We start from the raw sequence: 85,925 nt of genomic DNA, 5'->3' as shown, positions 1-85,925 counted from the left end.
AAAGTGCCGCTAACGGCAGCCTGGCAGGCCCGATCGCGGCCGCCGCAGCGATCGATTCTACCAGCACCGATCGAGCATCGGCCGGCGGACTTCTGGGCCTGATCCAGGACTACATGCGCAGCAGCGGCAGTTACTAGGCCGCCCTTCCGCTACTCCTCCTGCACGGACGTTGGGCGTACAAATTGAACGAGCCCGTTCACTTGCTTGCGGTGGCGCCGCCTGAGGAGACGACGCGGCACGCAGCTGCGCCGGACTGTTGACGTTGTTCTCTTTATGTTCTAGATCTATCATAGATTGTGGTTCAGCGCCGATACGCTAAAAATTGTCGCAGAAGCCGGTGCGATTGGCTTCGTTTCAAGCGCGATACGCGGAGCGTGCGACAGATCCGGTGGTCAGTAGAGATATGATGGATGCAAGCGATACCTGCCGCAAAAGCTGACTTAATGCCGAGACGTCCGATCGCGAGCGTCCTGATGCTCGCAGCCGCCCTTGCGACATCCGGATGTTACTGGGCCGGGCCCTGGCCTCGGATCACCTTGAATACGGAGGGGCTGGGCGAAGGCGAGCTGGCGAAGTTCATTGGCAGCCACGCCTACTATGAAGCCGACGGTATGAAGCAGGTGACGACAAAGTTCATCATCGAGCAGACGTCTGCCAAGGGCATCTCGCGCGACGATGCAGAAGCGCTTGGTCTGCGCTGCGCCCCGGCCCCCAGCAAGGAGTGCAGCTATTCGGGCGAATACTGGGTTCGAAGTGACCAGCGATATCTCCGGCCCAGTTCTCGCGACTACGGAATAAGAGCAGTCTATCACATCGACGTGCGGCTCTCCTATTCGAAGCCGCATGATGCCGTCGTGCAAGCTTACAGGCGCGACGTTCCCGACGAATGAGCAGGTGAAGCATGGCCGAGGGCCAATATCGCATTGTCAAGGCGCAGTATCCCCTTCTCGGTGGACTTGCCGGCCACAACTTTCTTGTATTGATCGATCCGAATGGGAAGGCCATCGGAGAATTGCACGGCCTCGCAACGGGCGCAGACGGACGTCCCAAACCGATCGGACATTTGCCGTCGGATGAATTGAGAGGGTATGCCGACCGACATTTTTACCAGCCCGATTTTGCTCAGGCGGAGTTGGCCTCCGGCGATCAGGCCGAGATCATGAAGATGTGGAATGCCGGCAGAGCGGTCCTGGACAAGATAAACGCGCGGAGCATCCACTATCCATCGATGGGGCTCGGGCAAAACAGCAATTCGGTTGCGAGCACGTTGATTGCCGCCATGGGACAGTCTGAGCAGGCGGTGTCTGGCGGCGCGCTCCTGACGCCAGGCGCGGGGAGCATGTTGCTGGACCCAAAGGATATTCAGGATATCCAGCGTCAATTCAACATCGGTGTGCCCGGCTCTGGAGATGCGCCTAATGCAAGCACGCACGAGCAGAGCGGTCTCGATCCAGCGGGATCGCCGCTCGGCCCCGGCGGAACGCCAAATGGTTCTGCAGTGGTCGTGCCGCCGCAGAACCTTTCAGGCAGGGCCATCCCGCGTGCCATAGGCCCTACGTCGCTTGGCGGCCCCAATGGTCCAGCGCCATTGGATCCTGTTGTACGCTCGCATGTCCCGGCTCGCTCGGCGCCCGCGCCCGATCCGCGACTGCCGCTGCCTTCCTTCGACGTGCCACGCGCGGCTCCGAGTTTGCTGATGCCTTCCGAACGCGGAGGGACCGGTTCGATCGGTGACGGCAATGGCATCGGTGACTGGAGGGACAGCGTTGCTCCGGGGGCGGGCAGGGTGCTCCCCTCGTTTGAGGACCGCTGGAATGCGCTGGGAGAAGGTCGTCAGCCGGCAATATCAGGGAGCGCTGCACATCCCGCGCGCGGCTCTGGGCCGCCGAACGTTCCTCAATTGATGTTCGATCCGGGGGCGTTGCATGCCCCTTTGCGGTCGTTGCGCGTTTCGCCCGGTTCTGCGGGCGCAACACCTCCAGAGGAGGTGCGACGTCTCACACGCGTCAATGCTTCGAATTCGGGCTATGCGCTTACTTCAGGAAATGCGCCGGCCAACGCGGCTGACGAAGTGCTCGCGAATGAGCCGAACCGTTCCATTGCGCCGCCAATCTGGGAATTTGAGAATCGTAGCGATAGCCGAAACGAAGCGGAGGAATGGTTCGCACGCTGGATCCGGCCGCTCCTGCGACAGGAATGAGTGGGTCGCAAACAGCGAGTTTTGCATTGTGCAGACGACGACTGTCGCGCCTGATGCGGCCAAGTTCGGGCGGTGGTCGCGAGGTGTTTTCTCTCGAGATCAGACCAACGCGCGCGACTGGCAGCCGCATGATATGCGCACAACGCCGACTAGCGCGATTTCTGCCCAGCGTCGGGCGCCCGCATACCGAACTGAAAGCTCAATCACACATGCCCATTCCCTTGCTAGCCCCGGTGCCGCTTGCGCCGATGGGCTCTCTCGTCACGCACGACGTCACCATCGTCACCACGCGCAAGCTCGCGCAGGCGCGGGTGATGGGCGTGCCGCCCGAAGAATTCGGCATCGAGCGCGGTGCGCGCAGCATCCGCGATTGCAATTATTGTTTCCACGAGGTCGTCACCAGGACCGAGGCGCAGTTGATCGCTGAAGGCTTTGACGCCGGCCAGATACGGGCGCTGCGGCCGCATGCCGGCACGACCGAGATCGAGACGCTGGCGCGCGATACCGTGGAAGAGCACTTGTCCGCGACGGCTGGCGGCGGCAGCGCCAATTCGGCGGCGCGGCTGGTGCGCATCACAGAGCACTATGTTCGGATGGATTTCGAAGGGACGGGCCGTCCCTGCCTCTACCAGGTGATCACCGGCGGCGACCAGGCCGAGATCCTGCGCAAGGACGGCAAGGACTGCATCACGCCATTCGACGAGATGCCGTTTGCGGCGACCACACCGGTGCCGGTGACCCATCGCTTCTTCGGTCGCTCGATCGCCGACCTCGTGATGCCGCTGCAACGCGAGAAGACGGCGCTGAAGCGCGGCGCGCTCGATAATCTCTACCTGCACAACAATCCACGCGTCGAGGTCGCCGAGCAGAATGCCGGGCCGAACACGCTGGACGATCTTCTGGTGTCACGGCCGGGCGGGGTGGTGCGCACCAAGACGGCCGGCGGGCTGAACTGGCAGGTGGTGCCTGACATCACCACGTCGATCTACCCGATGCTGCAGTATATCGACGCCGAGCTCGAGATCCGCACTGGTCTTGGCAAGCAGACGCAGGGCATCGACGCCAATGCCTTGCAGAACCAGTCGGCGACCGCGGTCGCGCAGGTGTTCTCGGCCTCGCAGATGCGGATCAAGCTGATCGCACGCATCATGGCCGAAGGCGTGCGCGACATCTTTGCGCTGCTGCACGGCACGATCCGCAAGCATGGTCAGCGCGAGGAGACGGTGCGGCTGCGCAATGCCTGGGTCGACGTCAACCCGCGCAACTGGAAGACACGCGACGACATGACCATCAATGTCGGCCTCGGCGCCGGCGGCAAGGCGCAGCAGTTCGCCCAGACCATGGCGATCGCCAACGTGCAGAAGGAGCTGCTCGCCGGCGGCAAGATCAATTTGGTCGGCGACCGCCAGCTCTACAACACGGCGGCCGAGCTGACGCGGATCATGGGGCACAGGAATCCGGACCAGTTCTTCAACGATCCGATGGCCGTCAATCCCCAGACCGGGCAGTTGCTGCATCCGCCGCCGGCGCCGCCACAGCCGCCGCCCGATCCGAAACTATTGGCGCTCCAGGCGCGCGTTCAGGCCGAGCAGCTTGCCGCCGCGCACAAGGTGCAGATCGAGCGCGAGAAGGCACAGGCCGATGCGATCCACCAGCAGGTGAAGATGCAGGCCGAGATCGAGATCGCCAGGATCAGGGCGGGCCTCGACGCGAAGATCGCGGTGCTCGACGCGCACTTGAAGGCGCTCGGCCACGAGCAGAAGCTCCAGCATGCGCAGGAACAGCATCGGATGGATGTGACCGAAGCCGCACTCGATCTCGCTGCATCCGCGACACGTCACGGGATGAAAGCGCGGTCGAACAACGGGGAGGGGAGCCATGTCTGACGAGAGCGCCCTGGAGCGGGCGGCGGCAAGGGCAGTGCGCGCCGAGGCATTGCTCGATGATGAAATCCTGAACGAGGCGTTCGACGCGCTTGAGAAGAGCTACATCGCGGCCTGGCGCGCCACCACTGTGGACGACGCCGCCGGTCGCGAAAAGCTCTTCCTCGCCATCAACATCGTCGGCAAGGTGCGCGATCATCTCGCGGGCGTCGCCGCTAACGGCAAGCTGGCGCGGGCCGAACTAAAGGAGCTTGCGGAAGCGGCGGAGCGGCGGAAGCGGTTCGGGATCATTTAGTTGTTGCAACGAGAGCGAGAGTAATGAATAGCGTTCCTTGTGTGTTCTGTGGCGAATGGCGGGCCAATCCACATATGGCCGTGGGTCGTGATCCGTTGTCGGAGGGAGAGCCGGCCACTTTCCAAGATCGCTTCGGTAACTGGTCTGAAGTTCGCCGATTGGCGTCGCGCCGGGAGTCAAGATGATCGTTTGCGACGATGCATTGGCGCTCGTGCGCTCACAGATCCGGTCCGAAACCAGGTGACGAATCGTATGCTCATCCGGAAATTGGCTTGCGTCGGTCTCGTCGGCATGCTGCTCGCGCTGACGAGCCGGCCCGCTTCGTCTCGCGATGGCACTCACGACGGCTTGCTGATTGTCAGTCTCGCGATGTCGCCCGAAATATCGCTCCGCGAACAGTATATCAATCAGTCGATATTGAGTTCGATGGTGCTCGGGACTCGCCGGCTACCCGACGTCGCGACGTGCGACCTCCATCTTCTGATCCAGCTTGAATTCGTCTTTGGCGAGTTCGGATTGGCGGGGCGTCACGAGAATCCCGCCATGCTGGTCAAGTGCTTGCGCGCAGCGGTCAACTATCTCCTGCGCGAGGACGTCGCCGAGTCCGATTTCATTGCCGCACGCGCCTTTGAGGCGCGCATGTCGCGAGAGTGGTCAGAGCCGAACCCGAAGGATTTGCATCGCGCGGACGGCGCTGCGGAACGATTGGCGCTTCTGGCAATCTACCGCAAGCATTCGCCGCTTCATCAGATGCATTCCATCGACGCGGATGCAATCGCCGCCACGTCTTTCGACGATTTTACGCGCTGGCTCGAGCGCAATCGCAGGTTGGGCAGATTTACCCTCCATGGATCGAAGCGGCTGCTGGAGGCGCTGGAGCTTCCCGTGCCGGACCCAATGGTCCTGCGACTCGTCACGTCGCTGGCGTCGCCCCGGACGCCTGCCGGCGTGCTGACCTTCGACGGCGACCGCGTTGGGGTTCCTGCTCTGATCGCGCTGTTCCTGGCAAAACAAGGGTCGTCCATCGTCGATGAAAGAGTGAAGCGGCGCTTTGCCTGCAACAAGCAGGATCCGGCGGCTCTAGGCGACGGCTACGGCGCAATCGCGCGTGCGTCGTGCCAGACTTCCGATAAATTTGGCGAGATCTGGCTCACGCTGGCGTTCGGGAAGGTCGAGAGTGCGAGTTACTCCGAATTTTGCCGGCAGGTACTTGAACTGAGCCGTGACGAGGACATCGCGACCACTGCACGCTTCAGTCCGGACGGCCCGAAAGGCCTGTACGTCTTGCTGCCGCCGGCTTGCAAAGCGTCCGACTAATCTTCCGACGAGAGTGGATTGTCAACTTCCGGCGGAGGACGCCGGATGAAAGGAATCATATTGCCTATCGAGACCTTCGACGTCACGGACGAAAATGGTGCGCGGGTAGCTGGCACTGCGGAGGCCTATCGCGACCCCAAGGGAGAATTTTACGATCCGAACAGCCCGTACTATCAGCACCCTCGCTTTTCCAACCATAGCATCCAGTTTCTGAACGATAAGGATCTATGTCGCATCGATCGATCAGTGCTCAGCAATGCGGTGCAGAAGGCGCTCCGAACCGCCCTGACCAGGTTTGATATTCCTGACCCGAGTTCGAAGGCAATCGAGCAGCATGTCAATGATTCGATTGCCGACGCACTGCGGGCATGCGCCCCCATGAGCCAAGTCGTACCTCCGGCAGCACCGCAAGAGCCGCGGCCGAATGCCGATGGACCCCAAATGTCCGTTCTCGATGCTGGCGCGGCATCCCCGCCGTCCGTCACCACGGCCGCGCTTGCGTCTCCGGCGTACGAGCTGGCGGCAGACGGTCCCTCTCAAGACAAGTCGCTTATCCGGCGTTTGACGCGTGTACGGCCAAGCTGATACCGCGGCAAGGCCGCGGCCTCGCTCTTCCGGAGTTTCGTGATACCAGGCCGCCTGGCCGCCACATCGGATGCGCCGGCACGCTATCTGAGTTCGTACCGGGTGCGGATGGCGATCGTCCGCTTCACATAGACTTCTCGACGTTTCCATACGTCGATGCCGCCCTTGCGCGGATAGCGCAGGTTCCCGGCAGCTAGGCTCGCCATATCGAACCGGAAATCATTTCCGCGCCATCGGATCAGCGAGATCGCAACGTTGCAACCAGAAACACCTGTGCCTTTGCATGCAGCCATGCAGGAAATTCCTGCGCTTCACGCGATGCAATCGGCCTTCATCGGGAAACCCAGATGACCCTACCGACTTCCACCTTCGTCACCTACTCCGCGGTGGGTAACCGCGAAGATCTCAGCGACATGATTTATCGCATCGATCCCGTCGACACGCCTTTCATGAGCGGCGTCGACAAGGAGAAGGCGACTGCCGTCAATCACGAATGGCAGACGCAGGCGCTCGCCGGCGCGGACGCCAACAACGCCCAGCTCGAGGGCGACGATCCCAACACCAACACGACCACGCCGACCGTTCGCCTCGGCAATCTCTGCCAGATCTCCTACAAGGTCGCGCGGGTTTCGGGCACGCAACAGGCGGTGGACCATGCCGGCCGCGACAACGAGCTCGCCTATCAGGAGATGCTGAAAGGCCTCGAGCTCAAGCGTGACCTCGAAACCATCCTGTGCGGCGCCAACCAGGCCAAGGTCGTCGGCAACACCACGACCGCGCGGAAGACCGCTTCCGTCCTTTCCTGGGTCGTTTCGAACACCTCGAAGGGAACGGCCGGCGGTGCGGCGGACCCGGCGGCGGCGGACGGCACCGGGACGCGAACGGACGGCACTCAGCTCGCCTTCACCGAGGTGCGCCTGAAGACCGTGCTGTCCTCGATCTGGACCAATGGCGGCAAGCCCGGCACGATCATGACCGGGGCCTTCAACAAGCAGGTGTTCTCGACCTTCACCGGCCGGTCCACCGCGATCGAGGAGTCGAAGTCGAAGAAGATCGTCGCGTCCGTCGATGCGTATGAATCCGATTTCGGCAAGCTCAAGGTGGTGGCCAACCGCTTCCAGCGTCCGCGTGACGTCCTGGTGCTCGAGCTCGACAAATGGGCGGTGGCCTATCTCAACGGCCGCAACATGATCTCGATCCCGCTCGCCAAGACCGGCGACTCCGATCGCAGGCAGATCCTGGCCGAATACGCGCTGGTCGCCCGCAACGAAAAGGCCTCCGGCGGCGTGTTCGACAACACCACCTCCTGAGCGATCGGGATCATCCGTTCAACCCTTGTCCACCCCTCGGGGCAGCCTTCGGGCTGCCCTTTCCTTTTTGGAGAGCCAAGATGCCGCTTCCCGGCAATCGCACCCTCAACACCGCCGACCTCACGGCCTACACGCCGTCCTGCGGCGCGAGCCCCGTTGCCACCTATGTTCGTGTTCCCTTTCGCTGCCGCGTGCTGAAAGTCGCCGGCATTTTGGGCGGCGCGATCACGACCGCGGACGGCACCATCACCGTTTCGGCCAATGCGACGACGCTGGCGACGTTCGCCGTGACGCAGGCTGGATCTGCCGCGGGCCAGCTGTTTTCGGCCGTGCCGCCGTCCCCAACCTATCTCAACGAGGACGACGTGATCGTGCTGACGCCCTCCGGCGCATCCGGCGCGACGATCCCCATGCATTTTTCGATCTCAGTGAGGACCGCCTGACATGCCGTTCTTCTCCAAGCAGAATTCCTCGCGCGTCGGTCCCACCCAGACGGTCGCGTATGACAGCAGCGTCGGTGCGACAAACGCCTTCGGACCGGAAACCTATCAGCTGCGCCTGGTCGCCAATTCCGGCTGCTGCTACCGGATCGGCGATGGTGCGCAGACTGCGACCGTCTCCGATCCCTATCTGCCCGCCAACGTCGTCGAATACATCACGGTCAGTCCCGGCCAGCGCATCGCCGCGTTGAAGGCCGCGAGCAATGGCCTGGTCACGGCGACCGCCGGCACGCTGTGGGTGACGGAGATGTCGTGATGGACGGCGTCCTGATCAGGACTCATCTCGACAGCAACGGCCGAGAGCTCGCGATCGAGCACGTCCAGGACGTCGCGCCGATCCTGGAATGGAACAGGCAGGCGCGACGGGACGAGCAGCATGGTGACTGGGGGCGGCACGTCGCCCGCATCCCCAACGTCATCTACGTCCAATGGCTCAACGAGGAGCATGCGAGGGGCAACACCTCGCTGCGGCTGTTCACGCCCGAATTCGACATGATCGTGCAGCGGAAGCTCGACGATCCCGAATGGGCCTATTTGCGAACCGACCGGCCGAAATTGCAGGCCGGCTGGTCAGCGGAGCTCAAATGCCCCAGATAGTTGATTACACGTCGCTGCAAACCGCGGTGATCGAATATCTCGCGCGCGACCAGGATGCGACCCTGGTCGCGCGGATCCCAACCTTCGTCCAGCTCGCGGAAGCCAAATTCAACCGACAGCTCTTCGTGCGGCAGATGGAGCAGCGCGCGACCGCCCTGGTCGACCTCGGCTCGAGCGAGCCGGAATTCATCTCGCTGCCGTCGGATTTCCAGTCCATGCGCAGGGTTCGGCTGTCGAGCGTGACAGGGAAGCCGTGCCTCGAGTTCAAGTCGGGGACGCAGATGGACGAATACCGCTTCGCGACGTCCGATGTCGCCGCGAAGCCGCGCTATTTCACCGTGTTCGGCAACGAACTCGAACTCGCGCCAACTCCCGATGCGGCCTACACGATTGAAATGGTCTATCGACAGAGCGTTCCGCCGCTCGCGTCGTATGGCAGCAACTGGCTGCTGACGATGGCGCCCGATGTCTATCTCTACGGTGCGCTGCTCGAGTCGGCACCGTACATCAAGGAAGACGCGCGCATCCAAACCTGGGGGCTTGGCTTCGCCTCGGCGCTGGCGGATTTGAACAATCTCGGACTGACGTCGACCTTCAATGCCGGGCCGATGACAGTGCGCATTTCCGGACAGGTCATTTAGGAGGCGATAATGGCGAGCTTCAACAAATTCTACTGCTTCGTGCAGGACGTCGCAAATGCGTTGCACGACATGAAGACGGGCACGGCGCAGGTCTACAAGGTCTATCTGACCAACACCGCGCCCGTGGCCAGCAACACCGTCTACAACACGCCCGCGGATCTCGCGGCGGGCAACGGCTATACCGCGGGCGGCAACAGTGTCGGCACCATCAGTGGCGCGCAAACGACCGGGACGTTCAAGTTCGTCGGGGGCACCGATCCGGCGTGGACCGCTTCGGGCGGCTCAATTGGTCCGTTTCAATATGCGGTGCTGTACAATTCGACGTCGTCGACCAAGCCGCTGATCGGCTGGTGGGATTACGGCACGGCAATCACGCTGACCAATGGCAATACCTTCACGATCGACCTCGACCAGACCAACGGCATTTTGACGATCACCTGACATGGCAGCGTTTCTCAACAATTGCCGGTTCATCCCTGCGGCCGGCGGCACGACGGACTGGGTCTATGCGTCGACGGTCGGCGGTTGCCAGTCGCCGGCGCTCGCCGGAGCGATCGACGGCCGCAAGTACAAATTCCTCGCCATCAGCAGCGACCTCACCCAGTGGGAGATCGCGGAGGGGACCTACACGGCCGCGAGCGGATCGTTTGCGCGCGCCACCGCGCTCTACAATTCGTCGGGTTCGGGTTCAGCCGCTGGACAAAGCGGCGCCGGCGCCAAGATCAATTTCACTGTGGCGCCGAATGTGGCGATCGTCGGCGTGAAGGAGGATTTGATCTCGGTCGAGGAGCCGAACGCGTTCACCAGCACGCAGATGGCGCAGGCGCGGGCCAATCTCGGCATGACGAAGAAGAACTACCTCGTCAACGGCGGGATGCAGATCAGCCAGGAAAACGGCACAGGTGCGGGCAGCTCCAACCTCTATTACCCGGTCGATCAATGGTATATCCAGCACACACTTTCCGGCGGCGCCTATAGCTGCGCGCAAGTCGCCTCACCGACGCCAGGCGGCTCGACGCATCGTATCCGTGTGACGGTGACTGCGGCGCAGACGACGGTGGGAGGCAGCGTTTGCTTCCTCCAGCAGAAGATCGAGGGCTTTCGTGTCGCCGACTTGAGATTCGGAACGGCGAGCGCAAAGACCGTCACCTTGCAGCTGGGTTTGAAAGCTCCGGTTGCCGGCACTTTCTCTTGTCTGTTGCAGAACAACGCGACGGATACGACGCTGTCGGGATCGTTCACGGTCGCCGCAGGCGAGGTCAACACGGACGTCGTCAAGTCGGTGACATTTGTCGGTGCGACGTCGGGAACCTGGGCGCAAGACAACACCAACGGAATGTACGTCTACGTCTATTTGATGCAGAGCACCGGTGCGAACATCTTTTCGACCAGCGGAAACGTGTTCGAGCTGTTCGACGCTGGACTTTACGAGGGCGGGGCGGCTCCGCCGTTCCAGTGCCCGGATTATGCAGGCGAGCTGCTTGTCTGCCAACGCTACTACCAGCTCGTACCGTGGGGTATCGAGGCCTATGCGTCTGGCGGCAACCAGCGCTTTCAGTCGACAATCGGCTTTGCTCCGAAGAGAACGTCTGCCTGGACCGTGCAGCGTAAAGTCGCGCCGGGCGTCAGCACAAATATCCGCGCGAACGATCCGGCGTCCTTCGTTCAGCTTGGCGGGTTCAGCGCGGGGATCGCGCATGCCAGCATGTCGTCGGAAAGTGCGGCTGCCGGCTTGATGCAGGCCTACACGGTGATCGACGCGATCAACGCGAGGCTGTGATGTCGGAATATCGTTGTCACCTGAACGGTTCTAACTCATGTCCCTTCTCGGCTTCGACGCGCTAGGTCGCTGGGCGCTGGCTCAACTGCCCGGCAACGGCAATTTTGCGCTTTTGACCGTGCGAGGTGCGATTGCGTTTGCAGGTCGAGCGGCCGCATTCGGGACATCCGAGCCGGCGGCGGCCGCGGTCTTCCTCGAAACGGGGATCTCGGCCGGATTCAAGGTCGCAGAGCCGGCGAGTGCGGGGCCTTTTGCCGTCACCGGCAATGCAGTTGCATTCGGACCCAGGCAGAGCAGCCTTGCTGGCACGTTCCTGATGACCGGTGCCGGAACGACTGCGGCGGTTCGTGCCGTTGCCTCGCCGGGTGCGGTTCTGTCGTTGGGGAGGTCTCTCCCATTTCTCGTGTCGTTGGCCTCGGGATCCGGCCCGTTTGTCTGGGCCGGCGGTGGCTCGACCTACGACCGCGACCACGAGGCGTGGGTCCGACGACCGTTCGACACGATGTCATGGCAGACCGAGGTGACGCTACCGTCGCCAAGCTGGAGCGACGCTGCGCCTCCTGCAAGCGTGTGGACGGCTGACGTGCAGCCGGAGACTGTGTGGATAGCTGCTTCGATTGAACCTGAACCATGGACGACCGAATAATGCCGCTCCTTTCCTATGGCGAGTATCGCCCTGACGTCAGCGACTATGAGGGGCAGGCTACGCGCAACATCCTCAACGTCATTCCGCGTGGCGACGGCTACGGGCCGTTTCCGTCTTTCTCGGCCTACACGTCGGCACTTCCGGCCCCGTGCCGGGGGGCGTTCTATGCGCTGAAATCGGACGGTACGGTTGTGACCTTTGCCGGCACGAGCACCAAGCTCTACCGGCTCAACAACATCGATTTCACCTGGGTCGATGTATCCAAGGGCAGTTTGTCCTATTCCGCGCTGTCTCAGACTGCGCAATGGCAATTCGCGCAGACCGGAAACTTCGTGTTCGCAACACAGGCGAACGCGGTGTTGCAGGTCTTCGACCTCTCATCGTCGACGGCCTTTGCCGATGCGCAGGGGACACCGCCGCAGGCGGCCTATATCAGCGTGGTCGGGCGCTTTCTGGTGCTGTCCGGGCTGCTGTCGACGCCGTACCGGATCCAGTGGTCCGGGCTGAACAATTTCAACGCCGCGGACAGCTGGACGAGCGGGATCAAGTCGTCCGACTTCCAGGACTTTCCGGATGGCGGCATCGTCCGCGGCGTCGCAGGCGGCGAGTCCGGCATCGTCTTCCAGGACCAGGCGATCCGGCGCATGTCCTATGTGCCGGGCTCGCCGATCATCTTCCAGATCGATCGCATCACTCAGGACAAGGGTCTCTACGCGCCGTACTCGATCATTCGCGCCGGCGAACGCATCTTCTTCTACGCCGGCCAGGGCTTTCACAAGATCGAGCCGGGCGGCGTGCCACAACAGATCGGACGCGAGAAGGTCGATCGGACCTTCCTCGCCGACCTGGACAAGGGTAATCTTCAGCTCTTCATGGGTGCCGCCGACCCGCGCTCGACGCGGGTCTATTGGGCCTACAAATCGGTGTCCGGGATAGTCGGTGCCTTCGACAAGTTGCTCGGTTACGACTTCCTGCTTGATCGCTTTTTCCCGGTCGCGGTGACCGGCGAGTATCTGCTTGGCATCTCGCAGACCGGACTGACGCTGGAAAACCTCGACAGTATCTCGTCGTCGCTGGATGCGCTTACGCTCAGCCTCGACGCCTACGCGACCGCCGTGCAGCCGGAGATCGCCCAGTTCTCGAACGCCCACGTGCTCGGCTTCTTCCGCGGTCCGAGTCTCGAGGCGACGCTGGAGAGCCCGGAGCAGGGCACCGACGAGAACCGCATCACGATCCGTGGCTTCCGCCCGGTGACCGATGCGGCAACGCTGTTCGGCTCGGTGTCCTGGCGCGACACGCCGGCCGCAGTGGCAACGCCGGGCGCGGAGGTTCTGGTCAACGCGCGGACCGGTCGCTGCGACCTCCGACGCGACACCCGCTACTCACGTTTCAAGGTTCGTATCCCGGCCGCGACGTCATGGTCATTCTGCGCCGGCGTCGTTCCCGATCTCTCACCCAACGGCACGCTATGACGGCTTACGTTCCCGGCATCACCGAAACGGACCTGAAGAAGATCGTGCTCGCGATCCAGCAGCTCGCAGCGGGACGGTCGAACGCAGTCGGCAGCGTGACATTGGCGACGGGCGCTTCGAGCACGACGGTGACGACGGCGAACTGCGCTGCGGGGTCGGTGCCGATCCTGGTGCCGGCGTCAGCGAATGCGGCGACTGAGGTCGGCAGCGGGACGATGTACGTCAGCGCCGTCGCGAATGGTTCGTTCACGATCACGCACGCGAACTCCGCGACGACAGGGCGGGTGTTTTTGTATGCGGTGGTGGGCTGAGGGCTGTAAAGCCAAGCCAGTTCCAGAATCCATCTGAGTAATTCGACCTTCGAACGTCGTCGGCAATGCAAAAGCGTGTCGACGCAATGAAGATCTGCGTCTGCTCTCATTCATCATTGTCACGAAATCCAAATGCAGAAGGGATAATTCATGGCCAACCCAAATGTTCTCGACTCTCACTTCGGCCCTCAATCGTATCGCGATACGAGGGATCTGGCGCAATTTTTATCCCTCGCATGACGCGACAACGCTGGTACGCCCGGCCAATGCGAGGACCGCTTCTGCTCCGGCGGTTTTGTTTGCAGAGGCCTTTCCCCAGGAGAGCGGACGCCGTCGCAAGTCCGTTTCGCGCTGCCGGCAAAGAGATGTCACCGACTGTCGTTGATCCCAATTTCAGGCAGCTATCGACAGTCTCGACATTGCGATCGCGAGATACTGGCGCAGGAGAAAATGCGCTGCCTGCTTCTTCCACGGACACCTTCGGATCCAATGAAGGGCGCCAATCGGAGATAGCTCTCTCAGAGGATCGCGCGGCGAACGCCAGACAGACAGCTGTCGAGGCTGGATTCGGGCAACTCGTGCGGCCCCGTCCTTTTCCCCCAATTGGTCCCGTTGGACAACTTCCAAAACCTCAGTTGCCGGATTGGTGGCCCACCCTGGAAGATGTCCTACGAATCTATCCGATGGTTCGTTACGGCCGCGTTCGTCGTGGCAACGATGACGAGGATTGCGTAGAGCGGCACAGCAAAGAAGTGGACCGATGGGCGATAAGGCTCGGATCCTGCTTAAGCTGCGTCGCGGCGACGAGTTGTCCGACGTACTCGAGCAAATCATGTCACTTGAGTTGGTGAAGGAAATTCCAGATGTCGGTCGCGAGCGCGATTTCGTTGACCGGGCACCGCCCGGCCTCATTCGGAAGAACGTCCTCGATCGCTACAACGAATTTCTTCCTAGACGTCCAGGCGATAGTCTGGCTGACGAACCACCAGAAGAGGTTATGTAGGATCGTGTTGCTGACAAAGGTGGTTGCGCTCTAGCAGTTCGAGGTGGGCAAAGGAGATTCGATTATTCCCGGTCGCAGAAAGGTTCACGTCCCTGGTTTTCGACAAACAGCACGACGAGGCTGAGGCCCTTCTTCGCGAGCATCGAGGGGCTGTATCTAGAGACCAGATCCCTCGATTGGTCGGAGTGGAGGAGGCGCTGCGGACCAAAATCGGACAGCTTGGATCCGGTCCGAATGCACAGCGGCGAACTCTCGCTGGTGCTTATATGGTGGCATGTGCGCTGAGGGAGCAGAACTACTGGGATGAAGCCCAAGCCATCTATCTCGAGTTAGCGGAGCTATCCTTGGAGATGAACGACGCATTCTTCCTTAATGATGCCAGGTTAAGCCGAGCAGTGTGCCTCAAGAACCTCGGGCGGATGAGCGAGTACGAACAAGCGATGGCTGAAGTACCTTCGGGGTACAGCGATCCTGATCCATGGCACTGACTGGCGGGTTGAATACCTGCGAAGGTGATTTTGACTGGCCCGGCCTGGCATTTCTTCCGCATAGGTGCGCCTTTCGAAGCCCCCACTGGATCCGACCGGTGAGGCCGCAGCGGATGAACCTTCTGAGTTCACCGCACGATGCTCATCGCTCCCTTCGTCTTGAGGAGCAATTGGGAATTCCAGCGGGCGCGCGTTACGCGGAGCCCAGAATGGGGACTCATATGGCGGGGCGACTACGCTATTGTGGTTCTGGCTGCACCGCACTCGATCAACCGGATCATGTGCTGGGAAGGCGCCGACGGGAAGCTTGTTATGGAAATTGCAGTCGGTCAGCGCATCGGGCCGTTGCGGGTCGCTCTGCGCGACGACGCCGACGATTGTACGCCCTGAGGCGCGTCCGTTCTCTCAAGCCGGGTTCGGCTGCCTCCAGGGACGATGCTGGAGAATGCGATGTTCAAGGAGCAGGCCACGCAGGCGTGACATTCATTCAACACGGGGTCTGATTTGTTGTCCTCCACTCAACTCGTGTGTGTCGATCCGAAACGCGTGCGTGAGATATGGTCATCTGCCGCTCCACTCCTGAAGCGGGCGATCACAAGGACCGGGCTTGCGGAGTTCACCACGATCGAGCGCGCCATTCTTGACGGCGCCTCGTTGCTCTGGATCGCCTGGAATGGCTTCGGCATCGAGGCCGTGGCATCGACAAGTCTCGAGCAGACCGACGCGGGCAAGGTCTGCGTCATTACGGCATGCGCCGGTGCCGGCATGACTCGCTGGCTATCTCTGATACGCGGAATCGAAGACTACGCCGAGGCAGAGGGCTGCCGGTGCGTGCGAATTTTCGGACGGAAGGGCTGGGGCCGCGTTCTCGATGGATACGAAGAGACCTATGCGATCATCGACAAGCGCTTCCGGTAGTGGTTCAAAGACCCGAACGTACGTATACCCAGTTCTGGTGTTGAAAGCGCGATGCCGCAGACGCGGCCCGGGCGGGTGGATCGCAATTGGAGAATAGTTCCGCCGACGTCTCCTCCCTGGTCGCCGCCGCCGTTGCCTCCCGATCCATTCGGGATTCCGCCGTCGACCCCATTTCCGCTGCAGCCCAGATCGGACGAGCAACATGCTCAGACCGGCCGTGAGTTGATCGACTGGCTGTTTGGGAAATCTCGCGTTTCCCGCGGACGGAATGGCGCAAACCCGCCCGTGTTCAATCCCGACGGGCAAACGCTGGACCCGTTCATGGATGCCCGGCCGTGGCGGTCCGTCGATGCAGATGTCGGCCGTGTTCGGACGCTGCCATTCAATTCGCGGCAACTGGCCGCGCTGCTGCAGACCCGACCGCAAGACCTGGTTCAGTTGGCGAGAGGGACGCCTTCAAAAGAGAAGGTCGTCCAGCCGCCGATTTTCTTTCCGTTCGACTGAAAGTTTCACATTGGCCGTTTTCCGGTGCGACCAGCATTCGCGCTTGCGAAGAGCGAACTCAAACTCAAGGAATCATCGTCTATGGGCGGACAATCCACCTCTACACAAACTCAGCAATCGCAGACCGCGCCCTGGGTTGCCGCGCAGCCGGCGCTGCAAACGATGCTTGGTCAGATCGGCACGGGGCTCAACAACACCGGTCTGACGTCGGCGGAGAGTTCGGCGCTCGATACGCTGAAGAACAACGCCGCGGCGGGTAATCCTTATGCGGGCCAGATCGCCGGCAACGCACAGTCGCTGCTGAATGGTGGTGGCGCCACCGCGCAGGCGAGCAACGTGCAGGACAACCTCGCGGCCTATCGCAACTGGCTGACGCCATATGCGAACGGGAGCATGGTCGGCAAAAATCCGGCGCTCGCGGCGCAGCTTGCGCAGATCCGGTCGGACGTCGGCAATGACGTGAACTCGCAGTTCGCCGCCGCGGGCCGTGATTTCAGCGGCGCCAACCTGATGGCCTATGGAAGGGGCGTTGCGGCTGCCGAGGCGCCGGTGATCGCCGCGCAATATAACCAGGACGTGGCGAACCAGCTTGCTGCGACAAATGCGCTGTATAACGCCGGCAACACGACGGCCAACACTTTGACTCAGATGCAGCAGACCGATCTGGCCAATCGCGGCCAGGGCGTGACCGCAGCGCAATCGGCCCTTGATGCCCAGAACTATGGAGCCAATGCTACTCTGGCGGAGGAGGCACAGCGACGCGGCATTCCCGTGCAGGCGCTGAACTTGCTCGCGCAGATCGGCGTGCCGATCGCCCAACTCGGGACTCAGAGCAATGGCACGACGACCGGGACGCAGGAGAAGTCTGGCGTCGATCAATTCGCGACCCTGGCAGGCGGAATTAGCGACCTCATGAGCCCGTTCAAGTTCAACTTCGCCATTGGAAAGTAGTCATGACCACCGTGCCAGATACCGACCTCACAGGTGCCGCCTTTGACCTCGCCAGCGGGGGCTATGCCGAAATGCCTGACCCTGATCACGAGAAGGAACGTGATCCGATCGACAGTGACAGTGCGTCCCTGCGTGAGGCCGCTGACCAGCGGCCCGATCTGCAGCCCGGGGTCGTCGTCAGACGATACACAGATGCAGAGGGTAAACCCGCCGCTGCGTACGAAGCCGTGACCCTCGGGCGTGCCGCGCGAGATTATGCGAGTGCAACAGCCAGCGACAGACGGTCGGCTGAGAGCGAGGCGTCGGAGGCGCTTGCGGCAAGAATCGATGCGCTGCGCGCGGAGGTTTCCGCCAACGACCCCGATGCGTCCGAGTTCTACGGCTTTGATCGCCCCGAGGAGAGCGGCGCGCGTGACGGTGAGCCCGCAGTTCGGCCAGATGAGTTGGGCGATGAGGGAGAACGTTCGACCAAGCTCGATCCGGATATCGACCAGCTCCTGCAGCACCCGCAGGTGCGCCTCGCGCTCGAGGAAAAGGTGGGGGAGGTGGAGCGCGCGCGGCGAAGCTATGCCGAGGGTCTCGACGCGGCCATGCGCGTCGCACAGGCGAGCTTCGTCAGTCAGTTTCCGGAGTTGGTTGGGCTGGCGCCGGAACGCCTTCCGGAAGCCCTCGCGCAAATCGCGCGGCAAGATCCCGCAAAGCTGTCGCGTATCCAGGCGATTGTCGCGGGTAGCGAGCAGCTGCGCGCCCGGCAGAATGAGGAAATGCGTCGGACGGCGGATGCCGCGCGGCGCAGCTTTCAGGCCTTTGCAAAGACAGAGGACGCCCGGCTGGAGACGCTGCTCAAGGATGAGACGAGAGACGTCAGGCAGGCTGTGGCGCAGGAGATCATGGCGTCGGCCAAAGCCAGCGGCATCGAGCCGGAGGAGCTGCGACGCCTGTTCGACAGCGAGCCGCTGATGCGCAATGCGACGTTCCAGCGGATGATGTACGACGCCGGCAAGTATCGCTTGATGATGAAGGCGAGGGATACCGTCGCGGCAAAGGCGATGCCGCCGGTGCAGAGGCCGGGCATGGCGGCCGGACGAGGTGAGCGCAACCAGCAAGATCTTCGAGTGCTCAGCGCCAGGCTTTCGAGCTCGGGCGATCTCAAGGATGCAGTTGCTCTGTATCAAGCAAGGAAAACGCGCTGAGCTCTCCATTCCGAGAAAGCCGCCGCGTTGCATCGTCGAACTCGTAGACGCGCGGCCGCGGCACCCTCGCTCTCTGGCATCCCTTCTTGGGAGCGCCTCGAAAATCAGGATAATGTCTATGAACGACGACGATCGAAATTTCGTTGAACGCGCGGAGTCCATCAGCGGGAATCTCTATGGTGAGCCGATGTCGCCCGAGCGGATCGCGGAGAATTTTGCGCTCTACGGGTTGAAGAAGCGCGTGGCGGCGCTCGAGAGGTTCGACGCCGAACTGGGCGGAGAGATCGATTCGAGTCCTCATAGCTTGCGCAGGCGTGTTCAGCTTGTCGATTTGCGCCGCCGCATGGGCAGCCTCCATGAGGCATTGCGCAAAGCCAAGCGATGACCCATCCGCTGCTGACAGCGCTCGCGCAGGCGCGACGTCGTGATGCGCCGATGTTCGTCAAATGGTGTGAGCTGAACGGTGTGTCTGCCTGCCCGGCGACGCCCGCATCGGTTGCGCGTTTCATCACCGACTGCGCGGCGCTTGGCATGGACCGGCTCTGGCCGGCGGTCAACGAGATATCGCGGATGCACGCGTCGATCGGCTTGGCGGATCCCACGCTGGGCGGCGCAGCGGCAAACGCGATGAGCACGATTGGCGCTATTCCGCCGCCACGGTCCTGGCCGGGGGCGTTCAAGCAGCGGTTCGGCACACTACCCTACGACATCCAGGTTCATCTCGCCTCGCACGAAGCCCAGCGGGAACGCGCGCTCCGGCGCGCTCAGAACGAGGCTGCGTCGGCTCGTCAGAGGCTGGCGGCATTCGAGGCTCAAACGAAGGACGAAGAGACCAATGGCAACGAAGCAGCGGCGGCAGACAAGGATTGAGGAACGCATCGAGGAGCTGCGCGCTGAAATCGACGGTATCATCGACGCGCGTGTCGCCAGCATCGCGGGCGAGAGCCCGGGCGTGCCCGCAGGCGTGATCCGAAACCTCCTCACGGCCCGGTCGCCGTCATGTCGCTGCGCGCAATATATCGAGCTGTGCAGCAGCGAGGCGAAGCCGTCGGACTGACGGCGCATCAGCGACTGCCTTAGAAGCATACGATGCCGACGCATGATGTCGCCTCTTCACATCAAGGATACTAAATGACTCTCTATAAATGGTCCCAAACGGCCTCCGCCGACGCCACGGCAGATTCGACGATCAACTGGGCGGAGGGGCAGTCGCCGTCGAGCGTCAACGACTCCGCGCGAGGCATGATGGCGGCGATCGCCAAATACCGCGATGACACTGCCGGCGCGATCGTGACGACCGGCACCAGTACGGCCTACGCAGTCAATACCTATCAGGTCTTCCAGTCGTTCTCGCAGTTAAGCGGCCAGGTCGTCGCATTCACGCCGCATATAACGAACACCGCAGGGTCTCCGAATGTCAGTTTGAACGTGGACGGCCTCGGTACGAAGACGATCCGCGCGGATCCCGCGAGTGAGCTCGCGGCCGGCGTCATGGTCGCAGGCACGCCCTATGTCGCAACTTATAATGCGGCTCAAGGTGTGTTTTACCTGCATGGCGTTTTCGGCAATCCTTACAACGTGCCGATCGGGTCCTGCATCGACTTCTTCGGAATGACAGCGCCGAACAGTTCGTTCGTCCTGGCATACGGGCAGGCGATTTCGCGGACTACCTATTCAACCCTATTTTCTCTCCTTGGGACCACCTACGGCACGGGGGATGGGTCAACTACCTTCAATATTCCCGATCTCCGCGGGCGTATCATCGCCGGTAAGGATGATATGGGAGGGAGTGCAGCTAATCGCCTAACCTCGACTTATTTCGGCACAAGCGCAGCAATCGTTGGAGCAATTGGTGGTGCAGAAAGCCTAGCACTTTCCTTAGCCCAGCTTCCAACCGGCATTACATCAGTGAACTCATCTCAAAGCATCAGCGTGTCGAGCGGGTCGACAAATGTCACGCAGAATGCTGTGTACATATCATACCCGAACGCAGGCGGGGGTGGCACAATCGTCCTAAATTCTGGTCCCACCAATGCGCCATTGACTTCGACAGGCAGCAACTCAATTTCGGTCACGTCGAATAACACCAGTGGGAATGCCCATCGCACCGTGCAGCCGACGATAATTGCGAACAAGCTTATTCGCATCGTCTAAACATGCACGAATGGCAGGTCCTTTACGGAATGCCACTGGTCGGCGTGAGGTATTCCGGAGAATTGCTCTCTAAACATATTGGGTTTCCATGCGCTAATGGGATCTAGCGTGCCACCCCTGCGGAAGAACAAATTTGTTCCTCCGGATGAAACAGCTTCAAGACCATAACCGTGCTTGTCACATAGTGAGGCGAGGGCTGTAATTGACGCCCCATGGTACCAGCCGCGGGCGTGCATCTTGTGACGATCGAAGTCTGGATCATACGGCGTCGATATGGGGGCTAGTCCGAACGTTGAATTGTACTCAACCGCTATGATGGTTGGTTGTATGCCGATCAATCGTTCGAGGAACCAGTAGTCATTGCCGTCGACGTCGATGGAGAGAACGCCAACCTTCGGGAAAATCTCTCCGACCATATCAATGTTATCTAATGTCAAAAACCGCTGAAACGTACGAATCCGTTTCGGATATAAAAAACGAGCATCGGAAACTTGCTTCTCACTCCCATCAATCAAAGCGCCTTGCCAGTCATCGCGCTTGCAAAACGAGATGCAATTAAACTCGGTGGGGTGGAACCCGAACTCGACGAATGTTTTGGGTGCATCGGCAACCAGGCGATCAAGGATCGAGCCTTCGTCTGACTGCGCACGGGCGCGCTTCAATTGAGCCCAATAAACTGCCCGGCGCAATGCATCATTCTGTTTCAGAATATTTCTCATTGCGTCTGAATACCACTCCTCCCCCCAAGCGAGTCAACCCATGGTAGACCTGAACGCCCTCACCCGGGCGAATGCGATGCGCTGGGCGAATGCCAAGCCGACCCGGACTGCCGAAGCCGCCAATGTTGCGTTGCGCCTGTACAAGGCCAGGCAGCGATACCAGGCTGTCGAGCGTGAAACGGGCGTGCCTTGGCCGGCGATTGCGGTCATTCACCAGCGAGAATCCTCCCAGGACTGGAGGGCGTCCCTGGCGCAGGGCGATCCCTGGAATCGCGTGTCGGTTCACGTACCGGCCGGGCGTGGCCCGTTCGATTCATGGGAGGCCGCTGCAATCGATGCGTTGGTCAAGTGTCCGCCCTTCCTGGCGCGTCACAAGGACTGGTCGACCGCCGCAGCGTTGACCGCGCTCGAGACCTACAACGGCGTCGGGTACGCAGCCCGTGGCGTGCCGTCGCCCTATCTCTGGTCCGGCACCAATCAATATCGCGCCGGCAAGTATGTCCGGGATGGCGTTTACGACTCCAGCAAGGTCGATCCGCAACTGGGATGCGCGGCTCTCCTGATGGCTCTGATGGAGCTTGATCCCGGCATCAGGTTTGCCGGAGCGAGGAGCGCAAAGAACCCGTCGGACGGCGATTCAGCCGGGCCCTCACTGACGAACCCGTCGAAAGGCTCGATCGGCGCGTTCGTTGTCAACCTGGTCAGAGCGATTTTCGGAAGGACATGAACATGCAGACGATCCTCGATGTCATCCTCTTCACTGCCGGCTTCGCCGCCTGCTGGTTTTGCAAAGATCCGGTTCTTCGGTTCGTGACTGGCACCGAGGCCTTGATCAAGTCACTCGAGGCAAGACTCGCTGTGCTGCGGGCCAAATCGTGATGCTCGCGAGATTGAAGGCGGCCTGCTTGCACTCCATGACCATCGCCTGGAGCTATTGTCTCGCACTCACCGGCGCGCTGGCCTCGATCATCGACGACATCGCCGACACGCTGGGCGATCCAGGCGTCAAGGACCAGATCAGCGCGGCTGTCGGCGACGTCAAGACAACGGGACGAATCCTGCTGGTGATTTCCGTCGTCACGATCATCGCACGCCTGCGAACCATTCGGAGAAAAGACCCATGTGGATGACGCTTATCTCGTTTCTCGGCGGCCCTGTCGTCAAGGCACTGATCGATGCCTACAGCGCGAAGCTGAAGGCCGAGAACGTCGACTCAAAGATCGCGGCGGACCTGGCGGCGGGCGAGATCGCGTCGCAAACCGCCGAAACCAAAGCCGTCATGCAGTACCGCATCGCGGAGATCGGTCACTGGTACGAGCCGGACAAGCTGATGGGCTATTGCGTGGCGCTTTATTTCGCAAAACTCCTGGTCTGGGACAAGGTCCTTGGCTTTGGCTCCACCGATGCCCTGGCGGGATTTGCCGCGATCACGGCCAATCTTGTGGTCTCCTTCTACTTCGCCAAGCGTGGCTTCGAGAACGTTGCAAGGATCATGAAGCGGTGAAGGTGCCGGACGAGGAAATCAAGGCCATCGTCGCCGAGACGCTGGCCGAACAATACAGGCTCCAGCAGGACAGCATCGATGCCATCGTATTGAAGGCGGTTGCGTCGGTGCTGGCCTCTTTTGGAATCGAGGATGACGACCGGAAAGAAGTCCGGGCGGACTTCCAGCACTTGCGGCGTTGGCGCAAGAGTGTGGAGCAGGCGCAGAGCTACACGTTCAAGGCCGTGATCACGGTCATCGTCACCGGTTTGGTCGGGGCGGTTTGGCTCGGTGTCAAAGTCATGTTGGGCAAGTGAACGCGAGCGGCGACAAAGGTGGACGTCCTTCGCGTCCAGGAGAATCTTCGCTACCGGGCTATCCCATGTACAGCATTCGTACCGTAGATACCGAGGATGACGAGATCGCCGAGACGCTCGGCGATCTGCACCGGCTGACATTCCTCAACGGGGCTTCGTTGCCGCAATTCGAGAGGGGTGTGTGGTGGCTCGCCTATCACAATGATGCGGCCGTCGCTTTTGCCGGCGTTGTGCCGTCGACCCATGCGCGAAACAGTGGATATTTCTGCCGGGTCGGTGTCTTGCAACGTCATTGGGGGCGCGGTCTTCAGCGCAGGCTGATGCGAGCGATCGAGGCGAGGGGACGGCGCGTCGGATGGGACAGCATCGTCTCCGATACGACGGACAATCCGGCATCTGCCAACAATTTCATCCGGGCGGGGTATCGGCTCTTCGAGCCCGAGGTGCCCTGGGCCTGGGCGCATACGCTCTATTGGCGAAAACGGCTTCGCTAAGGAGGGTTTCCCGCAGCGTGGAACGCGACCCTCGGAACGTCAATCGGCCGGCGCGGGACGCGGCGCGGCCTTTACGGAAAATGGGGCCCGGCAGCTTGACCGCTGCCGGGCCCTTTCGCGTATTCGAGCGATGTCGCTGGAGCACTTGCGAAGTTCGCGTTGTCGGGCTTTAAGTTTGCTCCTGCATGAAATTCGGCGACGATAAGCCGATGTAAGGGAGCGCTGTCGATGCCCACCAAGCCTCAATTGCCGGAACGTTCGTCGCGGACGACAGGCGGGCCAACCGCGCTCGACGGCCTATTGGTCGTCGACTTCACGCGCGTCGTCGCAGGGCCGGCCTGCACGCAGACGCTCGCTGATTTCGGCGCGCACGTCATCAAAATCGAGAATCCGGACGGCGGCGACGACACGCGCGCGTATGAACACGCCGAAACAGGTGGCGAGAGCGCCGCCTACCTCAGTTTGAACCGCAACAAGCGCGGCATTTCGCTCGACCTCGCCGTGCCTGAGGCCCGCGAAATCGCGCTGGATCTGATCCGCAAGGCGGATGTGGTCGTCGAGAATTTTTCAAGCGGGGTTATGAAGAAATTTGGCCTCGACTACGGGGCCGTCGCGCCTCTCAACCCGCGGCTGGTCTATTGCTCGATCTCCGCCTATGGACGTACAGGACCGTTCGCTTCGCGCCCTGGTTTTGATCCGATCACGCAAGCCGAAAGCGGCTTCATGTCGCTGAACGGATTTGCTGACGGTCCTCCGGTTCGGACGGGTCCACCCATCGTCGACATTGCGACGGGGATGTCGGCCTGTAACGCCATCCTTCTGGCCCTGCTGGCGCGGGATCGGCTTGGGCGTGGACAGCACGTTGAAGTTGCCCTGTTCGACATCGCAATGGCGATGACTGGCTTCTATGGCATGGCCTATCTGATCAGTGGCGAAAACCCCGGCCGGTTCGGAAACTCGCCGAGCGGGTCGCCTACCGTCGGCGTCTACGAGGCCTCGGATGGGCCTCTCTACATGGCCTGCGCCAACGACCGGCTCTATCGCCGGTTGGTCGTCGAGGTGTTGAACCGGCCCGATCTGATCAGCGAGCCACAATTTGCGACGCGCAAGGCGCGTTCGGAGAACAAGGAACTGCTGCGGGCAGCCATCGCGGAGGTCTTTGCAAGCGACACCCTTGAGAACTGGATGGCGAAGATGAAACTGGCCAATATCCCGGTCGGTTATCTCCGCACCGTCGAAGAGGGTTTTAACGCACCCGAAGCTCGCGACCGCCATCGCCTGAGCCGGATTCCGCATCCGACCGCGGACTGGGTCCCCAACATTGAAACACCGATTGCCATGAGTCTGACCGGTGCGATTGATCCCGTGGCGGCGCCCTTGCTGGGAGAGCATACCGAGAGCATCTTGCGTAATACGCTGGGTTACGACCAGCGTCGGATCACGGAATTTGCCCAAAGAGGGGCCTTTGGGGCGGGCAAGCCCTCGGTCTGAAGCCCGGGCGATTAACCTCGCCGGGGGCGGCAGCGTGCGGCTTGCCGATTGCCGATTTGTTTTGGGTTCTCGGCAGTTGCCCCGCACTCGCATTGCATCGGCTTGATTTGGCGAGGTTCCCGCCGCATAAGTGTGGGGAAGCGAGGGATGCGAATGGCGCCTGGTCAAGACCCGAGCACGGGCCAGTGTGCGGGGCCGGAATCCGGCGAACGCGCCTATGCGGCCATGACCGCGAAGGCTCGGGCGCTTTTGCCACAACTGCGAGAGCGGGCGGCCCGAACTGAAGAACTGCGATGCCTTCCGCCAGAGACTGAGCGGGATCTGCACGACGCCGGCTTGTTCCGGATGCTCCAGCCCAAGCGCATCGGCGGTGCCGAACTCGACTATGTCGCCCTGATCGACTGCGCCGATCTGCTCGGACAGGCGGACGCGTCGGTGGCCTGGAATCTTGCCAATCTGGCAAGCCATCACTGGATGCTCGGCATGTTCAAGCAAAAGGCGCAGGACCTGGTCTGGGGCCGTGATCCTGACGCGCTGATTGCATCCTCGTTCATCTTTCCTGCGGGCCGCGCCACGAGGGTTGATGGCGGATACCGGCTGCACGGAAGCTGGCCATTCTCTTCCGGCGTGGCGTCCTGCGATTGGAACATGCTCGCAAGCGTGGTTTCCTCCGACGATGAGGCAGACGGCATCGAGTATCGGATATTTTTGCTCCCGAAGGGTGACTACAAAATACTCGACACCTGGAACGTCGCAGGCCTGCGCGGTACGGGCTCTTGCGACGTGGAAGTGCGGGACGCCTTCGTGGCCGACGATATGACGGTCGCGGTCGGCGAGCTTACCGGCGGCAGGACGCCGGGAAGCAGGATTAATCCCAATCCGTTGTATGCGCTACCTGTGTTCTCGCTATTTCCTTACGTCCTGTCCGGCGTCGCGCTCGGGAATGCGCAGGCGTGCCTGAACGACTATGTCGAGGTCGCGCGGCATCGCATTTCCACCTACAACCATGCCAAGCTGAGCGACTTTCAAAGCACACAGATCAAGATCGCGGAGGCCTCCGCAAAGATCGACGCTGCGCGCCTCATCATGCGCTCGGCCTGCACCAATGCCATGGAAGAGGCGAGACGCGGTCATATTCCAGATATGGCGACCAAGACCAGATATCGGCGTGACGGGGCTTTTTCGGTCAATCTGTGCACCGAAGCTGTTTCGATGCTGTTCGCGGCGAGCGGAGCGCGCGGCCTGTTCACGACGGGTGTGTTGCAGCGGCAGTTCCGGGATGCGCACGCGATCAACTCGCATCTCGCGTTCAACTTCGATGCGGCTGGAACCAATTATGGACGCGTGGCACTGGGCCTGCCGTCCGAGAACCTCACGCTGTGAGGCCGGCCGATGAATGATCTGCCGAAGCAGCCGGCCGTTCCCGATCCATCCAACGAACTCGCGAGTGACAGCTCGTCGATCGACCCTCGTGATTTTCGCAACGCGCTCGGCACTTACGGAACGGGCGTGACGATCATCACTGCCGCGGCTCCTGATGGAAAGCCCTATGGCATTACCTGCAATTCCTTTGCATCGGTCTCCTTGAATCCTCCTTTGGTCCTCTGGAGCCTCGGAGTTTATTCTTCGAGCCTGAGCGTGTTTCAGAACGCAAGCCATTTCACCGTTCACATTCTTGGCACTTCGCAACAGGCGCTTGCGAACAAATTTTCAAAATCGTCCGAGGACAAGTTCGCAGGTATCGACTGGGTGCCAGGTCTCGGTAACGCTCCGGTGCTCGCCGAGAGCGTTGCCAGCTTTCAGTGCCGATCGGTCAACCGCTATTATGGCGGAGACCACGTGATCTTTCTCGGGGCGGTTGAGGCCTATTCCTACAATACCTCGGAACCTCTGCTGTTTGCGCGGGGGACGTATGGCCGGTTCCTCGCTGACGACGAACGCAAGAAGTCGCCGTAACGCGCTTTGGCGCGCGACGGCTCAATGCTCTGCCGCCGAAAGCTTGTAGATCTCCAGCGCGTCCGCCTCTGCGCCGCGCGCAGCTTTTGCCAGTCTGAAAAGCTGTCCCGCAAGCGATGCCATCGGTACCGCCGTTGATGTCGTCTGCGCGACATCGGCGACCGTATCGAGGTCCTTGAGCATCGTGGCGATGTGACCGAGCGGCGGTGAGTGAATGCCCTGAACCATTCGCGGCACGAAGAGCTGCAGCGGAATGGAATCCGCAAAGCCGCCGGCAAGTGCTTCCGGCAAACGGCTGGCGTCAATTCCCGCGTTCACCGCGAGGCGTGTTGCCTCGGCTAGGACGGCCATCGCGCATCCGACGATCACCTGGTTGCACAGTTTGGTGGTCTGGCCGGCGCCAATCGGCCCCATGTGGGTGAATCTGCGTGCCATGGCGAGGATGTAGGGGCGGACCCTCTCGATGTCGGCCGCTTCTCCTCCGGCCATGATTGCAAGCGTGCCTTCCTCGGCGCCCTTGGTGCCGCCGGATACCGGTGCATCAATCCAACCCGTGCCGCTCGCGTCTTTCAGTCGCATTGCGAGATTGCGCGCGGCGTCGGGGTGGATCGACGAAAAATCGACGACGAGCTTGCCCGGGCCGCGCACCGCCGAAAGACCTTCCGGCCCGAAAAGCACCTCCTCGACGGCTGCGGCATCCGTCACACACATGAAGACGATGTCCGAGTCCGCCATAACGTCGCGGGGGGTGGCTGCGCGCTTGGCGCCGGCTTCGACGAGCGGAGCGACCTTGCCCTCCGAACGGTTCCAGACAGTGACCTGATAGCCGGCCTTGAGCAGGCGCCGGGTCATGGGCGTGCCCATGAGCCCAAGGCCGACATAGCCGAGCCTATCGACGCCCTGCGGGTTTGTCTTGCTCGCATCAGCCATAGGTTGCCTCCTTCCGTCGCAGCGCAACGGCGCGCGAGCGACGCCTTATCATACATGGCGCAGCTCGCCGCGAAACCGGACCGGCTTGCATGGCTTGCTTGATTGTTTGAACCATGAAACATTTGCGTCCGTCGGGTTGGTGGCGCCGTTCGGCGTCGGAGCAACGGAGTGGGCGCGATGCGAACGGTTTCGAGGTGGATGCTGGCATTAGGGACGGCGGCGGCCGTGATTGCCGGCGCAAGTCCCTCACGGGCGCAGCAGACGATCCGCGTCGGCTGGACGATCCCGGCCGAGGAATCCAAATACTGGATGATGCGCCGCCCGGCTGAGTTTCCCAATATCGGCAAAACCTACAACATCGAATGGACCCAATTTCAGGGCACCGCGCCGATGACCCAGGCATTGGCCGCAGGCGCTCTGGATTGCGCGACGCAGGCGCCGCTGTCGCTCTCCAACGGCGTGGTTGGCGGCAATCTCAAGGCCTACATCGTGGCTCAGCACGTCTTCGAGAAGCCCGGCGGTTTCTCGGTCTATTGGGCGGTGATGGACGACTCGCCAATCAAGACCATAGCCGACCTCAAGGGCAAAACCGTCGGCATTTCCGTGATCGGCGGCGGCACGCAGGGGCCCTTCAACCTGCTCCTGAAGCAGAATGGCGTCGATCCGGCCAAGGATATCAAGCTGGTCGAGGTCGGCTTTGCCGTGTCAGAAGATGCGCTCCGCCAGGGCCGCGTCGACGCGGTCAACATGAACCAGCCGTTTGCCGCACGCGCGGAGGCGAAGGGCGGCACCCGCAAACTGTTTTCGCTGTCGCAGGCCATGCCGAACATCGTGCACATCCTGGAAGCGTGCCGTGCCGATTTCGTCGACAAGAATCCGGAGCTGGTCAAGGCTTATGTTCGCGATATCACGTCAGGCATGAAGAAGGCGCTGGCGAACCGCGAAGAGACCTTGAAGGTCGTCAATGAAGTCCTGAAAGCGCCCATTCCGGTGCTCGAGACCTATCTGCTCAAGGATAACGATTTCGGGCGCGACTCGGGCGCGGCGCCGAACTTCCCCGCGATCCAGAAGATGCTGGATATCTACGCGGAGACGGGGATGCTCCCGAAACTGGACGTCGCGCAGTTCAAGCACCCGACGATCGTCGCTCCGCTGGAATAAGTGGCGCAGATTATCGGAACACGGAGATCGCAATGTCTCGGGTCATCCGGGACTTTGCACAAAGAAGATGCTCGAATGAAGAAGTTGCGATCACGGATAACGACCGATGGACTCGATCGGGCCCCACATCGCGCATTCATGCGCGCAATGGGGCTCGATGATGCAGCGATTGCCAAGCCGATGGTCGGCGTCGTCAGCATGAAGGGCGAGCAGACGCCGTGCAACATGACCCATGATTTCCAGGTGGCCGCGGCCAAGACGGGAATCGAGGAGGCTGGTGGCACGCCGCGTGAATTCTCGACCGTGTCGGTCTCCGACGGCATCAGCATGAATCACGAGGGGATGAAGTTCTCGCTGTTTTCGCGCGAGCTGATCGCCGACTCGATCGAGGCTGTCGTCCATGGGCTCGCCTATGATGCGCTGATCGGGTATGGCGGATGCGACAAGACGCTTCCCGGCGTGATGATGGGCATGGTTCGCTGCAACGTGCCGTCCATTTTCATCTATGGCGGCAGCTCGTTGCCGGGGCGGGTGGACGGGCGGACCCTGACGGTGCTCGACTCCTACGAGGCCGTCGGCAGCTTCATGACCGGGGAGATCGACGGCGCAACGCTCGAGCGGATCGAGCGGGCCTGCCTGCCGACCATCGGTGCGTGTGCCGGCCAGTTCACCGCGAACACGATGGGGATGGTGTCGGAGGCAATGGGCCTCACTATTCCCAACGTCTCGATGGTGCCTGGTGTCTACGCCGAGCGCGCGCAGATCTCGCGGGGCGCCGGACGCCTGATCATGGACATGCTGGAACGGGGCGGGCCGCTGCCGCGCGACATCGTGACGCGGAAATCCTTGGAGAACGGTGCGGCGATCGTTGCGGCCACGGGTGGCTCGACCAACGCTGCGCTGCATTTGCCCGCAATCGCTAATGAGGCCGGTATTGCTTTTACGATCGATGATGTCGGTGAAGTCTTTGCCAGAACGCCGCTGATCGGAAATCTGCGGCCAGGCGGCAAGTACACGGCAAAGGACGTCTACGATATCGGCGGCGCCGCCGTGGTGATCCGCGAGCTGATCCAGAGCGGCCACATCGACGGCAGCTGCATTACCATCACGGGTCGCACGCTTGCTGAAGAATATGGCGCTGCCAACGCGCCCGATGGCGAGGTCGTTTATGCGTCTCGCGCGCCGATCATGCCCGATGGTGGCGTGGCGGTTTTGAAGGGTAACCTCTGTCCGGACGGTGCGGTGATCAAGGTCGCGGGCCTGAAGAGTCAGTCCTTCGAGGGCGTCGCTCGTGTGTTCGAGGATGAAGAAGCCTGCGTCAAAGCGGTTCGGGACCGCAGCTACAAGGCGGGCGAGGTGCTCGTGATCCGCAATGAGGGACCGGTCGGCGGCCCTGGCATGCGGGAGATGCTCGGCGTCACCGCGCTGATCTATGGACAGGGGATGGGCGAAAGGGTCGCCCTCATCACGGATGGCCGGTTCTCCGGTGCGACCCGCGGGATGTGTATCGGCTATGTATCTCCGGAGGCGTTTGTCGGCGGTCCGCTGGCGCTCGTTCGCGACGGCGATACGATCCGGATTGATGCTGCAAACCGTCGAATGGATATGCTGGTCGACGAGCAGGAACTCGCTGCGCGCCGACGCGACTGGAAGCAGCGACCGCCGCGTCATCGCGCAGGCGCGCTCGCAAAATATGCGCGACTGGTTGGGCAGGCACCGGGCGGAGCCGTCACGCATACCGGCCCGGCGGAATGGCCCTGGTTCGAATGACGTGACGTATCCATGCGAATATGACCCGCCTGTCTGGCAAGTTTCTTGCTAAGCTCATCCTGCTGACGGAGGACATTCGGCAAACGGGTCGCGCGACGTTACGCGCGAGTGAAACGAGAGACTGATGAAGGTAGTGCCTTCGAGATCGAACGAATGGGTGGGACCGGTGACGTCACAAAGGCCGGCTTCTGCGATCATCGAGATCGACCGCGTCTCTCAGGTCTTCCAGACCTCGGCGCGCAAGGATCATTTGGCGCTATCGGACATCTCGCTGACGATCGAAGAGGGCGCCTTCGTCTCCATCCTCGGACCGTCCGGCTGTGGCAAGTCGACGCTGCTCTACATCGTCGGCGGTTTTGTCAGCCCGACCAGTGGTGGGGCGAAGATGAAGGGGAAGACGATCACCGGGCCCGGTCCGGATCGCGGTCCGGTATTTCAGGAATTCGCACTGTTTCCGTGGAAGACGGTCTTGGGGAACGTGATGTACGGCCCTCGCCAACAGGGCGTGCGCCCCACCGAGGCGGAAGTGCAGAGCCGGGCCTTGATCGAGATGGTTGGCCTAAAGGGCTACGAGAACTTCTATCCCAAGGAACTATCGGGCGGCATGAAGCAGCGGGTGGCGCTGGCGCGAACGCTCGCCTACCATCCCGAGGTTCTGTTGATGGACGAGCCGTTCGGCGCGCTCGACGCGCACACCCGGACGCGACTGCAAAATGATCTCCTGAACATCTGGGAGCGTGACCGCAAGACGGTGCTGTTCGTGACCCATTCGGTCGACGAGGCCGTCTTCTTGTCGGACAAGGTCGTGATGATGTCGAAATCTCCGGGCCGCATCCGGCAGGTAATCGACATCGATCTGCCTCGGCCTCGTCGCCGCAATGAGCTGTTGCTCGATCCGCGCTACCAGAAATACGTCGTCGACATCGAGCGCATGTTCGACGAGGTCGACGACCCCGGATCGCGGTCATGACATCGCTGGCCGCCGCCGCCAGACGTGCCGCTCCCGTGTTCGCGTGCATCGGGCTGCTGGCGGCATGGCAGGTCGCGTCGCTCGCGCTGAAGAACGACAGCTTTCCGACGGCGATTGAGGCGATCCGTGCTATCCCGGACATCCTTGGCGACAAGGAGTCGTTGATCAACATCCTGGCCTCGCTCCGCCGCATGGCAATCGGGTTCGCCATAGCCGTGCTCGTTTCGATTCCACTCGGTTTGTTGATGGGGCGGAGCCGGGCTGTCGCGGCTTTCTTCAACCCACTCCTGATGGTGATCTACCCCGTGCCGAAGGCAGCCTTGATGCCGATCATCATGCTGTGGCTCGGTGTCGGCGACATCACGAAGACGCTCGTGATCTTCCTCGGCGTCAGCCTGCCGGTGATTTATCACAGCTTTGAAGGCGCCAAGGCCGTCGAGGAGAAGATGCTGTGGTCGGGCGCTGCGATGGGGCTTTCATCGGTGCAACGCCTGGTGCGGATCGTGCTTCCGGCGGCGCTGCCGGAGATTCTGACCGGGTGCCGCACGGGGCTCGTGCTGGCGCTGATCACGATGATTACCAGCGAGATGATCGCCCGCCAGTCGGGGGCCGGGAACATCCTGTTCAATGCGCTAGACATGGGCCAGTACGATACCGTGTTCGCGATGATCATCATCGTTGGAGCGATGGGAATCTGCCTCGATGCGATCTTCGAGCGGGTCCGCGCGCGGCTGGTGCGCTGGTCCGAGCCTCAGTTCGACATGCCGCTGAGCTTCTCATGACATCGCGCTTAATCCCGACAAATGTCCTGCTTGGGCTCGCGCCGATCTTGCTGGTGATCGCGGTGTGGCAGGGCCTCGTGTCATTTGGCTTTGCGCCCGCGGTCTTGTTGCCGCCGCCGGGTTTTGTCTTCAGCCGGCTGCTCCAACAACTCGTGAATTGGACGTTTCAGCAAGAGATCGCGGCGACCCTGATCCGGTTATTCGCCGGTTTCGCCATTGCGGTCGTGCTCGGCGTCAGCATTGGCATTGCGGCTGCGGCCAGTCCGGCGATCAATGCCGTGGTCCGGCCGATTGTGCGCGTATTGGCGCCGTTACCAAAAGTCGCTCTCTATCCGGCGCTCCTGCTATTGCTGGGCTTCGGCCACGGGTCGAAGATCACGTTGGTGGCCGCAGACGCGCTGTTTCCCATTCTATTGTCCACCTATTACGGCGCGTCGACGGTGGAGCAGAAGCTGATCTGGTCGGCGATGGCAGCAGGTACGCCGCGTTATGAGATCCTGTTCAAGGTGGTGCTGCCGGCGGCGATGCCGTCGGTCCTGACCGGATGCCGGATCGGCCTTGTCATTTCCTGCATCGTGGTGTTTCTGGCCGAGATGATCACGTCGACGGACGGGCTGGGCCATGCCCTCGTGACGGCGGCCCGCACCTTCCAGGCGGTCGATATGTTCGTGCCGCTGATTACCATCTCGCTTCTGGGGTTGATCCTGAACGGCCTGTTGGGCGCCTTGCGATCGTACCTCTTACGAGGCTTTCCCGAAGCGTGATTGACTAACAAGAAACCAGAAGACCGGGAGTGGACCATGCTGGCTGATCGCATCGAGGCAAAATGGATCGACGCATTTTGCGAGATATTCGAGCGTTGCGCCGTCAAGGCCGGCGATACCGCAGCGATCCTGTCGGAAACTCAGTCACGCGCGCTGAACGTGCATCTGGCGGAACTCGCGCTGCTGCGGATGGGAGCCCGGCCGTTTCACGTGGTCATGCCGACTCCGCGCAACAGGAATATCGTCCCGGTTCGCTCGACCGGAGCAAGTGAGGCGATCCAGAAGCTTGGTCCAGTGATCACTGCGCTTCAGCAGGCGGGCTTTGTGGTGGATTGCACCATCGAGGGCCTGATGCATGCGGCGGAGACGCCCGAGATCCTGAAGGCCGGCGCACGGATCCTAGTGATCTCCAACGAACACCCCGAGGCGCTGGAACGCATGGTGCCGGATACCGCGCTCGAAAAGCGAGTTCGCGCGGCTGCCAAGATGCTGCGGGGGAGCAAGCGGATGCGGGTCACATCCAAGGCCGGCACAGCGCTCGACGTTGACATGGTCGGTGCTTCGACCGTCGGAGTCTGGGGCTGGACCGACAAGCCCGGCACGCTGGCGCACTGGCCGGGCGGCATTGTCGTCAGCTTTCCCAAGAGTGGAACGATCAACGGCACGCTGGTGATGGCGCCCGGCGACATCAATCTGACATTCAAGCGCTACCTGACGTCGCCAGTGAAGATGACGCTGAAAGACGATTATGTCGTCGAGCTGGAAGGCGAGGGTACGGATGCCGCGATGATGCGCGCTTATCTTGCGGCCTGGGGAGATCGGGAAGCTTATGCGGTCTCGCATGTCGGCTTCGGCATGAACCCGGGCGCGCGCTATGAAGCGCTCTCGATGTATGACCAGCGCGACACCAACGGTACGGAGATTCGCGCCGTGTCCGGCAATTTCCTGTTCTCGACCGGGGCAAACGAATTCGCCGGCCGCTACACAGCAGGCCATTTCGATCTTCCGATGATGGGAACGACGATCGAGCTCGACGGCGTGCCGGTGGTGCGGGAGGGCGTGCTCCAGGACGTCTTCGGTTAGCTGCGATCGAGCACGGGCGGGCGCGCCAGCTCGAAATGCCGGAGCAGGTCGACCATCGCCTGAAGCCGTTTCACCCGATAGGCATCGACGTCCATGCCTGAATAGTCGAGGAAGCCGGCGCCCGTACGCAGGCCGATCCGGCCCTCATGCATGTTGCGTGAGATGACGTCGGGTGCGCGATAGCGGTCGCTGCCGAGTGCGCCTTCGAGATAGCGGCTGGCATAGTAGAGAATATCGCCGCCGCCCCAGTCGATGAATTCGAGCAGCCCGAGAACGGCATAGCGGAAGCCGAAACCGTAACGGATCGCCTTGTCGATCTCCTCCGCGCTGGCGACGCCTTCCTCGACCATACGCGCGGCTTCGTTCATCGCCAGCGCCTGGATACGCGGAACGATGAAGCCCGGCGTTGCCGCGCAGACCACTGGTACCTTGCCGATGCCTTCGAGGAGCACTTTGACCTCGTCGACGATGGCAGGGTCGGTGGCTTTTCCGGGCGAAACCTCGACCAGCGGGATCAGATAGGCCGGGTTGAGCCAATGCACGTTGAGGAAGCGGCGAGGGTTTTCGATCGCGCCGGACAAATCATCGACGAGGATCGTCGACGTCGTCGATGCAATGATCGTGTCCGGGCCGACCTGCTTTGAAGCCGCGCTCAGCACTTCTCGCTTGAGCTCGACGACTTCAGGAACGCCCTCGAACACCATTCCGGCTTCGGACAGCGCCGCCGCGCTCTGGCTGGCTGGCACCACCGAGACCCGAGCGATGAGCGGATCGACATCTGCCTCGGTCAGGAGCCCCAGCTTTGACAGACTGGCAAAAGTCTTCCTGACCTCGCCGAGCGCGTCTGCCTCCAGCTTGATGAAGTCGTCCACTGAACGGGCCTTGATGTCGATCATCGTGGCAGTATGCCCCGCGTAGGCGAACGCGACGGCGATGCCGCGTCCCATGCGGCCGGCCCCAAGACAGGCAATGTTGGCGCGGCTGGTCATCGGTCAAAATCCCTGGCGAAGAAGCATCAGCAACTCGGCTTTGCCGAGATCGGCGAGCCCAAGTGCAGCAAGGGTCCGACCTCCTCGCGAAAAATCTTCGCCGCAGATTGCGCCGCCGATGGTTAGGAAGGCAGTGGCCAGTGGTGTGGCCACGCCCACCAGGCCGGCAACAGACACCAGCAGCGACAACCCAAGTCGCAAATCCTCGCGCATGTAGCGGTGCTCGGTCAGCACGATGCGTTCTCGCCAGTCGCCGGAATCGGTCAGGCGGTCATGCGAGCCGCGGCCATACATCCAGATCTCACCGTCCTTCGCATAGTGATGGGCGAGCGGAAAATGCGGTGCGCCATAGCCGAGCGCCTCGCGCACCGCGATCCGCTCTGCGTCGAGCGTGTCGGTGACCCGGCGGATCGCGGCTTGCGTCCCTTCCTTGTGGATGTCCCATCGCTCGAAATTCTCGATTGGCCCCGCGTTCATCACGATCAGCGGTGGGTGAATTATGGGGCCGGCATTCATCAGCGCCCCTGACAGAGCGTCTCCGCAAGGCTCAATTGCATCCGGGAAGGCGCGCCCGATGACTTCAAGCGCATGCGGCGCCTGATCGAGTGGGAACACGCCAACCGGCAGCCGCTTGGCGCGGATGGTGATCGCAACCTCGAACGGTCCGTGTTTGCGGGTCAGCCAGGGCAGCGTGCCGGTCTCGGCAAAGCTTGCCTTGGCGCGGTTGCCGATATCTCGCGCGGCCAGGGCGAAGATCATCGAGCCGAATGTCGCCGGCGGCAGAAATACGACCTGGCCGTCCCGCAAATGCGGCGCAAGCAGACGCGCGATATCCGGCTGCGCGAAGGCGGGGGCAGGGCACAGGATGAGCTCGGTCCCGCTCACGGCTTCGGCAATGTCGGTCGTGACCAACTCAAGCTTGACGTCGTGCCGGCCGTTGTGATCCTTCAACTGGATGCGCGAGCCGGCGGCACGATGTGCTGCGACCTGATCGGTGTCACGGCGCCAGAGCCGGACCTCATGTCCCGACAGCGCAAAATCGCCCGCGGCCGCGAAAGAGCCGTTTCCCCCACCCAGGACCGCAATCTTCAAGATGTTTCTCCTTGCGCACGCGACTGCGCATCAAGCTGCTTCAGCAGGAAATGCTGGACCTTGCCCAGCGCCGTGCGCGGCAGGTCGGTGACGAAGACGATGTCTCGCGGAATCTTGTAGCGCGCGAGTTGTCCCTGCAGATGAGCTTTCAATTCATCCGGTTCGGGCCGGCATCCGCGGCGCGGCAGGACATAGGCAACCGGCACTTCATCCCAGCGCGGGTCGGGCCTGCCGATCACGGCGCACTCGCTGACATCGGGGTGTTCGAGCAGGACGCGCTCGACTTCCGCCGGATAGACGTTCTCTCCCCCGGAAATGATCATGTTTTTCTTGCGGTCGCGGACCCAGAAATAGCCGTCGGTATCGCACAGTCCGATATCGCCGGTACGATACCAGCCGTCATGCAACGCATCCCGCGTTGCGTCCGCATTACCCCAATACTCGAAGAACACGTTGGGCCCGCGCACCACTATCTCGCCTGGCGTGCCCGCGGGCGCTTCGTTACCGGCCTGATCGATCACCTTCGCTTCGCAGCACAGGCCGGCAAGTCCGGTCGATCCTGCGCGCGAAAGATCGCCGCCAAGGCGCGTGTAGATGCCGATGGGACAGGTCTCCGTCGAGCCGTAGACCTGGAGCACGGGAACGCCGCGCGCAACGAAACGATCGATCAGGTGTGGCGGCACGATGGTCGAGCCGGTGGCGACGGCCTTCAGTGATGAAAGATCGGCCGTGGCCCAGTCGGGATGCTCGCTCACCGCCTGGATGATCGCCGGCACCATGACCGTCAGGGTCGGTCGTTCGTGCTCGATCGCGGCGAGCGCGGTATCCGGCGTGAAGCGGGCATGGATCGTGACGGTTGCGCCAAGCTGGAGGGCCGGCGTGGTCTGGATGTTGAGGCCGCCGACGTGGAAGAACGGCAGCACCGTCAGCACATGATCGTCCGACGTCATGTTGTGCATGTGCTGGCTCATGACGCCGTTCCAGAACAGCGCCTCCTGCCGCAGAACTGCGCCTTTCGGCCGTCCGGTCGTGCCTGACGTATAGACAATGAGGAGCGGGCAGGAGAGATCGGTGTGTGGATTGCGGCCATCCCCCTCGGCACGAGCCAGCAGGTCTCCAAATGTCGTACCTCGCGTCGGCGAGAAATCGAGGCCGACGACGGCTGTTCCCGGCGCAGTCTGCGCAAGCTCGGGGAGAACTCCCTCGAATGCCTGCTCGAGCACCAGGACCTTGGCGCCGGCATCGGTGAGAATGAAGAGTTGCTCGGCGACGGCTAGCCGCCAGTTCAGCGGCACCAGCATCGCGCCAAGCCGCGCGCACGCGTAGAGCAGAACCAGGTAATCCGGCCGGTTCAGGCTCAGGATCGCGACGCGGTCGCCGCGACCGACGCCCAGTTCCCGTTTTAAAGCGGTGGCGGTCCGCTCGATGCGTGTGGCGAGCGTTGCATAATTCAGCCGCTGCCCTTCGAAGGCAATGGCTGTCTTGTCTGGCGAAAACGCCGCGTTGCGATCGATCAGACTACAGAGGTCCACCGTCAATCGTCCGTTTCGCCAGCCTCGTACAGCGCCTCACGCCCGATCCGGTCGAGGCAGAGCTCGGCCGTCCAGGGCAGCATCAGCGAGCCGCAGCGGCTGTCGCGATAGATGCGCTCCAGCGGCAGCGATCGAAGCATGGCCTGGCCGCCGCAGGTGCGGATCGCGAGCGTGGCCAGCTCATTGGCGCCCTCCATCACTGAATATTGCGCGGCATAGGCGCGGAGCACCTGCTCCTTGCTCGGATTCGCGCGCGCTTCGGTAACAGCCTGGAACCAGATCGCCTTGATCTGCTCGAGCTTGATCTGCATCTGCGCAACCGCGATCTGCTTGGTCGGGTACATCCGGCGCTTGACCGGCGGCATGCCCGGCACCTCGCCGCGCAAGTAACGCACGGTGAAATCATAGGCCGCTTGCGCGAGGCCCATATAAGTCGGCGACAGCGTCAGAAACATGTGCGGCCAGCGCATCGCGGCCTGAAAATAGACGCCGCGCGGCATCAGCGCAGAATCGTCCGGCACGAACACGTCCTTGAACAATAGCGTCCGCGAGACCGTGCCGCGCATGCCGAGTGGATCCCAGTCGCCGACGACGGAAACACCTTCCGACTTTGCGGAGATGGCGAGGTAAAGGGTGTTGCGGCGCGAGGCCTTCTCACCTGCCTCGATCTCGGTGCAAAGCACGCCGTAATAGTCGGCGTGACCGGAGAGCGATGCAAAAATCTTCTTGCCGTTGACGACCCAGCCACCCGCCACGGGCTTTGCTTCCGTCCCGAAGGCGACGCCGCCCGCAGCCGCAGCACCTCCCTCGGAGAAGGGCTGCGAATAGATCGCGCCGTCCTCGACGATGCGCTTGTAGTGGACGGCGCGACGCCGCTCGTGCTCGGCGCGGGTCTCCGCGTCCATGTCGAGATCGTCGGCGAGGGGGCCCGACCACAGGGTCGAGCAGACATGCATGTTCCAGGTGAGCGCCGTCGCGCCGCAATAGCGGCCGATCTCGGCGGCTGCCAAGGCATAAGTCTGGTAGTTTGCGCCAAACCCACCGTGTTTCCTGGGAATGGCGATGCCGAGCAAGCCGACGCGATGCAGGTCGCGGTAATTCTCGGTGGGGAAGATCGCTTCGCGATCGTAGGTCGCAGCGCGACCGGCGAACACGCTCTGGCCAATCTCTCGTGCCCGGGCGATGATGCCGGCCTGTTCATCGCTCAGGCGAAATGCGACGGGATCGAAGATCGGCACATCCAACGCGACCTGGTCGGTTGCGCCGATGTTCTTGCTGACTTGCATGGTCATGGCGCGCTCGCCTTCCGTTTTGGTCGCGACTGAATTCAGGAACCGGCCGAGGGCTTCGTCAAAGGCATCAGGGCGTTCAAGATTGGCGAGATGGCCGACGCCGGCCAGTTCGACATATTCCGCCGACGGAATGTAGGTCGCCGTCTTTGCCATCATCGGCGCCGGTGCGTTGTTGTCCTTGGAGCCAGACAGCAGCAGCGTGGGCACGGAAATGTCCTTGAGCGTGCTGCGCTGATCGAACCCGATAAGGGCGAGCATCATGGCGCGATAGCTGGCCTCGGGGACACTTCCCATGCATGCGCGAGCAAGCTCCATTCCCTGGGGATCAGGATCGTCACCGACAAGTTCCTTGACCAGCGAAGGCGCCAGCGACGTCATCGTCTCGCCCCGGTCAAGCGGCCCAAGCCGCGCGGCGATGAACGACTTTTGCCAGTCACCATCAGCCTTGCCGAAGGCCGGGCTGGTCTGTGCCAGCACCACAGCGCGCGCAAGTTTCGGCGATTGCACCAGCCATTTCTGGACGATCATGCCGCCGATCGAATGGCCGACGAGAATGGGCCTGCTGGCGCCAAGCTGCTCGATGAATTGCTGGAGCGCCCCCGCCAGAGCGGCAATGCTGACGATGGGGAGCGGCGCCGACCCGCCATAGCCCGGCATGTCCCATGCGATCGCGCGGAAGCGATTGCCGAATGTGGCAAGCTGCTGTCGCCAGGCCCGCGCCGCGCCGCCGATGCCATGCAGGAAAATCAGAGGTGGCGCGTCCGGGTCCCCCGCGGCTTCATAGGCGAAGCGTCCGTCCTTTGTTATCATTGGCGAAGGCTGCGACACGCGACATCCTTTGGCTTGGCCGGTCGATGCTAACAGGCCTGTGAGGGATGGGAAGAGATAATTTTATACTTAAAGCAATTTTCGGGCCGGTCCCTCGAGCCGCAATGCGCGCGGCGTCGATCTGCGCTTTCGTTGCAAAAACTTGAAGGTTAAAATATATCCAAGGAACGATCAGCAGATCCCAGGGAGCTAGCGCATGTCCGGATTGTCGCATTCGCCGCACGCGCTGGTGACCGGTGGCGGCCGCGGTATCGGCCGCGCGATTGCGGCATCTCTCGTCCGCGCCGGTGCGACCGTAACGGTGCTCGGCCGGAACGCCGCCGCTCTCGAAGAGGCGGTTGGCGCGGGCGCGGCGCATTTTGCGGCCGTCGCCGATGTCTCGAACGAGACTTTGTTGAAGGCCGCTATCGCTGAAGCGAGTGCTCGAAAGCCGATCGATATCCTGATCGCCAACGCAGGCAGCGCGGAATCCGCGCCGTTTGCGAAATCCGACAGTGCCCTTTTTGCGCGCATGATGGATGTCAATTTCATGGGGGTGGTCCATGCGATCGGTTGCGTGCTTCCGGGGATGAAGGATCGTCCCTACGGCCGCATCGTCGCAGTCGCCTCGACCGCGGGGCTGAAGGGGTACGCCTATGTCAGCGCGTACTCAGCCGCAAAGCACGCTGTGGTCGGTCTCGTGCGTTCGCTGGCTCTTGAGATGGCCGGCAGCAACGTGACCGTGAATGCGGTCTGTCCCGGGTTCACCGATACCGATCTCGTCGCCGGCAGCATCGAGAACATCATGAAGAAGACCGGCCGGACCCGCGAGCAGGCGATTGCCGAGCTAGCGAAGCACAATCCGCAGGGACGGCTGATCTCACCTCAGGAAGTCGCCGATGCCGTGCTTTGGTTGTGCGGCGACGGCGCCAGTGCAATCACCGGGCAGGCGATCGCGGTTGCCGGTGGCGAGATCTAGCGCGCGTGGCGAAGACGCGGAACAACGAAGCCAAGGAGATCGCATGAGCAGACCAGCCAATCCCGTCACCGTGCCGCTCGCAGATTACTCGCCGCAGCATTTCCTGCTGGCGGTGGTCGACGGCGTCGCCACCGTGACGCTCAATCGTCCTGAACGAAAGAATCCACTGACCTTCGAGAGCTATCGGGAACTGACGGATTTCTTCCGCGCCTGCGCATTTGACGACGCGGTCAAGGCCGTCGTCGTCACCGGCGCCGGTGGCAATTTCTCGTCCGGCGGCGACGTGTTCGAGATCATCGGTCCGCTCGTGAAGATGGGCACCAAGGGGTTGACGGCCTTTACGCGGATGACCGGCGATCTCGTGAAGGCGATGCGGGCCTGCCCGCAGCCGATCGTGGCTGCGGTCGAGGGCATCTGCGCCGGCGCAGGCGCGATCATCGCGATGGCTTCCGATATGCGGCTCGCGGCGAGTGGCGCAAAGGTCGCGTTCCTGTTCAACAAGGTCGGACTTGGCGGCTGCGACATGGGCGCCTGCGCGATCCTGCCGCGGATCATCGGCCAGTCGCGCGCCTCCGAGCTGCTCTATACCGGCCGATTCATGACCGCGGAGGAGGGCGAGCGCTGGGGCTTCTTCAGCCGCATCGTCACGCCGGAGCAGGTCCTGCCCCAGGCGCAGCTGCTGGCCAAGCAGGTCGCGGAGGGTCCGACCTTCGGTAACACCATGACCAAGCGAATGCTGGCGATGGAATGGGCGATGTCGGTGGAAGAGGCGATCGAGGCGGAAGCCATTGCCCAGGCCCTGTGCATGACGACTGCCGATTTCGAGCGCGCCTTCGGGGCTTTCGCCAACAAGGTCAAGCCGGTCTTCAGGGGCGACTGAGCCGGCGAGCCCCTACGACGGGAGGGCCTCTGACGGGGACTTGCGCGAAATTATTTTAGGATTAAAGTAATTTCCGCGGGTCAATTGGTGAGGCTCCCATGAAAGTCGCGATCATCGGTGGCGGACCTGCGGGTCTCTACGCAGCGATCCTGCTGAAGAAGCAGCGTCCCAGCGCGGACGTCACCGTGCATGAGCGTAACCGCGCCGACGATACGTTCGGATTCGGCGTGGTGTTCTCCGACGCCACGCTGGACAATTTCGAGAAGCACGATCTTCCGAGCTATCGCCGCATCACCCAGGAGTTTGCGTACTGGGACGACATCGCCGTGCATTTCCGCGGCACTGTCCATCGGGTCGGTGGCAACGGTTTTTGCGGCTGCTCACGGCAGAAGCTGCTCCTGATCCTCCAGGAGCGCGCCATGGAGCTCGGTGTCACGCTGCATTTCGAGGTGGATGTCGATGACGAATCCCGTTTCGCCGATGCCGATCTCATCCTGCTGGCCGACGGCATTAACAGTCGCTTCCGCGAGAAGTATCTCGATCACTTTCAGCCCGAAGTCGACCTCCGCTCCAACAAGTTCGCCTGGATGGGCTCGACCAGGCCGCTCGATGCCTTCACCTTCATCTTCCAGGAGACCGAGTGGGGCCCGTTCATCGCCCACGCGTACCAATACGAGGCCGGGCACTCGACCTGGATATTCGAGACGGATCCGCAGACTTTCGAGCGAGCAGGGTTGACGGGCCTGAACGAGACCCAGTCCGCGGCTCGAATGGCTGAGATTTTTGGCTGGTTCCTCGAGGGGCACAAGCTGCTCACCAATCGCTCGATGTGGCGCAACTTTCCGATGATCCGCAGCAAGCGCTGGGTCAAGGACAACATGGTGCTGCTCGGCGATGCCAAGGCGAGCGCCCATTTCTCGATCGGCTCCGGCACCAAGCTCGCGATGGAAGACGCGATCGCGCTGGCCGAGGCGATGGCGAAGGCACCCGACATCGAGGCCGCGTTGGACGTCTACGAGCATGGCCGCCGTGAAGAGGTGGAGAAGACGCAGCATGCCGCTGACGTCTCGCTGGTCTGGTTCGAACATGTCGATCGCTTCTGGGAGTTCGATCCGGTGCAATTCGCCTTCGGCGTGATGACGCGCTCGAAGGCGATCACCTATGACAATCTGAAGCTGCGCGCGCCGGATTTTGTTGTCGAGGTGGAGAAGTCCTTTGCCAGGCAGGTGCGCGACCGCGGTTTTGACGTCGACACCGGGAAGCCGATCGTGCCGTTGTTCCAGCCGTTCCGTCTGCGCGAGATGGAGATCGCCAACCGGGCCGTCGTGTCGCCGATGTGCATGTACTCGGCGAAGGAGGGCGTGCCGGGTGATTTTCACCTGGTGCACTATGGATCGCGGGCGATTGGCGGTGCCGGCCTGATCTTCACGGAGATGACCTGCGTCAGCCGCGACGCCCGGATCACGCCCGGCTGTGCCGGTATCTGGAACGACGAGCAGGAGGCCGCGTGGCGGCGCATCGTGGATTTCGTCCATGGCAACTCGGCCGCAAAAATCTGCCTTCAGCTGGGCCATGCCGGCCGCAAGGGTGCAACCAGGTTGATGTGGGACGGCATGGATCGTCCACTGGAGGAGGGGGGCTGGGAGGTATTCTCGGCTTCGCCTTTGCCCTATTTCCCTGATAGCCAGGTGCCGCGCGAGCTCGATCGCGCCGGGATGAGTGCGGTGAGAGACTCCTTCGTGGCGGCGGCTGAGCGCGGCGAGCGCTGCGGCTTCGATATGCTGGAATTGCATTGCGCCCACGGCTACCTGCTCGCAAGCTTCATCTCCCCGCTGACCAACACCCGTACGGACGATTATGGCGGATCGCTCGCCAATCGTCTGCGCTTCCCGCTGGAAATCTTCGAGGCGCTGCGGGCGGTGTGGCCGTCGCACAAGCCGATGTCGGTGCGCATTTCCGCGACCGACTGGGCGGACGGCGGTATCACCGGTGATGATGCGGTGGCCATTGCGCGCGCTTTTGCGGAGGCCGGCGTCGATCTCGTCGACGTCTCGACCGGACAAACCGTGCGTGACGCGCAGCCGGTCTATGGCCGCATGTTCCAGACGCCGTTTTCCGACCAGGTCCGCAACGAGGCGCGTGTGGCCACCATGTGCGTCGGCAACATCACGACGGCAGACCAGGCCAACACCATTTTGGCCGCCGGACGGGCGGATCTTGTTGCGCTGGGGCGCCCCCATCTGGTCGACCCGTCCTTCACGATGAGGGCGGCGGCCTGGTACGGGGCAGATGGCGCCTTCTGCCCGCCGCAATATCTGCCCGGCAAGGAGCAGATTTTCCGCAACAGCGTGCGCGACAGGCAGGATCTCGAGGAGCTGCGAATTAAGGCTAAGCCCAAGACCCGGGCCGAACTCAAGGCGGAGGCGACAAAGCCGCTTGCGGCGGAGTGACCGCCCGTGCGACGTTAACCTCGTTGCCTGTGTATTGAGTGGAGTTGAGGGCGATGAAGGCGATTATCGTCGGTGGCGGTATCGGTGGTCTCACCACGGCATTGATGCTGCGCTCGCGCGGCATCGGGTGCGAGATTTTCGAGCAGGCCGATACCATCCGTGAGCTTGGCGTCGGCATCAACACGTTGCCGCATGCCATGCGCGAGCTCGCGGGCCTCGGCCTGCTCCAGAAGCTCGACGACGTCGCGATCCGCACCGATCAGCTCTACTACCTCAATCGTCACGGCCAGGAAGTCTGGCGTGAAGCCCGCGGCGTCGACGCCGGCCACGACGTGCCGCAATTCTCGATTCACCGCGGCCGACTTCAGGGCGTCATCCATCGTGCCGTCGAGGAGCGACTTGGGCACGACGCAATCCACACCGGCTGCCGGCTCGGCGCGTTCATGCAGGACGAGGGCGGTGTCACCGCCTATTTCTTCGATCGCGCGGGCGCACACATCCACACTGTGCGCGGCGATATTCTGATCGGTGCTGATGGCATCCACTCGCGTGTTCGCGACACGCTGTTTCCGAACGAGGGGCCGCCGTGCTGGAACGGTTTGATGCTATGGCGCGGTGCGCGCGACTGGCCGCTGTTCCTCACCGGCAAGTCGATGATCGTGGCCGGTGGCCTCAATGCCAAGGTGGTGATCTATCCGATCGCGGAGGGATCGAGCCCCGCGAGCCGCCTGACGAATTGGGCGGTGCTGGTGAAGGTCGGCGAGGGCAATGCGCCACCGCCGCGGAAAGAAGACTGGTCGCGGCCGGGCCGGCGCGAGGAACTGATGCCGCATGTGGCGCGCTTCTCGGTGCCCTATATCGACGTGAAGAGCCTGATCTCGGCAACGCCCGAATTCTACGAATATCCGACCTGCGACCGCGATCCCTTGCCCTATTGGTCGTCGGGCCGCGTCACACTGCTCGGCGATGCCGCGCACCCGATGTATCCGGTCGGCTCGAACGGTGCCTCGCAGGCAATCCTCGATGCGCGCTGCCTTGCCGACGCGCTGGTGCGGGCCGAGCATCCGCGTCAGGCGCTGCTCGAGTATGAGAAGAAGCGCCTGCCGATGACCGCGGATATCGTCCGCTCCAACCGGCGCGGTGGCCCCGAGGGCGTCATCGACGCCGTCGAGCAACTCGCGCCCGACGGCTTCGACAATGTTGAGAACGTGCTGAGCTATTCTCAGCGCGAGGCGATCGTACGCGGCTATGCCACCAAGGCCGGCTTCGCCGCAGTGCCGGGACTGGCAGCGGTGCGCGGTTAAGGCTCGCTGCTAGCCGCCGGGAGGCGGCGGCAGGAAGTGGATGTTGAACTCGGCCGCCATCGCCACCACGTCCTCCGGCTTCTGCTCCTTCATGTTGTGAAGGCCCCAGAACAGGTCGAACAGCTTGCGGGTCGGCGAGACCCAGAACAGCACTTTTGCGGTCTGCTCCGACTTGTTGAAGATGCCGTGCGGCACGCCCATGCCGAGCCGGATCAGGTCGCCGGCAGTTGCCTGCGACTCCGAATCACCGAGCATGAAGTCGAGCTTGCCCTCCAGCATGTAGAGATACTCGTCCTGGTCAGGATGGATGTGCGGCGGCACGAATGTGCCCGGCGGCAGCGTCGCGTGCCAGGAGAAGCTGTGCTCGGTGTTGCTCTTCGGCACATAGGTCTGGCCGAGGATGTTCCAGGAAATGCCCTGGATGCCCTCGTTGGCCCGCGTGATGCCGGTGATTTCGCTCTTCATTGCAGTCCTCCCTTAACGCGACGCGCGGCTTAGTTCGCCGCTTTGCAGTCCTTGGCATAGCGGTCGCCGTAATTTTCAAACACCTTCTGGACGATCTCGGTCTGGAACTTGCCGTCCGGACGCTTGGCGACCTTGGTCAGGTAGAAGTCCTGGATCGGATAGCCGTTGGTGTTGAACTTGAAGGCGCCGCGCAGCGAGGTGAAGTCCGCCTTCTTCAGCGCGGCTCCAACGGCGTCCTTGCTGGAGAGGTCGCCCTTCACACCCTTGATCGCGCTGTCGATCAGCATCGCGGCGTCATAGGCCTGGAAAGCGTAGGTGCCGGGCACGACATTATACGCGGCCTCATAGGCGGCGACGAACTTCCTGTTCTGGGGATTGTCGAGATTGGGCGCCCAGTTCGCGCCGCCGAACATGCCGACGGCCGCGTCCTGCTGCGCGGGCAAGGTCGATTCATCCACGGTGAAAGCCGAGAGCACCGGAATGGCGTCGGCAAGGCCGGCCTGGCGATATTGCTTGACGAGATTCACGCCGAGGCCGCCCGGCATGAACGTGAACAGCGCATCGGGCTTCTGCGACGAAATCTTGGAGAGCTCCGGCTGGAAGTCCAGCGTGTTCAGCGGCATGTAGGATTCCTCGACGATCTCGCCCTTGTAGTCGAGCTTGAAGCCCGCGACCGAATCCTTGCCGGCCTGATAGTTCGGCACCATCAGGTACATCCGCTTGTAGCCGCGATCCTGCGCGACCTTGCCGAGAATCTCGTGCACCTGGTCGTTCTGATAGGACGTCACATAGAAGAACGGGTTGCAATCCTTGCCGGCGAAGGTCGACGGGCCGGCATTGGGGCTGATCAGGAAGGTCTTCGATTCCGTGACGGGCCGGTGGATAGCCTGGAGGATGTTGGAGAAGATCGGACCGACCACGAAGTCGACCTTGTCGCGTTCCAGAAGGCCCTTGACCTTGGTCACCGCCGCATCCGGCTTGAGCTCGTCGTCGACGACGACGACCTCGACGTCACGGCCGCCCATCTTGCCACCGAGGTCCTTCACGCCGAGCGCAAAGCCGTCGCGAACCTGCTGGCCCAGTGCCGCGGCGGGGCCCGACAGGGTGACGATCACACCCAGCTTGATCTTCTCCTGGGCGAGGGCAGGGCTCATCGCGGTGCCGAGTAGCAAGGCGGCCGCGGCCAAGGTCTTTTGCGTCTTCATGATCTGTCCCCATGACATCAGGGCCTGCGTCGCAAGCCGCGTATTCCAATCCAAGCTTATGCCGATGATGGCTGCTGCGGCAAGCAAAGCTCAAGGCGTCGCCATCTCGCCGAGCAGCGTGCATGCAAGCGGCGCGCCAATTATTTGAAGCCTAAAGAAATGCACGTGCGGTCGATTGTTGCAGCTTTAGGCTTGCGGCCGGCTCGGATTTATTTGAAGCTCAAAACGTTGGGGAATCCGTGCCGGCGCGAATGCCGGCCGTGAGTGACTGCATCGAGATGCTCGATTCCGAGACCAAGGCCGTCGAAACACCTGAGGACCACGCCGAAGAGCTTCGGCTGTGGCTGCGTCTGCTCACCTGCACGACCCTGATCGAGGGCGAAGTTCGCGGCCGGCTGCGGCACCGCTTCGACGTCACTTTGCCCCGGTTCGATCTGATGGCGCAGCTCGACAAAGCGCCTGACGGCATGACGCTGTCCGACGTCTCCAAGCGCATGATGGTGTCGAACGGCAACGTCACCGGCCTCGTCGAACGCCTGGTGGAATCCGGCCATCTCGACCGGCGCACCTCGGAGACGGATCGCCGCGTTCAGGTCATCCGCCTCACAAAACTCGGCCGCGCCGAGTTCCGGAAGATGGCTGGGGAGCACGAGGCCTGGATCGCCGATCTCTTCGCCGACCTGACGCCGAAGGATGTGCGTGAATTGATGCGGCTGCTCGCCAAGACCAAGGCGTCGGCACAGAAATCGGCTGCACGCCGCCGGACTTAGGTCCGGCGGACCGAGGCGGCCCCCCGTCTCCGCTTTGGCGCAGGAAAATGCATGGGATGCCCAAAATCCGCTATTGCGCCGAATTGCTTTAAGCCTAAAATGTTTCCAAGTGAGTGCTGCCGGGTGCTTTCCATGCGCAAAGGAGCGTGCGATGGCCAACGCCGCCAAGATTCAAATGTCGGGTTCGTCTGACGGCAATGCTGCGACAGCCCATGTCGATACGTTTGCGCGGCAGCATCTGCCGCCGCGGGAGCTTTGGCCTGAATTCATCTTCACGCGGCCGGAGCTGCACTATCCCGAGCGGCTGAACTGCGTCAGCTATTTCCTCGACCGCTGGGTCGAGCAGGGCCACGGCGACGCGCCCTGCGTCATCAGTCCCGCCGTCAGCTATACCTATCGCGAGCTGCAAGCGCTCGTGAACCGCATCGCCAACGTTCTGGTCGGCAAGCTCGGTCTGGTGACCGGCGGGCGCGTGCTGCTGCGCTCGGCCAACAGCCCGATGATGGTTGCGACCTATCTCGCGGTGATCAAGGCCGGGGGCATTTGCGTTGCAACGATGCCGCTGCTGCGGGCCAAGGAAATATCCTATCCGATCCAGAAGGCGGAGATCACGCTCGCGCTATGCGATGGAAAGCTCTCCGAGGAGATGGAGAAGGCGAAGCTGGCTGCGCCCGGCCTCAAGCACGTGGTCTATTGGGGCAACGGTGCTGCCGACTCGCTCGAGGCGCTGATCGCTGATGCAAGCCCCGAGTTCACCGCTGTCGATACCGCCTCCGACGACATCTGTCTGATCGCCTTCACATCGGGTACGACCGGCGATCCCAAGGGCACCATGCATTTTCACCGCGACATGCTGGCGGTCTGTGATGGCTATGCGCACAACATCCTGCGGGCCGAACAGAAGGATCGCTTCGTCGGTTCGGCGCCGCTCGCCTTCACTTTCGGCTTCGGCGGCGTGCTGTTTCCCATGCATATCGGCGCCTCCTTCGTGGTGCTGGAGAAGACGACGCCGGACGATATTCTGAACGCGATCGAACAATTTAAGACCACGGTCTGCTTCACCGCGCCGACCGCTTATCGTGCCATGATCGGCAAGCTTGGCGGCCGTGACATCTCCTCATTGCGGAAGTGCGTCTCGGCCGGCGAGACCCTTCCCAAGCCGACATTCGATGCCTGGCTCAAGGCCACGGGTATCAAGCTGATGGACGGCATCGGTTCGACCGAGATGCTGCACATCTTCATCAGCGCGACCGAGGATGAGATCCGCCCGGGCGCGACCGGAAAGCCCGTGCCGGGCTATGAGGCCAAGATCGTCGATGACGACGGCAACGACGTGCCGCCAGGCATGATGGGAAAGCTTGCGGTGCGTGGGCCGACCGGTTGTCGCTATCTGGCCGACGAACGGCAGCGGAAATACGTGCACAACGGCTGGAACGTCACCGGCGACACCTATCTGATGGATCGCGACGGCTATTTCTGGTACCAGTCGCGCTCCGACGACATGATCGTATCGGCGGGCTATAATATCGCGGGTACGGATGTGGAGGCCGCGCTGCTGACGCATCCGGCGGTCGCCGAGTGCGGTGTCGTCGGTGCGCCCGACGAGGCGCGGGGGATGATCGTGAAAGCCTATGTCATTGCCGCACCCGGCGTGACGCCGGACGCTCAGCTCGCAGCCGAGTTGCAGGAACACGTCAAGCGCGAGATCGCGCCGTACAAATATCCGCGCGCGATCGAGTTCGTGACGCAGTTACCGAAGACAGAGACCGGCAAATTGAAGCGCTTTGCTCTCCGGCAGCTGGCGCAGGCCGCGGCGGCGTCTTCGGGTGTCGCGGCGGAATGAGAGAAGGATAGAGAATTGTCCGTGACGACGCCGAAAGGCCCGCAGCTCGCAGTGCTGCCGACCGACGATGACAAGGCCAGGTCGGGAGCGCAGGTGCTCCAGCCGTCCGGCTGGCCGATACCGAAGGGCTATGCCAACGGCATGGCGGCGGAGGGACGCATTGTCGTCACTGGCGGCGTGATCGGCTGGGATGCCGAGGAGCGTCTTGCTGACGGTTTTGTCGCGCAGGTTCGCCAGACCCTGAGCAACATCGCCGAAATCCTAGCGGAGGCCGGCGCGCGGCCCGAGCACCTGGTGCGCCTGACCTGGTACGTCGTCGACATGGACGAGTACCTTGCGAATCTGAGGGAGCTCGGCAAGATCTACCGTGCCATCTTCGGCGCGCACTATCCTGCGATGGCGCTGATTCAGGTCGTGCGTCTCGTGGAAAAGGCGGCGCGCGTCGAGATCGAAGCCACCGCCGTCATTCCGCACTGAGTGGGGTTTGCTCCCGGCCCGCCGTTTCAGCTTGCCTTGGCGAGATCGTCGTCCTCGGGCGAATTCAAATAGACGCCGGACATGGTGTCGACCCAGCACAGATGGTCGTGCACCTTCTTCACGCCCTCGACGTTCTCCGCAGCGACGATTGCGGCCTGCCGCGAACGTTCTTCGGTAATGACGCCGCTGAGGTGGACGATGCCGTCGCGGACAATGACGTTGAGTCCGAATGGGCACCAGTCATTCTTCTCCATGGTATCGATGATGCGGCTGCGAATGTGATCGTCATCAGCCGTGGGATCCGGCACCTCGCGGGCGAGCCCTGCGACCGCCTGCAAAAGGTTGGCGCGGGACACGATCCCGACGACTTTGTCGCCGCGGACCACCGGCAGGCGCTTCACGTTGTTCCGTTCCATGTGATCGACGATCTCGGCGAGCGCCGTATCCTCGGTGATGGTCACGGGCGAGGCGGTCATCACCTCCGAGACCTTGCGGCCGTGCTCGTGGACGAAGTCGCTGGCCGATTTGCCCGGACCGAGGATGAACCGCAACCAGCGCCCCCGCTTGCGCCCGGTGCCGATTTCGCTGCGGCGGATGAAATCTCCTTCCGAGACGACACCAACGAGTTTGCCGGTGTCGTTAACCACCGTGAGGCCGCTGACGTGCCGCTTCAGCATGATGTTCGCCGCCTCGACGATGCTGGTGTCGGGGGTGACCGAAATGACCGACCGGGTCATGATCTGGTGGGCGCGCATGGAAGACTCCGCTGGCTTGTCAAATTTCGATGCGCAAACCTAGCGCGGCCGTCGGGGTGTGGTTTGACTCAGGTCAAGGGATCCGAGCCGTTTCTCCCTGGTTGAGGAATTGTGATCCGTACCGGGATTTGATGCAGCTCAACGCGTGTCGAAAGCGTCCACATATCCTGCTGCCGACGTAGAACAGAAGCCCGCAGGACCATTCAGCCATGAGCGTCGTGAAGATATTTCCGCGGGCCGATGAGCCGCCGCAGTCTCTCGCTGCCAATCCGGTCGCCGAAACCTCTGTGACGCCCCCCGAAAGGACCCCGGAGAAGCCGGTCGTCGCCAATGCCCTGCCTGCATCGGAGCCATACCCGCTCGACCGCGCGTTTCATGCGACGTTGGCGCGGTTCACCGGCGGAATTTCGCCTGTGGCGTTGTCGCTGGCCTGGCTCGATTGGAGTTCGCATCTTGCTGCGGCGCCGGAGCGCCAGATGCAGATGTCCCGCAACATTCTTCGCGATACAGGCCGGTTCCTGGAAGCTGCCGCGCACGCGACATGGCAAAAGCCGTGGTCCGTGATTGAGCCGAAGGGACGCGATCGCCGCTTCAAGGACCCGCAATGGGAGGCCGCGCCCTTCAATCTGCTGGCGCAGGGATTTCTGCTCACGGAGCGCTGGTGGCACGATGCGACGACCGGCGTGCGTGGCGTATCGCACGCGAACGAAGCCATCGTCGAGTTCTCGGTGCGGCAGATGCTCGACATGCTGGCGCCGTCGAATTTCGCGGCCACCAATCCGCAGGTTCTGGAAAAGGCGGTTCGGAGCGGCGGAGAGAATTTCGTGTTTGGTTGGCAGAACTGGTGCAGCGACCTGATGCACATGCTGTCCGCCTCGAAGCCGGGTGGGGATGAGCAATTTGTCGTCGGCAAGACGGTAGCATCCTCGCCCGGCAAGATCGTCTACCGCAACGATCTGATGGAGCTGATCCAGTACCATCCGACAACCGCGCAGGTGCGACCCGAGCCGATCCTGATCGTCCCGGCCTGGATCATGAAGTACTACATCCTCGACCTGTCGCCGCAGAACTCCCTGGTCAAATATCTGACCGGTCAGGGCTTCACCGTGTTCGCGATCTCCTGGCGCAATCCGGACGCGAAGGACCGGGATGTTGCCTTTGACGATTATCGCAAGCAGGGCGTGATGGCGGCATTGGACATGATCGGCCGGATCATGCCAGGTCGGAAAACCCACGCGCTCGGCTATTGCCTGGGCGGCACATTGCTGTCGATCGCCGCCGCGGCCATGGCGCGCGACGACGACGGACGGCTCGACACCATCACGCTCCTCGCTGCCCAGACCGACTTCACGGAGGCCGGCGAATTGACGCTCTTCATCAATGAGAGCCAGGTCGCATTCCTCGAGGACATGATGTGGCAGCGCGGCTATCTCGACACGTCGCAGATGGCCGGCGCGTTCGCGCTGTTGCGTTCCAACGATCTGGTTTGGTCGCGGCTGTCGCGCGATTATCTGATGGGCGAGGCGACGCCACCGAGTGATCTGATGGCCTGGAACGCCGACGCCACGCGACTGCCTTACCGCATGCACTCGGAATATCTGCGCAAGCTGTTTCTCGACAACGACCTGGCCGAAGGCCGCTATGGGGTCGAAGGCAGGAGCGTCTCGCTCTCCGACATTCATACGCCGATGTTCGTGGTTGGCACGCTCGCCGACCACGTGGCGCCATGGCGATCCGTCTACAAGATCCACTATCAGGCTGATGCGGACGTAACGTTTCTGTTGACCAGCGGTGGCCATAACGCCGGCGTCGTCGCGCCGCCCGATCAGCCCGGGCACAAATATCAGGTGATGACCAAGGCCGCGGACGCGTCCTATGTCGGCCCGGACGAGTGGCTGAAGCTGGCGCCGCATGTTGAGGGATCGTGGTGGCCGGAATGGACCCAATGGCTGGCGGCGCGCTCAGGCGCACCCTGCGATCCGCCGTCGATCGGTGTCGGGGGCGTTGGCGGTCTGTCCGATGCGCCGGGAGACTACGTCCACACTTAATCCTCGGGCTCCGCATTCGGCGCGAGGTCTGACGAGCGGAACGGCTTGGCCTTGTCCAGTTTCCGGTAGGCTGCCGAGGCGGCTCGCAACAGCTTCTTTTCCCGCTTGCGGTCGTGGAAACGGATACCCGCTGCGGGCCCGGCACCGTTCAGCGATGCTGCCAACGCCTGGCCCCGCGCGTCGTCGTTCATTTGCCCGAGGGACTTTTGCGCCTTGCGCAATTGCTTGAGGAGGGATTTTTGCTTCGTCAGGGCGTCATCGGTGAACAGATCCTCGAGCGACTCGATCGAATAGGTCATTCGCTTGTTGAGCAGCCGCAGCTTGTGTCGTTTCTCGACGTCGAGCTTGCGCAGCTTCCGGGCCTTCTTGAGCAGCGTCTGTTCCCACTCGGTCAGCCGCGCCGTCGCGTGCTCGGTGAGCGGGCAGCGGCGTAGCCTGACGGCTTCCTTGCTGCGCCGGGTCGACCAGGGACCGCTCTCGATCCAGCCTGAGGTCTGCTCGACCAGGCGGCGATACCGCGCAGACTGCAGCGCGCGCGTAAGCAGGCGGTGGCTCTCGGCGCGCTTCTCGGTCCAGTGCTGAAGCTCGGCAATGACGTCGAGCTCGCCGTCGCTCTCGGCGATGACCCGATCGATCGCCACGTCGAGGTCGCGCACCATGCCGAGCTGGCTGTTCAGCCACTTCAACTCGGTCCAGACCTGCAGCCGTAACCCGTCATCGACCATGGGTGAGAAGAAACGGATGGCGGTGCGCAGATGTGTCAGCGCGATCCGGATCTCGTGCAGCGCCTCCGGATCGCCGCGGCATGTGCCGTCGTGCTGGGCGAGGACGGCACCGAGGTGGCGGCGGGCGATGATCCGGAACGCCGTATCACAGGCCATGCCGGGGCTGAGGCGGCCGGGCAGGGTGTTGCGCCGCGTCGACGGCTTGGCGCGCGCGGCAGCGGTCGAACTCGTGGTGGGTCGCGACATCCTTGCCCGCGTCAATCAGATTGCCTTATTTGCCGTGCGATCGCGTCCCGGCAGCGCTGGAGCGTCTGCTCTTGTGTTCTGGATGCATCGATGGTCGCCCAACCGACATGGCCGATATTATAGTGCTCTTGCTGCGCAGCAACCTCCTGCGTGGCGTCGGAGGCATCGCCTTGGCGGCCGCCGATGCGCGCTTGACGAGTCGCAAGGTCCGCGACGAGGAATAGTCCGCTCAGCGGCACGTTGCATTCGCGGGCCATGGCGGCCAGCTCGTCCCGTTCGGACTCGCTTGCGAATACGGCATCGACGATAGTGGAGTGACCTTGCGCCAGCACCTGCCGGGCACGCTGCACCAGCACCTCGTAGATGCGTGCCGTGACCTCAGGCCGGTACGTGGACGGCGGCAGGCGGTGGGTGTATTCCACCCGAAACAGCTGCTTGCGAATGACGTCGCTGCGCAGCACGACGGCTCCCGGTTGCGGCGCGACGCCGGGTGCCAGCGCGCGCGCGAGGGCGGATTTTCCGGTGCCCGAAAGTCCGCCGACCGCAATCAGGCACGGGGCGGGGGGATGGATCAGAGCCCGGGCAAGGTCGAAATAACGGCGGGCCTCGTGCAGAATTCCGGTCTGGTGGGCCTCGGGCCGCGCCAGCCGTGCCAGTGTCACCTGGGCGCGGATCGCTGCGCGAATGGACATGAACAGCGGAAAGGTCGAGAGCGCGTCGAGATTTTCCGGCGGCGTGGCGGCAAGGTACCGGTTCAGGACGATATTGGCTGCGCGTGGTTGATCGTGGTGCAGCAGATCCATCAGCGTGAAGGCGAGGTCGTAGAGCACGTCGATAGTTGCGATTCCCGCATCGAACTCGATGGCGTCGAACAGGACCGGCTGGTCGTCGATCGAGACGATATTCGCAAGATGCAGGTCGCCGTGGCAGCGGCGCACGAATCCCTGACGGCCGCGTTCTTCGAGCAGCGGCCGCAGACGCACGAACATTGCGTGCGAGGCCTGGCCGAGCAGCTCGATCTCTTCGGCTTCGAGATGATGGCCTTTCCGCAGACCGTTGCTGTTTCCGTCGATGAGGCCGGAGATGGAGGAAGCCCATGCCGCGCCGTCGGCGCGAGGCGCTGCCTCATGTGACGCCGCGATGGCGTCAGCGGCAGCCGAGGCGAGGTTTGCATCCAGCGGGCCCGCCTTCGCCAGATGATCCAGCGTCCGGCTTTCGTCGAAGCGGGACATGTCGACCGCATACTCGACCGGCTGGCCTCGGCCGTCGATCTTCAGCGATCCGTCCGGCTCTTGGGTGATCGCCACGACGCGGTGATAGATCTGCGGCGCCAGCGGCCGGTTGATGCGGATCTCCTCTTCGCAGGCCGCCTTGCGTTTCTCGAGCGTCGAATAGTCGAGGAACGGAAACCGGACAGCCCGCTTGATTTTCAACGCACGCGGCCCGTCGAGAAAGACCGATGCGGCATGCGTGTCGATCCGCGTCACGCCGGGATGCGCGCAGAGCACCTTGAAGATCCGTTCCTGGGCGGCCGTTTCGCCTGTCATCGAAGCTGGTGTCCCGGGATACGGTCAGGGCCTGAGCACGGCGGCGCCGAGAATCTGTCCGTTCCGTAGCATCTCCAGGACTTCGTTGGCCTGATCGAGCGGGAATGCGGTCGTCTCGGTGCGCACGCCCGCCTGCGGAGCGATCCTGAGAAAATCGAGGCCGTCCTGTCGGGTGAGATTGGCAACGGAGACCAGCTGCCGTTCCTGCCAGAGCAAATCGTACGGAAAACTCGGGATGTCGCTCATATGGATACCGGCGCAGACCACGCGGCCACCCTTCCGTACGGCGCGCAACGCGGCCGGCACGAGCTCGCCGGCGGGAGCATAGATGATGGCCGCGTCGAGCGGCGTGTCGGGCATGTCGTCGGAAGCACCCGCCCAGACGGCGCCAAGCCGGCGGGCGAGGTCCTGTGCGGCCATATCGCCGCGCCGCGTAAACGCATGGACTGATCGCCCCTGCCAGACTGCGACCTGCGCGATGATGTGTCCGGCGGCGCCGAAGCCGTAGATGCCGAGCCTCTCTGCCTGGCCGGCCAGGACCAGGGAACGCCAGCCGATCAGGCCTGCGCACAGCAGAGGAGCGAGGGCCACGTCGTCGCCGGCTTCGCCGAGCGGAAAGGCATAGCGTGCATCGGCGATTGCGTGCGTCGCATAGCCACCGTCGCGCGTATAGCCGGTGAAAAGCGGGCGGTCGCAGAGGTTCTCCATACCCTCCCGGCAGAACCGGCAGCTTCCGCAGGTGAACCCGAGCCAGGGAATACCGACCCGGTCACCCCGCGCATGCGTTGCGACATTGGGGCCGATGAGATCGATGTGGCCGACGATTTCATGGCCGGGTACGATGGGATAGCGGATGTCGGGCAGTTCGGCGTCGACGACGTGAAGATCGGTCCGGCAGACGCCGCAAGCGCTGACTTTCACCCGGATCTGACCTTCGCCCGGGATTGGATCCGGGCGCTCCTCCATCCGGAGCCGCGCTCGCGGGGCAGCCAAAACCATCGCACGCATCAGTCTCTCCGGGGCGAACCGCTCCGATCGAACTATCCATAGAATGGGAGCGCGCGGCCAGTCCTTGACTTCCGTCAATGTCTGCCTTTGCCGGCCGGACGGTTCCCCGGGCTTGACGAGGATCAAGCGTCCCGACGAAAGGCCGGCCTATTCTGGCGGGCAAGGAGAATCGCGATGCCCATCAAGGACGTCTTTCTGCCGCTTGTCGGCCAGCCGCGCGGGCCGGCGCTCGCCGCGATCGAGAAATGCGTGGCCGTCGCCGCCGACCTCGGCGCCAGGATCACTGCGCTTGCGCTGGAGGAAGATGCTTTCGTGCGACCGAAGGTGATGCTCCCCGATGATCCGGATGCCGCCGAGGCAAAAGGGGCTGCCGGAGCGGGCGACATGCAGCAACTCCTGAATGCCTTCGCCGCGGCAACGTCCCGTGCCAGCGTTCGCGCCCAAAGCCGATCGGGCAAGGTGCCGGCAGACCAGATCGCGTCGGTCCTGGCCGAACATGCGCGTTTCAGCGATCTCACGCTGGTCCCCGTGAAGCCGCATGACAGCCGAACCGAGCACATCATCGAGACCTTTCTGTTCGAATCCGGGCGGCCACTACTGCTGTGCCCGGAACAGCATGTGGACGAGCTGCGACCGGAATTCGAGAATGTCATGATCGCCTGGGATCACTCCGCGCGCGCGGCACGGGCGGTCGGCGACGCGATGCCGATCCTTCAGGCCGCGGCCTCGGTCTGCGTGGTGACCGTGACCGACGACAACACCGACGCGATGGCGCAATCGGGAACTGCTCTGGTCGACCATCTCAGGGAACACGGTGTCCACGCCTCGTTCGAAACCGCGAAAGGCAGCGGCAGCTCGATCGGCAAGGTGCTCGGAAGCTGGGCGAAGTCCCACGCCATCGATGCGATCGTGATGGGCGCCTATCATCATTCGCGGCTGAACGAGATCGTCTGGGGTGGTGTGACAAAGACCGTCATTGGCCAGCCACCGTGCTGGGTTATGATCTCGCACTAGGCTCGCTGCCAGCTCTCCGGCCTGATCCTTCATCCATCGGAACCGCGACCGACGGGGCGCATTTGCATTCATGTCGACCTATCGCCTGAAGAATCTGCTGTCGCCGCGTTCGGTTGCGCTTGTCGGGGCGAGCGCCCGTCCGGTCTCGGTGGGGCGCGCCGTTCTGGAGAACATTCACAAGGCTGAATTCACGGGACAGTTCGGCCTTGTTAATCCGCGCCATGCCGAGATCGGCGGCGTTGCCGCGGTGGGCACCCTCGATAAGCTTCCGTTCGTGCCCGAGCTCGTGGTCATCACCGCGCCGGCGCGGGAGGTTCCGGGCATCATCGATCAGGCCGGGCGGCTCGGCTCGGCGGGCGCGCTGATCGTCTCGGCCGGACTCGGTCATGGACCGGGATCGCTGCACGAGGCCGCGGTCGCCGCGGCCCGCAAATACGGCATGCGGCTGATCGGGCCGAACTGTCTCGGCATCATGATGCCGGGGGTGAGCCTCAATGCCAGTTTCGCCGCGCACATGCCGGCGGCCGGAAATCTCGCGCTGATTTCGCAATCGGGCGCGATCGCCGCCGGCATGGTGGACTGGGCCGCGCAGCGCGGGGTCGGCTTCTCCGGCATCGTCTCGATCGGCGATCAGATCGACGTCGATATTGCCGATCTGCTCGACTATTTCGCGATGGATCACAAGACCCGCGCGATCCTGCTCTATATCGAGGCGATCAAGGACGCGCGCAAATTCATGTCGGCGGCGCGCGCTGCTGCGCGGGTGAAGCCGGTCGTCGTGGTGAAATCCGGCCGCATGGCGCAGGGCGCGAAGGCGGCCGCGACCCATACCGGCGCGCTCGCGGGCGCCGATGCCGTCTACGACGCGGCATTCCGCCGTGCTGGCGTCCTGCGCGTCTCCGATCTGCGCGAGCTGTTCGACTGCGCCGAGACGCTCGGCCGGGTCGAATCTCCGGCGGGAAAACGGCTCGCCATCCTGACCAATGGCGGCGGCATCGGCGTCCTTGCCGTCGATCGATTGGTCGAGCTCGGCGGAATTCCGGCGTCCATATCGGTGGATACCCGTAAGAAACTCGATGCCGTGCTGCCGCCGACCTGGTCCGGCGCAAATCCCGTCGACATCGTGGGCGATGCCGATGCACCGCGCTACGCGGCGGCGCTTGAGGCGCTGCTCGCCGACCCCGACAATGACGCCGTTCTCGTTCTCAACGTGCAGACGGCGATCGCCTCGGCTGCCGACATCGCGACGACCGTGACGGAGCTCGTCGGCAAATATCGCCAGCAGCACCGCAGTTGGGCAAAGCCAGTGCTTGCCGCCTGGATCGGGGCCAATCAGCCGATCATTCAGACGCTCTCCGGCGCGGGCATTCCGAACTACCCGACCGAGGATGATGCGGTTCGCGGTTTCATGCATCTGGTCCGCCACCGCGAAGTGGTCGAGGAACTGAGCCAGGTTCCTCCCGCGATGCCCGACACGTTCGTACCAGACGCCCGGGCTGCCAAGCAGATCGTCGCTGCGGCGATTGCTGATGGCCGCCAATGGCTCGAGCCTGTCGAGATCAAGCACCTGCTCGAATCCTACGACATCGCAATGGTGCCGACCTATGCCGCCGGTGATGTCGAGCAGGCCGTGGCCTATGCAAACGAGATATTTGCGCAAGGCGGGACCGTGGTGCTGAAGATCATGTCGCGCGACATCGTGCACAAATCCGATGTCGGCGGCGTCGTACTCAACCTGACGACGCCGGAGGCGGTGCGTACGGCGGTCTCCGACATTCTCGCCCGGGCTAGGAAGCTGCGGCCTGAGGCCCGTATCGGCGGCGTCATCGTGCAGGCGATGGTCGTCAAGGCAAAGGCGCGCGAACTGATCCTCGGTCTTGCCGACGACCCCACCTTCGGCACCGTCGTGGTCTTCGGCCGGGGCGGAACGGCGGTGGAGATCATCAATGACAGGGCGCTCGCGCTGCCGCCGCTCGATCTGCAACTCGCCCGCGACCTGATCGACCGCACGCGCGTGTCACGGCTGCTTCGCGCCTACCGGGACGTGCCGGCGGTGAAGCCCGACGCGGTCGCCATGGTGCTGGTCAAGCTGGCACAGATGGCCGCCGACATCCCAGAAATCCGCGAGTTCGACATCAACCCGTTGCTCGCCGATGAGACCGGGGTGACGGCAGTCGACGCCCGCGTCGCGGTGGGGCCGTCGCAGCGGAAGTTTGCCGGCTCGGGCCCCGCCAATTTCGCCGTTCGCGCCTATCCCTCGCAATGGGAGCGCCGCCTCAAGCTCAAGGACGATTGGCGCATCTTCGCGCGGCCATTGCGCCCCGACGACGAGCCGACCATCCACGCGTTCCTGCGTCATGTGACACCTCACGACCTTCGCTTGCGCTTCTTTGCGCCGATGAAGGAGTTCACCCACGAGTTCATCGCGCGCCTGACCCAGCTCGACTACGCTCGCGCGATGGCCTTCATCGCATTCGACGAGGCGACCGGCGAGATGGTTGGCGTGGTCCGCCTCCATTCGGATTCGATCTACGAGAGCGGCGAATACGCGATCCTGCTGCGGTCCGATCTCAAGGGCAGGGGGCTCGGATGGGCCCTGATGCAGCTGATCATCGACTATGCGAGGTCGGAAGGACTGAAGACCATATCGGGCGACGTGCTCAAGGAGAACACCGTAATGCTCGAAATGTGCCGGCAGCTCGGTTTCGAAGTGAAGCCGGATCCGGCCGAGCATGACATCTGCGACGTCCGGCTGAAGCTTTGAGCCCGCCGGCTAGGAGCGCGATTCCGTCGATGCGGCGGCGCTCTCCTTGACCGATTTTCGCAGGCTCTTGGCGATGATCGCGATCAGCGGCACCAGCACCGGCACAACCGTGCTTAGCGGATGATGCACCGCGCCGGACACCTGGGCCTGGAGCGCGCGCGCCTCGAGCTGAAGGGCCTCGATGGATGCGCCGTGAATTTCGTTGGCGAGCTCGATGTCGCGACCGGACGGAGCACGGCCGGCGATGACGAAGAGAACTGCCGCGATGGCGAAATTGACCGTGCCGAGAATGGCCGCCGCCGCGATGGCGCTCCAGATCTGGACCAGCGCGAAATAGGCCGACAGCTCCAGCATCAGAAGCCCGAACGCCGCGATCAAGGCCGCGAAGGCGCGCAGGCCGAGGCCGACCAGGAGATGGCGCAGCCTGATGTCCGCGATGATCCTGTCGGTGCGCCACAGCACGCGCAGATGTTTGACGACATTCTCCGTATTCACCTAGTGTCTCCTCAGCATGAAGCCGACGACGACGCCGAGCGCGAAAGCGGAGGCAAGCGATGTCATCGGACGCTCCGCGATGAGGCCCTGAAGCTGCTCCTGCTCGTCGCTGACGGTTTCGCCGAGTTCGGCAAGTGCGGCCTTGATCTGGTCGGCCAGGGCCTCGGCACGGTCTTTCGAGCTCTCGAACATCTCCTCGCCGGCCGTGCTCAGCAGGCGCGTGACATCCACCTTCAGGATCCGAAGTTCTTCGCTCATCCTGTCGCTGTCAAACATGGATTTGATCTCTCCATTGAATAGAGCGAACCTAAGGTCCGCCGGCGCGATTGCGCTTGATTTGCGTCAAGGGGGCGGGCGTGGTCATGCTCTTGAGACAGGTCAATCCCGCCGCCACATGCTGGCCTAGAACTGGCGGCTGAATGGGGACCAATTGTCCCGATGAGGTGGAAGCGTGAACTCCGAACCGCTGTTGCTGACAACGCCATCCGGCGATGTGCTGAAATTGCGCCCGGAAGGGTCCTGGACCGCAGCGAATGTGACGACGCTCGAGACGCTGTCCCGTTCAGTCGGGGCTGATGTCGATCGATCCAGGGCCGTGACGCTGGACATGTCGGGCGTCAGTGCGCTCGACACGCTCGGCGCCTGGGTCCTGGAGAAACTGTCGCGCCGGGCCGCCTCGTCAGGCAGGTCGGCTGAATTCGTCGGCGTGGCCGATCATTTCAGCGGCCTGATGGACGAAGTGCGCCAGGTTAACCGTCATACGCCGGCGCCGGCAGCAGCGCCAAATCCGGTTCTGCTCAGGCTCGGGGATCTCGGTAAGTCCACAGTCGGCGCACGTGAAGACATCACGATCTTTCTTCAAATGCTGGGCGCGTTGTTCATGGCGGTGGGGGGCGTGCTGCGTCGGCCGCGGTCGCTGCGGCTGACGTCGCTGGTCTATCAGCTCTATCGCATCGGCTGGCAGGCGATCCCCATCGTCGTGCTGATCACCTTCCTGATCGGCGCCATCATTGCCCAGCAGGGGTTCTTCCATTTCCGCAGGTTCGGCGCGGAGTCGTACACTGTCGACATGGTCGGCATCCTGGTGCTGCGCGAGCTCGGCGTTCTGATCGTCGCCATCATGGTCGCGGGACGTTCGGGAAGCGCCTACACGGCCGAGCTCGGCTCGATGAAGATGCGCGAGGAAATCGACGCGCTCTCGACCATGGGGCTCGACCCCGTCCACGTGTTGATTCTGCCGCGAGTGGCAGCCCTGGTCATCGCGCTGCCGATCCTGGCCTTCATCGGCTCGATTGCCGCACTCTATGGCGGAGGACTGGTCGCCCAATTCTACGGCGGCATGGCGCCCGCAATCTACATCGCGCGGCTGCATGAGGCGATTTCCGTCACCCATTTCGAGGTGGGCATCCTGAAAGCACCGTTCATGGCGCTGGTAATCGGGATCGTCGCCTGTAGCGAGGGATTGCGTGTCAAGGGCAGCGCCGAGTCGCTGGGACGGCAGACCACGACGTCGGTGGTGAAGTCGATCTTCCTGGTGATCGTGCTCGACGGCCTGTTCGCGATCTTCTTCGCCTCGATCGGAATGTGACGATGGAGCAATCGCAAGAAGAGTTCGCGATCCGCGTCCGCGACCTCGTGGTCGGCTTCGGCCGCCAGACCGTGCTCGACCAGCTGTCGCTCAATGTCCGCAAGGGCGAGATCCTCGGCTTGGTGGGGGCATCCGGCGGCGGGAAATCAGTGCTGATGCGGACCATCATCGGCCTGATCCCGCGTCGAAGCGGCACCATCGAGGTCATGGGGCACGAGATCGGCGGCCGCACGCAAGGCGCGGCCACGACATGGGGCATCCTGTTCCAGCAGGGCGCGCTGTTCTCCTCGCTGACGGTCCGCCAGAACGTCCAGTTTCCGCTGCGCGAAAATCTGGTGCTGTCGCAGGAGCTGATGGACGAGATCGCAATCGCCAAGCTCGAGATGGTCGGGCTGCGCGCGCAGGATGCCGACAAATATCCGGCCGAGCTGTCCGGCGGCATGACCAAGCGCGTGGCGCTGGCGCGCGCGCTCGCGCTCGATCCGCCGATCCTGTTCCTGGACGAGCCGACCTCCGGCCTCGATCCGATCGCCGCCGGCGATTTCGATGCGCTGATCGGGACCCTGCAAAAGACCCTGGGCCTCACCGTGTTCATGGTCACGCATGACCTTGCAAGCCTGACCACGGTCTGCGACCGCGTCGCCGCGCTTGCCGACGGCAAGATCGTCGCGATTGGCCCGATGCGCGAACTGCTGCAATCCGAGCATCCCTGGGTGCGCGCCTACTTCCACGGCAAGCGCTCGCAGATGCTGCAACACGAGATGAGATAAGACATGGAAACCCGCGCTCCCTACGTGCTGATCGGCACCTTCGTGCTGGCCGCGATCCTCGCGATGTTCGGCTTCGTCTACTGGCTGAACAACACCGGCGGCATCGGGCCGCGCACGAACTATCATGTGCAATTCCAGGGCCCGGTGCCGGGGCTCTTGGTGGGTGCCGGCGTGCTCTTCAACGGCATCCGCGTCGGCGAGGTGACGCAGCTTGGCCTTGCGCCGGACAATCCGCGATTTGTCAACGCCACGATCTCCGTTGCTGCGACGACGCCGGTGCGCACCGACACCAAGGTCGGGCTCGATTTCCAGGGACTGACCGGCGTGCCGGTGGTTACGTTGGAGGGCGGCATGATCGTCGCCAAGTCCGGCGAGCCGCTGACTCTGATCGCCGAGGCCGGTGCAGGCCAGAGCATGACGCAGGCCGCGCGCGATGCGCTGAGGCGCGTTGACACCGTGCTGGAGGACAATTCCGGCCCACTGAAGGACACGATCGCCAATCTCAAGACGTTTTCCGATGGTTTGGCGCGCAACACCGGCAAGATCGACGGCATTCTGGCGGGGCTTGAGAAGATGACCGGCGGCGGGACGCCGGCGCAGAAGATCACCTACGACCTGCGCACGCCGCAGAATCTCGGACCGGCCGGCAAGACGCTCTCCGCGTCGCTGGCCATCCCCGAGCCGACCGCGGTCGCGATGCTCCAGACCCAGCGCATGCTGTTCGCGCCCAGCGGGGACAATCCGGGCTTTGCCGATTTCCTCTGGGCCGACAGCATTCCAAAGCTGGTGCAGGCGCGGCTGATCGACAGCTTTGAGAACTACGACATCGCCCACGCACCGCTGCGCACCAGCGATCTCGGCCAGGCGGACTACCAGCTTCTGATCGACATCAGGCGCTTTCGAATTGCCACTGACGGCGAGACAAGGGTCGAGATCGAACTGTCGGCGCGGATCGTCGACAAGAACGGCAAAGTCGTCGCGTCCCGCCTCGTCGAGAGCAGCGAGAAGCTCGACAAGGTCGAGCCGGCCGCCGCCGTCGTAGCGTTCGACACGGCCTTTGCCCGCATCGCCCGGGAGCTGATCGGCTGGACCGTGCAGGCGGTGTGAGGGCCGGCTATTCCAGCGTCTTCAGGTAGGACAGCAGGTCGTGGATCTGGTCCGGATTGAGCTCGAAGGTCGGCATGTCGGCGTGGCCGGTCGAGATACCTTCGGCCAGTGCCTCCTCCAGGCTGTCGATCGGATAACGGTTGTGCAGCGTGCGCAACGGTGGCGCAATGCTGAGAGGGCTCTTCGAAACCCGGTCGATTGCGTGGCAGCGGGCGCAATTGGCCCGCGCAAAGGCCTTGCCGCGTTGCTCGGCGGTCGGGGCCGCCAGCGCAGGCGTGATCAGGAAGAGGCCAATCAGGCCCTGGCGGAGCGCGTGCTGAAACATGGAAGGCGGGGTCCCGACGAACTTTCGGCGCAGGATAGGGTGGAGAGGCCCGCCAGGATTGATCTGGGTCAATTGCGTTTCTGACGGCGCAGTAAAATGCAAGCGCGCGTGGCGGACTCGGCCGGGGGGCGGAGCTGGGCAGACGCTAGGAGCGGTGGATGAAGCCTTCCGTGGTCACGACTGAGCCGAACGGGCATGTTTGCAGCGATTGTGCCGTGCGCGGATCGGCGGTCTGTTCGTCGCTGGATGCGGCCGAGCTCAGGGAATTCGAGCATCTTGGCCGCCGCGTCCATTTTTCTTCGGGCGAGACGGTGTTCTCCGAGGAGGACATCACCACATCGTTCTACAACGTCCTCGAAGGCGTGATGCGGCTGTACAAGCTGCTGCCCGACGGCCGGCGGCAGATCGTGGGCTTTGCCCTGCCCGGCGATTTCCTGGGGATGAATCTGTCCGGCCGCCACAATTTCTCGGCCGATGCAATCGGCATGGTGACCGTGTGCCAGTTTGCGAAGGCGCCTTTTGGCCGTTTCATCGAGGATCGTCCGCAACTGCTCAGGCGGATCAACGAGCTGGCCATTCGCGAGTTGAGTCAGGCCCGCGACCATATGGTCCTTCTCGGCCGCCGCTCGGCGGACGAGAAGGTCGCAAGCTTCCTGCTCGGCTGGCGCGAGCGACTGTTAGCGCTCAAGGGGCCGTCCGACACGGTTCCACTTCCCATGAGCCGCCAGGACATCGCCGACTATCTCGGCCTGACCATCGAAACCGTCAGTCGCACCTTCACCAAGCTTGAACGCCACGGCACGATCGAGATCATTCACGGCGGCATCAGCCTGCTCGACCCGGCACGCGTCGAGGCCCTGGCCGCCGCCTGACTGGCTTTCCACAACGCTCTCGGATTTTTGATCCTGATCAATGACGCCAGCCGCCGGCCACAAATAATGCCCTCAAACAAATCCGGGAGGAGCATGATGCCGGCTGACGCATTGCTGATGACCATCGTCGTCGTTGCGATCTTTGTCACTTTCGCCGCCGCCTTGGCGTGGGCAGACCGACAAACCAGCGCAGGCCGGCTCGATTCGGATTCCAGGCGCTGACGCTCCCGATCGGAACCCTCATCTGACCTGCACCCGCCGACGCTCGCCGGCCGGCTCCTCGCCGCTGGGCAGCGCCTCAACGCAATCGCGACGTGCGGTGCCTGCAACTCTGCATCGACCGGGACGCATCGACGCATCCTTCGGATGCCGGCTTCCAGGCGGGCGGCAGCATTTTCGCCGCATTTGCCTAAAAGCACACATGCATGCTTTCCGGTTGAAAAGCCGGGCAACACTGACTACGCAGGAACTCCAGTGCCTCGCAGTCTTAGGAGCCCAGCGGCGTGCCTCAGGACAAGACCGGCGACCCCCGACAAGCGGCGGGTAATAAATTATCGGTCCTGCGCAAGCATCCGATCTTCGCGGATCTGGAGCCGGACGCTCTCGACCAGCTCTGCCGCTATGCCAAGCACACCACGGTGAAGCGCGGTGCGACGATCGCCGCCAAGGGCGATCCCGGCAACAATCTGTTCGCGGTGATCACGGGGACGGTGAAGATATCCTCTTCTTCTCCCGACGGACGGAATGCCATTCTCAATCTGATCGGTCCCGGAGAGATTTTTGGCGAGATTGCGGTTCTCGATGGTGCGCCGCGTTCGGCGGATGCGACCGCCAACACCAATTGCGAGCTCTACATCATCGACCGCCGCGACTTCCTGCCGTTCGTAAAAAGTCAGCCGGCGCTGGCGATGAAGTTCATCGAGCTCCTCTGCGCACGGCTGCGCTGGACCAGCCAGCAGGTCGAGCAGGTGATCCTGCAGAATCTGCCTGGCCGCCTCGCGAGCGCGCTGCTCGGTCTCACCGAGGAGCGTAAGTTCGACTCCGGCAGCGGCACTCTCGCCATCACGCAGCAGGAGATCAGCGAGATGGTGGGGATGACGCGCGAGAGCATCAACAAGCAATTGCGCGCCTGGGCCGGTCGCAACTGGGTTCGCCTCGAGCACGGCGCCATCGTCGTGCTGGATACGGATGCGCTGCGCGAACTCGCCGAGAGCGGCCTCGACGGCGAGTGATACGATCTAGTCGTCGATGATTGCGACGGCGCGGGTCCAGCCTGCGGAGGCGCGCTCGATCTTCACCGGAAAGCATGAGACCGTGAACCCGGTCGAGGGCAATTGATCGAGATTGTGCAGCTTCTCGAGATGGCAATAGCCGATGTGCCGGCCCGCCTTGTGACCTTCCCAGATCAGGCCGGCATTTTTCGTTTCTGCATATTTCCTGGCGGTGTAGACGAACGGCGCGTCCCAGCTCCAGCCGTCGGTGCCGGCCAGCCGCACGCCGCGTCCGAGCAGGTACATGGTGGCCTCATAGCCCATGCCGCAGCCGGAATTGACGTAATCCGCCTGGCCGAACTTTGCGCCGGCGCTGGTGTTGACGACGACGATCTCCAGCGGCGACAGCGTGTGCCCGATCCGCTTCAGCTCCTTCTCGACGTCGTCGGCGGTGGCAACATAACCATCCGCGAGGTGCCGGAAGTCGAGCTTCACGCCGGGTTGAAAACACCACTCCAGCGGCACCTCGTCGATCGTCCATGACCGCTCGCCGCGATTCATGGTCGGATGGAAGTGCCAGGGCGCATCGAGATGCGTGCCGTTGTGGGTCGACAGCGAGACCTGCTCGACGGCCCAGCCCTGTCCGTCAGGCAAATCCTGCGCTTTGAGGCCGTTGAAAAACTGCAGCATGCGCGGCAGGTCCTGCTGGTGATCGATGTAGTGGATCGTCGGGTGATTGCCCGGTGGATCGGCCGTCACGTCGTTTCTGAGCGGCACGGAAATATCGATCAGCTTCCGCGGCATGGGCATTCCCTCGATGTGGTCCGTTCTGTTTCGGCGCATCTTGAGGTGGCTCCACCTGCGGCGTCAAGTAACGGGCTGGTGCGGATCATTCGGAAAAACGACGGCATGGCCGATCGATGCAACTCCAGCATTGATCGATGCCGGATTTGGCTTGGACACAGAATGCCGCCGGCCCTAGGGACGACGCTGGCGATATCGCGCTCGTGCAGCACGCATCGCACAAGGGGGCGACCGTCTCGCCCGCACCTCAAGCCGCAACCAATAGCGGTCGTGCCCAAAACCAGAGGAACGTCCATGGATATGACGAGCATCGTCACCTCGCATCCGGCATTGGCCGAAGGCGGGGCGGGATTACAGGGAAGCCGGCACCGGCCGCGCAAGTCCCCCGCCGGAGAGGACGCGACGAAGTTCGCGCTTTCCGTCGCCGCGATCATCCACCAGTCAAATCCGCTCGACTCCGCCGCGCAATCCTACCAAGGTGGTGCGTTTGTAACGCTTGACTTTACACCTGAAGTGGAGCGACCCAAGGCGGCCCTCAGCATCTGCCCGACAACGACATAATCAACTCAGGAGGAAGCCCAGATGAAGACACTGACCGGTATCATTGCAGCCGCCGTGCTGGTGGTCTCAGCGCCGCTGGCGACCGCACGCGATTTCCGCTCCGCCGACATCCACCCCGCCGATTATCCGACCGTCGAGGCCGTCAAGTTCATGGGCAAGCAGCTCGCAACCGCGAGTGGCGGCAAACTCGGTGTGAAGGTGTTTCCGAACGGCGCCCTGGGCTCCGAGAAGGACACCATCGAGCAGCTCAAGATCGGCGCACTCGACATGATGCGCATCAACGCATCTCCGTTGAACAATTTCGTGCCTGAGACCATCGCGTTGTGCCTGCCATTCATCTTCCGGGACACGCAACACATGCGCACGGTCCTCGACGGGCCGATCGGCGATGAAATCCTTGCGTCCATGGCGCCCGCGGGCCTGATCGGCCTTGCCTATTACGACAGCGGCGCCCGCTCCATCTACACCGTCAAGGCGCCGGTCAAATCGCTCGCCGACCTCAAGGGCCTGAAGATCCGCGTCCAGCAATCCGACCTCTGGGTCGGCATGATCCAGAGCCTTGGCGCCAACCCGACGCCGATGCCGTATGGCGAAGTCTATACCGCGCTCAAGACCGGCCTCGTGGACGCTGCCGAGAACAACTGGCCCTCCTACGAATCCTCGCGTCACTTCGAGGCCGCCAAGTTCTACAACGTCACCGAACACTCGCTCGCTCCCGAAGTCCTCGTGATGTCCAAGACGGTCTGGGACACGCTGAGCAAGGAGGATCAGGCGATGATCCGCAAGGCGGCCAAGGAATCGGTGCCCGTCATGCGCAAGCTCTGGGACGAGCGTGAGCAGGCTTCCCGCAAGACCGTCGAGGCGGCCGGCGTTCAGGTCGTGACGATCGCGAACAAGGCGGAATTCGTCGACGCGATGAAGCCCGTGTACCAGAAGTTCGCCGGCGACGAGAAGCTGCAGAGCCTCGTCAAGCGTATCCAGGACACGAAGTAACAAAACACGGCGGAATCGGGTCCGGCGTCGCCGCGAGGTGACACCGGACCTTTGCCAAGGAGACGCGGGATGACAGACCCACATGTCGCAAGCCACGAGCAGGAGGCACCGGCACGCCCGTCCACCGGCTTGCTGTCGCGGATCAATGCTCCCGTCGCTCGCGTGGGGATGTATCTGTCCGTCACCGGACTGCTCGTCATCGTCACCATCGTTTTCTACCAGGTGTTCGGACGTTACGTGCTCAACTCCAGCCCGACCTGGACGGAAAACCTCGCACTGGTCCTGATCCTCTATGTCACGCTGATCGGCGCCGCCGTCGGCGTCCGCGATGCCGGTCATATCGGCATGGACAGCCTGCTGGTGATGCTTCCGGATAGCGTGCGCGAGAAGATCGAGCTTGTGATCCATCTGCTGGTGGCGGTGTTCGGCATTGCGATGGCCTATAACGGCTGGATTCTCGGCGCCTCGGTCGGGACCGTGAAGATCCCCAATCTCGGCCTGCCCGAGGTCATCCGCTACGTGCCGCTGATCGCCTCCGGCGTCCTGATCGTCTCCTTTTCAATCGAGCACATCATTGCTCTGCTGCGCGGCGAAGAGGTCGTCCCCTCATGGAACTGATCATCCTCGGCGCCACGTTCTTCGGCTTCCTGATCCTCGGCGTTCCCGTCGCTTTCGCGATCGGCCTCTCTGCGATCTGCACCATCCTCTACGAAGGCCTGCCGGTCGCCGTCATCTTCCAGCAGATGATGTCGGGGATGAACATCTTTTCGTTCCTCGCGATTCCCTTCTTCGTCTTCAGCGGTGAGCTGATGCTGCATGGCGGCGTCGCCGACAAGATCGTGCAGCTCGCCAAGAATCTCGTCGGGCACATCCGCGGCGGGCTCGGCATGTCGAACGTGGTGGCCTGCACGCTGTTCGGCGGCGTGTCCGGCTCGCCCGTCGCCGACGTGTCGGCAATGGGCGCGGTGATGATCCCGATGATGAAAAAGGAAGGGTTCGACACCGATTACGCCGTCAACGTCACCACCCACGCCTCGCTGGTGGGGGCGTTGATGCCGACCAGCCACAACATGATCATCTATGCGCTCGCCGCCGGCGGCAAGGTCTCGATCGGCGCGCTGATCGCCGCCGGCCTGCTGCCTGCGCTCGTGCTGATGGTGTGTATGCTCGTTGCCGCCTACGCGGTTGCGGTGAAGCGCGGCTATCCGGCCGGCAAGTTCCCGGGCTGGGCCGAGGTTTTCCGCTCCTTCGCGGCCGCGCTGCCCGGCCTCCTGATCGTCGGCATCATCCTGGCGGGCATCCTGTCCGGCGTCTTCACGGCGACTGAATCCGCGGCCGTCGCGGTCACCTATACGATCCTGCTGACGTTCTTCATCTACCGCAGCATGACGTTGCCGAACTTCCTGCGCGCCGCCGCGAAAGCCGTGAAGACGACGGGCGTGGTGCTGCTGCTGATCGGCGTCTCCACCATGTTCCAGTATTTGATGGGACTCTACGAGGTCGCCGATTTCGCCGGTGACCTGATGAGCAAGGTGTCCTCGCAACCCTGGGTCATCTTCCTGCTCATCAACGTCATCCTGTTCGTGCTCGGCACATTCATGGACATGGCGGCGACCATCCTGATCTGCACCCCGATCTTCCTGCCGATCGCGATGAAAGCGGGCATGGACCCCGTGCAGTTCGGCATGCTGATGCTGATCAACTGCGCGCTCGGGCTCAACACCCCACCGGTCGGAACGACGCAGTTCGTCGGCTGCGCGATAGGGGGCATCTCCGTGGGCGCGGTGATGCGCACCATCCTGCCGTTCTACGCCGCGCTGATCGCAGCTCTGATGTTCGTGACTTACGTGCCCGCATTCTCGCTGTGGCTGCCCCGCCTGCTGATGGGCTACAAGGGATAGCAGCAACACAGGGAGAATCTGTCCGTGACTGACTATCGCAAGCTCTTCGATCTCACCGGCAAGACGGCCGTCGTGCTCGGCGCCGCCTCGGGCATCGGCAAATCGTCGGCCGAGGCGCTGGCCGGGCTCGGCGCGCGAATCGTCTGCGCCGATCGCGCGCTTGACGCAGCCGAAGCGACCGCCGCCGGCATTCGCGACAAGGGCGGCTGGGCCGAGGCGGCTGCGTGTGACGCCGCCAGCGCCGCGGACGTCAACGCGCTGGCCAAAATCGTGATGCAGAAATGTTCGCGGCTCGACATCGCCGTGACGACCCCCGGGCTCAACATCCGCAAAACCATCCTCGACTACACCGAAGAGGATCTCGACCGCGTCCTCAACCTCAACGTCAAGGGCACGGTCTGGTTCTTCCAGGCTTTTGGCCGCATCATGGTCGCCCAGAAGGGTGGCAGCATCATCGCCTGCTCCTCCGTGCGCGCGGTGACCATCGAGCCCGGCCTTGGCGTCTACGGCTCGACCAAGGCGGCGATCGGCTTGCTGGTGAAGGGCTTCGCTTCCGAGGTCGGCCATGCCGGCGTGCGGGTCAATGCGATCGCGCCGAGCATCGCCGAGACCGCGCTGACCGGCCCCTTCAAGCAGCGCCCCGACATCTACAATCTCTATGCCGGCCACACCGTCTTCAATCGTTGGAGCAGCGCCGACGAGGTCGCCACCGCCGTTGCCTATCTGGCCTCGGACGCCGCGAGCTATGTCAGCGGCAGCACGCTGTTCGTCGATGGCGGCTGGACCGCGGTTGACGGTCCGCCGACCGGTCTCACCCAGCTACACAAATAGCGCGGCCATCCGCATCTAGCCGGTAAAGCCCATGCGCTGGCGCAGCTCCTTCCGGTCTGCGCCGGTCAGCAGTGCGATCAGCGCGGCCGCTTCCGCCGGATGTACGGCCCGCGCCGTTACGCCGGCCGTGTACATCGTCACGAGCTCGCATCCCGGCGGCAACAATCCTGATAGCGAAATACCGTCGGTCGCGATGATCTCGGTCGCCTGCGTACAACCGATCGGCCTCTGCGCGGTGGAGGCCGCAAGCTCCCGCATCGCCGTCGCGCCGTTCGGAAAGATTTTCAGGCGCGAGGCGACTTCATAGGCAATGCCGAGCTGATCCAGCACCTTTGCGACATGCTGCCCGGCTGTCGATGCCTTGATGTCGGGGACGAAGATTGCGTCGGCGCCGCGCAGCACCTCGCGGAGGTCGGCTTCGGTCTTCGCCGTCACCTTGGGATCGCGGTTGCGCACCGCGAGCGCTGTCTCGACCCGGCCGACATCCGCGACCGAGGAGGGGATGACGAGATTCTCCTCGGCAAGCTTTGCGAGGAGCGCCTGCGTCAGGATGACGAGATCGGCCGGCGTGCCGGCGCGCAGCTTGTCGGCCATGAGACCGACCGCGCCGAACTCGCCGTCGATACCGAGGCCGGTCTGCGCCTTGAAGGCCGCGGTGAGGCCGCGCACCAGGCCTTGCGCCGCGCCGCCGCTCAGGATGTTCACTGTGGTCACGATGCGAGCTCCATGGCTGCAATGATTTTATCGCGCGTAATCGGCAGGTCGCGCACGCGAACGCCGAGGCAATCGTAGACGGCATTCGCGATCGCTGCCGTCACCGGGCCGTGTGCGGCCTCGCCGGCGCCGACCGGCTCGATCTCCGGCCGCTGGATGATCTCGACATCCACCGCCGGCACCTCGCTGAAGGTCAGGATCGGATAGTCGGTCCAAGAGGTCGATGTGATGCGCGATCGGTCGAAGCGGACACGCTCCTTGAGCACCCAGCTGGTCGCCTGGATCGCACCACCCTCGATCTGGTTGACCACGCCATCCGGGTTGATGGCCTCGCCGACATCGACCGCGAGCGTCAGCCGCTTCACGCGGATGTCGTCGGTGCCTTCGATCTCGGCAATCGCGGCGCAATAGGCCCCCGTGTTCTTGTAGCGCGCAAAGCCGACGCCATGGCCGACACCGGATCGCCTCTCGGGCTTCCACCGCGCGCGTTGCGCTGCGGTGCGGAGAACGTCCTTTGCGCGCTCGTCGCGCAGATGGCGCAGGCGGAATGCGATCGGATCTTCGCCGCGCAGGGCGGCGATCTCGTCGAGCAGGGATTCGATGGCGAACACATTGCCTTGCGCGCCGAGGGTCCGCAGCGCCGAGGTGCGCACCGGCATTGTCAGCAGCCGATGGCTCGTGATCGTCCAGGCCGGGAGCTCGTAGAGCGGAATGGAGTTGCGGTCGCCGCCGCCGCCATTGCCGGCCGGAGGATTGGTCGAGATCATGCGCGGGTAGGGCGCCGCAATCTCGGATGCGGCCAGCAGCGCGGGCTGCGCCGCGCGCCCCGGCCGTGCCGCGTGACCGTTGCTCCAGATCGCATGGCGCCAGCCGATGATCTCATGGTCCTCATCGAGGTCGGCCTCGATTTCGATGGCCATCGCCGCGCCGAACGGCGCGTGGAACATCTCGTCGTGGCGCGACCACTGCACCCGCACCGGCCGGCCGCCGGCCGCTTTCGCCAGCAGCACGGCATCGAGCGCGACATCGTCGGCCGCATTGTGACCGTAGCAGCCGGCCCCCTCCATGTGCTCGACGACGATGTTTTCGGCCGGCAGCTTGAGCACGATCGCGAGATCGGCGCGCAGCAGATAGACGCCCTGGCTATGCGTCCAGACATGGACACGATCGCCATCCCATCGCGCCATGGCGCAGGACGGTGCGATCGAGGCGTGTGCGATGTAGGGGCGGATGTATTGCCGGCGGAGAACGCGCGCGGCCTTTTGTGTCGATACCGCCGATCTGGTGTCAATGACGGTCGTCTCGACCGGTTGGCTCTTCAGGAAGCCCGCCAGATCGTTGCCGTCGGGCAGCGGCTCGCCGGCCGACCATGTCGCGCCCTTGCGCAGGAGATTTAGCGCGGCTTCCGCCGCCGCCTCGCTGTCGGCGACCACGCCGGCGAAACCGCCGTCGCGAGCGATCGCGACGAGGCCGGGAATGGTACGCGCGGCCGTTTCGTCGAGCGCGGTCAATCTGGCGCCCGACACGTCCGGCCGCAGCACGCGTCCGTGCAACAGGCCCGGCAGCGGGGAGTCATGGATGAAGCGCGGCCGCGCGAACAACTTGTCGGGAATGTCGACGCGCTGGACGGAATGCCCGGCGACGGCACGCCAGGCAACGGTCTTCGCCAGCACGACCGTACTGGCATCGTGGTCGAGAGACACGTCACCAGCCAGCTCCCAGTAGCTGGTTCTGACATTGCCGGGGCCCGAGATCACGCCGTCATCGACATCGAGCAGCGAGGTATCGACGCCGAGGCGTTCCGATGCCGCGACTAGGAAGCGCTGGCGCACTTCGGCGCAAACGTGTCGTAGCGCGCGGCCGGATTGCTGGATCGAAAGGCTGCCGGAGGTGACACCTTCGTTCGGGCTGGTCGCCGTCGAGGCACGGATCATCTCGACCTTGGCGGTATCGACATCGAGCTCGTCCGCCGCGATCTGGGCCAGCGCTGTGACGATGCCCTGGCCGATCTCGACTTTGCCGGGCGAGATCGCCACGCGGCCGTCATCGGTGAACCGCACCCAGGACGACAGTCTTGGATTGGCTTCGAGGCTGACCGGTAATTTCGGGGCAGGGGACGTCATGGGGTTGCCATCTCCGCGGCAGCCCGCAGCACTGCGCGGACCATGCGGTTGTGAGACCCGCAGCGGCACAGATTACGGTCCAGCGCCGTTCTGACTTCTGCCTCCGTCGGCGACGGATTGCGCTTGAGCAGGGCCGCCGCGCTGATCAAAATGCCCGAGACGCAATAGCCGCATTGCATCGCCTGTTCGGAGATGAAGGCGCGTTGCAGCGGATGCGGTCTTTCGGCGGTGCCGAGGCCTTCCACCGTGACGACATCCTTGTTCGCGACCGACCACATCGGCATGTCGCAGGAGGCCATGGCGCGGTCACCGACCATGACATGACAGGCGCCGCATTCGCCGGCGCCGCAGCCGAAATGCGCACCCGTCATGCCAAGCCGGCCGCGCAGCACATCGAGCAGCGTCTGATCCGGATCGGTATCCACGGCAATCGCCGCGCCGTTGAGCTGGAATTGAATGGTCGGCATGATCGCTCTACGGCCTCAGGACTTGTCGAACTTCTTGACGACATCGGCCCATTTTTCGATGTCGCCGCGCAGGAATCTGTCAAACTGCTCCGGCGTCATCGACATGGGGACGGCACCCTGCTCGGTCCAGAGCTTGACGATATCGGGCCGCTTCACCATTGCGTTCACGGCGGCGTTGAGCTTGTCGATGACAGGCTTTGGCGTGCCGGCCGGCGCCATCAGGCCAAGCCAGATCGTGGCCTCATAACCGGCTACGCCGGCTTCACCCGCCGTCGGCACGTTGGACAGCACAGCGGAGCGCTGCTTGCCCGTGGTGGCGAGCGCGCGGGCCTGGTTCTCCGCGATGTTCGGCGCCATCGCCGTCACGGCGTCGATCATCATCTGCACCTGCCCGCCGATCACGCCGCTGCGCGCCTCGCCGCTGTTGCGATAGGGGACGTGGACGATATCGATGCCGGCCATGGCTTTGAACAGCTCGCCCGCCATGTGATACGGCGTGCCCTGGCCGGAGGAGGCGTAGTTCAGCTTGCCCGGTTGTGCTTTGGCGAGCGCAATGAATTCCTGGAGCGTCTTCGCTGGAACTTGCGGGTTCACCACGATGACGAGATCGGAATAGTTCACCGGCGCGATCGGGACAAGGTCGCGCATCAGCTCGTATTTGCGCTTGTCCGCCGTCAGCAGCGATTCATTCGCGGTCTGGGTATTGGACATCATCAGCAGCGTGTAGCCGTCGGCCGGCGACTTCGCCGCTTCGACCGTGCCGATGACACCGCCCGCGCCGGTGCGGTTCTCGATCACGAAGGGCTGGCCAAACCCCTCCTGGAGCACGTTGCCGATTAGCCGGGCCGCGACGTCGGCCGGCCCGCCGGCGCCGAACGGGACGACGATCCGGACGGCGTGGTTGGGATAATCTTGCGCGGAGGAGGGGGCTGCGGCGAATGCGGCGGGCAGACCGGCCATCAGTGCCAGCACAAATCTTCGGGCTGTCATGCCCACCTCCCTGATGTCGTTTTTCTTGGCCAGTACTCTAGCGGCAGGGGATGCGGGCTGTCGACGCCTCACAAAGTCGATCGTATCGGGAATATCAGCCTGTTTTCGGTGTGGCCGCGCCGCCTTTCGCGGTTCTGGCCGGAACCGGCGGCGCGTTCGATTTGAGCAAATCGCATGGGCATTGTCGGATAAATGCGCTCGGCGGGCTGGTATTTTGGTGTTACGAATTTGGTCATGAACCAGCACGCCAAGATCGAAATCCGCCATTCGACCTGCCCGCATGATTGCCCGTCGGCCTGCGCCCTCGATGTCGAGGTGATCGAGGGCCGCAGCATTGGCCGTGTCCGCGGTTCGAAAAAGCAGACCTATACGGCCGGTGTCGTCTGCGCCAAGGTCGCGCGTTACGCCGAGCGCATCCACCATCCCGAGAGGCTGATGTATCCGATGCGCCGAACGGGCGCGAAGGGCTCCGGCCAATTCGCGCGCATCTCCTGGGACGAGGCGCTGGACGAGATCGGGCACCGCTTCAACGAGGCCGAGCGCGAGTTCGGCGCGGAATCGATCTGGCCCTATTACTACGCCGGCACGATGGGGCTGGTGATGCGCGACGGCCTCAACCGCCTCACGCATGTGAAGAAATATTCGCGCTTCTATCAAACGATCTGCGCCAATGTCGGCCGGATCGGCTTTGCGATCGGCACCGGCAAGATCGCGGGCGTCGATCCGCGCGAGATGGCGGTCTCCGACCTCGTGGTGATCTGGGGCACCAATCCTGTCAACACGCAGGTCAACGTGATGACGCACGCGGCGCGGGCGCGGAAGGAGCGGGGCGCGAAGATCGCAGCCGTCGACGTCTACGACAACGAGACCATGAAGCAGGCTGATATCAAGATCCTGCTGCGGCCCGGTACCGACGGCGCCTTTGCCTGCGGCGTCATGCATGTGCTGTTTCGCGACGGCTATGCCGACCGCGCCTATATGGACAAATACACCGACTGCCCCGCCGAGCTCGAGGCGCATCTGAAGACGCGCACGCCCGAATGGGCCTCCGCGATCTGCGGCGTGCCGGTGGCGGAGATCGAGGCCTTTGCGAAAGCGGTCGGCGAGACCCAGCGGACCTTCTTCCGGCTCGGCTACGGCTTCACCCGCTCGCGCAACGGCGCGACGCAGATGCACGCGGCGCTCTGCATTCCCGCGGTGACCGGGGCCTGGCAATATGAGGGTGGCGGTGCCTTCTTCAACAATTACGCGCTGTGGCATTTCGACGAATCCGTTATCGAGGGCCATGACGCGATCGACCAGAGCACGCGCGCGCTCGACCAGTCGCAGATCGGCCGCATCCTCACCGGCGATGCCGAGGCCCTGCTCGGCAAGGGGCCGATCAAGGCCATGCTGATCCAGAATACCAATCCCATGACGGTGGCGCCGGAGCAGGCCCTGGTAGCCCGGGGATTTGCGCGCGAGGATCTGTTCGTCGCGGTGCACGAGCAGTTCATGACCGAGACGGCGCAAATGGCCGACATCGTGCTGCCGGCGACCATGTTCATGGAGCACGACGACCTCTATTACGGCGGCGGCCATCAGCACATCTCGGTCGGACCGAAGCTGATCGATCCGCCCGGCGAATGCCGCTCCAACCACCAGGTCTTGCAGGCGCTGGCGCCGCGGCTCGGGGCCAGGCATCCGGGCTTCGAGATGACGCCGCGCGAACTAATCGACACGACGCTGAAGCTCAGCCACCACGGCGACATCGGCGGCCTGGAAGCCGATCTCTGGCGCGATTTGCAACCGGATTTCCGCACCTCGCATTATCTCGACGGTTTTGCCCATGCCGACAAGAAATTCCACTTCAAGGCCGATTGGGCACATCCGCCGTTCGGCCGGACGATGGGCGATTTCGACAAGATGCCGTCGTTGCCGGACCATTGGGCTGTGATCGAGCACACCGACCAGGCCCATCCGTTCCGGCTCGCGACCAGCCCTTCGCGCAGCTTCCTCAACACCACCTTCAACGAGACACCGTCCTCGCAGGCGCGCGAGGGCAAGGCGAGCGTGATGATCCATCCGCTGGATGCGGCCGCCCTCGACATCGCCGACGGCGATGCGGTGACGCTCGGCAACGAGCGCGGCGAGACCACGCTGGTTGCAACGCTGTTCGACGGCGTGCGGCGTGGCGTGCTGATCGCGGAATCCGTTCACCCGAACAAGAATCATATCGGTGGCCGCGGCATCAACGTGCTGACGGGTGCGGATACGATCGCGCCGATCGGCGGAGCCGCATTCCACGACAACAAGGTCTGGATCAGGAAAGCGGCCGCCGCCTGAGCGCTCGCACCTTGATGACCTGCAAATTTGTGTCGAGGCGCTAAAGCTGAGTCTCTCCGCAAATTGCCCTTGCACCATTCGCCCGAGCTGCCGCAAATGGCTGCAAACGGGAGCAAGGAAGCGAGCGTGCCATGACCGACACCACAGCCGTCATCACCGAGAAGCGCGGGCAGGCGTTCTGGATCACCATCAACCGGCCGGAGAAGCGCAATGCGCTGAACGGCGACGTCATCGCGGGCATCACCAAGGGTTATCGCGACGCGCATGACGACAAGGACGTCCGCGTCATCGTGCTGACCGGCGCGGGCGACAAGGCGTTCTGCGCCGGCGCCGATCTGCAGAATTCCGGCGCGGCGTTCGCGATGGATCATTCCAGGCCGAATGTCGACTATGCCGACCTGCTGCGTTTGTCGCAGAACGCCACCAAGCCGGCGATCGCGCGCGTCGGGGGCGTCTGCATGGCCGGTGGCATGGGACTGCTCTGCATGACCGACATGGCGGTGGCTGCCGATCACGTCGTCTTCGGCCTGCCGGAGGTGAAGGTCGGCGTGTTCCCGATGCAGGTCCTGAGCCTGTTGCAGTCCATCGCGCCGCCGCGCCTCGTCAACGAATGGGCGCTCACAGGTGAGCCGTTCGATGCGAAGGCAGCGCAGGCTGCGGGCCTGCTCAACTACATCGTGCCGTCTGCCGAGCTCGACGCCAGGGTGGACTGGCTGATCGGCCGCATCGTCGACAAATCCCCGACCGCGATCCGCCGCGGCAAATATGCGATGCGCGCCATCGCCTCGATGTCGTTCGACGAGAGCATTGCCTACACCGAAAGCCAGATCGCGCTGCTCGCCATGACCGAGGACGCCAAGGAAGGACTGAAGGCGTTCGGCGAGAAGAGGAAGCCGGTCTGGACGGGAAGGTAGAGGAGGCCATCGCTCTCTCCACATCGTCATTGCGAGCGCAGCGAAGCAATCCAGTATCCCTCCGCAGATACATTTCTGGATTGCTTCGCTGCGCTCGCAATGACGGCGTGTGCGGGTGATGGTATCGCTTTATTCATTCGCAATTTCATCGCAGACATGCCTTCGCCTTCTCGCGGCTGATTTCGCCCGAGCTTTGCTTCGTCGCCTTGCCCCCATGAAAGAGGGCGCAGGGAAGACCGGGCGCCGGCTGGCACCCGCGGTCCTCTGTGCGAAGTTGTCGTGAGAAAACTGCACAGCGGCATACAGGTGTAGCCAGGACAGCCCGGCCTTCCCTGCGCAGTGGTTTGACGGCTTATGTCGCGCTCTCCCCGGGGAGCGATGCACTATTGCCCCCGTCGCCTTGCGGATGGCTGATGCGCGGGTCCGGTTGGACCACACCCATCACCGCAACACTTGGCGCACAGACCCCGGGCGCCAGGACCACACGATTTTGCCGTACGCAAATCACACCGGTCGTGTGCGCGAGGTCTTCGCTCACGGTTGCCCGCCCTGCGAAACCCTTCGCGCCGATGTGACTTGCGTCCACCGCCGTCCGGCCCGCGTTCGTGACGATCGCGATACGCCCCTCTTCCTTGGGCCGGAGTGCGCGCAATATCCGCCGATTCCGAAATTCTGTAAAGGCGAATATTTTGCGCGGCGGCGATTGACCGAGCAATTGGGTGTTTTGTCCGTCGGGCAACGCAAGGGCTTGTGGCTTGTAGCCCGGATGGAGCGAAGCGCAATCCGGGACAGAGTATCGGTTGCGACAGGTTTCCCGGATTACGCTTCGCTCCATCCGGGCTACGAGAGAGGCTCACCCCGCGTTGGCCTTGAGCCCCGCCGCCTGAATTCCCGCCACCGCGCAGGCCTCGTCGTTGTCGGAGGTGTCGCCGGAGACGCCGACCGCGCCGAGCAGCGCCGTGCCGTCCATGATCAGCACGCCGCCGGGGACCGGCACCAGCGCGCCCTTGGCAATCGTGTTCACGGCGTCGATGAAATAGGCCTGCTCCTGGGCGCGCTGGAACAGCGCGCGCGAGCCCATGCCCATGGCGAGCGCGCCATAGGCCTTGCCGTGGGCAATCTCGGCGCGCATCAGGCTGGTGCCGTCCTGGGCGGCGGCGAGCTTGATCACGCCGCGCGCGTCCAGGATGGTGACGACCAGCGGCTTGAGCTTCAGTTCGCCAGCCTTGGCGAAGGCTGCGTCGAGGATTTTTCGGGCGGTGTCGAGCGTGAGGTCAGCCATGGCTGTTTTCCTTTGCAATGGGAGTGGTGGTGGATCGGGTTTCGGCGCGATCGAGGCTCATCGCCAGCACGCGCGCGACGTGAAGCGCTTCGCGCCTTGTGCCGTCGTGGATCTGGTGGCGGCAGGAGGTGCCGTCGGCGACGACCAGCGTCGCCTGATCCGCCTTCCGCACTGCCGGCAGCAGCGACAGCTCGGCCATCTCGATCGAGGCATCATAGGTGTCGGCACCATAGCCGAAAGCGCCGGCCATGCCGCAGCAGCTCGACTCGATGGTCTCGACCTCGAGGCCGGGGACGAGACGCAGCACCTGCTCGACCGGCTTGAAGGCGCCGAAGGATTTTTGATGGCAATGGCCGTGCACCACGGCCTTGTCGGCGACGGTGCCGAGCGGCAGTTGCAGCCTCCCGGCCTCGGCCTCGCGCACCAGGAACTCCTCGAAGGTCAGCGCATGGGCGCTGACGGCCCTGGCGTCGTCGTCCTTGCGCAGCGAGGCAAGTTCGTCGCGCAGCGTCAACAGGCAGCTCGGCTCGAGGCCGACGATCGGCACGCCGCGCGCGGCAAAGGGCGCGAACGCGGCCACCAGCCGATCAAGCTCGGATTTCGCCTCGTCGACGAGGCCAGCCGAGAGGAAGGTGCGGCCGCAGCACAGCGGCCGGCTGCCGCTGGCCGGCTTCGGCAAATGCACGCGATAGCCGCCGGCCGCGAGCACACGCAGCGCGGCCTCGAGGTTCTCGCGCTCATAGATGCGATTGAACGTATCGGCGAACAGCACGACCTCGCGGCCGGTCGCCGGTCCGACCGCTTCAGCGGGCGGAACGAATACGTCATTGCGGAAGGCGGGTAGCGCCCGGCGGGCGCTGATGCCGGCAAAGCGCTCGAACAGTTTTCGCAGCAACGGACTATGGTTGCGCAAATTCGCCAGCGGCGCGAAGCGCGCGGCGAGGCCGGCATAGCGTGGCAGATACCCGACCAGGCGATCGCGCAGCGTCAGCCCGTGGGTAGCTGCACGTGCCGCCAGCACCTCGATCTTCATCTTGGCCATGTCCACGCCGGTCGGGCACTCGTGGCGGCAGGCCTTGCAGGAGACGCAGAGCTTGAGCGTCTCCATCATCTCGTCGGAGGACAGCGCATCGGGGCCGAGCTGGCCGGAGATCGCAAGCCGCAAGCTGTTCGCGCGACCGCGGGTGACGTCCTTCTCGTTGCGCGTGGCGCGATAGGACGGGCACATCACGCCGCCCTCGAGCTTGCGGCAGGCGCCGTTGTTGTTGCACATCTCGACCGCGCCCTGGAAACCGCCGCCGGCGCCGGGATAAGCGGACCAGTCGAGCTTCGTTTTGAGGTCAGCGACGCGATAGTCCGGCTTGAAGCGGAACAGCGAGCGGTCGTCCATCTTCGGGGCGTCGACAATCTTGCCGGGATTGAGCACGCCGTCGGGGTCGAAGCGCTGCTTGACCTCCCTGAAATCGGCGACGAGGCGCTCGCCGAACATGGTTTCGTGGAATTCGGAGCGAACCAGGCCGTCGCCATGCTCGCCGGAATGCGAGCCCTTGTACTCGCGCACCAGCTCAAAAGCCTCTTCGGCGATGGCGCGCATCGCCTTGACGTCCTTCTCAAGCTTCAGATTCAGCACCGGGCGCACATGCAGGCAGCCCTCGGAGGCATGAGCGTACATCGTCCCGCTGGTGCCGTGCTTGGCGAACACCTCGTTCAAACGTGCGGTGTAGTCGGCGAGATGCGGCAGCGGCACGGCGCAGTCCTCGACGAAGGAGACCGGCTTGCCTTCCTGCTTCATCGACATCATGACGTTGAGGCCGGCGGCGCGGAAATCGGCGATGCCCCCCTGAAGCGCCGGCTCTGATATCTCGACCACACCGCCCCATTTGCGCTTGTCGTTGTTCCAGCCGAAGCCGAGATCGCCCATCAGCTCGCCGAGCTGCTTGAGGCGCACCAGATTGTCTGCCTGGTCCTCTTCGGCGAACTCGACCACCAGCACCGCGTCGGGATCGCCCTTGATGGCGGCGGAGATGATCGGGCGGAACATCGCGATGTCACGGCCGAGCGCGAGCATGGTGCGGTCAACCAGCTCGACCGCGATCGGCTTCAGCTTGACCAGATGCTGGGCCGCGTCCATCGCTTCGTAGAAGCTGCCGAAATGGCAGATTCCGAGCGCCTTGTTGCGGATGACGGGCCACAGCTTCAGCTCGACCTTGGTGGTGAAGGCGAGGGTACCTTCCGACCCCACGAGCAAATGCGCCATGTTGTTGCGGGCATTGCGCGGCACCAGCGCATCGAGATTGTAGCCGCCGACGCGGCGCTGCACCTTCGGGAAGCGCGCGGCGATCTCGTCGGCTTCGCGGGTGCCGAGATCGAGCATGTCGCGGAATAGGGGGAGCATCCTGTTGCCGGCATCGAGATCAGAGAGATCGCGCGACACCTCGCCAAAACGGCTGAGCGTGCCGTCGGCGAGCGAAGCCTCCATCGACAGCGTGTTGTCGCGCATGGTGCCGTAACGCAGGCTGCGGCCGCCGCAGGAATTGTTGCCGGCCATGCCCCCGATGGTGGCGCGCGAGGCCGTCGAGACGTCCACCGGAAACCACAGTCCGTGTTTCTTCAGTTGTCGGTTGAGGTCGTCGAGCACGATGCCGGGCTCGACCACGCAGGTGCGGCCTTCGACGTCGAGCGACAGGATGCGGTTGAGGTGTTTTGAGAGATCGACCACGAGCCCGTCATTGACGGTCTGGCCGCATTGCGAGGTGCCGCCGCCGCGCGGGGTGACCTTCACCCCCTCGTCGCGGGCAATCGCCAGCGCCCGCAAGGCCTCGTCCATGGTCTTGGGCACCACCACGCCCGATGGCACGATCTGGTAGAACGAGGCGTCGGTGGCGTAGCGGCCGCGGCTGAAGCCGTCGAACAGGACGTCGCCGGTCATGTCCGCGCGCAGGCGCCGTTCGAGCGAGGAGGCGTTTGTCATCCCTGGTCCCGGACTGACCCGGCGAGGCTGGGCCTGGCTGGGTTATTCATTCTTATTCATGACCGATTATATTATGAATTCAAAATGAGCAAGCCGACGGCCCTCAGGGCGAGGCAGGCGCGCCCTCTTGGGGCTCGGTCAGGTGCTCGATCGCCGCCAGGCGCTTGTTGCGCAGGTGCTGGAACAGGATGTCGCTGAGCTCGCTGCCGGCCCTCCGGCGCAGGGCGTCCAGAATGGTCTCGTGCTCGCGCATCGCCTCCGCCCAGCGCTGACGCTTGCGGGCGAAATTGGCGGAGTAGCGGACGCGGCGGATGCGGCCGGCGAAATTGGCGTAGGCGGTCTTCAGCGTCTCGTTGCGCGCGGCCGTGACGATGCTCTCGTGAATGCGCTGATTGGCCAGGAAATAGCCGTGCATGTCGCGATGCAGATAGTGGCCGTACATCTCGTAATGCAATTGCTCGATCGCGGTGATTTCCTCATCCGTAATGGCCTCGCAGGCGAGGCGCCCCGCAAGGCTCTCCAGCCCCGCCATCACGTCGAACAGTTCTTCCAGGTCGCGCTGGCTGAGCTGGCGGACGCGCGCGCCGCGGTTGGGCAGGAGCTCGATCAGTCCCTCGGAGGCGAGCACCTTCAGGGCCTCGCGCAAAGGTGTGCGGGAGATGCCGAGCATTTCGCAGAGCTGCCGCTCGGGGACGCGGGCGCCGTCGGGAATGTTGCCCTCGACCACGTGGTCGCGCAGCCGCAGCAGGATCTCGCCGTGAAGCGAGGCCTCGTGACGGTTTTCCTGGCGCTCGCCGCCATTGCCGGCGGGCGGGGTGATCGGAACCCCGGTGTCGGGAATCGTGGATTTCATTTGCAGCACAATAGTTTGCCCGTTTGGTCGCGTCGACGGCCTCAATCGAATACCAAATTTCGGTTGATATGACAAAAAATGAATGCAAAATGATGGTCAGAGCCGGCCAAAATCCGCCGACAGGGAGGTTTTCATGCACCAGGGACGCCATTTCCTTCAGATTCCGGGCCCGAGCCCGGTCCCCGAGCGCGTCCTGCGCGCCATGGACATGCCCGTCATCGACCACCGCAGCGCCGAATTCGGCGAGCTCGGCCGCACCGTGCTCGAAGGCAGCCAGGCAATTTTCCAGACCAGGGGCCCGGTCATCATCTTCCCCTCGTCGGGGACCGGCGCCTGGGAGGCGGCGATCGTCAACACGCTGTCGCCGGGCGACAGGGTGCTGATGGTCGAGACCGGCCATTTCGCCACGCTGTGGCGGCAGATGGCGGGCCGTTTCGGCATCGAGGTCGATTTCGTCCCCGGCGACTGGCGCCGCGGCGCCGATCCCGCGGTGATCGAAGCGAAGCTCACCGAGGACAAGGCGCGCGCGATCAAGGCCGTGATGGTCGTGCACAACGAGACCTCGACCGGCGCCACCAGCCGCATCGCCGAGATCCGCGCCGCGATCGACCGCACCGGCCATCCGGCGCTGCTGATGGTCGACACCATCTCCTCGCTCGGCTCGGTCGACTACCGCCATGACGAGTGGAAGGTCGACGTCAGCGTCAGTTGCTCGCAGAAGGGCTTTATGCTGCCGCCCGGCCTCGGCTTCAACGCGATCTCGCAGAAGGCCCTCGCTGCGTCCAAGACCAACAAGATGCCGCGCTCCTACTTCGACTGGGAGGAGATGCTCAAGCCGAACGCAAAGGGCTTCTTCCCCTACACGCCGGCGACCAATCTGCTCTACGGCCTGCGCGAGGCGATCGCGATGCTGCTGGAAGAGGGGCTCGACAACGTTTTTGCGAGGCACCAGCGGCTCCCGGCAGCCA

At 63.2% G+C, this 85,925-nt stretch carries 88 protein-coding genes and 1 pseudogene; 62 read left to right on the top strand and 27 right to left on the bottom strand.

What is annotated here, in order from left to right:
- The first annotated feature begins 473 nt into the window (after window positions 1–473).
- The 6 genes from PMI42_RS14455 (at window position 474) to PMI42_RS14435 (ending at window position 6,280) form a co-directional block, all read left to right on the top strand.
- On the top strand, window positions 474–890 hold the full coding sequence (locus PMI42_RS14455) for a hypothetical protein (protein WP_008135262.1): 417 nt from the start codon (window positions 474–476) through the stop codon (window positions 888–890).
- Window positions 891–901: 11 nt separating this feature from the next.
- Window positions 902–2,200 carry a hypothetical protein gene (locus PMI42_RS39160; protein ID WP_008135261.1) on the top strand — a complete coding sequence of 433 codons (1,299 nt, stop codon included), beginning with the start codon at window positions 902–904 and terminating at the stop codon, window positions 2,198–2,200.
- 209 nt (window positions 2,201–2,409) lie between these two features.
- Complete coding sequence (locus PMI42_RS14450) at window positions 2,410–4,086, top strand: portal protein (protein ID WP_008135260.1); 1,677 nt, start codon at window positions 2,410–2,412, stop codon at window positions 4,084–4,086.
- Window positions 4,079–4,378, top strand: coding sequence for a hypothetical protein (locus PMI42_RS14445; protein WP_008135258.1), 300 nt, complete (start codon window positions 4,079–4,081; stop codon window positions 4,376–4,378). The genes PMI42_RS14450 and PMI42_RS14445 overlap by 8 nt, the downstream gene beginning before the upstream one ends.
- A gap of 252 nt (window positions 4,379–4,630) precedes the next feature.
- Window positions 4,631–5,695 (top strand): hypothetical protein, encoded by a 1,065-nt coding sequence (locus PMI42_RS14440; protein WP_008135256.1) that lies wholly within the window; start codon window positions 4,631–4,633, stop codon window positions 5,693–5,695.
- 45 nt (window positions 5,696–5,740) lie between these two features.
- Window positions 5,741–6,280 (top strand): hypothetical protein, encoded by a 540-nt coding sequence (locus PMI42_RS14435; protein ID WP_008135253.1) that lies wholly within the window; start codon window positions 5,741–5,743, stop codon window positions 6,278–6,280.
- Between the two features lie 83 nt (window positions 6,281–6,363).
- On the opposite strand, the gene PMI42_RS39155 is transcribed toward PMI42_RS14435, so the two are convergent.
- Window positions 6,364–6,573: a hypothetical protein gene (locus tag PMI42_RS39155; protein ID WP_008135252.1), complete on the bottom strand. Its 210-nt coding sequence runs from the start codon at window positions 6,571–6,573 to the stop codon at window positions 6,364–6,366.
- Window positions 6,574–6,627: 54 nt separating this feature from the next.
- Between PMI42_RS39155 and PMI42_RS14430 the strand changes: the two genes are divergently transcribed.
- From PMI42_RS14430 to PMI42_RS14390, 9 genes are all read left to right on the top strand, one after another.
- Complete coding sequence (locus PMI42_RS14430) at window positions 6,628–7,590, top strand: DUF5309 domain-containing protein (RefSeq protein ID WP_008135250.1); 963 nt, start codon at window positions 6,628–6,630, stop codon at window positions 7,588–7,590.
- Between the two features lie 80 nt (window positions 7,591–7,670).
- On the top strand, window positions 7,671–8,033 hold the full coding sequence (locus PMI42_RS14425; RefSeq protein ID WP_008135248.1) for a hypothetical protein: 363 nt from the start codon (window positions 7,671–7,673) through the stop codon (window positions 8,031–8,033).
- Between the two features lies 1 nt (window position 8,034).
- Window positions 8,035–8,346, top strand: a complete 312-nt coding sequence (locus PMI42_RS14420) for a hypothetical protein (RefSeq protein ID WP_008135245.1) — start codon at window positions 8,035–8,037, stop codon at window positions 8,344–8,346.
- Window positions 8,346–8,687: a hypothetical protein gene (locus tag PMI42_RS14415; RefSeq protein WP_008135243.1), complete on the top strand. Its 342-nt coding sequence runs from the start codon at window positions 8,346–8,348 to the stop codon at window positions 8,685–8,687. The genes PMI42_RS14420 and PMI42_RS14415 overlap by 1 nt, the downstream gene beginning before the upstream one ends.
- Window positions 8,675–9,328 carry a phage adaptor protein gene (locus tag PMI42_RS14410; RefSeq protein ID WP_008135241.1) on the top strand — a complete coding sequence of 218 codons (654 nt, stop codon included), beginning with the start codon at window positions 8,675–8,677 and terminating at the stop codon, window positions 9,326–9,328. The genes PMI42_RS14415 and PMI42_RS14410 overlap by 13 nt, the downstream gene beginning before the upstream one ends.
- A 9-nt stretch (window positions 9,329–9,337) precedes the next feature.
- Window positions 9,338–9,769 carry a hypothetical protein gene (locus PMI42_RS14405; protein WP_008135240.1) on the top strand — a complete coding sequence of 144 codons (432 nt, stop codon included), beginning with the start codon at window positions 9,338–9,340 and terminating at the stop codon, window positions 9,767–9,769.
- Between the two features lies 1 nt (window position 9,770).
- Window positions 9,771–11,108: a hypothetical protein gene (locus PMI42_RS37470; RefSeq protein ID WP_008135239.1), complete on the top strand. Its 1,338-nt coding sequence runs from the start codon at window positions 9,771–9,773 to the stop codon at window positions 11,106–11,108.
- A 37-nt stretch (window positions 11,109–11,145) separates the two neighbouring features.
- A complete protein-coding gene (locus PMI42_RS14395; protein ID WP_008135238.1) occupies window positions 11,146–11,754 on the top strand; it encodes a hypothetical protein in 609 nt (202 codons plus the stop codon).
- Window positions 11,754–13,226 carry a hypothetical protein gene (locus PMI42_RS14390; RefSeq protein ID WP_008135237.1) on the top strand — a complete coding sequence of 491 codons (1,473 nt, stop codon included), beginning with the start codon at window positions 11,754–11,756 and terminating at the stop codon, window positions 13,224–13,226. The genes PMI42_RS14395 and PMI42_RS14390 overlap by 1 nt, the downstream gene beginning before the upstream one ends.
- A gap of 4 nt (window positions 13,227–13,230) precedes the next feature.
- Here the strand turns inward: PMI42_RS14390 and PMI42_RS39150 are convergent, their stop codons facing one another.
- Window positions 13,231–13,482 carry a hypothetical protein gene (locus PMI42_RS39150; protein ID WP_035965678.1) on the bottom strand — a complete coding sequence of 84 codons (252 nt, stop codon included), beginning with the start codon at window positions 13,480–13,482 and terminating at the stop codon, window positions 13,231–13,233.
- Between the two features lie 815 nt (window positions 13,483–14,297).
- On the opposite strand from PMI42_RS39150, the gene PMI42_RS14380 reads away from it, so the two are divergent.
- The 9 genes from PMI42_RS14380 to PMI42_RS14330 all read left to right on the top strand — a co-directional run bounded on the left by PMI42_RS14380 (window position 14,298) and on the right by PMI42_RS14330 (window position 20,748).
- Window positions 14,298–14,540: a hypothetical protein gene (locus tag PMI42_RS14380; RefSeq protein ID WP_035965676.1), complete on the top strand. Its 243-nt coding sequence runs from the start codon at window positions 14,298–14,300 to the stop codon at window positions 14,538–14,540.
- A 995-nt stretch (window positions 14,541–15,535) separates the two neighbouring features.
- Window positions 15,536–15,946 (top strand): hypothetical protein, encoded by a 411-nt coding sequence (locus PMI42_RS14365; RefSeq protein WP_240535242.1) that lies wholly within the window; start codon window positions 15,536–15,538, stop codon window positions 15,944–15,946.
- A gap of 285 nt (window positions 15,947–16,231) precedes the next feature.
- The gene (locus PMI42_RS14360; RefSeq protein ID WP_035965670.1) at window positions 16,232–16,450 is read left to right on the top strand and encodes a hypothetical protein; all 219 of its coding nucleotides are present in this window, start codon (window positions 16,232–16,234) and stop codon (window positions 16,448–16,450) included.
- A gap of 81 nt (window positions 16,451–16,531) precedes the next feature.
- Window positions 16,532–17,401 carry a hypothetical protein gene (locus PMI42_RS14355; protein WP_008135229.1) on the top strand — a complete coding sequence of 290 codons (870 nt, stop codon included), beginning with the start codon at window positions 16,532–16,534 and terminating at the stop codon, window positions 17,399–17,401.
- A gap of 2 nt (window positions 17,402–17,403) precedes the next feature.
- Complete coding sequence (locus tag PMI42_RS14350; RefSeq protein WP_008135227.1) at window positions 17,404–18,594, top strand: hypothetical protein; 1,191 nt, start codon at window positions 17,404–17,406, stop codon at window positions 18,592–18,594.
- Window positions 18,595–18,712: 118 nt separating this feature from the next.
- Window positions 18,713–18,979, top strand: a complete 267-nt coding sequence (locus PMI42_RS14345) for a hypothetical protein (protein ID WP_008135224.1) — start codon at window positions 18,713–18,715, stop codon at window positions 18,977–18,979.
- Complete coding sequence (locus PMI42_RS14340; RefSeq protein ID WP_008135222.1) at window positions 18,976–19,464, top strand: hypothetical protein; 489 nt, start codon at window positions 18,976–18,978, stop codon at window positions 19,462–19,464. The genes PMI42_RS14345 and PMI42_RS14340 overlap by 4 nt, the downstream gene beginning before the upstream one ends.
- Window positions 19,430–19,651, top strand: a complete 222-nt coding sequence (locus PMI42_RS14335) for a hypothetical protein (protein WP_008135220.1) — start codon at window positions 19,430–19,432, stop codon at window positions 19,649–19,651. The genes PMI42_RS14340 and PMI42_RS14335 overlap by 35 nt, the downstream gene beginning before the upstream one ends.
- Window positions 19,652–19,725: 74 nt before the next feature.
- Entirely contained in the window at window positions 19,726–20,748 is a 1,023-nt protein-coding gene (locus tag PMI42_RS14330) for a tail fiber protein (protein ID WP_008135218.1), read from the top strand.
- On the opposite strand, the gene PMI42_RS14325 is transcribed toward PMI42_RS14330, so the two are convergent.
- On the bottom strand, window positions 20,745–21,467 hold the full coding sequence (locus PMI42_RS14325; protein ID WP_008135216.1) for a hypothetical protein: 723 nt from the start codon (window positions 21,465–21,467) through the stop codon (window positions 20,745–20,747). The genes PMI42_RS14330 and PMI42_RS14325 overlap by 4 nt on opposite strands.
- 40 nt (window positions 21,468–21,507) lie before the next feature.
- On the opposite strand from PMI42_RS14325, the gene PMI42_RS14320 reads away from it, so the two are divergent.
- The 9 genes from PMI42_RS14320 to PMI42_RS14285 all read left to right on the top strand — a co-directional run bounded on the left by PMI42_RS14320 (window position 21,508) and on the right by PMI42_RS14285 (window position 27,208).
- Entirely contained in the window at window positions 21,508–22,194 is a 687-nt protein-coding gene (locus tag PMI42_RS14320; protein WP_008135214.1) for a hypothetical protein, read from the top strand.
- A 2-nt stretch (window positions 22,195–22,196) separates the two neighbouring features.
- Complete coding sequence (locus tag PMI42_RS40040; RefSeq protein ID WP_008135213.1) at window positions 22,197–22,346, top strand: hypothetical protein; 150 nt, start codon at window positions 22,197–22,199, stop codon at window positions 22,344–22,346.
- On the top strand, window positions 22,346–22,597 hold the full coding sequence (locus PMI42_RS14315) for a hypothetical protein (RefSeq protein ID WP_008135212.1): 252 nt from the start codon (window positions 22,346–22,348) through the stop codon (window positions 22,595–22,597). Before PMI42_RS40040 ends, PMI42_RS14315 begins: the two co-directional genes overlap by 1 nt.
- Complete coding sequence (locus tag PMI42_RS39145; protein ID WP_008135211.1) at window positions 22,588–22,971, top strand: hypothetical protein; 384 nt, start codon at window positions 22,588–22,590, stop codon at window positions 22,969–22,971. Before PMI42_RS14315 ends, PMI42_RS39145 begins: the two co-directional genes overlap by 10 nt.
- Complete coding sequence (locus PMI42_RS14305) at window positions 22,968–23,267, top strand: hypothetical protein (protein ID WP_008135210.1); 300 nt, start codon at window positions 22,968–22,970, stop codon at window positions 23,265–23,267. The genes PMI42_RS39145 and PMI42_RS14305 overlap by 4 nt, the downstream gene beginning before the upstream one ends.
- Window positions 23,268–23,332: 65 nt before the next feature.
- Window positions 23,333–23,761 carry a GNAT family N-acetyltransferase gene (locus PMI42_RS14300; protein WP_008135209.1) on the top strand — a complete coding sequence of 143 codons (429 nt, stop codon included), beginning with the start codon at window positions 23,333–23,335 and terminating at the stop codon, window positions 23,759–23,761.
- Between the two features lie 228 nt (window positions 23,762–23,989).
- Window positions 23,990–25,252 carry a CaiB/BaiF CoA transferase family protein gene (locus PMI42_RS14295; RefSeq protein WP_008135208.1) on the top strand — a complete coding sequence of 421 codons (1,263 nt, stop codon included), beginning with the start codon at window positions 23,990–23,992 and terminating at the stop codon, window positions 25,250–25,252.
- A gap of 153 nt (window positions 25,253–25,405) precedes the next feature.
- Window positions 25,406–26,635 (top strand): acyl-CoA dehydrogenase family protein, encoded by a 1,230-nt coding sequence (locus PMI42_RS14290; RefSeq protein ID WP_008135206.1) that lies wholly within the window; start codon window positions 25,406–25,408, stop codon window positions 26,633–26,635.
- A 9-nt stretch (window positions 26,636–26,644) separates the two neighbouring features.
- Window positions 26,645–27,208 carry a flavin reductase family protein gene (locus tag PMI42_RS14285; protein WP_008135204.1) on the top strand — a complete coding sequence of 188 codons (564 nt, stop codon included), beginning with the start codon at window positions 26,645–26,647 and terminating at the stop codon, window positions 27,206–27,208.
- Between the two features lie 21 nt (window positions 27,209–27,229).
- On the opposite strand, the gene PMI42_RS14280 is transcribed toward PMI42_RS14285, so the two are convergent.
- On the bottom strand, window positions 27,230–28,138 hold the full coding sequence (locus PMI42_RS14280; protein ID WP_008135201.1) for an NAD(P)-dependent oxidoreductase: 909 nt from the start codon (window positions 28,136–28,138) through the stop codon (window positions 27,230–27,232).
- A gap of 177 nt (window positions 28,139–28,315) precedes the next feature.
- Between PMI42_RS14280 and PMI42_RS14275 the strand changes: the two genes are divergently transcribed.
- The 6 genes from PMI42_RS14275 (at window position 28,316) to PMI42_RS14250 (ending at window position 34,668) form a co-directional block, all read left to right on the top strand.
- Entirely contained in the window at window positions 28,316–29,299 is a 984-nt protein-coding gene (locus PMI42_RS14275; protein WP_008135199.1) for an ABC transporter substrate-binding protein, read from the top strand.
- Between the two features lie 75 nt (window positions 29,300–29,374).
- Window positions 29,375–31,069: a dihydroxy-acid dehydratase gene (gene ilvD / locus PMI42_RS14270; RefSeq protein WP_035965664.1), complete on the top strand. Its 1,695-nt coding sequence runs from the start codon at window positions 29,375–29,377 to the stop codon at window positions 31,067–31,069.
- 124 nt (window positions 31,070–31,193) lie between these two features.
- A complete protein-coding gene (locus PMI42_RS14265) occupies window positions 31,194–32,039 on the top strand; it encodes an ABC transporter ATP-binding protein (protein WP_008135195.1) in 846 nt (281 codons plus the stop codon).
- Entirely contained in the window at window positions 32,036–32,821 is a 786-nt protein-coding gene (locus PMI42_RS14260; RefSeq protein WP_008135192.1) for an ABC transporter permease, read from the top strand. The genes PMI42_RS14265 and PMI42_RS14260 overlap by 4 nt, the downstream gene beginning before the upstream one ends.
- Window positions 32,818–33,585, top strand: coding sequence for an ABC transporter permease (locus PMI42_RS14255; RefSeq protein ID WP_008135190.1), 768 nt, complete (start codon window positions 32,818–32,820; stop codon window positions 33,583–33,585). Before PMI42_RS14260 ends, PMI42_RS14255 begins: the two co-directional genes overlap by 4 nt.
- A 36-nt stretch (window positions 33,586–33,621) precedes the next feature.
- A complete protein-coding gene (locus PMI42_RS14250; RefSeq protein WP_008135188.1) occupies window positions 33,622–34,668 on the top strand; it encodes a 2,5-dihydroxypyridine 5,6-dioxygenase NicX family protein in 1,047 nt (348 codons plus the stop codon).
- Here the strand turns inward: PMI42_RS14250 and PMI42_RS14245 are convergent.
- From PMI42_RS14245 to PMI42_RS37955, 5 genes and pseudogenes are all read right to left on the bottom strand, one after another.
- Window positions 34,665–35,657: a 3-hydroxybutyryl-CoA dehydrogenase gene (locus tag PMI42_RS14245; RefSeq protein WP_008135186.1), complete on the bottom strand. Its 993-nt coding sequence runs from the start codon at window positions 35,655–35,657 to the stop codon at window positions 34,665–34,667. The genes PMI42_RS14250 and PMI42_RS14245 overlap by 4 nt on opposite strands.
- A 3-nt stretch (window positions 35,658–35,660) precedes the next feature.
- Complete coding sequence (locus PMI42_RS14240) at window positions 35,661–36,749, bottom strand: NAD/NADP-dependent octopine/nopaline dehydrogenase family protein (protein WP_008135185.1); 1,089 nt, start codon at window positions 36,747–36,749, stop codon at window positions 35,661–35,663.
- The gene (locus tag PMI42_RS14235; RefSeq protein WP_008135184.1) at window positions 36,746–38,281 is read right to left on the bottom strand and encodes a class I adenylate-forming enzyme family protein; all 1,536 of its coding nucleotides are present in this window, start codon (window positions 38,279–38,281) and stop codon (window positions 36,746–36,748) included. The genes PMI42_RS14240 and PMI42_RS14235 overlap by 4 nt, the downstream gene beginning before the upstream one ends.
- Before the next feature lie 2 nt (window positions 38,282–38,283).
- Window positions 38,284–39,573: an acyl-CoA dehydrogenase family protein gene (locus tag PMI42_RS14230; RefSeq protein WP_035965684.1), complete on the bottom strand. Its 1,290-nt coding sequence runs from the start codon at window positions 39,571–39,573 to the stop codon at window positions 38,284–38,286.
- 15 nt (window positions 39,574–39,588) lie between these two features.
- Window positions 39,589–40,401: pseudogene (locus tag PMI42_RS37955) on the bottom strand (alpha/beta fold hydrolase); the annotation flags it as partial.
- Window positions 40,402–40,597: 196 nt separating this feature from the next.
- On the opposite strand from PMI42_RS37955, the gene PMI42_RS14225 reads away from it, so the two are divergent.
- The 4 genes from PMI42_RS14225 to PMI42_RS14210 all read left to right on the top strand — a co-directional run bounded on the left by PMI42_RS14225 (window position 40,598) and on the right by PMI42_RS14210 (window position 45,993).
- On the top strand, window positions 40,598–41,359 hold the full coding sequence (locus PMI42_RS14225; protein WP_008135179.1) for an SDR family NAD(P)-dependent oxidoreductase: 762 nt from the start codon (window positions 40,598–40,600) through the stop codon (window positions 41,357–41,359).
- 43 nt (window positions 41,360–41,402) lie between these two features.
- The gene (locus PMI42_RS14220; RefSeq protein WP_008135176.1) at window positions 41,403–42,239 is read left to right on the top strand and encodes an enoyl-CoA hydratase family protein; all 837 of its coding nucleotides are present in this window, start codon (window positions 41,403–41,405) and stop codon (window positions 42,237–42,239) included.
- Window positions 42,240–42,337: 98 nt separating this feature from the next.
- Window positions 42,338–44,689, top strand: coding sequence for a bifunctional salicylyl-CoA 5-hydroxylase/oxidoreductase (locus PMI42_RS14215; RefSeq protein ID WP_008135174.1), 2,352 nt, complete (start codon window positions 42,338–42,340; stop codon window positions 44,687–44,689).
- Window positions 44,690–44,742: 53 nt separating this feature from the next.
- Window positions 44,743–45,993 carry a flavin-dependent oxidoreductase gene (locus PMI42_RS14210; protein WP_008135172.1) on the top strand — a complete coding sequence of 417 codons (1,251 nt, stop codon included), beginning with the start codon at window positions 44,743–44,745 and terminating at the stop codon, window positions 45,991–45,993.
- A 9-nt stretch (window positions 45,994–46,002) separates the two neighbouring features.
- Here PMI42_RS14210 and PMI42_RS14205 read toward each other — a convergent pair whose 3' ends face one another.
- Entirely contained in the window at window positions 46,003–46,458 is a 456-nt protein-coding gene (locus tag PMI42_RS14205) for a cupin domain-containing protein (RefSeq protein ID WP_008135171.1), read from the bottom strand.
- A 29-nt stretch (window positions 46,459–46,487) separates the two neighbouring features.
- Window positions 46,488–47,663, bottom strand: a complete 1,176-nt coding sequence (locus tag PMI42_RS14200) for an ABC transporter substrate-binding protein (RefSeq protein WP_008135169.1) — start codon at window positions 47,661–47,663, stop codon at window positions 46,488–46,490.
- 251 nt (window positions 47,664–47,914) lie between these two features.
- Between PMI42_RS14200 and PMI42_RS14195 the strand changes: the two genes are divergently transcribed.
- The 3 genes from PMI42_RS14195 (at window position 47,915) to PMI42_RS14185 (ending at window position 50,753) form a co-directional block, all read left to right on the top strand.
- Window positions 47,915–48,433: a MarR family winged helix-turn-helix transcriptional regulator gene (locus PMI42_RS14195; protein WP_008135167.1), complete on the top strand. Its 519-nt coding sequence runs from the start codon at window positions 47,915–47,917 to the stop codon at window positions 48,431–48,433.
- Between the two features lie 151 nt (window positions 48,434–48,584).
- Window positions 48,585–50,276 (top strand): benzoate-CoA ligase family protein, encoded by a 1,692-nt coding sequence (locus PMI42_RS14190; protein ID WP_008135166.1) that lies wholly within the window; start codon window positions 48,585–48,587, stop codon window positions 50,274–50,276.
- Window positions 50,277–50,297: 21 nt separating this feature from the next.
- Window positions 50,298–50,753: a RidA family protein gene (locus PMI42_RS14185; protein WP_035965661.1), complete on the top strand. Its 456-nt coding sequence runs from the start codon at window positions 50,298–50,300 to the stop codon at window positions 50,751–50,753.
- A gap of 26 nt (window positions 50,754–50,779) precedes the next feature.
- Here the strand turns inward: PMI42_RS14185 and PMI42_RS14180 are convergent, their stop codons facing one another.
- Window positions 50,780–51,508: a CBS domain-containing protein gene (locus PMI42_RS14180; protein ID WP_008135162.1), complete on the bottom strand. Its 729-nt coding sequence runs from the start codon at window positions 51,506–51,508 to the stop codon at window positions 50,780–50,782.
- 209 nt (window positions 51,509–51,717) lie between these two features.
- Here PMI42_RS14180 and PMI42_RS14175 point away from each other — a divergent pair, with 209 nt between their 5' ends.
- Window positions 51,718–53,556 carry a PHA/PHB synthase family protein gene (locus PMI42_RS14175; RefSeq protein ID WP_008135160.1) on the top strand — a complete coding sequence of 613 codons (1,839 nt, stop codon included), beginning with the start codon at window positions 51,718–51,720 and terminating at the stop codon, window positions 53,554–53,556.
- Here the strand turns inward: PMI42_RS14175 and PMI42_RS14170 are convergent.
- From PMI42_RS14170 to PMI42_RS14160, 3 genes are read right to left on the bottom strand one after another with little or no spacing between them, the layout of a single operon-like run.
- Window positions 53,553–54,527: a CHAD domain-containing protein gene (locus tag PMI42_RS14170; protein ID WP_008135158.1), complete on the bottom strand. Its 975-nt coding sequence runs from the start codon at window positions 54,525–54,527 to the stop codon at window positions 53,553–53,555. The genes PMI42_RS14175 and PMI42_RS14170 overlap by 4 nt on opposite strands.
- Before the next feature lie 11 nt (window positions 54,528–54,538).
- Window positions 54,539–56,074 (bottom strand): bifunctional aminoglycoside phosphotransferase/ATP-binding protein, encoded by a 1,536-nt coding sequence (locus PMI42_RS14165; RefSeq protein ID WP_008135157.1) that lies wholly within the window; start codon window positions 56,072–56,074, stop codon window positions 54,539–54,541.
- A 24-nt stretch (window positions 56,075–56,098) separates the two neighbouring features.
- Window positions 56,099–57,082 carry a zinc-dependent alcohol dehydrogenase family protein gene (locus tag PMI42_RS14160; RefSeq protein WP_008135156.1) on the bottom strand — a complete coding sequence of 328 codons (984 nt, stop codon included), beginning with the start codon at window positions 57,080–57,082 and terminating at the stop codon, window positions 56,099–56,101.
- Between the two features lie 174 nt (window positions 57,083–57,256).
- Between PMI42_RS14160 and PMI42_RS14155 the strand changes: the two genes are divergently transcribed.
- Window positions 57,257–58,096, top strand: coding sequence for a universal stress protein (locus PMI42_RS14155; RefSeq protein ID WP_008135155.1), 840 nt, complete (start codon window positions 57,257–57,259; stop codon window positions 58,094–58,096).
- A 70-nt stretch (window positions 58,097–58,166) separates the two neighbouring features.
- Entirely contained in the window at window positions 58,167–60,860 is a 2,694-nt protein-coding gene (locus tag PMI42_RS14150; RefSeq protein WP_008135154.1) for a bifunctional acetate--CoA ligase family protein/GNAT family N-acetyltransferase, read from the top strand.
- A 9-nt stretch (window positions 60,861–60,869) separates the two neighbouring features.
- On the opposite strand, the gene PMI42_RS14145 is transcribed toward PMI42_RS14150, so the two are convergent.
- On the bottom strand, window positions 60,870–61,355 hold the full coding sequence (locus PMI42_RS14145) for a phage holin family protein (RefSeq protein WP_008135153.1): 486 nt from the start codon (window positions 61,353–61,355) through the stop codon (window positions 60,870–60,872).
- Window positions 61,356–61,613, bottom strand: coding sequence for a hypothetical protein (locus PMI42_RS14140; protein ID WP_240535241.1), 258 nt, complete (start codon window positions 61,611–61,613; stop codon window positions 61,356–61,358).
- Window positions 61,614–61,806: 193 nt separating this feature from the next.
- Here PMI42_RS14140 and PMI42_RS14135 point away from each other — a divergent pair, with 193 nt between their 5' ends.
- Genes PMI42_RS14135 through PMI42_RS14125 form a run of 3 tightly spaced genes read left to right on the top strand, consistent with a single transcriptional unit; the run spans window position 61,807 to window position 64,820 of the window.
- Window positions 61,807–62,943 (top strand): ABC transporter permease, encoded by a 1,137-nt coding sequence (locus tag PMI42_RS14135; protein WP_008135151.1) that lies wholly within the window; start codon window positions 61,807–61,809, stop codon window positions 62,941–62,943.
- 2 nt (window positions 62,944–62,945) lie between these two features.
- Window positions 62,946–63,713: an ABC transporter ATP-binding protein gene (locus PMI42_RS14130; protein ID WP_008135150.1), complete on the top strand. Its 768-nt coding sequence runs from the start codon at window positions 62,946–62,948 to the stop codon at window positions 63,711–63,713.
- Window positions 63,714–63,716: 3 nt separating this feature from the next.
- On the top strand, window positions 63,717–64,820 hold the full coding sequence (locus PMI42_RS14125; protein WP_008135148.1) for an ABC-type transport auxiliary lipoprotein family protein: 1,104 nt from the start codon (window positions 63,717–63,719) through the stop codon (window positions 64,818–64,820).
- A 7-nt stretch (window positions 64,821–64,827) separates the two neighbouring features.
- Here PMI42_RS14125 and PMI42_RS14120 read toward each other — a convergent pair whose 3' ends face one another.
- Window positions 64,828–65,145 (bottom strand): c-type cytochrome, encoded by a 318-nt coding sequence (locus PMI42_RS14120; protein WP_008135146.1) that lies wholly within the window; start codon window positions 65,143–65,145, stop codon window positions 64,828–64,830.
- A 158-nt stretch (window positions 65,146–65,303) separates the two neighbouring features.
- Here PMI42_RS14120 and PMI42_RS14115 point away from each other — a divergent pair, with 158 nt between their 5' ends.
- Together PMI42_RS14115 and PMI42_RS14110 are read left to right on the top strand one after the other, a co-directional pair.
- Complete coding sequence (locus PMI42_RS14115; RefSeq protein WP_008135142.1) at window positions 65,304–66,017, top strand: Crp/Fnr family transcriptional regulator; 714 nt, start codon at window positions 65,304–65,306, stop codon at window positions 66,015–66,017.
- Window positions 66,018–66,520: 503 nt separating this feature from the next.
- Window positions 66,521–67,249 carry a Crp/Fnr family transcriptional regulator gene (locus PMI42_RS14110; protein WP_008135139.1) on the top strand — a complete coding sequence of 243 codons (729 nt, stop codon included), beginning with the start codon at window positions 66,521–66,523 and terminating at the stop codon, window positions 67,247–67,249.
- 6 nt (window positions 67,250–67,255) lie between these two features.
- On the opposite strand, the gene PMI42_RS14105 is transcribed toward PMI42_RS14110, so the two are convergent.
- Window positions 67,256–68,032 carry a cyclase family protein gene (locus tag PMI42_RS14105; RefSeq protein ID WP_008135137.1) on the bottom strand — a complete coding sequence of 259 codons (777 nt, stop codon included), beginning with the start codon at window positions 68,030–68,032 and terminating at the stop codon, window positions 67,256–67,258.
- 294 nt (window positions 68,033–68,326) lie between these two features.
- Here PMI42_RS14105 and PMI42_RS37950 point away from each other — a divergent pair, with 294 nt between their 5' ends.
- From PMI42_RS37950 to PMI42_RS14085, 5 genes are all read left to right on the top strand, one after another.
- The gene (locus PMI42_RS37950; RefSeq protein ID WP_008135135.1) at window positions 68,327–68,593 is read left to right on the top strand and encodes a hypothetical protein; all 267 of its coding nucleotides are present in this window, start codon (window positions 68,327–68,329) and stop codon (window positions 68,591–68,593) included.
- A 21-nt stretch (window positions 68,594–68,614) separates the two neighbouring features.
- Window positions 68,615–69,586 carry a TRAP transporter substrate-binding protein gene (locus tag PMI42_RS14100; protein ID WP_008135133.1) on the top strand — a complete coding sequence of 324 codons (972 nt, stop codon included), beginning with the start codon at window positions 68,615–68,617 and terminating at the stop codon, window positions 69,584–69,586.
- 69 nt (window positions 69,587–69,655) lie between these two features.
- Window positions 69,656–70,204 (top strand): TRAP transporter small permease, encoded by a 549-nt coding sequence (locus tag PMI42_RS14095; protein ID WP_008135130.1) that lies wholly within the window; start codon window positions 69,656–69,658, stop codon window positions 70,202–70,204.
- Window positions 70,195–71,487: a TRAP transporter large permease gene (locus PMI42_RS14090; RefSeq protein ID WP_008135128.1), complete on the top strand. Its 1,293-nt coding sequence runs from the start codon at window positions 70,195–70,197 to the stop codon at window positions 71,485–71,487. The genes PMI42_RS14095 and PMI42_RS14090 overlap by 10 nt, the downstream gene beginning before the upstream one ends.
- A gap of 24 nt (window positions 71,488–71,511) precedes the next feature.
- The gene (locus PMI42_RS14085) at window positions 71,512–72,318 is read left to right on the top strand and encodes an SDR family NAD(P)-dependent oxidoreductase (RefSeq protein WP_008135126.1); all 807 of its coding nucleotides are present in this window, start codon (window positions 71,512–71,514) and stop codon (window positions 72,316–72,318) included.
- A 15-nt stretch (window positions 72,319–72,333) separates the two neighbouring features.
- Here the strand turns inward: PMI42_RS14085 and PMI42_RS14080 are convergent, their stop codons facing one another.
- The 5 genes from PMI42_RS14080 to PMI42_RS39690 form a co-directional block, all read right to left on the bottom strand.
- Window positions 72,334–73,032, bottom strand: coding sequence for a molybdate ABC transporter substrate-binding protein (locus PMI42_RS14080; protein WP_008135124.1), 699 nt, complete (start codon window positions 73,030–73,032; stop codon window positions 72,334–72,336).
- Window positions 73,029–75,155, bottom strand: coding sequence for a xanthine dehydrogenase family protein molybdopterin-binding subunit (locus tag PMI42_RS14075; RefSeq protein ID WP_008135123.1), 2,127 nt, complete (start codon window positions 75,153–75,155; stop codon window positions 73,029–73,031). Before PMI42_RS14075 ends, PMI42_RS14080 begins: the two co-directional genes overlap by 4 nt.
- Window positions 75,152–75,622: a (2Fe-2S)-binding protein gene (locus tag PMI42_RS14070; protein ID WP_008135121.1), complete on the bottom strand. Its 471-nt coding sequence runs from the start codon at window positions 75,620–75,622 to the stop codon at window positions 75,152–75,154. Before PMI42_RS14070 ends, PMI42_RS14075 begins: the two co-directional genes overlap by 4 nt.
- A 15-nt stretch (window positions 75,623–75,637) precedes the next feature.
- Entirely contained in the window at window positions 75,638–76,612 is a 975-nt protein-coding gene (locus PMI42_RS14065; protein WP_008135119.1) for a Bug family tripartite tricarboxylate transporter substrate binding protein, read from the bottom strand.
- Between the two features lie 68 nt (window positions 76,613–76,680).
- Window positions 76,681–76,848, bottom strand: a complete 168-nt coding sequence (locus PMI42_RS39690; RefSeq protein ID WP_162137412.1) for a hypothetical protein — start codon at window positions 76,846–76,848, stop codon at window positions 76,681–76,683.
- Here PMI42_RS39690 and PMI42_RS14060 point away from each other — a divergent pair.
- Both PMI42_RS14060 and PMI42_RS14055 read left to right on the top strand, forming a co-directional pair.
- Window positions 76,847–78,937 carry a molybdopterin oxidoreductase family protein gene (locus PMI42_RS14060; RefSeq protein WP_035965657.1) on the top strand — a complete coding sequence of 697 codons (2,091 nt, stop codon included), beginning with the start codon at window positions 76,847–76,849 and terminating at the stop codon, window positions 78,935–78,937. The genes PMI42_RS39690 and PMI42_RS14060 overlap by 2 nt on opposite strands.
- Window positions 78,938–79,068: 131 nt before the next feature.
- Window positions 79,069–79,851 (top strand): enoyl-CoA hydratase/isomerase family protein, encoded by a 783-nt coding sequence (locus PMI42_RS14055; protein WP_008135117.1) that lies wholly within the window; start codon window positions 79,069–79,071, stop codon window positions 79,849–79,851.
- An 853-nt stretch (window positions 79,852–80,704) separates the two neighbouring features.
- Here PMI42_RS14055 and PMI42_RS14050 read toward each other — a convergent pair.
- The 3 genes from PMI42_RS14050 to PMI42_RS14040 all read right to left on the bottom strand — a co-directional run bounded on the left by PMI42_RS14050 (window position 80,705) and on the right by PMI42_RS14040 (window position 84,957).
- Window positions 80,705–81,133, bottom strand: coding sequence for a GlcG/HbpS family heme-binding protein (locus PMI42_RS14050; protein ID WP_008135116.1), 429 nt, complete (start codon window positions 81,131–81,133; stop codon window positions 80,705–80,707).
- Window positions 81,126–84,104: an FAD-binding and (Fe-S)-binding domain-containing protein gene (locus PMI42_RS14045; RefSeq protein ID WP_008135114.1), complete on the bottom strand. Its 2,979-nt coding sequence runs from the start codon at window positions 84,102–84,104 to the stop codon at window positions 81,126–81,128. The genes PMI42_RS14050 and PMI42_RS14045 overlap by 8 nt, the downstream gene beginning before the upstream one ends.
- 103 nt (window positions 84,105–84,207) lie before the next feature.
- Window positions 84,208–84,957, bottom strand: a complete 750-nt coding sequence (locus PMI42_RS14040) for a GntR family transcriptional regulator (protein ID WP_008135112.1) — start codon at window positions 84,955–84,957, stop codon at window positions 84,208–84,210.
- 133 nt (window positions 84,958–85,090) lie between these two features.
- Between PMI42_RS14040 and PMI42_RS14035 the strand changes: the two genes are divergently transcribed.
- Window positions 85,091–85,925: pyridoxal-phosphate-dependent aminotransferase family protein (locus PMI42_RS14035; RefSeq protein ID WP_008135111.1), on the top strand; the 835-nt coding region annotated here is incomplete at its 3' end.

Origin of the sequence: Bradyrhizobium sp. YR681 (genome assembly GCF_000282615.1) — a bacterium.
GTDB lineage: Bacteria > Pseudomonadota > Alphaproteobacteria > Rhizobiales > Xanthobacteraceae > Bradyrhizobium.
Note: the sequence above shows the minus strand (reverse complement) of the source record. Positions and strands in the feature narration are given on the sequence as shown.

Excerpts from the sequence above, each read along its gene's own strand:
- PMI42_RS39160 (WP_008135261.1), top strand. The coding sequence starts at position 902 with ATGGCCGAGGGCCAATATCGCATTGTCAAGGCGCAGTATCCCCTTCTC.
- PMI42_RS14275 (WP_008135199.1), top strand. The coding sequence starts at position 28,316 with ATGCGAACGGTTTCGAGGTGGATGCTGGCATTAGGGACGGCGGCGGCC.
- PMI42_RS14290 (WP_008135206.1), top strand. The coding sequence starts at position 25,406 with ATGGCGCCTGGTCAAGACCCGAGCACGGGCCAGTGTGCGGGGCCGGAA.
- PMI42_RS14415 (WP_008135243.1), top strand. The coding sequence starts at position 8,346 with ATGGACGGCGTCCTGATCAGGACTCATCTCGACAGCAACGGCCGAGAG.
- PMI42_RS14440 (WP_008135256.1), top strand. The coding sequence starts at position 4,631 with ATGCTCATCCGGAAATTGGCTTGCGTCGGTCTCGTCGGCATGCTGCTC.
- PMI42_RS14325 (WP_008135216.1), bottom strand. The coding sequence starts at position 21,467 with ATGAGAAATATTCTGAAACAGAATGATGCATTGCGCCGGGCAGTTTAT.
- PMI42_RS14300 (WP_008135209.1), top strand. The coding sequence starts at position 23,333 with ATGTACAGCATTCGTACCGTAGATACCGAGGATGACGAGATCGCCGAG.
- PMI42_RS14380 (WP_035965676.1), top strand. The coding sequence starts at position 14,298 with ATGGGCGATAAGGCTCGGATCCTGCTTAAGCTGCGTCGCGGCGACGAG.
- PMI42_RS37950 (WP_008135135.1), top strand. The coding sequence starts at position 68,327 with ATGGATATGACGAGCATCGTCACCTCGCATCCGGCATTGGCCGAAGGC.
- ilvD (WP_035965664.1), top strand. The coding sequence starts at position 29,375 with ATGAAGAAGTTGCGATCACGGATAACGACCGATGGACTCGATCGGGCC.
- PMI42_RS14150 (WP_008135154.1), top strand. The coding sequence starts at position 58,167 with ATGTCGACCTATCGCCTGAAGAATCTGCTGTCGCCGCGTTCGGTTGCG.
- PMI42_RS14355 (WP_008135229.1), top strand. The coding sequence starts at position 16,532 with ATGGGCGGACAATCCACCTCTACACAAACTCAGCAATCGCAGACCGCG.
- PMI42_RS14105 (WP_008135137.1), bottom strand. The coding sequence starts at position 68,032 with ATGCCGCGGAAGCTGATCGATATTTCCGTGCCGCTCAGAAACGACGTG.
- PMI42_RS14140 (WP_240535241.1), bottom strand. The coding sequence starts at position 61,613 with ATGAGCGAAGAACTTCGGATCCTGAAGGTGGATGTCACGCGCCTGCTG.
- PMI42_RS14040 (WP_008135112.1), bottom strand. The coding sequence starts at position 84,957 with ATGAAATCCACGATTCCCGACACCGGGGTTCCGATCACCCCGCCCGCC.
- PMI42_RS14395 (WP_008135238.1), top strand. The coding sequence starts at position 11,146 with ATGTCCCTTCTCGGCTTCGACGCGCTAGGTCGCTGGGCGCTGGCTCAA.
- PMI42_RS14315 (WP_008135212.1), top strand. The coding sequence starts at position 22,346 with ATGCTCGCGAGATTGAAGGCGGCCTGCTTGCACTCCATGACCATCGCC.
- PMI42_RS14450 (WP_008135260.1), top strand. The coding sequence starts at position 2,410 with ATGCCCATTCCCTTGCTAGCCCCGGTGCCGCTTGCGCCGATGGGCTCT.
- PMI42_RS14060 (WP_035965657.1), top strand. The coding sequence starts at position 76,847 with ATGAACCAGCACGCCAAGATCGAAATCCGCCATTCGACCTGCCCGCAT.
- PMI42_RS39155 (WP_008135252.1), bottom strand. The coding sequence starts at position 6,573 with ATGGCTGCATGCAAAGGCACAGGTGTTTCTGGTTGCAACGTTGCGATC.
- PMI42_RS14050 (WP_008135116.1), bottom strand. The coding sequence starts at position 81,133 with ATGGCTGACCTCACGCTCGACACCGCCCGAAAAATCCTCGACGCAGCC.
- PMI42_RS14435 (WP_008135253.1), top strand. The coding sequence starts at position 5,741 with ATGAAAGGAATCATATTGCCTATCGAGACCTTCGACGTCACGGACGAA.
- PMI42_RS14340 (WP_008135222.1), top strand. The coding sequence starts at position 18,976 with ATGACCCATCCGCTGCTGACAGCGCTCGCGCAGGCGCGACGTCGTGAT.
- PMI42_RS14245 (WP_008135186.1), bottom strand. The coding sequence starts at position 35,657 with ATGACCAGCCGCGCCAACATTGCCTGTCTTGGGGCCGGCCGCATGGGA.
- PMI42_RS39690 (WP_162137412.1), bottom strand. The coding sequence starts at position 76,848 with ATGACCAAATTCGTAACACCAAAATACCAGCCCGCCGAGCGCATTTAT.
- PMI42_RS14410 (WP_008135241.1), top strand. The coding sequence starts at position 8,675 with ATGCCCCAGATAGTTGATTACACGTCGCTGCAAACCGCGGTGATCGAA.
- PMI42_RS14295 (WP_008135208.1), top strand. The coding sequence starts at position 23,990 with ATGCCCACCAAGCCTCAATTGCCGGAACGTTCGTCGCGGACGACAGGC.
- PMI42_RS14120 (WP_008135146.1), bottom strand. The coding sequence starts at position 65,145 with ATGTTTCAGCACGCGCTCCGCCAGGGCCTGATTGGCCTCTTCCTGATC.
- PMI42_RS14250 (WP_008135188.1), top strand. The coding sequence starts at position 33,622 with ATGCTGGCTGATCGCATCGAGGCAAAATGGATCGACGCATTTTGCGAG.
- PMI42_RS37470 (WP_008135239.1), top strand. The coding sequence starts at position 9,771 with ATGGCAGCGTTTCTCAACAATTGCCGGTTCATCCCTGCGGCCGGCGGC.
- PMI42_RS14220 (WP_008135176.1), top strand. The coding sequence starts at position 41,403 with ATGAGCAGACCAGCCAATCCCGTCACCGTGCCGCTCGCAGATTACTCG.
- PMI42_RS14230 (WP_035965684.1), bottom strand. The coding sequence starts at position 39,573 with ATGACCATGCAAGTCAGCAAGAACATCGGCGCAACCGACCAGGTCGCG.
- PMI42_RS14100 (WP_008135133.1), top strand. The coding sequence starts at position 68,615 with ATGAAGACACTGACCGGTATCATTGCAGCCGCCGTGCTGGTGGTCTCA.
- PMI42_RS14115 (WP_008135142.1), top strand. The coding sequence starts at position 65,304 with ATGAAGCCTTCCGTGGTCACGACTGAGCCGAACGGGCATGTTTGCAGC.
- PMI42_RS14090 (WP_008135128.1), top strand. The coding sequence starts at position 70,195 with ATGGAACTGATCATCCTCGGCGCCACGTTCTTCGGCTTCCTGATCCTC.
- PMI42_RS14200 (WP_008135169.1), bottom strand. The coding sequence starts at position 47,663 with ATGAAGACGCAAAAGACCTTGGCCGCGGCCGCCTTGCTACTCGGCACC.
- PMI42_RS39145 (WP_008135211.1), top strand. The coding sequence starts at position 22,588 with ATGTGGATGACGCTTATCTCGTTTCTCGGCGGCCCTGTCGTCAAGGCA.
- PMI42_RS14190 (WP_008135166.1), top strand. The coding sequence starts at position 48,585 with ATGGCCAACGCCGCCAAGATTCAAATGTCGGGTTCGTCTGACGGCAAT.
- PMI42_RS14445 (WP_008135258.1), top strand. The coding sequence starts at position 4,079 with ATGTCTGACGAGAGCGCCCTGGAGCGGGCGGCGGCAAGGGCAGTGCGC.
- PMI42_RS14265 (WP_008135195.1), top strand. The coding sequence starts at position 31,194 with ATGAAGGTAGTGCCTTCGAGATCGAACGAATGGGTGGGACCGGTGACG.
- PMI42_RS40040 (WP_008135213.1), top strand. The coding sequence starts at position 22,197 with ATGCAGACGATCCTCGATGTCATCCTCTTCACTGCCGGCTTCGCCGCC.
- PMI42_RS14345 (WP_008135224.1), top strand. The coding sequence starts at position 18,713 with ATGAACGACGACGATCGAAATTTCGTTGAACGCGCGGAGTCCATCAGC.
- PMI42_RS14405 (WP_008135240.1), top strand. The coding sequence starts at position 9,338 with ATGGCGAGCTTCAACAAATTCTACTGCTTCGTGCAGGACGTCGCAAAT.
- PMI42_RS14260 (WP_008135192.1), top strand. The coding sequence starts at position 32,036 with ATGACATCGCTGGCCGCCGCCGCCAGACGTGCCGCTCCCGTGTTCGCG.
- PMI42_RS14170 (WP_008135158.1), bottom strand. The coding sequence starts at position 54,527 with ATGTCGCGACCCACCACGAGTTCGACCGCTGCCGCGCGCGCCAAGCCG.
- PMI42_RS14125 (WP_008135148.1), top strand. The coding sequence starts at position 63,717 with ATGGAAACCCGCGCTCCCTACGTGCTGATCGGCACCTTCGTGCTGGCC.
- PMI42_RS14065 (WP_008135119.1), bottom strand. The coding sequence starts at position 76,612 with ATGACAGCCCGAAGATTTGTGCTGGCACTGATGGCCGGTCTGCCCGCC.
- PMI42_RS14165 (WP_008135157.1), bottom strand. The coding sequence starts at position 56,074 with ATGACAGGCGAAACGGCCGCCCAGGAACGGATCTTCAAGGTGCTCTGC.
- PMI42_RS14215 (WP_008135174.1), top strand. The coding sequence starts at position 42,338 with ATGAAAGTCGCGATCATCGGTGGCGGACCTGCGGGTCTCTACGCAGCG.
- PMI42_RS14070 (WP_008135121.1), bottom strand. The coding sequence starts at position 75,622 with ATGCCGACCATTCAATTCCAGCTCAACGGCGCGGCGATTGCCGTGGAT.
- PMI42_RS14205 (WP_008135171.1), bottom strand. The coding sequence starts at position 46,458 with ATGAAGAGCGAAATCACCGGCATCACGCGGGCCAACGAGGGCATCCAG.
- PMI42_RS14130 (WP_008135150.1), top strand. The coding sequence starts at position 62,946 with ATGGAGCAATCGCAAGAAGAGTTCGCGATCCGCGTCCGCGACCTCGTG.
- PMI42_RS14195 (WP_008135167.1), top strand. The coding sequence starts at position 47,915 with ATGCCGGCCGTGAGTGACTGCATCGAGATGCTCGATTCCGAGACCAAG.
- PMI42_RS14420 (WP_008135245.1), top strand. The coding sequence starts at position 8,035 with ATGCCGTTCTTCTCCAAGCAGAATTCCTCGCGCGTCGGTCCCACCCAG.
- PMI42_RS14095 (WP_008135130.1), top strand. The coding sequence starts at position 69,656 with ATGACAGACCCACATGTCGCAAGCCACGAGCAGGAGGCACCGGCACGC.
- PMI42_RS14390 (WP_008135237.1), top strand. The coding sequence starts at position 11,754 with ATGCCGCTCCTTTCCTATGGCGAGTATCGCCCTGACGTCAGCGACTAT.
- PMI42_RS14350 (WP_008135227.1), top strand. The coding sequence starts at position 17,404 with ATGACCACCGTGCCAGATACCGACCTCACAGGTGCCGCCTTTGACCTC.
- PMI42_RS14285 (WP_008135204.1), top strand. The coding sequence starts at position 26,645 with ATGAATGATCTGCCGAAGCAGCCGGCCGTTCCCGATCCATCCAACGAA.
- PMI42_RS14320 (WP_008135214.1), top strand. The coding sequence starts at position 21,508 with ATGGTAGACCTGAACGCCCTCACCCGGGCGAATGCGATGCGCTGGGCG.
- PMI42_RS14225 (WP_008135179.1), top strand. The coding sequence starts at position 40,598 with ATGTCCGGATTGTCGCATTCGCCGCACGCGCTGGTGACCGGTGGCGGC.
- PMI42_RS14430 (WP_008135250.1), top strand. The coding sequence starts at position 6,628 with ATGACCCTACCGACTTCCACCTTCGTCACCTACTCCGCGGTGGGTAAC.
- PMI42_RS14160 (WP_008135156.1), bottom strand. The coding sequence starts at position 57,082 with ATGCGTGCGATGGTTTTGGCTGCCCCGCGAGCGCGGCTCCGGATGGAG.
- PMI42_RS14045 (WP_008135114.1), bottom strand. The coding sequence starts at position 84,104 with ATGACAAACGCCTCCTCGCTCGAACGGCGCCTGCGCGCGGACATGACC.
- PMI42_RS14425 (WP_008135248.1), top strand. The coding sequence starts at position 7,671 with ATGCCGCTTCCCGGCAATCGCACCCTCAACACCGCCGACCTCACGGCC.
- PMI42_RS14255 (WP_008135190.1), top strand. The coding sequence starts at position 32,818 with ATGACATCGCGCTTAATCCCGACAAATGTCCTGCTTGGGCTCGCGCCG.
- PMI42_RS14180 (WP_008135162.1), bottom strand. The coding sequence starts at position 51,508 with ATGCGCGCCCACCAGATCATGACCCGGTCGGTCATTTCGGTCACCCCC.
- PMI42_RS14075 (WP_008135123.1), bottom strand. The coding sequence starts at position 75,155 with ATGACGTCCCCTGCCCCGAAATTACCGGTCAGCCTCGAAGCCAATCCA.
- PMI42_RS14155 (WP_008135155.1), top strand. The coding sequence starts at position 57,257 with ATGCCCATCAAGGACGTCTTTCTGCCGCTTGTCGGCCAGCCGCGCGGG.
- PMI42_RS14335 (WP_008135220.1), top strand. The coding sequence starts at position 19,430 with ATGGCAACGAAGCAGCGGCGGCAGACAAGGATTGAGGAACGCATCGAG.
- PMI42_RS14455 (WP_008135262.1), top strand. The coding sequence starts at position 474 with ATGCTCGCAGCCGCCCTTGCGACATCCGGATGTTACTGGGCCGGGCCC.
- PMI42_RS14280 (WP_008135201.1), bottom strand. The coding sequence starts at position 28,138 with ATGGCTGATGCGAGCAAGACAAACCCGCAGGGCGTCGATAGGCTCGGC.
- PMI42_RS14330 (WP_008135218.1), top strand. The coding sequence starts at position 19,726 with ATGACTCTCTATAAATGGTCCCAAACGGCCTCCGCCGACGCCACGGCA.
- PMI42_RS14210 (WP_008135172.1), top strand. The coding sequence starts at position 44,743 with ATGAAGGCGATTATCGTCGGTGGCGGTATCGGTGGTCTCACCACGGCA.
- PMI42_RS14055 (WP_008135117.1), top strand. The coding sequence starts at position 79,069 with ATGACCGACACCACAGCCGTCATCACCGAGAAGCGCGGGCAGGCGTTC.
- PMI42_RS14175 (WP_008135160.1), top strand. The coding sequence starts at position 51,718 with ATGAGCGTCGTGAAGATATTTCCGCGGGCCGATGAGCCGCCGCAGTCT.